Consider the following 115,343-nt stretch of genomic DNA (forward strand, 5'->3'; position numbering starts at 1 on the left):
CATTTGCGGGAAAAGAATGGCAAATGGAGAACTTGGATCTACCGGTTTACCAATGATTTCAGAATTAAAGAAATTTCCCATTCTTACAAATGCACCTCCTATAGCGACAACAATTCCTAATCTGTCATACACCCATAAAGGATTTTTCTTGATGATTTTATAGGAGTAGTATAAAGTGGTTAAAATCAATGCGATGGCCGCTCCGTGACTTGCAAGACCTGAGAAACCTGTGAATTCGAAACCGTTTTTAGTGCTTATTGGTAAAAAAACACTCCAGAAATCATCTTTAAATAATTCTCTTTGGTAGAAAATCACGTGTCCTATTCTTGCTCCAAGAATAGTTCCGATTAATGTCCAGGTAAAAAGAGGTTCAAGATATTTTTGATTGATATGATCGATTTTGAACATTTTTGTCATTAAAATATATCCCAAACCGAAAGCAAAAATGAACATTAAGCTATAATAATGTAATGTAACTGGTCCTAAATGAATTCCCGTAGAAGGATCCCAGATTTTATATTCTGTTTCTAACGCTACCTGATCTGTAGGCTGAATAGTTTTTTGAACTTTTACTAAATATTTATAATCTTCTCTTTTTTGAGTAGGTTTAAAATCTTTATCTAAAAATTGATAGCCACTCATTTTGAACATACTCAGAGAGCTGTCATAATATGCTTTTAAATTGCCTTTTAATTCAAGGTTTGCCGGATTTATAATCACAAGTGTATTGTTGTTATTTTTCCCGGAAAATGTATTGAACGTTTCAGCATCAGTGGTTGAAAATACTTTTACAGCAATTTTTTCATTATTTACATTCAGTACGGCATCAGAAAGCCCGTCAGTATAATTTTGTGAGAAAAGATTTTGTGCGAAAAATGCAAAAACCAGAAGATAAATTCTAAAGAATATACTATTCATTATAATAATGTTTTTCATATTAATGGTTACACTTTGGAGGTACAGGATCGTAGCCGCTTCCTCCCCAAGGATGACATTTTGAAATTCTTTTTACACCCAGCCAAAATCCCTTGAAAATCCCATGAACCTGCAGTGCTTCTATCATATAATGCGAACAGGTGGGTTCATAACGACAGTTTTTGGGAAGTAAAGGCGAAATAAACCATTGGTAAAATCTTATTAAAATTACCATGGGAAACGTAATGATTTTATTGAATGTAAGTTTCAAAACAATGCAAAAATAGCGTAAAAAATTGAAAATTAGTTTAAATTTGTTAGAAGTTTCAGGGCGGTAAATGTCTGTTTGTCGGATAAAATCCGGTGTTTGTCGATTTACTGATTTTTAAATGTTAAATCAGTAGAATACTCATCTTCTGAACATTCAACTTTATATTAAATTTAAAAAATTGAGTCAAAATATTCCATTAGCTGAAAAACTAAGACCTAAAACATTAGAAGATGTGTTGGGGCAGGAACATCTTACCGGAGAAAAAGGAACGATAAGAAAAATGATAGAGAATGATACCTTGAATTCTCTTATTCTTTGGGGACCTCCGGGAACGGGAAAAACGACGTTAGCAGAAATTATTTCTGAAAAATCGGGACGTAAGTTTTTTAAGCTTTCTGCCGTTTCATCCGGAGTAAAGGATGTTCGTGATGTAATAGAAGACGCTAAAAAGCAAAATTTATTTTCAGGGAAATCTCCGATATTATTTATTGATGAGATACATAGATTTAATAAGTCTCAGCAAGACTCCCTTTTGCATGCTGTAGAAAAAGGATGGGTTGTTTTAATTGGTGCTACAACAGAGAATCCAAGTTTTGAGGTTGTTTCAGCATTACTTTCCAGAAGTCAGGTGTATGTTTTGAAAGCTTTAAGTTATGAAAAACTTGAAGAGTTGATTGATATTTCGCTAAAAAGATATAATCAGGATGAAAGGGAGGATTTTGTAATTAAAGATAAACAGGCTTTTATTCAATATTCGGGAGGAGATGGCAGAAAACTCATCAATTCTGTAGAACTGGTTTTGAATCAGTTTAAAAATTCAGGAAAAAAAGAAATTTCAGATGAGGATGTAATGTCTGTTCTTCAGGAAACGATGGCGCTTTATGATAAAAATGGTGAACAGCATTATGATATCATTTCGGCATTTATAAAATCTATGCGGGGAGGTGACCCAAATGGTGCAGTGTATTGGTTGGCAAGAATGATTGCGGGAGGAGAAGATATTAAATTCATTGCAAGAAGGATGTTGATTTTGGCTTCTGAAGATATTGGGTTGGCCAATCCGAATGCTTTAGTAATTGCTAACAATTGTTTTCAGGCTATCAATGTTATTGGAAATCCGGAAGCAAGAATTATTTTAAGTGAAACGGCAATTTATCTCGCGGTTTCTCCTAAGAGTAATTCAGCGTACATGGCTATCAATGATGCTTTGGCTTTTGTAAAGAAGACCGGGAATTTACCAGTACCTCTCCATTTAAGAAATGCTCCTACCAAGCTGATGAAAGATTTAGATTATGGGAAAGAATATAAATATGCTCATTCTTACGAAGGGAATTTTGTTGACCAGGATTTTCTTCCTGAAGAAATAAAGGATTTGAAATTTTATGAACCCGGAAGTAATTCGACAGAAAAGAAAATTTTTGAGGAACTTAAGAAAAAATGGACGAATAAATACTAAATAAAAAAGGTATCTCACTGAGATACCTTTTATTATGTTTAAGTACTTTTATCTACTTATTAGTATTGATACTTTTGAACTGTAGTAATGAATAATGTCTTTTTACCATTGTATTCTTTTACTTCAGTTTTGTCAATGATGTCAGCATAGATTTTAGTAGAAGAATCATTGAATTCATATCCTTCAATAATCACAGGATTATTTTCCGGAAGCTGGAATTGCGTGTTAAAGCCAGCTAGTGTCATCCAATCTAAAGTACCTACATTTTTTTTATATTTTACTTCTGTTAATCCGTTTTGTGCTAAATAACTGTATTTTTTTAGGCTTGCCGGAAGAGCAGCTGTTTTATAAGGAGTTGTACTTTGCACCATTGCCTTTCTTGCGTTAAAAAGAGTCACGGTTCCTACAGCATCATTACAAATAGCAAATTTTACATTTGGGCTTTTCTGTGCAAATAGCGTCACAGAAGCGAAAACTAATAAAGAGTATAGAATTTTTTTCATAATCTAATAAATATAGGAATTAAAAACGTGATAAATATACTTCTTTTTTGTGAATTGTCAATAGAAAAATATATTATTTTGAGAATTGTTCAGAATAATGAAGTTTTATTGAACTTATTCTGCTAGACATCAAAAAAAAGCACCACGATAAAGTGATGCTTTTGTTTATATATTTTATGTAAAATATTAATTAATTTGAGATTTTACTTACAGAAACTTTGACTTTTCCATCAGTTAATAATCCAAGATTTATACCGCCGGTTTCAACACCAAATGTAATAGTTTCTCCTTGATTTAGTTGAATCACTGTATTTAATGAAGTTGAAGTAACAGGAACTGCAGCTAAAGTAATTCCTAAAATGGAAACTCTCACAGCATCAAATATCTTTGTTTCATATATAGTGGTACCGTTTTTTAAAATACCCAATACCTTACTTCCTAATAAACTCAAATCAACTCCACCTTCTAATTGAAATTCATAATTTACCTCATATATACCTGCCTCAGGTGCAGTATAAACACCATTTACAAATGATGCTGAGTTACCTGCTTTTACATCAGTGGTAGTTAGATCTATTTTACTCCAGTTAGTTCCTGAAATCCCTAGACCTAATAGTGACCATGCTCCGTCTTTCATTGCATACATAGCTGTACCTAGACCTGAATTTCCTTTTAATGATTTCCATGTACTACTAGGAGAGTCATAATAATAATACCCAGCAGCTGTAACGTTTGTAGTTTTCGCGGTAGGTACTGTTACTGCAGCGGTTGCATATATTATCGTTCCATTTTGATTAGCGCCATACATAGAATCTTTAGCGGCTAGCTGAGTACCTGTAATTCTTGGGGGAATAAATCCATCCACTTTGGTTGCATCTGCAGGGCTACCGATTACATCTAATGTGGCAGAGGGAGTAGTCGTATTAATCCCGACATTCCCTGTTTGAGCAATTCCTGTTGCGAACAAGCCCAAGAAAATCAGGGTGTAGAAATTCTTTTTCATGTCTTTTATATTTTAATTGTTTGTATTCTGAGTAATTAGTGGTGTAAATATAATATAAAAAACTTACTTATTTTTATTTTTTTTAACAATGTTTTTGTTAATATTAAATTTTTATAATGAATAATTTTTCGTTTTTAATTTGATTTAATGTATTTTTTTTACTTATTACTTTGTTTTTTTTGTAGTTATTAGTGTGATAAGTGGTATGTCTTGAAAATTTTAATTTACTTCTTTGTGAAATATATTTAAGGTTTATTTTTCCTCTTCCCAATTTTTGTTAATGAGTTCCATTAAAAAATCAGGACATTTGATGATTTTATTGGTTTCGGCAGATAAAAAGAAAAGAGTTGTAGATGCTTCGGTTATTTTTACCTGTTCTTCATTATAAATTTCATATTCAAATTCTATTCTTACTCCGGGCTTACGTTTCAGGTAGGTATGAATTTCTAATTTTTGGTCATATAAAGCCGGTTTTAAATACTTAATTTTATAGTCAGAAACTGGCAACCAAATTCCTTGATTTTCAATCTCGTTATAAGACATCCCAATACTGCGAAATAACTCGACTCTACCCAGTTCCAGGTACTCTGCATAGTTGCCATAATAGACATATTTCATAGGGTCGGTTTCTCCGTAACGTACTCGTATTGAATGGGTTGTGTGTATCATTTTTGGTCTTAAATTATACATACAAATATATTTTTAAATAATCAATACCTGCAATATTTTTTTTTAAAAATAAAAAATTGGACCTTTGTCTTCCTTCTAAAAATTATACTAACAAAAGAATTAATCAGGGCATAAATATGGATGAAAATTTAATGATGATATGGCAGAAGTGCCTTCAGTTTATGCGTGATAATCTCAACGCAGCTGAAGATAATTCTGATCTTAAAAAACTTGAAAAATCTTTCGACTTACTGTTTGATAAAGTTCAGCCAATTTCTTTGGTTGACAATAATCTTACATTAATGGTTCCGAGTGATTTTTACAAGGAGTATATTGAGGATAATTACCTATCCCTGCTTTCTGCTGCCCTGAAGAAAAATATTGGAAAAGGTGTGAAACTTTGGTATTCTGTAATGGAAAATAAACCGGTTGGTTTAGAAAAACCCGTTACCATGAATATGAAAGGGAAAACAGTTCCTACTCCAAAAATTCAAGAGACGATGCCGCAAGGTTTCTCTTCAAATATCGTTAATCCTTTTGTAGTTCCCGGAATTAAGAAAGTAAATATCGATTCCAATCTGAAATCAGATTTTTCTTTTGAAAACTATGTAGAAGGAGAGAGCAATAAATTTGCAGCTACAGTAGCAAGATCTATTGCCAAAAGACCGGGAGCAACTGCCTTCAACCCGTTATTTTTATACGGAGGTTACGGAGTTGGTAAAACGCACTTGGGACAGGCTGTAGGACTTGAAGTAAAAAGTCAGTTTCCGGATAAGGTAGTTTTATATTTATCATCTGAAAAATTCATTCAGCAGTTTATTTCTGCTGCAAAAGCTCATAAGCAAACTGAATTTGCCAACTTCTATCAAATGGTAGATGTGTTGATTATAGACGATATCCAGTTCTTATCAGGAAAATCTGCTACACAGGATAGTTTCTTCCATATTTTTGATTATCTGCATCAGAACGGAAAACAGATCATTCTTACTTCAGATAAGGCTCCGGCTGATATTATGGATATTCAGGACAGAATTGTTTCCCGTTTCAAATGGGGACTTTCTGCAGAAATTAAATCTCCGGATTTAGAAACCCGTAAGAAAATTATTGTAGACAAACTAAGTAGAGATGGTATCGTTCTTACAGAAGATATGCTGGATTTCTTAGCTGCTGAAGCAAAAACGAATGTAAGAGAACTTATCGGAGTAATCAATTCTGTGATTGCGTATTCTACTATTTATAAATCTGACTTAAGCTTAGAATTATTAAAAGATACAATTAATAAAATTGCTGCTAATCAGAAAAAAGTAATTAATATTCCTTTCATTCAGGAAGTGGTATGTGATTATTTCGGAATTAAAAGAGAGCAGCTTTTATCAAAGACAAGAAAAAGAGAAATTGCTCTTCCGAGACAATTGGCAATGTATTTTGCAAAAGAATTTACCAATGCGACTTTCACTAAAATTGGTGAAGAAATGGGAGGTAAAGACCATTCAACAGTAATGTATGCTTGCGAAACGATTAAGGATGTTTCAAAAATCGATAAGGAAGTGAAAAAATACGTTAAAGAACTTACGGAAAGAATCAAACATTAAAATAATTTAATTGTAAATAATAGAAAATGGAGAATATATGTATTCTTCATTTTTTATTTAGTTTTGTTGATAAAATTAAAATCTTTAAATTTTATAAGATGAAAATACTAATGGTGTGTTTGGGAAATATATGCAGAAGTCCTTTAGCAGAGGGAATTATGAAAACCAAACTTCCTGAAAATTGTATAGTGGATTCTGCGGGTACGATTTCTATGCACGAAGGAGAACATCCTGATAAAAGAGCAATAAAAACGGCAGCTAACCATAATATTGATATTTCAAAACAACGCTCAAGACCTATTACCATGGCGGATTTTGAAAACTTTGATAAAATCTACTGTATGGATATTGATGTTTTGGCAGATGTGGTTTCAAAAACAAAAAATGAAGCACAAAGACAAAAAGTATCTTTGTTCTTAGAAGTTTTAGATGATCATAAAAATGCCGAAGTTCCCGATCCGTATTGGGGAGAGATGAAAGATTTTGAAGAGGTTTTTGAACTCTTGGATAAGGGTTGCAGCAAAATTGCTGAACAATTATTTTTAAAATCGTAATTTACACATCATTATTATAATAATTAAAAACAATGCTTTTTTTACTTCCAGCTTACCTTTCCGAAAATACTTCTATCACTCATTTTTCGCCTGTGATCAAAGAATATATTATGCAAACTGACTATTTCTTTGTTGAAAATGAAAAAACTGCCAGAAAAGTAGTGAAGTTCTTTGCTCCTGAGAAAAAACAGTCAGATCTGAAGCTTTTTTTGCTGGATAAATACACTGAAAATGCAGATATAAAAGAAGCACAGCAACTGATGTTGAAAGGCCAAGATTTTGGTTTGCTTTCGGAAGCCGGACTTCCTTGTATTGCCGATCCCGGAAATTTAATGGTGAAATGGTGTCATGAAAAAAACATCAGAATAATCCCGATTTCAGGACCTTCATCAATTATTCTAGCGCTTATTTCAAGTGGTTTTAATGGGCAGGAATTTACATTCAATGGATATTTGCCAATAGATAGAGGAGAGAAGAAGAAACAGATGCTGCAATTGGAAAGCCTGGTTCAAAAAACAGGGTATTCCCAGATTTTCATGGAAACACCTTACAGGAATAATCAGCTTTTTGAAGATTTAACCAAATTTTTATCACCCAATACAAAATTGTGTATTGCAGCTAATATCAACGATCCGGAAACTGAATTCATTCAAACAAAAACGATAAAAGACTGGCAAAAACAAAAGCCGGAACTTCATAAAATTCCTGCTGTATTTGTTCTAGGTAGATAAAATCACTTGGGAAATAAAACGTTCAATTTGTCATCCTGACGAAGGAAGAATCTCAAGTATAGTATTAGAGATTCGTCATTACGCTTTGCTTCATTCAGAATGACAAATAAATGTTAGATTAATATGCTATTTCTTCTTTCTGTTTCTCCATTTCTTCCAAAGGAAAACAACAACCGGAACTAATAAAAGGAACGGCCAAAGCGAGATGATTTCAAGAAGAAAAGCCACAAAACTATTCCAACCTTGTGTAACGGAATCTCCAAAACGGCTTCCAAAACCTACTTTTGAAGTCGTAGAACTTCTTATTTTTTCTTTATATAAACTTATATTTAAAGTACTGTAATTCACCCTGTCATCAATAAAACGCAATCTGCCTTCGGATACATCAATTTCATCTTCAAGAGCACGAATATTTTCTTGAATTTCCAGCATATCTTTCGTGGTAGCGGCACTTTTCAACATGTCTCGATATTTTTCAAGATAGATCTTTTTGTTGGCCAATTTTATGGAAACATCGGTATATTCTTCGGTAACGTCATCCGAAGAGATGTTCTTGGATAAAACAGAGCCGACTCCATCGGAAAAAGAATTAACAAGAGCATCAAAATTTTTATGAGGAACCCGGATTGTTAGATAGACATTCTCATCAGTATCCGTATTCTGAAACTCTTCTTTTTGAACGTACGCTTTGTTGTTTTTAATAATTTTACCCACTATTTTGTGCTTTTTGAATATTTCCCACCTGGATTCTCATGTCTCCATTCTTAATGATTTTCTTGGAAATGGTATCTGTTTTTTTGGGGAGAGGATTAGATTTGCTTTCAACGACTTCCTCTTCAGAAACAACACCTGATGGTTCTGCATACGCAACGGCGGTTGAATCAACGGCTACTAGTTTATCTTCTTGAATGACATCTACAAGGGAAGCGCTTGAAGCTTGTGTTTCTGTTTTTTTACAGTGAATAAGAATAAGGCAAACTAAAGGTAAAAGTAATTTTCTCATACGTGATATTTTCTGAGATTTAACAAAAATCATGCTTGAATTGAAAATTGGTTGTAAATTTTCAATATTTATTAAAATTTGTTATGAATATTTTATTGAATGCCGTTTTCAGTAATTTTGAGACCTGAAAAATTGAATTTATTTTATATTTTTATTGAATGAAAAAAAGCCTTTTAGCAATCATATTTTCTTCGTTTTTGATGTATGCTCAGGAAGTTCCGAAACTTACAGACGAAATGGCTATCAAACTATCTGAAAAACCACTTCACTGTATCAATCAGGAATATCCGAACAAAACGGCTCACATCATTAATAATGCAGATGAAGTTCCTTTAAGTCCGAAAGATCTGCATCCAAGTTTTTATGGTTGTTTTGATTGGCACAGCTCTGTTCATGGACATTGGATGCTTGTTCGTTTATTGAAGACAAAACCTAGTTTATCGATTGCAAAAGACATTGAAAATATACTTGATAATTCCTTTAAAAAAGAAAACCTTCAGACTGAAGCAGATTATTTCACAAAATATCAATTAACCGGAACTTTTGAAAGAACCTACGGTTGGGCCTGGTTATTGAAATTAGATGAAGAATTGTCAACGTGGGATCATCCGAAAGCGAAAATCTGGCATCAGAATTTAAAACCCTTAACGGATAAAATTTTGGAGTCCTGGAAAACATTTTTACCTAAACAAACATACCCGAACAGAACGGGAGTTCATCCAAATACTGCTTTTGCAATGGTTTTTGCTTTGGATTGGGCAAGAGCTACAGGAGACAAAACCTTCGAAAATCAACTGATAGAAAAGGCTAAATATTTCTACTTAAACAACACAAAAACTCCCGCTTATCTTGAACCGGACGGATCCGATTTCTTTTCGCCAAGTTTAGAAATTGCAGATTTGATGCGAAGAGTGCTGCCGCAAAAAGAATTTGTTTCATGGTTAAATAACTTCTACGAAAAAAGAAGTTTGGAGAATATTGAAAAAATTCCGGAGGTGAGTGATCTTTCAGATTATCAGACGGTTCATTTAGTTGGATTATCATTCACAAAAGCATGGTGTATGAAAGGAATTGCAAAATCACTACCTGATCATCATCCGCTGAAAAAAGAATTTCAGAAAACAGCTACTGTATTTTTAAACAACGGACTTCCACTATTATTTCAGGGGAATTATGGAGGCGACCATTGGTTGGCCAGTTTTGCAGTATATGCTTTGGAGGATTAATTTGCCGGAAGTTTGATGCGGGAAGAGGAAAGTTGATGCTGTATGAAAAAGAACTTCAGGCTTCCATCCTTCATCTTCCTTTCCTAAAAACTAATATTTGATTCCCAGTTTTTTAAGGATAAAGCTTAGCAACCAAATCGGACCAACTAAAAGGAATTGGATGTCTTTTAAGAAAGAAGGTTTTTTACCTTCAATTTTATGGCCGACGAATTGTAAAATCCAGGTGATAATAAAAACAGCGAGATAAACCATCCAGGAATTTTCTTTACAACGAACATTGATCCCATACGCGAAACTTTCCATTAAAGTCATCACAAAAATCATGATGAGACCGATTAAGAAAGAAAGCCTCATGTAAAAAAAAGTAACTAAAGCCATCGCAATAAGGCTTATATAGCTGATTTCACCAACGTAGATGAAACCAATTGATTTCGATGGAATAAGAGAAATAAATCCTAAAATCGTCCAAAAAATGAGTGGAACACATATCCAGTGGATCAGTTTGTTGGTCGAATTTCTGTGACTTTCAGCATATTCAGCAAATAGTAAATCAATTTTTCTCATAGTAAGAATTTGTAACATACTAAAATAATAAATTTTTGTAATCGCTCAAGAGATTGCTTACATTTGTGTTATGTCTGTCTTAGAAAAATTTGGGGTTGATGTTTTTACACAACATAATATATTCGAGAGAATTGCTGTCGACAAGCCATTTCGTCCCGAAAATCCGGCATTTATCTTTATTAAAACAGGAACGATAAAACTCAAACAACATTTTCGGGATTTAGAACTTTCTGCCAATATGTTTATGGTGACGGATCCGCAGACGATTTACGAAATGGTTTCCGTGAGTGATGATTTTCAGTCGAGAATGGTTTCATATAAACGCGAATTTATCTCAGCTTTGTCATTAAAATTCAATAGGTTAATAACTTACCGATACTTTAGGCAACAAATGAACATTGGGGTTCCTTTTCATCAGGATGAAATGGATGTGGTTTGGAAAAGTGTGAATTTTCTGAAATATATCCTCGATTCGGAAACCGAAATGATCTACAAAAAAGAAATGGTAGAACATCTTTTTTCTGTTTTTTGTTACCAAATGGCAGGAATTATTTCTAAAGAAGACAACAATTCGATGAACCAGATGTCAAGACAAGAGGAAATTGTTTTTGTTTTCCTGAATGATCTTGCAGAACATCATCTCACGGAGCGGTCGGTTGAGTTTTATGCCGAGCGACAGTCGATTACAACCAGACATCTTTCATCAGTTATGAAGACCATTACAGGGAAGTCTGCAAGCCAGATTATTGCTTTGGTCGTGATTAATGAGGCTAAAGTGCTTTTAAACTCTTCCAGTAAGCCTATTTCAGAAATTTCTTCAATTCTCGGGTTTAGTGACCAGTATTCATTTTCTCACTTTTTTAAGAAACATTTAGGAGAAAGTCCTTCACAGTATCGAAATCAGTTCGAAAGTTAAAATCTTACATTTGAACATCTTTTTCCAATTCTCAAACATTTGTTTGAGTTTCTTCTCGCCATAACTTTGTACTCGTAAAACAAGGTAAAATGGTAAAGAATATTAAAACAGCACTATCGTTATTGATAGCAGTCTTTCCTGCGCTGTTTTTTTCACAAGAAATAAAACAGATGACAGCGAATGAGGTGGCCGAGCTCGCATTGCAAAATCATCAGCAGTTGAAAATTTCGGCACAAAATATTGACATTGCAGAACAAAATACTAATGTTGCCAAGCTTCAGAAATTACCGACTATAACTGCTGCTACAAGCCAGTTTTATTTAGGTGATGCAATAGCAATTGATAAAGATTTTTCCAATTCTACGACTATTCCGATGCCTCACTACGGTAGTTCTTATGCAGTACAGGCGACTCAGGTAATCTTCAAAGGAGGATTGGTGAATAAGTCTATTGAATTGGCGGGACTTCGTGAGCAGCTTTCAAAACTGGATCTGGAAAAAAACAAACAGGATGTGAAATTTTTGGTGATCTCCAATTATCTGGATGTTTATAAGATTTTAAATCAACAGGAAGTATTTCAAACCAACAAAAAACTGGCTCAGGAAAGATTAAAAAATATCCAGAAATTTTATCAGCAGGGCATGGTTACCCGAAATGAAGTGATTCGTGGTGAATTGGCAATTAAGAATATCGATCAGTACATGTTGACGCTAGCAAACAATAAAAAAATCCTGAATTATAATTTAAGCGTTGCTTTGGGTTTACCAACAGATACAGAGATTATTCCAATTGAAAATTTAGAGAATAAAGATGCCGGTATAGGAATGGATTATTATGTAAATCTTGCCCATGACAGTAATCCTTTGATGAAATCTGCAAAAACGAATATGTTGGTTGCCGGTAAAAATATTGAGATTATAAAAACCGATAAAATGCCTACAGTAGCAGGTTTTGGAGGATATACTCTGCAAAGACCGATTACGACGAGAAATCCAGTTTTGGATATGTATTCGGGAGGTTGGCAGACGGGAGTTTCTTTAAGTTATAATATTGATAATCTATATAAAACCAAAGAAAGAGTAAAGTTAGGAGAACTGCAAAAAAATCAGGCAAATGATGCCATGACTTTAACGCAGCAAAATATTGATATGGCTGTGAATGCTGCGTATGTAAAATATCAGGAATCTATTCAGCAAGCGGATATTCTAAATGATGCCAAAACATTAGCGGAAGAAAATTATAAAATTACGGAAGCCAAATATTTAAATCAGTTGGCAGTACAGGCAGAAATGCTGGATGCACAGTATCAGAAACTTCAATCAGAATTAGAATATGCCAATGCAGAAATCAATGTGCTGTATCAATATTACAATCTTCTGAAATCTACCGGAACTCTTTAATTTTTAAAACTGAAAACAATGGAAAACAAGGAACAAAATACATCTTCAGCACCTGTACAGTCAAGTGCTTCAGCAAAAAAGAAAGAAAATAAAAAGAATAAAATCAGAGCCATTATTTCAAACATTATTGTGTTTTTGGTAATTGGTTTCGGATTATTCTGGCTGGTTCGTGAATATTTTCACGTAGGAGATAAAACCTATACGGAAGCGGCCCAGGTGGAGGAATTCATTAACCCAATTAATACGAGAGTTTCGGCTTACATCAAAGAAATTAAATTTATTGAACACCAACAGGTTAAAAAAGGGGATACTTTGGTAATTCTGGACAATCGTGAAATTTTAACACAATTGGGTCAGGCAGAAGCTGCTTATCAGAATGCTTTAGCTCAAAAAACAGCAACAAGTTCATCCGTAAACACAGTTTCCAACAACGTAAGTGTAATGGAGTCCAATATTGCCGGAGCAAAAGCAAGACTTTGGAATGCTGAACAAAACTTAAACAGATACAAAAACCTTTTGGCTTCAGAGGCTGTAACGAGACAACAGTACGATCAGGTGAAAACTGAATATGATGCTCAAAAAGCAACGTATGAAACTTTGGTTAATCAAAAACAGTCGGCAAACCTGTCCACAACAGAGGTGAAAAATAAATTAGGAATCAATGATGCCGAAATCAAGAGAACCAAATCTGCGTTGGACATGGCGAAAATTAACCTGTCTTATACGGTAATCACAGCGCCTTACGATGGAGTGATGGGGAGAAGAATGCTTTCTGAAGGACAATTGATTCAGCCGGGACAACAAGTGGCGACTATCGTTTTGAACGGACAAAAGTGGGTAACTGCCAATTTCCTGGAAAAACAGATGCCAAACATTAAAATCGGTGAAAAAATGATGATGACAGTTGATGCTTTGGGAGGTCAGAAATTTGAAGGAGTGGTAACTGCTATTTCTGCGGCAACAGGATCAAGATATTCAAGTGTTCCGACGGATAATTCTACCGGAAATTTCATAAAAGTCCAACAGAGAATTCCCGTAAGAATTGAGTTTACAGCTTCCAATAAAAAAGAAAATGTAGATAAACTTAGTGCAGGGATGAACGTGAATGTGAGCATTAATAAGTAAGGAAGCTTGAGGATGGGAGTGGGAAGAGTCTGCAGTGTGAAACAAAACTTCCTGCATCCATCTTCTGACTTCTAGCCTTTAACATCAAATTTTGAAAATCATGTACAATAAAGGATTATACAACGACTGGGTTCCGAAACCTGTGCAGCTTTTACTGATCGTATTGCTTCTTGCCGTAGTAATGCCTCTTGGTGGAGTGTATACAGGGAATGTAAGCTATGTGATGAGCGGAACCGGTGCGATGACAGAATACTTCATGTGGGCGAATTATGCAACGACAATTGGAATGGGAGCGTGTATGCCTATTGTTCTCAGAATGAAAATGAGATTCAAAGTCCGGGATAAAATGACGGTTTTGTTGGTTCTTTTGGGATTGTTGAGCTATCTCAATTCGACAACTTTTGATCCGATGATTTTTGTTTTTTCATCATTACTCATCGGATTTTTAAAAATGATGGTAACGATAGAGTTATTCCTGCCCTTAATGATGATGATCGGAAACAGAGGGATGTTTTACGGAGCATTTTATACTTTTGTTTTAGTGCTCAACCAAATTTCTGCATACTATGCGGCAGAGGTTTCCATTCTCTATAACTGGCAACATTTCTATGTAATTATGGCGGTGGCATGCTTTGTTTTAGCTTTACTGCACTGGTTGCTGATGCATGATAAATATTTTGCTTTAAAGGTTCCGTTACATTATATCGATTGGTTAAGTGTTTTGCTTTTCGTGTCTGCTTTTATGTTTTCAGCGTATGTTTTTTCATTCGGGAAGCAACAGGACTGGCTCAATTCAGAAAATATAGTCAATGCAAGTATTGCGGCTTTTGTGAGTTTTGCTTTGTTAGCTATTCGTCAGTTTACGTTGAAAAGACCTTATATATCTTTTAAAATATTTACTAAAAACAACGTCCAGCATGGGCTATTTATGCTTCTTATGCTCGGAATGTTTTTAGGAACGACTTCCATTCAGAATACTTTTGCAGTTGGGGTTTTGGGTTATGACCAATTAACAAACGCTAAATTAAATCTGCTGATGATTCCTGGATTAATTTTAGCTGGAGCAATTGCCATATTTTGGTTTAAAAAAGAAATTCCGTTGAAGATGTTTATTTTTTCAGGTTTTTCAGCGATGATAGGGTATGTAATGGTGATGTACTTTTCCATGGTGCTGGAATTTAATTATGAAAACTGGTATTTACCCATGCTTTTGAAAGGTTATGGAATGGGCTCATTATTCATCTCGGTTTGGTTTTATACATTGGATAAATTGGAAATGGATGATATGTTGGCGGCTATCGGATTGGTATTGGTTTGGAGAACATTTTTAGCGGTTGGATTTTTCTCTGCAGTGTATGCTTGGTTCCAATATCGTTTTCAGGTAGTTGCAGTTGGTGATTTGGCTGTTTACATGGATGGAATGACAATAACACCGCAAAATGTAGCTGCGAATATGAAGGGTATTCAATTGAATGCCATTATTATAGCGAGTAAGAAAATATTCGGATACATTATTCTGGCCGGATTAGGAGTGTTGGTGTATGTGTTCACTCATCATTTTGGAAAAGAACGTTTCGAATATGCCAGATTTGTTAAAATATTAAGCGGAAAATCTGCTTTGGCGAGAAAAAGACTTCGTGAAAGAAAAAGATTTTTAGAAGAAATAAAAGAAACAACCGGATCTACGGTTTAAAGAGACCTTGTTTTTCATTTGTAAAACTCCATTGTATTGTAAGATGGGGTTTTACTTTTTAACCATAAGCCTTTCTTATGTGTTTGATTTTTAATAATTAAAAAAACAGACTTCTTTATGCAAAAAGCCTGTTTTTATAGGTTTATCTATTAATTTTTAATTGCGGAAATATTGTCTTACATCTGCAGAGTCAAAAGTGTAATCTGCCTGGTTTTCAGATTTATCCAGTTTTTTACTAATGGTTAAAGCCCATAAAACAAGCTCTTTACAGAAGTTTTGGTCTTCTTTGCTCAGTTGAGGGGCGTTTTCTTCCACAACTGTTGTGAGTGGTTGTATCTTATCCAGTTTAGCATAGAATTCTTCATCCGTATCAGCATAATTTAATTCAAGCTGATTCTTCGAAAACCATAGGATTAAATCGGTATAAGGTGTTTTAATTCCTTCTTTTTCCAGTTTTGAAATACGCGGGAAAATATCTTCAAACAATCTCATAATAGCCTGATCAATCAAGATTTTGGCAACATGATCCGCACCTTCCTGTTCACCTTCATAAACGAGTTCAATTTTTCCGGTAATGGAAGGAATGATAGACATAAAGTCTAAAAGACGGATATGGGTCTTTTCAGAGCCAGTTTCCAAAAGGCGTAATTTCGCTGCTGCAAAAAGGTTTTCCATCGCACTGATGGTTAATCTTGCACTCACTCCGCTTTTTGCATCTACATATTCGCTGTCTCTTGCAATGAAAGCCACTTCTTCCAAAAGATTTTTCGCTAAATCGGAAATCTGTATTTTGCTGCGGTCTTCCGGGGAAATCAAAGCTTCCTGCTCAGTAATTTGCTTGGCAAGTTCAACGCTTTTCGGATAATGAGTAAAGATTTGAGAACCGATTCTGTCTTTTAAAGGCGTTACAATGCTTCCTCTGTTGGTATAATCTTCAGGATTTGCTGTAAACACAAACTGAATATCCAAAGGCATTCTCAGTTGGAATCCTCTGATCTGAATATCTCCTTCCTGTAAAATATTAAACAAGGAAACCTGAATTCTGGCCTGTAAATCGGGGAGTTCATTCAAAACAAAAATAGAACGGTTGGCTCTTGGAATCATTCCGTAATGTAAAACACGTTCGTCAGAATAGGGCAGTTTTAAAGTGGCTGCTTTAATAGGATCGATATCTCCGATTAAATCGGCAATATTAACATCAGGAGTTGCCAGTTTTTCAAAAAAACGGTCTGAACGGTGAACCCATGAAATTGGTGTTTCATCATCAAGCTCAGCAATTAAGTCTCTCGCATATTTGGAAATCGGATGAAACGGACTGTCATTAATTTCAGAACCCTTTACAATTGGCATATATTCGTCTAAAAGATTCACCATGCTTCTTGCTATTCTTGTTTTTGCCTGTCCGCGTAATCCTAAAAGATTAATGTGATGACCAGCCAGAATTGCCTTTTTCAATTGTGGAATTACAGTGTCTTCATAGCCGTAAAGCCCTTCGAAAACCGGTTCTTTTGCTTTGATTTTAGCAATTAAATTAGCCTGAATTTCCTGATTGATGGTTTTATGGGTATATCCTGAATTTTTTAATTCTTTAAATGTTGTATCGTTTTTCATTTGTTTAATGATATAATGTTTTATAAAGCAGTATTAATTTGACATTTCGCTAAGGTTTTATAGTAGCTAATCGCTTTATTTTAGTTTGTAAAGACATTTCACTTTTGTCTTTTTACTTTTTACTTGACTCTTTTTCAAATCCTTTTAATTCTATTCTTTTCATAATCTTCAAAAATCATCTGTCCTAATCCTGAAAGTCCCGTAAGGAAAGCTTTTCCTTTATTTTGAGCAGTAAATATTTCAACAAATTTCCGGAGATAAGGATCTTGCGCGATCATAAAGGTGGTGATCGGAATTTTCAGTTTTCTTGCCTGTGCAGCTTTATGAAGACATTCAGAAACTATTCTTTCATCGAGTCCTACACTGTTCATATAATATTCTCCATTCGGTAACTTCAGACAGCTCGGTTTTCCGTCGGTAATCATGAAGATCTGCTTGTTGGTATTTCTTTTTCTTCGCAGAATATCCATTGCCAGTTCCAATCCGGCAACCGTATTGGTGTGATATGGCCCTACCTGTAAATAAGGAAGATCCTTAATTTTGATAGGCCATGCTTCGTTTCCGAAAACAATAATATCGATAGAATCTTTCGGATATTTTCTTTTGATGAGTTCAACCAAGGCCATGGCTACTTTTTTGGCAGGAGTAATCCGGTCTTCACCATATAAAATCATGGAATGGCTGATGTCTATCATTAAAACCGTACTCATCTGAGCTTTGTGCTTGGTTTCTTCTACAATGAGGTCATCTTCAGTCATTCTGAGGTCTGAAATTCCATTGTTGATCTGAGCGTTTTTCAGACTTTCAGTCATATTTACAGTTGATAAATCATCTCCATATTGGAAATTCCGGTTTTCACCATCACGTTCATCTCCGATTCCTGTTTTGTTGGTACGGTGGTTTCCGACCCCGCTTTTCTGGAGTTTTCCGAAAATCTGATCCAGAGCATATTCACGCAAAGCCGCTTCCAGTTTGGCAGTCAGTACATTTTTGCCTTCCCCGGTTCCTGAATTGCCATCTTCAGGATCTTCAGCTTTGATATATCCGCGTTTTTTCAGATCTTCTTCAAAATCTTCAAGACTATATTCATCATTGAAAATATTGTATTCTCTGTCGAGCATATCGAGCCATTCAAAAGCTTCCTCAAGATCACCGGAAGTGTGGATGAGCAAATCTCTGAATACGTCGAAAACTCTGTCGAAATTGGAAATTTCCTCCGGAACATGCTTACTGAAAGTAAAACCCTGATGAACATTAAAACTTTTATTTGTCATGAGGTTGTTCTTGTATTTAAAAGAGACAAGTTAGGAAAATATTGTAATAAGAATACCGCTTGGAAAATAGATAATGTTAATGATACTTATAAAACATTTAACATGATCCTGAGATTAAGGCATAAGAATATTGTTTGTTTCTTTTTAGAACATATTATCTTTGCATTCATATTGACAACTATGAAAGATTTAATGGGCAAGGCAATCTGGGATTATTATCAAAATGAAAATCCTGAAGACCTGCAGACTGAAACTTCAATTTCCGAACTGGATGAACTTCCGGTTGATTATCTTTTTCGTGATTTTGAAGAAATGAACGATATTGAGCAGAAAGCTTTGAAATTATCAACAGGAAAAACGTTGGATATTGGAGCCGGAGCCGGGTCGCATTCTTTATATCTTCAAAATGATAGAAATCTTGATGTTACCGCATTAGATATTTCACCAAAATCCATTGAAGTCTGCAAATTGAGAGGAATCAAAAAAGCGGTTGCTGAAAATATGCTTCATTTTGAAGGAGAAACTTTTGATACGATTCTTTTATTAATGAACGGAACAGGAATTTTCCAAAGCCTTACCGTTATTGATATTTATCTTAAAAAACTGCATTCTTTGTTAAATGAAAAAGGTCAGGTTCTGATTGATAGCACAGATATTTTATATATGTTTGATCGTGATGATGATGGTGGAGTTTATATCCCGGCAGAAGGATATTACGGTGAACTGGATTATATCGTTCATTATAAAGGAGAATCCGAAGATCCGATTAAATGGCTGTATCTTGATTTTAATACCTTGAAAAATGCAGCTGAAAACAATGGGTTTACAATTGAAAAAGTTTTGCAGGATGAAGATGCCTATTTAGCTAGGTTGACTAAAAAATAATACATAAGTCATTGCGAGGAACGTAGAGACGAAGCAATCTCTTAATAATCTTAACAACTTAAATAAATCTTAATATTTCAATTTTTTGCCATTAAGATTTTGAAGAAAGTTAAATTTAAGCATTGCTTTTTCGTTGAGATTGCTTCGTCGTTTTGCTCCTCGCAATGACAGGAAAACAAAAAAACCACATGAATTTCATGTGGTTTTCTTTATTTAGAATAGTAAATTATCCGATTTCAATACCATTCTCAACATTACTGTCATCAGGTGTTACAAAAGATAATTTTCCGTCTGGTTTTGTTGTTAATAGTAACATTCCCTGAGATTCAATTCCTCTGATTTTTCTTGGAGCAAGGTTTAATAAAATCATCACTTGTTTTCCAACTACTTCTTCCGGAGTGAAGCTTTCTGCAATCCCTGAAACTACAGTTCTTACATCAACCCCTGTGTCAACAGTCAATTTCAGTAATTTATCTGCTTTTTCAACTTTTTCAGCTTCTAAAATTGTGGCTGTTCTTAAGTCGATTTTCGTAAAATCATCAAAAGTGATTTCGTCTTTCATAGGATTTGCGTTAGGGTTTGTTTTTTTATTGTTTTGTTTCGTGTCTTCCAGCTTCTGAATTTGAGCTTCGATGACATCATCTTCGATTTTTGAGAAAAGAAGGGATGATTCGTTGATTTTATGACCTGTTTCAATTAAAACAGATTTTGTCTCAACATCATTCCAATCTGATTTTTGAACATTGAACATATTCAATAATTTCTCAGAACTGAAAGGCATAAACGGTTCACATAACTGAGCTAAAGCAACAGCAATCTGAGCTCCGACAAATAAAGACTGAGCCGCTTTTTCAGGGTGATCTTTAATGGTTTTCCAAGGTTCTTCCGTTTGAAGATATTGATTTCCGAATCGAGCCAAGTTCATTAAAGCGGTCAATGAATTTCTGAATTCATAATTTTCTAAGAATCCTGAAATTTCTTTTGCTGCTTTATTGATTTCCTTTAATTCAGGGCTGTTAACATCACCTTGAGGAACAACTCCGTCATAATATTTATGAATCAAAACAGCAACTCTGTTGATGAAGTTTCCGAAAATTCCTACCAACTCAGAATTATTCTTCGTCTGGAAATCTTTCCAGGTAAAATTATTATCCTTTGTTTCCGGTGCTGACGAAAGAAGAGCATATCTCAATACATCCTGCTGTCCCGGGAAATCTTCTACATATTCGTGTGCCCAAACTGCCCAGTTTCTTGATGTTGAAATTTTATCGTTTTCAAGATTCAGGAATTCAAAAGCAGGAACATTTTTCGGCATAATATAATCTCCGTGAGCTTTCATCATTGAAGGGAAAATAATACAGTGGAATACAATATTATCTTTTCCGATAAAGTGAACTAAATCAGAGCTTTCGCTTTGCCAGTAGTCTTTCCAGTCTTTTCCGTTTTTTGCTGCCCATTCTTTGGTGAAAGAAATGTATCCGATTGGTGCATCAAACCATACATATAATACTTTTCCTTCTGCACCCGGAAGCGGAACAGGAACACCCCAGTTCAGATCTCTAGTCATCGCACGAGGTTTTAAACCGTCATTTAACCAAGATTTTACCTGTCCATAAACATTAGGTTTCCAGTCGTCTTTATGACCTTCAATAATCCATTCGTTTAGGAAGTCTTCATATTCATTTAATGGAAGATACCAATTTTTTGTTTCTTTTAAAATAGGAACATTTCCGCTTAGCATTGATTTTGGATTGATCAATTCAGACGGTGAAAGGGTAGAACCACATTTTTCACACTGATCTCCGTAAGCATTTTCGTTTCCGCAATTCGGACAAGTTCCCACAATATATCTGTCAGCCAGGAATTCTCCTGCTTGTTCGTCAAAATACTGTTCAGACATTTCCTCCGTGAATTTCCCTTTTTCATAAAGAACTTTAAAGAAATCTTGACTTGTTTCACGGTGATTCGCTGATGTTGTTCTTGAATATTCATCAAAAGAAATACCTAAATCTGAGAAAGATTTTTTGATGATTTCGTGATATTTATCAACAATATCTTGTGGTGTAACGCCTTCTTTTTTAGCTCTTATGGTAATAGGAATTCCGTGCTCATCTGATCCACAGATAAAAGCAACATCTTTTCCCGATCTTCTCTGAAATCTCGCATAAACATCTGCAGGAATGTAAACTCCAGCCAAATGCCCAATATGAACCGGTCCGTTTGCATATGGCAAAGCCGCCGTAATCATCTTTCTGTTTGACATTTATAGTATAGTTTTAAGTCTGCAAAGATAAAGATTATCTGCCAAAATTACCCGATTTAGACAGTATAATATCACGGAAGAATTTTTTAAAGAAAGAATCTTTATCTGAATTAATGCCAATTGTTGGAGGTAATTTTTTATTTTTAAAGTTTATAAATAGTCATAATGAAGAAAATTACAATTGGAGCGTTATTGTTTTCAATGATGTTTGTGGGGGTTAATGCACAATCTTTAAAATCGCCGGACGGAAAATTTGAAATGGATTTTCAGTTGAAACAGGGCGTTCCTTATTATCATCTTAAATATAACGGTAAAACAGTAGTTGAAGATTCTAAGCTAGGGTTGAGGTTATTTAAAGATGCTTCAATAAAGTTTGCGTCGGAAATCGCAAAATCAGAAGATGCAAAATTTGATTTGAATAACGGTTTTACGAAAGTTGACGAAAAACGTGATTCAAAAAATGAAACCTGGCAACCGGTTTTAGGAGAAAAGAAAAATTATATTAATCATTATAATGAATTGGCAATTACATTAAATCAGAGTTCTACCAACAGAAGCATTGTGGTAAAGTTCCGATTGTTTAATGATGGTTTAGGTTTCAGATATGAATTTCCACAGCAGAAAAACCTGAATTATTTTGTCATCAAAGAAGAAGATACGGAATTTGATTTTCCGACCGATATGAAAGCTTGGTGGATGGTTGCAGATTATGATTCTCAGGAGTATCGATATCAGGAAACCCAGGTTTCTGAAATTCCTGCAAAATGGGAAACTGCTTTTGACTCTAATGCTTCTCAGAAATTAATTAAAAATGCGGTTCAGTCTCCATTAATGTTGAAAAAAGAAGGAAAAGAACCTTTATATATCAATGTTGCGGAAGCTGCTGTGCTGGATTATCCTGCCTCTCATTTAGAAGTAGATGCTCAGAATTTTAAATTTAAAACTCATCTTACAGCAGACAGACAGGGAGCAAAAGGCTATATTCAGACTCCATCAGTAACGCCTTGGAGAACCATTATCGTTTCGCCAACAGCAGAAGATTTAATGGCTTCTAAAATGCTTTTCAATCTGAATGAGCCTACAAAATATACAGATACTTCTTACATTCATCCGACAAAATATATGGGAGTATGGTGGGAAATGATTATCGGAAAATCTCAATGGGCCTATTCTACAGAAGAAAATGTGCATATCGGTAAAACGGATTTCTCAAAACTGACTCCAAACGGAAAACATGCTGCCAATAACACAAAAGTAAAAGAGTATATTGATTTTGCCGCAGAAAATGGTTTCCAGGGTTTATTAATTGAAGGCTGGAATATCGGTTGGGAAGACTGGTTTGGTCATTCAAAAGAATTTGTTTTCGATTTTATTACCCCTTATCCTGATTTTGATATTAAAATACTGAATGAATATGCACATTCAAAAGGGATTAAATTAATTATGCATCATGAAACGTCAGGTTCTGCGACAAACTATGAAAGATGGGCGGATCAGGCATTTCAATTGATGAAAAAATATGGTTATGATGCGGTGAAAACTGGATATGTTGGCGATATTATTCCTAGAGGAGAGCATCATTATTCTCAATGGACAATTAATCATTTCTACAGAATTGCTGAGAAAGCGAACGAATATAAAATTATGGTCAACTCTCACGAATCTGTTCGTCCTACAGGAGAAAGCCGTACCTATCCGAATTATGTTTCTGCAGAAGCAGCCCGTGGAACAGAGTACGAAGCATTTGCCGGAAATAATGCTGATCATCAGACCATTCTTCCGTTTACAAGATGGATGGGAGGTTCTATGGATTACACTCCCGGAATTTTCCAGACAAAATTGGATTATTATTTCCCGGGAGATAAACGCTATGTGAAAACTACTTTGGTAAAGCAATTAGCATTATATGTTACGATGTATATGCCTCTTCAGATGGCTGCAGATTTGCCTGAAAACTATAAAAAACATATAGATGCTTTTCAGTTTATCAAAGATGTGGCAGCGGATTGGGACGATACTAAAATCTTATCAGCAGAACCCGGCGATTATATTGTGACGGCCAGAAAAGCTAAAGGAACAGAAAACTGGTTTGTTGGTGGAATTACTGATGAGAATAAGCGAGAATATACCGTAGATTTTTCTTTTCTGGATAAAGGGAAGAAGTATGAAGCAGCCATCTATGAAGATGGAAAAGATGCAGATTATATAGACAATCCTCAAAGTTATAATATCTACAAAAAACAGATCACTAATAAGTCTAACATTAATTTCAAAATGGCAAGAAGCGGAGGTTTCGCAATCTCAATCAAGCCTGTAAAATAAAATATTCAAAATGTATTCAACTATGAAAAAAACTACAATATTCTTTGCTTTAATAGTATTTGTATTCAGCTTTACAACTATTTCAGCTCAGACGAAATTTGAGAAAGAAAAAACAGAAATCGGAACAATGCTCGATGGTTTCAATGTTGCGGCTGCAAAATCTGATTTCAATACTTACTTTAATTATTTTGCTGACGAATCAACCTTTATCGGAACAGATGCTACTGAAGTTTGGGATAAAAAAGCATTCATGGTTTGGGCAAAACCGTATTTTGATAAAAAAAGAACCTGGAATTTCACTTCCTTAAAAAGAAATATCTATTTCAGTAAAGACGGTAAAATAGCCTGGTTTGATGAATTGCTGGATACTCAAATGAAGATATGTCGCGGTTCCGGAGTTGTTGAAAAGATAAACGGACAATGGAAAGTGAAACAATATGTACTTTCTGTAACTGTTCCTAATGAAGTTGTAGATAAAGTAGTAATAGAAAAGACTCCAATCGAAGATGCATTAATTCAGAAACTGAAAAAATAATGAAGATATGATTGAAGGAAGATTCATTAGCTAGTTTCCTTTCTTACCTTACATCAACATTTTCGCAATCCATAGGGTGTACATTTGTATCATAAATAATCACAATATGAAAACAGTATATCATAAAGCAGATACAAGAGGTCATGCAAATCATGGATGGTTAAATTCTTATCATACATTTAGCTTTGCAGGATACCAAAACCCTGAAAGAACGAATTTCGGAGTGTTGAGAGTATTAAATGACGACACCGTTACCCAGGGAATGGGATTCGGAACACACCCTCACAGAGATATGGAAATCATTTCAATTCCTTTGGAGGGTGATTTGGAGCATAAAGATTCAATGGGAACCACTGCCGTTATCAAAAAAGGAGAAATTCAGGTAATGAGTGCAGGAACAGGAGTAATGCACAGCGAATACAATAAGAATAAAGATCAGGCTGTAAAATTTTTGCAAATCTGGGTTTTCCCGAAAGAAGTCGGAGTTGAACCAAGATACGATCAGAAAAGCATTAAAGAAGGAGAAAAAATCAACGGATTCCAACAGATTTTATCACCAAATAAAAATGATGACGGAGTCTGGATTCATCAGGATGCATGGTTTAATTTAGCTAATTTCACTAAAGGAAACGGTAAAAATTATATGCTCAACAAAAAAGGAAACGGAGTCTATGCTTTCGTATTAAAAGGAAGTGCAAAAGTTGGGGACAGAATTCTAAATGAAAGAGACGGTTTAGGAATCTGGGATACCCAAAGCTTCAATATAGAAGCTGTTGAAGACACAGAAATCCTTTTAATGGAAGTTCCTATGGAATTACCGTCCTATTTAAAATAATTAAAAACAGAACAATTTCGCAGAATAAAAATTCCCCTCCATTGGAGGGGTGGCGAAAATTCAGAAAGAATTTTTGACGGGGTGGTTAGAAACATAAAACATTAGATTATAACAGAAATCTTCCCGATCTTTGTGTCCACAATTAAACAACAACTTATTTTAAAATAAATAAAAAAATGAAAATTTTAGCAATAGCAGGATCCAATTCCGAAGCATCAATGAATAAGCACTTAGTTTCATACGCAGCATCCATCTTTGAAAATGCTGAAGTAGAAGTAGTAGACTTAAATCCTTTCGAAATGCCGATTTATAAGCATGAAAGAGAATTGGCAAACGGAGTTCCTCAGGAAGCGAAAGATTTTGCAGCAAAAATTGACGGAGCAAATCTATTATTAGTTTCTTTACCGGAGCACAACGGAACATATTCTACTGCATTCAAAAATGTGTTCGACTGGGTATCAAGAATCAAAGACAGAACGGTTTGGAATGAAGTACCTATGTTGCTAATGTCTGCAGCTCCGGGAGCAAGAGGAGGAGCCGGAGTTTTGGAAGCTGCAACGAAGCGTTTCCCTTTCCACGGTGGAAATATTGTAGAAACGTTCTCTCTTCCTTTCTTTAATGATAATTTTGATAAATCGGCTCAGAAGATTTCTAATGATGAGAAAGACAGTGAATTAAGAGAGAAAATCCAGAAAATTTCTGCGATCGAATCTATCCTTGAAAAATAGATTTGAAAATTAATATAAAATTAATATCTTTGCAAAAAGAAAAAAGATGAAAATTCAGACTTCCTTTAATCAATATTTTTCCAAGATGGGGAATATTGTGGACTCTGAAATTCTGAGATAAAATAACGGCCGATAATCTACCAAGATTGTCGGCTTTTTTGTTTTCTAAATTTGAATAAAAAGTTTGAAATAAATTTCTAAAAGTAGACATGAGCAACACTTACAAATCAGCAGGAGTAGACAAAGAAGAAGGATACAAAACGGTTGACAAGATTAAAAAAGCTGTCGGCGAAACGCACAATTCAAATGTATTGAATCATTTGGGAAGTTTTGGAGCTTTCTACGAAATCGGAGGATACAAAAATCCTGTTTTGGTTTCAGGAACAGATGGAGTGGGAACGAAGCTTAAAGTAGCTTTAGACTCAAAAAAATATGATTCTATTGGTGTCGATTGTTTCGCGATGTGTGCCAATGACATCCTTTGTCACGGTGCAAAACCATTATTTTTCCTGGATTACCTAGCTTGCGGAAAATTGGATTCTGAAATTGCTGCAGAAATCGTTTTAGGAATGGTGGAAGCTTGTAAAGACAACAACTGTGCATTAATTGGTGGTGAAACTGCTGAAATGCCAGGAATGTATCAGCCTGGAGACTATGATGTAGCTGGGTTCTGCGTAGGAATTGTTGAAAAAGACCAGATTATCGACGGATCTAAAATTAAAGCAGGAGATAAAATTATTGCATTACCAAGTTCAGGTTTCCATTCAAACGGATTCTCTTTGGTAAGAAAAGTTTTCCCTGACTTCAACGAAGAGTTTGAAGGAAAACCTTTGTATGAAACGCTTTTAGTTCCTACAAGATTATATTACAAAGATATTCATAAAGTACTTGCTGAGGTTGAAGTGGCAGGTATCGCACATATTACAGGTGGTGGATTGTATGAAAACATCCCAAGAATTATCGGTGACGGATTATGTGCTTCTATTGATGCTTCAAAAATTCAAATTCCAAGCATTATGCTGGAGTTGGAAAAAAGAGGTGGAGTAGCTCGTGAAGAAATGTTCGGAACATTCAATATGGGTGTTGGAATGATCGTAGTGGTAGAAGCTGAGAAAGCTGAAAAAATACTAAGTCTCCTTGATGACGCTTACGAAATCGGAGAAATCACAGAAGGAAGCGAGAAGATTGATTTGAAATTTTAAATAAATAGAATTTAGGATTAGAAATTTGGCTTAAGGTAGTCTAACTTCTAACTTCTAACTTCTAACTTCTAATTAATGAAAAACTTAGTTATACTCGTTTCAGGTTCGGGAACCAATCTTCAAAGAATTATTGATACTATTGATAACGGAGAAATCCAGAATGCAAAAGTATCTTTAGTAATTGCCGACAGAGAATGTTACGGACTTGAAAGAGCAAAAAATCATAATATTGAACACGTTCTGATTCCGAGAGGAAAAAATTTCAGCAGTGAATTGAGTAAAATGATCCCTGAAAATACAGATTTAATCGTATTGGCAGGATTTTTATCCATTCTAAAACCTGAATTTTGTGAAAACTGGAATGGAAAAATAATCAATATTCATCCTGCTTTGCTTCCGAAATTCGGAGGTAAGGGAATGTGGGGAATGAATGTTCACAATGCTGTTATTGAAGCTAAAGAAAAAGAAAGCGGGGCAACCGTACATTTTGTGACTTCAGGAATTGATGAGGGAGAAGCGATTCTTCAAAAATCATTCGAAGTAACAGAAAATGATACTCCCGAGACTGTAGCGGAAAAAGTTCATACCATAGAATATGAAATTTTCCCAAAAGCAATCAATAAAGTATTGAATAATAATTAACAGCAATTATTAGCAATACAAAAATTCCCATCCTTTGGAGGGGTGTCAAAATTCAGAAAAAATTTTGACGGGGTGGTTAAAAAACAGATCACCTTTTTGGATTAAAAAACACATTTAGATTTTAAAATATTTCGAAAAAAAAGAAAAATCTAAGTAAAATAAAAGTAAACCGGAGGTGAAAGACCGGACTACAGTTTGAAATAGCTGTAAAAAGTAAAAAATCGAAAGTAAAATGAGCAAAAAGAGAGTTTTAATCAGTGTTTCTGACAAGAGCGGATTGATCGAATTCGCACAGTTTTTAGAAGCCCAAAATTATGAGTTGATCTCTACAGGAGGAACATTCAAACATTTGAAAGACGCTGGTTTAAATCCAATTCAGATTGATGAGGTTACCAATTTCCCTGAGATGTTGGACGGAAGAGTGAAAACATTGCACCCGAAAGTTCACGGTGGATTGTTGGCAGTTCGTTCAAACGAAGAACACATGAAAACTGTTCAGGAGCACGGAATTGGTCTGATTGACATGGTGATTGTGAATCTTTATCCTTTTTTCGAAAATGTAAACAAAAACATTTCTCTTCACGAAAAGGTAGAATTCATCGACATCGGTGGTCCTTCAATGCTTCGTTCTGCCGCTAAAAACTTTGATTCTGTAACGGTAATTACTGATGTTGAAGATTATACAGCAGTAAAAATCGAAATGGAGCAAAACGGAGATACGTACATCGAAACTCGTAAAAGATTGGCAGGAAAAGTATTCAACCTTACTTCTGCTTATGATGCGGCAATCTCAAGAATGCTTTTAGATGAAGAATATCCAACGTATTTAAGTGCTTCTTACAAAAAAGTAGCTGACCTAAGATACGGTGAAAACCCTCATCAAACGGCAGCTTATTATACTTCTACTTTCGAAAACGGTGCCATGAAAGATTTTGAACAATTGGGAGGTAAAGAATTGTCTTTCAATAATCTTCGTGATATGGACCTTTGCTGGAAAGTGGTTACAGAATTTAAAGAAGAAATGGCTTGTTGTGCGGTAAAACACTCTACACCTTGTGGAGTTGCGATCGGAACTTCAGCGTTGGAAACGTATCAGAAAACTTTCGAATGTGACCCAGTTTCAATCTTTGGTGGAATTGTGGCGATGAACTACAAAATCGACGCAGCAACAGCGGAAGAATTAAACAAAACATTCCTTGAAATCGTAATGGCTCCTGAATTTGATGAAGAAGCCCTTGAAGTTTTAAGAAAAAAGAAGAATCTAAGAATTATAAAAATCGTAAACCTAGTTTCTGACAAGCAGACTTGGGTGAAGGTTGATGGAGGAATATTAGTTCAGGACAACGACAGCATCTTCTCAGATGATATTAAAGTAGTTACTGAAACTCAGCCTACAGAAGAGCAGAGAAAAGCATTATTATTCTCTCAGAGAGTCGTAAAATATGTTAAATCAAATGCGATCGTAGTTTCAAACGGAATTCAGGCTTTCGGAATCGGAGGTGGACAGGTAAACAGAATCTGGGCAACTCAACAGGCGATTGAAAGAGCTAAAGAAAAATTCTCAGGAGACTTAGTATTGGCTTCTGATGCATTTTTCCCTTTCCGTGACGTAGTAGATTTTTGCGCTCAGGAAGGAATTACGGCGATTATTCAGCCAGGAGGAAGTGTAAAAGACCAAGACAGCATCGAAGCGGCTAACGAGCACAAAATTCCGATGATGTTTACTGGTGTTAGACATTTTTTCCATTAATTAAAATAGAATTAAAAAATAGTTTTGAGATTGTATTTATAGCATTCAAAATTATATATTTGTACAATAAGACTAGATAATAAATAAAGTATGAGAATATTAATCATAGGTGAAGGTGGAAGAGAATCTGCTTTGGCAGCAAAACTTCAGAAAGACTCTAGAGTTACTAAAATGTTTTTTGCCAACGGAAACGCTACTACCGATGCAATAGGGAAAAATGTTCATTTATCAGAGATTAAAGAACTTAGAGATTTTGCGATCAAAGAAAAAGTAGACTTAACGATTGTAGGTCCTGAAGCACCTCTTGTTGCAGGTCTGAAGGATGAGTTTAAGAAACATGATCTTAAAGTTTTCGGTCCTACTCAGAAAGTAGCAAGCTTAGAAGGAAGTAAAGCTTTCTCTAAGAAATTTATGCAGACCTATGATATCAAAACAGCAAAAGCTGTCGTATTTGATGCTTATAACGATGCTAAAGAATATATTCAGACACAGCAATATCCATTAGTTGTTAAAGCAAGCGGTCTTGCAGGAGGTAAAGGAGTGGTAATCTGCGAAACATTGGAAGAAGCTGAAGCTACGATTCATGATTTTATGATCAGAAGAGTATTTGGAGATGCAGGTATCCGTATCGTTATCGAAGAATATTTACAAGGTTTTGAAGCTTCAATCATTGCTTTCTCAAACGGTGAAAAACTATTCCCTTGTATCGCTGCTAAAGATTATAAAAGAGCTGGAAAAGGAGATACAGGTCCAAACACAGGAGGTATGGGAACGGTAGCGCCAAGCCCTGAATTTACTCAGGAGCACTATGCTGATTTTGAAAAAAATATTCTTGAACCAACTCTAAAAGGTCTTAAAGGAGAAGGTTTCGGTTTTAAAGGAATCATTTTCTTCGGATTAATGGTGACTAAAAACGGTGCTTACTTACTTGAATACAACATGAGATTCGGAGATCCTGAAACTCAGGTATTGATGGCTCTTATGGAAAACAATCTTCTGGATGTAATCAATGATTGTATGGACGGAAAAGACATCGAGCTTAGATTTAAAGATGAAAAAGCAGTTTGTCTTGTAATGTGTTCAGGAGGTTACCCAAGAAACTTTGAAACAGGATTTGAAATCGTAGGAGAAGACAAAGTGAAACACAGTCAGCTTTTATATGCAGGAGCAATTAAAAAAGGCGATGCAGTTGTTTCTAACGGAGGTAGAGTTCTGAATATCGTAGCTACCGGAGCGACTTACGAAGATGCTCGCAAGAAAGTTTACGAAGATGCAAGTCATGTACATTTCGATTACGGCTTCTACAGAGAAGACATCGGAAAGTTCTAAATAAAAAATCAAAAAAGATTTGGAGAAATCCAGGTCTTTTTTTGTAAAGAATTTAATAGCAGTAAGTTTTAAGCTATAGGCGATAAGCTTTAAAACTCACAAACAACCTACTGCTTAAAGCCTATAGCCTAAAGCATTAATAAAATTTAAAAATGAACAACGGTATTATCATATTAGATTTCGGATCACAGTATAACCAGCTTATCGGAAGAAGAATCCGTGAGATGGGAGTATATTCTGAAATTTTACCTTTCAATACACCATTAGCAACTCTTTTAGAAAAGCAACCAAGAGGAATTATCCTTTCAGGAGGACCAAGTTCTGTAAACGCAGAAAATGCTCACTTAGTTGAAAAAGAATTATATGAGCAAGGAATTCCTGTTTTAGGAATTTGCTACGGGATGCAGCTTACTGCACATCTTTTAGGAGGAAAAGTTCATAAAGGAGTAAAAGGTGAATACGGAAAAGCTCATTTAGAGATCGTAAAAGAATCTTCTTTATTAAAAGGAGTTTCCAACAATTCCGTAGTTTGGATGAGCCACTTTGACGAGGTTGGACAATTGCCTGCAGGTTTTGAATTAAATGCAACATCTGGAGTAATTGCTTCAATGTCAAATGAAGATAAAAAAATCTATTGCGTACAGTTTCACCCGGAAGTTTCTCACACAGAAGAAGGAGGGAAAATGTTAGAAAATTTCGTTTTCGGAATCTGTAATGCAGAAAAGAACTGGAAACTGACCAATTATATTGAAAAAACAGTTGAAGAAATCCGTGAAAAAGTAGGAGATCAAAAAGTGATCTTAGGACTTTCAGGAGGAGTAGACTCTTCTGTAGCGGCAGTTTTGATTCATAAAGCAATCGGAGATCAATTGACTTGTATCTTTGTTGATACTGGTTTATTGAGAAAAGATGAAGGCAAAAAAGTAATGGATAACTATGGAGAACACTTCCATATGAACATTAAAATGGTAGATGCATCTGAAAGATTCCTATCAAAATTAGCCGGAGTTGATGATCCTGAAGCAAAAAGAAAGATCATCGGAAACGAATTTATCCACGTTTTTGATGAAGAATCTCATAAAATTGAAGGGGCAAAATTCTTAGCTCAAGGAACAATTTATCCTGATGTAATTGAAAGTCAGTCTGTAAACGGACCTTCTGCGGTAATTAAATCTCACCACAATGTTGGTGGACTTCCTGAAGATATGGAATTTGAATTGCTTGAGCCTTTAAGAGAACTATTCAAAGATGAAGTAAGAAAAGTAGGAGAAGAACTGGGAATTCCTCATCATTTGGTTCACAGACATCCTTTCCCTGGTCCTGGTTTAGGAATCAGAATTTTAGGTGCTGTAGATGCTGAAAAAGTAAGAATTTTACAAGAAGCTGATGATATTTTCATCGAAGAATTGTACAAAAACGACTTGTATGAAAAAGTTTCTCAGGCTTTCGTAGTACTTCTTCCGGTAAAATCTGTAGGAGTAATGGGAGATGAAAGAACATACGAATATACAGCAGTCGTTCGTTCTGCAAATACCATCGACTTTATGACGGCAACATGGAGCAGACTTCCTTACGAGTTTTTAGATACAGTTTCAAGCAGAATCATCAACGAAGTAAGAGGAATCAACAGAGTAGCTTACGATATTTCAAGCAAACCGCCTGCAACGATCGAGTGGGAATAATTTTTGACTTGAATTTAAATATAAATCCTGCCTTCGGGCGGGATTTTTTTGTTTAATATTTTCTACATTTGTTATATGAAGATAGCATTTCTTGGTCCGCAGGCAAGTTTTACACAATTAGCGGCTTCACAGATATTTCCGGAAGAAGAATTAATACCACAATCCAGTATTTTGGATTGTTTTAACGCCGTAATGAATAATGAGGTAGATAAAGCTGTTGTACCCCTTGAAAACTCGATAGAAGGAACTGTTTCCATGACGTTGGATTACCTGTATAATTTTGATGTTTTTATAGAAACGGAATTGGTAATGCCTATTGCCCATCATTTGATGGTACATCCTGAAAATTCGGTGGTTAAAAAGATCATTTCTCATCCGCAGGCTTTGGCACAAACCTATCATTTTAGACATGAAAATTATCCCGGAATCCCATCTCAGGATTTTAATTCTACTGCTGCTTCTGCAAAACTGGTTTCTGAAAATCCGCATGAAAAGTGGGCTGCAGTAGCTAATCGTTCTGCGGCTAAATTGTATGGATTAAAGATTATTCACGAGAATATTCAGGATTTTGAACAAAATCATACCAAATTTGTGGTAATTTCTAAAAATAAAGAAAACTTAGATCTTACATTTCAAAAGAGTTCAGAAAAAACGTCTCTTATTATTACGCTTCCTGAAGATCACGCAGGAGGGCTGCATCAGGTACTTTCCGTGTTTGCATGGCGAAAAATGAATCTTTCAAAAATTGAAAGCCGTACCCTGAAAACAGGATTGGGAAACTATTTTTTTTTCATCAATGTGGCCAGTGAATGGCATCCTTTATTATCTCAAAATGCGATTGATGAATTGATTGCTCTCAAAGCTAATGTAAAGTTTTTGGGACATTATAATGAGTATCTGTTTGTGGAATAATTATTGTCTTTATACAAGTAGACAGGTAAAGTTTTGAGAGTATTTTTATGATAGCCATTTTAAATATTAAAAATAAAGCGCTTCAAAGTGCAATTCTGACCATTGCATTTTATATTGCTTACTACTTATTGAGCTTATTAGGAGAATATTTTGATAAAACAGGACCTTGTACACCCGGTCTTGGAATTTTACTTTTAATGTTTTTACCTATTGTAACACTTGCTTTGTTGATTGTTAATCTGATTAAATACTATTATTACCATGAAAAGCATTTGAAATACAGTATATTAATTCATGGTTTAGTACTTCTATCTTTATTATGTTTTTACATTTATATTTCAAAAGCTAAAATATAAATTACATACTTTATTTCCATTTTTTGAATACCTTAGACCAACCTATTTTTCAGAATAATTATGTTTGATAAACAGCAACGAAAACTCAAAAGATCAGCCAAGTTATTTTCGGTATTAAGTAAATATGGATTCAAAGATGTATTGGCGAGAATGCAAGGTGGAAAGAAAGTAGATGAAACGTCTGATGAAATTGTTTCCAAAGGAACTGTTTATGAGAGAATTCGGTTGGTATTAGAAGAATTGGGACCAACTTTCGTAAAATTAGGACAAACCTTTAGCAACAGAGAAGATTTGCTTCCTAAAGAATTGATTCAGGAATTACAGAAGCTGCAGGATAAAGTTGATATGGTAGAAATGGATGTTGAGGAAATTCTGGAAAATGAATTCAATATTTCCATTCATGATCATTTTATTGATGTTCAAAAAGATCCGTTGGCAACCGCTTCTATTGCACAGGTGTATAAGGGAATTTTGCTTGATGGAACCGAGGTGATCTTAAAAATTAAAAAACCGAATGTTCAGACGGTTATTGAAGATGATCTCCTGCTGATCAAAGATCTTGAAAAATTGGTTTCCTCTTACTCGGAAATAGGAGAGAAGCTGAACCTGAAACAGGCTATTTCTACGTTTGAAAAGTCTTTGCTGGAAGAAGTTTCATTGATTAACGAAAAAGAAAATATATTACAATTCAGAAGGAATTTCAAAAATAATAAAGAAACCTATGTTCCGAGAGTCTATGAAGAATTTTGCAACAACAATATTCTTTGTATGGAATTTATCGATGGAATAAAAGTCACTGATACTGCTGTTCTTTCAGCAAATGAGATTGATCCTGTTCCTATTTCAGAAGCCGGTTTAAGGCTTTTTGTTTCTCAGATCTTAGATTACGGTTTTTTCCATGCAGATCCTCATGCAGGGAACATTTTAGTAACAAAAGACGGAAAAATTGTTTTTATAGATTTTGGAGCAGTAGGTAAAATTCCGCCTAATGATAAAGAGGTTTTAGAGAATCTGATTGTAAGTTTTGTGGCAAAAAATCCTCACAAAATTGTAAGATATCTGAAAAAAATGGCAATTAGTTACCAAATTCCGGATGAAAGAAGATTTGAAAACGATGTGGAAGATATTCTGAATTTTGTACACAGTTCGTCTTTGAAGGAAATTAATGCTCAGGTGATTATCAACAAAATGAAAGATGTTTTAAAAGATAATCGTTTGTATATGCCGGATTATTTCTATCTTTTATTTAAGGGGATCACTTTGATAGAAGGAGTTGGACGAAGCATTAATCCTGAATTGGATATTGTAAAAAGCTTACAACCTTACACCAAAAAAATATTTACAAGAAAGATCAATCCAAAGAATCTTTTGAAAACCGGAATGGACAGAATGATGAATTTCACCGATAATGTGGATGAAATTCCTAAGGAACTGCGTTCTGTTCTGCAGAAATTGGATGAAAATAAATTCACCGTTTCCAGTGAAATCAAAAATCTTGAAAAAACGAATCAGCTTATTAAGTCAAGTATTGTTAATTTGATTTTAACGATGATTTTAGGCGCAAATATCATTGCAACAGCGATTGTTTTTGTTTCAGAAGCAGGACCAAGAATTGGAGAGTTATCATTGGTTGCTGTTTTAGGATTTATCTTTTCAGTATTTTTAGTGATTGTTATTTTGCTGAGAATTACAAGAAAGTAATTAACTATAATGTTTGTCATGCTGAGCGGAACTAAGTGGACTTTTTTTGAGATTTTTCCTTCATCGGAATGACAAACTTGGCTTTTTAAAGTATCAAAAAAACTTCCATCTTCCAACATCCAACACCCATCATAAAAATTGTCTATCTTTGCAAAATGGAAAAACTCACTTTTGCAGATTTTGACCTTCCGGTTAAAATTCTTGATGTTTTAGCAGATTTAGAATTATTTGAACCCACTCCAATTCAGGAAAAAAGCTTGAAACCGATCCTTTCAGGAAGAGATGTAATGGGAATTGCTCAAACCGGAACAGGAAAAACGTTAGCTTATCTTTTACCGGTTTTAAAAACATGGAAATACAACAAATCCGGAAACCCAACGGTTGTAGTATTGGTTCCAACGAGAGAATTGGTAGTTCAGGTTACAGAAATTATTGAAAAATTAACGGAAAATATTACTGCAAGAGTTATCGGAATTTACGGAGGTAAAAATATCAATACACAAAAGTTGTTGTTTAACGATGGTTGTGATATTTTGGTAGGAACTCCAGGAAGAGTAATGGATTTGTCTATTGACAATGCGATTTCATTAAAAGAAGTTCAAAAATTAATCATTGACGAGTTTGATGAAATGCTGAATTTAGGTTTCAGACCTCAGTTGACGCATATCTTTGAAATGATGAAAGAGAAAAGACAGAATATTCTGTTTTCTGCTACCATGACCGAAGCTGTTGATGATATGCTGGATGAGTATTTTGCAAGTCCTGTTGAAATTTCATTGGCAAAATCGGGAACACCTCTTGAAAAAATAGAACAGATTGCTTATAAAGTTGAAAATTTCAATACTAAGATTAATTTGCTGGAAAACTTATTGAAAAACCAGGACGATATGTCCAAGGTGTTGATTTTCAATAATAACAAGAAGCATGCGGATTTGTTATTCACCAAAATTGATGAGCTTTTCCCTGAACAGTTTGATGTGATTCACTCCAACAAATCTCAGAATTACAGATTGAAGGCGATGAAACGTTTTGAGAACGAAGAAATCAGAGGTTTGATTACTACGGATGTAATGGCGAGAGGTTTGGATATTTCTGATATTACCCACGTTATTAACTTTGAAACTCCTGATATTCCGGAGCAATACATTCACAGAATCGGTAGAACAGGTAGAGCTGATAAAGACGGTAAAGCAATAACTTTCGTAACAAAAAAAGAAGAACCGTTGATTCTTGATATCGAATTGTTGATGGATAAAGATCTAATATTCATCGATTTCCCTGAAGAAGTGAAAATCAACCCTAAGAAAATTGCTTCTGAGGAAGATCAAGTTGTCATGAAAAACCCTGCACAAGTCAAATTGAATGAAGGAGGAGGAGCTTTTCATGAGAAAAAAGATAAAAATAAAAAAGAAAACTGGGGTGGACCTTCAAAAAGAAAGGCACCGAAAAAGTTTGGAGCGAACAGAGCACAGCAAAAATCAATCTCTAAATCTAAGAGAAAGAAATAAAATAAAAAACTCCCTCAGATTGAGGGAGTTTTTTATTCGAATCTTATTTTATTATTACTTAAAATTTCTTTGAACCTATCTGTTTTACCTTCATCTTTCATTTTCTTATAAATATAGCTGATAATTTTTTCAGCATCAGTCCGGTAAGGTGATTTTTGATCAGTATAGATATTATATGCTTTTGCCATGTAATTTAAAGATTTTTCATTGTCTTTTAAATATTCATAATAAATCTGACCAATTCCATAGTAGACTTCTGCATCACCGGGATGTACTTTATCAAGAGCTAAATAAGAATCAATAGCTTTTTGATACTCCTTTTTGTAAATATATGCCATGGCGATGTTCTGTAATGGCATTTTACCTTTAGGATCTATTTCCAAAGATTTTTTATAGGCATTTAATGCATTATCATATTCTCCAATTCTTCTATAACAAAGTCCCATATTATCCCAAGCATAAATAAATTTAGGATCTTTTTCTAATGCCAATTGATAGTTTTTAATAGCGTCTTTCCAATCTTCTTTTTCTGATGCTTCAATTGCTTTATTATAAAATTTAAGAGCATCATTATTTTGAGTCATTACATCCTTCTTGCTTTCTGCTGCATTTACTAAAATTTTTAGTCTTGAACAATTCTTCATTAATTGACTTTCAATTTCATAGTAAGCCTTTTTGTAATCATCAGATTCGGGATTTGAATTAATAGTTATATTGACTTTCTTATCTTTTATTTTACCGCTTTCAATATCGGCATTTGTTTTTGCAAGATTTTTACTCATAGAATATACAAGTACATTTTTATCAATACATGAACTAATCTCCTTGTTTATAGAATCTTTTATTTTATTATATCCATTTATTGAATCAATACATTTACAAGCTTTTTCAGAAATTTCTTTTAGAATTTCAGACTCTGTCGGGAGTTTATCTTTTTCTTTCTGCCCAAAAAGCAAAGTGCAAATGAAAATTGGAATTAAAATGGTTATTCGTTTTTTTATCATAGTTAAAATTTATTTCATATAAGGATTCATGACAGAAGTCCAAAGTTTATAACCTTCAGGTGTCATATGTAACCTATCTTCTACAAAAAGTTCATTTCGGATTTTGCCATTTGCATCATTCATAACGCCTGTAATGTCTATAAATTCTGAATTCTTTTGTTTTTTCATGAATTTAGCAATTTTTTTATTGGCTTCCTTCATTTGTGGCCATAGCTTTTCTCTGCTTGGCGAATACTTTATCGAAATATAATCAACTTCTATCTTTGGGAATTTCTGACGAACTTTTTGGTAGAACTTTTTAAATCTTTGAACGACAACATCAGCTTTTAGCTTATCATCATCAGCAAAATCGTTTTCACCACAATAAATAATAATCTGTTTAGGATGATAGTTTAAAAGGTCATCTGCAAAATAATTAAGATCGGTCAGTCTAGAACCGCCAAAACCTCTGTTAATAATTGTTTTGGTCGGAAAATAAGTTGCAATATCCGTCCATTTTGTGAAAGATGAACTTCCTATCAAAAGAATGGCATCTTGAGGTGGAGGATTTTCCTGATCTAATTTTTTGAAATTTTGAATGTCTTGCCAGAACATGGGCTTTTTTTCCTGAGAAAAGAAAAGGGCAAAAGTCAGCAATAAGAATGCTGATAACATCTTCTTCATTGTTTCTAATTTTGTAGGATAAAGGTATAAAAAAACTCCCGTTTTTTCGGGAGTTAGTGTATTTGTTATCTTTTGTATGATGTGTAAACGAGATCGTTTACTCCGTCTCCGTTATAATCATAAGCGTTGAATAATTCTAAAACTTTAAGTTCAGAGCTTGATAAAATCTCTACCTTATATGGTCGGTTATTATCATTGTTATACTTTATGTTAAGAAGTTTAGTTTCTGTGTCATAAGTATATTTACCTTCACTTTTACCATTAACTTTACAATCTGCACCTGTACCTCCGTAATAGGTATATGAAGTAGAGTAGTCAATACTAAAAGAAGTAATATCTTTTGTACTGCATCCAGTTACAGGGGTAGTTAAAAGAACAGTTTTATTATCTTTTCCTGATACAATTTCCGTTTTACTTGTCTTCCAATCTCCTTTTAGAGTATCTAATTCATATGCTTGCATATCATCGTCTTCACAAGAAGTAAGCGCCAAAGCTGAAAAGGCAAATAAAAGTAGCTGTTTTTTCATTTTCACAAATTTAAGAATGTGCTAAAATATAAATAAATTTGTAATATCAGTAATGAAATAAAGGTTTTTTAAATGAATGTTTGTAAAAAAACTAATTTTGGTTGGAAGATGGATGCAGGAAGTCTATTATTATATACCAGTTAATATTTTTTAACCCCATAAAATAAACCTCCATCATCCAACTTTAAGCCTCTAGCTTATTAATAACTCATTTCTACAATTTTATAAGCATCTTGTGGAGTCAGCTTTTTGTATTCTCCTAAACCTATCCAGTTTCTGTCTGTGAAAGCTTTTTCTACTTTTTCAGCAGTTCCCTTATAATCTTCTGTATATTCTGAAAGTTTAGTCTGGATATCTAAGCTATGGAAGAACTCTTCCAGTTTTTTAATTCCAAGCTCTGCTTTTTCTTCTAGAGAACCTTCTTTGATTCCCCAAACTCTTTCTGCATACTGAGCCAGTTTACCTTTTTTAGTTTCAAAATTATAACGGTAATGTGAAGGAGCTATGATAGCTAATGTTCTTGCGTGGTCAATTCCGAAATATGCGGTTAATTCATGTCCCATTGCATGAACTGCCCAGTCTGTAATCACGCCTTTCTGAATTAATCCGTTAAGAGCCATTGTACAGCACCACATAAAGTTGCCAGCTGCTTCATAATTAAATTCATCAGACAATACTTTTGGAGCGGTTTCCTGCAGGCTGATCAATATACTTTCAGCAATTCTTTCCTGTAAATCTGCAGAAGACGGAGCGGTCATATATTGTTCCAACACATGAGTATAAGCATCCGTTAATCCGTTTACGAGTTGGTTTTTAGGAATAGATCTTACCACTTCCGGATCTAAAACAGAGAATTGTGGAAAAAGTCCGGGACCTCCGGAAGAAAGTTTTTCATTGGTTTCTCTTCTTGAAATAACATATCCTGAATTCATTTCGGAACCTGTTGCCGGTAATGTTAAAATACTTCCGAAAGGCATTCCTTCTCCTTCAAAAGTTCTTACCGATTTTTTCAGAATATCCCAAGGTTCACCATTGTAATTGGCTGCAGCAGAAAGGAATTTTGTTCCGTCAATTACAGAACCGCCGCCAACTGCCAATAGAAAAGTGATGCCTTTGTCTTTAATAGATTGTAAGGCATTCATTAAAACTTCATATTCAGGATTAGCAGGAACACCTCCGAATTCGTATACATCATGATCATTTAAAGCTTCTTTCACCTGATCGTAAACACCGTTGTTTTTGATGCTTCCGCCTCCGTAGATCATTAATATTTTTGCATCTTTAGGAATTTCGTTTGAAATCTTAGCAATTTCACCTTTTCCGAATAGTATTTTTGTTGGGTTTTTAAACTCAAAATTAAGCATTGTTCTTACATTTTTTGTAACCCAAATGTACGGAATGCTTTCTCAAAAATAAGTTAAGATTATTTTAAAATTCCAATGATTATTTTAAGATATACCTATTGAAATTTTGCTTTTATTTCTTCTAAACTATAAACAACTGGTATCACTTCTTTTCCATTTAATGTTTTTTAGGAGCGAGATATTCAAGTGCTTCAGGGCCTTTTAGCATGGCCATAATAACCCCTAAAATAATAACGCCTATAAAAAGAATAATTACACCAACTATGATTAGGCCAATCAAAGCTAAAACTCGTAAAATAACAGCCTTTAAAGGTTTGTCGTTATAAAACTCTTTGAAAAAAAAGACCAATAATAGCGGTGTTAAAAGTAAAGAAATCATACTGACATTGTAAAATGTAGCCGGATGGTCTTTTAAAAAGAATAATATAGGATAGAATAATACAATAAGTGACAGGGTGTAAAATGAAAGAACATAAGAATTGATTACAATATGTTCATAGTAATTATGCCCCCATTTTTTGAAGGATAAATAGGTGAAAAAAGAGAAAAACGGAATAGATAACAGCATGATAAAAGAATTATACGACGTTACAACCGACATATAATCATGCATGAATTGAGAATTGGCAGCAGCAGCATATTTTTCACTTTGAAAATATTTCACAATAACATCTGCCATTCCTAATATTTTATAGGAAATAAATGCCGAAATACCACTTAATACAAATGCTAATAAAATCGGTTTGTAATGATTGACTCTATTTCCGTCAATAAATTCACGGGCAGTTTTCCCCGGGTTTTTGAGGATATTTTTTACGGAATATAAAAAACCTTTATTGGTATGAATAAAAGTATATTGTACTTCATCCCAAATATACTTTCTATCGATTCTTTTATATTTTTTTTGTCCACAATTCCCACAAAAATTTGTTGTAATGGGTTGACTACAGTTGAGACAATTTGATTCCATGTTGAAAAGCTTTTAGAGGTTTTACTATTGAAGATTTCTGGACTTTATTTCCTGATTGATTTGTGTAAGTACGATGAGAGTAGGGAGTAAAGTAATGAAACTGCCAATAGCAGGAGTCAGGAGAGCAAATTTTTTAGTGGAAACAGCCAGATAAAAAAGGATACAAAAAGCAATCAGCAAAAGGATAGCTATACCAATGGTAATTCCTTGTACTTTTTTTTTCTGGGCATAGAGCTGCTCAAGTGTTAATTCTTTGAATTTTTGGTTTTTCATAGTTTTTGTAAAATAGTAAAAACGAAACTATTAAAAAACAAGTAGAAAAACAAAATTAAATTCAGTTAATGTTGGTGAATATGGAAAAATAGTTTGCTTTTATCTTAGATTATGATATTTTATTCAGGTAATAACTGCTATTGGCAATCACTGCTTTTAAAATAAATTCCTTTACTTTTTGAGTCAATTTTCCCGGTTTTTCGGTTAATTTTAACTAGAAATGATTCTTTTGTAGGCGGACAATTTTTTGATTTTGAAAGATACATGGTAATGTAATGATCTTCAATTTTATAAGCTCCGCCTGAGATGTCAGAAGAATCAAATACAAAACCATAGGTTTGAGCCACTAAAATAGCCTCCGGAAGATTATCAATAAAGCCAATAAAGTTTCTAAGCTGCTGCTCGGTCGAGAAATATTTAGACTGACTATTTTCGCAGGCAATAAGGAAAGTAAAACAATTTTCACCTAAGCATTTCTGGAAAAAACCTTTTTCCGGAGCGGGATCGTTAATGGTCATATATTCCGGCGTCTGACTTTCATAAATGATGGCTTTATCAGGATCCGGATTGTTATGAAATACAGACCAATACTCATATTTTTTATCAGGAAACATAAAAGGGTAGAGTAGCTCCGTATTGTCTAAGATTTCGGGAATTTTTTTGAAATCAGACGGAACTGTAAGTTGGGAAAGGAATAAACCTGGTAACAAACAAGCAATGATTAAAATAATTCGCATAAATATTTTCTCTGATGAATTAATACCAATTAAACTATTTGAATACAATTTTGTAATATCCTTTTTCATCTGTTACATCGATGTTGACTCCCGTAAACGTTAGTTTATTAATTTGATAGCCATCACAGCCTCCTTTAAATTCCGATGACTGAATTGCAAAATCAAAATTTTTAAGATTAGAATTGAATTTGTAGTTTTTTGTACCATTATAAGCACCCACATTTTCTAAGATGACCTTATCATCGGAAGTTTTGGTCAGTTGTATCGTGGTTTGGTTCTCTTCCACAACCGAATATGAGGCTAGAGTTCCGTTGGTAATCAGGTTTTCACCATTGGAATTAACAAATTCAAAAACGATCGGTTGAGGAGCATTATAACAATCGTCACCACAAGCGGTGAAAAGAAATGCTATGAGAAGGAATATGAATATTTTTTTCATTGGATTAATTTCTGTGAAAAGTAAAATTAATCATTAATGCCATGTAATCAAAATTAGAATGGACCTGAATTATTAGAGCGACTCCTAAATATTTTCAAAACTTGTGCAAGTTGATAATCCGTAATATCAAAATCATCAACATTAATTTCTATTTTTTCGCTGTTATGAAAAAAATATAAATAATTACTTTCAGGTTGGTAATCCTTTTCCATTAATACAAATGATGATTTGGGATATTTTTTTTATTTCAGTAATAATTTTAAAAATAAAATAACCTGTAAATGTGCTAAGTATAATCAACATAAATATTACTGTTCCGTTGAGTTTGAATTTAAGACCTAAAAGAAAAAATACCCCCAAAATCATAAAAATACTATAAGTCGCAATAGCAACAATTCTGCCTGAACGCGAATATTTAATAATAACTTCTTCTGGAAGTGTATTGTCATCATATTCAATTTTTTCATCCCTATGAATAGAGTATTCTCTATGAATAAAAACCCCATTAATAAAAGTACCAATAAAGAAAATAAATGAAAGGGGAATAAAATATTGTAATAAATAAACACCTATTAAAAAAGCTAAAATTCCTAAGATTGCGTAAAAAATGATTCCAAATTTCATGTATGATTATAGTTTTTTGCGAAGATACATATAAACTTAATTTACTCTAGATTCATAAAAAATATTTCCATTTCGTGATATTTGGGACTCTGTTAAATTGTAATGATCTTCATGAAATTTAATTATTTTTAATGTAAAAACAGGATTAATTCAGACCAAAATCTCCTACATTTGTTATATGATACACGACCAACGCACAGAAAAATTCAGGCAGATGGTGGAAAATAAGTTCCAGATCTACAATTCATTATTTATGAGTTTGCCTTATGATAAGATGACCAATATTGGGATGCTTCTTCCGTTTTTATATGAAGAAAGCAAAACAGGGTATGAAGCAGGAAAAACTCCTGAAGAAATCTTAGAAGAATTTTTTAAACATCATACCGACTTACAGACAGACGAGCAGAAACTTGAACTGCTTTTTAAGATTATACAATATATTGAGCGACAGGTAGTATTATTCGATAGCATTGAGGATGCAGCCTTTCCTGTGCTTCATTCCGAAAGTGATAACGGAACAGTAACTAATCTATTTGAACGTTCATTGCAGGATCATAAGCTTGAAGAGGTACGGAAAAAATTAAAGGATTTTACAGTGAAGGTCGTTTTTACTGCGCATCCTACCCAGTTTTATCCTAATTCGGTACAGAGAATCCTTCATGATTTGAGAAATGCAATTACAACAGATTCTATCACCAATATTGACATGTTGCTGCAGCAATTAGGAAAAACACCTTTTGTAAATAAAGAGAAACCGACTCCTATTGATGAGGCGATGAGTATCATTTATTATTTACGATATGTGTATTATGATACGATAGGAGAACTTTTTACTAAAATAAAATCTGCATTTGGAAACGATCATTTTCATCTTCATGAAGATCTGATTCAGTTAGGCTTTTGGCCGGGAGGTGACCGAGATGGAAATCCTTTTGTAACTGCTGAAGTAACAAAACGAGTAGCAGAAGAATTGAGATCTGCTATTTTGAAAGCGTATTACAATAATCTTAAATTGGTCAGAAGAAGATTAAGTTTCAGAGGAGTGTCCGAAGTATTGGGAGTGTTGAGTACAGAATTATATACCGCTATTTTCAGAAATGAAAAAATTGAGGCAGAAGATATTATTAAAAGATTGAATGAAGCGGAAGAAATTCTGGTTACGCAGCACAATTCCTTATTTATCAATTTATTGACGGAGTTTAAAGATCGAGTTAAAATTTTCGGAACGCACTTCGCAACATTGGATGTAAGACAGGATAGCAGAATTCATCAGAAGGTGATTGATGAAGTGTTTGCGAAAGTGTATGGAAATATTGAAGCAAGTAATGAGGATAAGTTTAACAAATTGATCCAAATTTCAGAAAAAGTAAATCCGGATGATTTTGATGATATTGTAAAAGACACTCTTCTCACGGTTTCTCAAATTACAGAAATTCAGCAGATGAATGGCTTGAGAGGAATGAATCGTTATATTATTTCAAATTCGGATGCTGTAAAAGATGTAATGAATGTATATGCATTCTTCAAAATCTGTGGGTATCAGGACGAAGATATTAATATGGATATCGTTCCGCTTTTTGAAACCATGGAAGGGTTGGATAATGCTGAAAAGGTAATGAGTGAATTGTATCAGAATCCGGTTTATAAAAAACATCTTGAAAAGAGAGGAAATCAGCAAACGATAATGCTTGGTTTTTCAGATGGAACAAAAGACGGAGGTTATCTGAAAGCAAACTGGGAGATTTATAAAGCTAAAGAAGTTCTTACAAAACTTTCCGAACAAAACGGAATTAAAGTAGTGTTTTTTGATGGTAGAGGAGGACCACCCGCAAGAGGAGGCGGAAAAACCCACGATTTCTATGCTTCTCAAGGCAAAACAATCGCCAATAATAAGATCGAATTAACGATTCAGGGACAAACGATTACCAGTATTTTTGGAAATAAAGAACAGGCAAAATACAATTTCGAACAGCTTCTAACAGCTGGAGTGGAGAATGATGTCTTTAAAAACGCTAAAAAAGATCTTACAGAAAAAGAAAGAGCGTTAATTATTGAGTTGGCGAATATCAGTTATCAGAAATACTCAGATCTGAAAGCCCATCCGATGTTTGTTCCTTATCTTCAGGAAATGAGTACGCTCGAATATTACGGAAAAACCAATATTGGTAGCCGTCCGTCAAAAAGAGGGGGCGGAAATGAGTTGAAATTTGAAGATTTGAGGGCAATTCCTTTCGTTGGATCATGGTCGCAGTTAAAACAAAATGTTCCCGGATTCTTTGGATTTGGGTTTGCTATACAGCAGATGAAAGAACAAGGAAGATTTGAAGAAGTGAAAGAATTGTACAAAGGTTCGGATTTCTTTAAAACTTTAGTTTTAAACTCAATGATGAGTATGAATAAATCGTATTTTCCATTGACTTCCTATATCAAGGATAATCCGAAATTTGGAGCATTTTGGAATGTTTTATTTGAAGAATATCAATTGTCTAAAGAAACAATGCTTGAATTGACAGGGTTTACAATGCTTCAGGAAGAAGATCCATTATCCAGAAAATCCGTGATGATTCGCGAGAAAATTGTTCTTCCGTTACTGAGTATTCAACAGTATGCTTTAATGAAAATTCAAAAAGGCGAAGGTGATGTGGAAGCATATGGAAAACTGGTGACACGATCTTTGTTCGGAAATATTAATGCGAGTCGAAACTCAGCTTAAAAAATAAAAGCCTGTTCAACATGAGAACAGGCTTTTTTATTGATTTAAATTTATGTATTCAGTAAAGTAATTCCGTTTAGGTCTGCTTTACCACTTTTCAAAAATTCATAGGTTATGCGGTCAGCGTGGCAATCAACAAAATGAATATTTTTCAGGTTTTTGCATTTAAAAAAGGTGTTGACAAGTTTAGCATTTTGAAAAGTTACTTTTTTAAATGAGCAATTTTCAAAAGAGCAATCTTCTACTGTGCCTTCAAAAATAATATCATTGAGATGAGTTTCAACAAAGGATGTGCGATTCCATATCGTATTGATCATTGTGTTTTTTTCGAAACCGCCGGAATGTATTGTCATTCCTGTACAATCGGAACCGGTAAGATCACAATTGTAAATATAGCTTCCCGAAAATTTGGCTTCTCTCAGTGAGCAATTCTTAAATTGATTATTGGCTAAATGAGAACGCTGGAAGTTGCTGTTGCTGATATCAGAACCTGAAAAATCACAATGATCAACATTATTGTTTTTAAGAATAAGGGAAGATAGATCTGAACCAATAAATTTGCAACGTTGCATATTTGAAGAACTGAATTTTTCGTTCAGGTTCTTTAACCCTGAAAAATCTGCATCTATCCAGTTTCCGGACGACATATTCCATTTAGGTTTATGAGGTACAGTTTCAATATTTTGTATCTCTACAGGTTTTGAGGAGGGTTGTTCATTGGAGGGAGATTGAAAATTTTCAGAGAAATAATTAAGGTCGACTCCTAAAACTTCCGCAAGACGGTTGCAGGTAATAATATCCGGAACAGATTCTCCGCGTTCCCATTTTCCTACCGCTTGTGGACTTACAAAAAGAAGTTCAGAAATTTGTGCCTGAGACATATTTGCCTCTTTTCTTGCTTTGGCAATTTTGTTACCAATAATTTTTGTATTTAACATAGGTGTAATTTTTCTTTGTTTTTGATACCGCAAAGATATTTACATCGATTTTCAGGAGTAGATAAAAGGCGGCTACTCTTAGTTGTAATCACGCTATTTTTGGTTGTTATTGACAACTGTGGGTTGTTTTTGCTAAAAAAATACTTTTCCCGACCCTTGATTTTATTCTTTTATAAATTTCTCATAATAAACTCTATCCTTCGTTTGAATTTTCAGGTAATAAACTCCTTTGGCAAAATGCTCGACCTTCACAGATTTTTGGTTATTAACTTTAGTAATTAATCGTCCTAAATTATCATAAACTTCCAAAAAGACGACATCGCTTTCTGAAGCAATATTTAAAATGTTTTTAACAGGATTAGGAAAAATTGCAACAGAATTTTTCTTAACGAGTTCAGAAGTATTTAAAACTGAATTATAAAAATTTCCAAAATTAAGAATTCCATACCCCATTTGATCGGTATGGGTAGGATATAAAGAAGCTGTTTGCTGGAGTTTAGTTTTCATCAAATCCCTGTTCATGGTGGAAAAAGCCTGCATAAGACAAGCAACTCCTCCTGCGGCAATTGGGGTTGCAATGGATGTTCCTGAAACAGTAATAAGTGTTCCGTTATTAACTGTCGTAGAATTTGTTCCTCTTGCAGCAGCATCCGGTTTTGTAATTCCTGCAGAATTTGGACCGTATGAAGAAAATGGTGACGACAGATTAGCATCATCTACAGATCCAATGGTGAAAACTTTTGCATTGTCTGCGGGTGTTGTGATGTAATGCCAAGGTTGCTCTCCTGAATTTCCTGCAGCAATAAGAACAAAAATTCCTTTATTAACTGCAATCTCAGCTCCTCGTGCAATGAAGGACGTATTTCCGTTCATATGGGTGTACGAATAACTGTATTTTGGATCGTCGAAAGCAGCATATCCTAAAGATGTGGTAATAAGATCAACTCCTTTTCTATCTGCTTCTTCCGCTGCTTCAATCCAATACATTTCTTCTTCCGGGATTTCTACGGCAGTGTTTTCGCTTCGGTATAGGTAAAAATCAGCATCAGGAGCAGATCCTACAAAAGAGTCCTGAAGATATCCTCCGATGGCTCCCAGAACCACAGAACCATGATTGTTTAAGGAAGTATTATAAAGATCGGTACCTTTTGATACAAAATCATATCCTCCTTTGATTTGATTATTCGTCCATAACCTTGAAAAAGCAGCACCAGTATTTACCCAGGGAAATCCTGTGTCTATTACAGCAATGGTAACGCCTGTTCCGGTATATCCTGCAAGATGTAAAGGTTTAAGATTAATTTGATCTATTTGTGCCAAACCGGAACCATAATTGAAGACGGTTGAAATGTTGTTGGTTTGTTCAATAGTTTCCCATTTATTTTGGTTCTGAATTTTTACGGTTAATGAAGAATTTTTTGCAAAACTTTGTACAGACTGCACAAAAGGAAGCGTTTTTATAAGGTTGACTTGTGCCTGATTTACCGTAACGGCAACACCATTCAGCCATTTGGAATAATCAGTAACCGGAATGCCTAAATTCTGTATACTTTGTATATAAGACTGTTCGATTGGAGCGTCCTGATCGTTGAGAGCGATACCAAGAGAAGTTCTTCTGTTTAAGGACTTTTGAGTTAATTCTGATAAGGGATTTGCATAAAATGCTGCTTTATTCGGTTTGCCATTAAAATAAACAAAAACAAGTTCCGTCTGAGCGGAAAATGTAGAGCAAATTGCTAAAAAACAAAAAGATAGAAATCTATTCATGCATTTATTTTGGATAAAGATAAAACAAAATCAATAAAATTTTTGAAAGGATATTAAATTCCTTATTTTTACAGAAATAATTTATTACAAAATCATCTCATGATCATTTTATGTAAGCCGATATTGAGAATTTGGATGATTGCGTAGGATTAAACAATAAAATTTATATATGAAAAAAATTCAGATGGTTGACTTGCAAAGTCAGTATTACAAAATAAAGAACGAGGTAGATAATGCAGTTTTAAATGTAATGGATTCAGCGGCTTTTATCAATGGTCCTGAAGTAAAGTCTTTCCAGAATGAATTGGAGTCTTATTTAGATGTAAAACATGTGATTCCTTGTGCAAACGGAACAGATGCTTTACAGATTGCTTTAATGGCATTAGATTTACAGGAAGGTGATGAGGTAATCACAGCAGATTTTACTTTTGCGGCGACAGTAGAGGTAATTCATTTGCTTAAACTTAAATCTGTTTTAGTAGACGTAGATTACGATACATTTACGATTTCAACAGAAGCTATTAAAAAAGCAATTACTCCAAGAACAAAAGCGATCATTCCGGTTCATATCTTCGGACAATGCGCTAATATGGAAGAAATTCTGAAAATTGCTGAAGAAAATAATTTATACGTTATCGAAGATAACGCACAGGCAATTGGTGCTGATTATACTTTTGCTGACGGAACCGTAAAAAAATCGGGAACGATGGCAACAGTTGGGACAACTTCGTTTTTTCCATCTAAAAACTTAGGTTGCTATGGTGATGGAGGCGCAATTTTTACCAATAATGATGAATTGGCACATCGTTTAAGAGGGATTGTTAATCATGGAATGTATGAAAGATATTATCATGATGAAGTAGGGGTAAACTCTCGTTTAGATAGTATTCAGGCAGCTGTATTAAGAAAAAAACTTCCTCATTTGGATTCTTATAACGAGGCAAGAAGAAAAGCAGCTGATTTTTATGATGAAGCTTTTGCTGGTAATTCTAATATTCTAACTCCGAAAAGAGATGAAGATTCTACTCACGTTTTCCACCAATATACATTGAGGATTTTGAATGGTAAGCGTAATGAATTACAGAAATTCTTAACGGAAAAAGAAATTCCCGCAATGATTTACTATCCTGTAGCTTTGAGAAAACAAAAAGCATACTATCAGGAAAGTAATGATGCTGATTTTGTATATACGGATAAGCTGTTGGATCAGGTGATTTCTCTTCCAATGCATACTGAATTGGACGATGAACAGTTGAAGTATATTACGGATGCTGTGTTGGAGTTTATGGGATAATTTAATGAAAAGAAAGATATTTAAATATAAAAGCATTACAAGAGTTGTACTTTTATTTGGTTTTATAATGCTTTTGATTTTAGGTTTTTCGACTGTAGACACTTATAATCTTTTTAAAAGTGAATCTTCTAATATAACTTTTGGTGAATATTTGGTATCAGCTTTTTTAGGTTTTTTGTTCTTAGTATGTTTTGTTAGCTTGATATTAGTTGCAATAAAATCACAAAAAAGTATTTTAGTATTAAATATATTTTATGGATGTATTTTTATTTTGCTTTTGGGAGCTTGGTTAGTAAATATATTTGCTGTTGAGGAAGGATTACCTTTATCAGATCATTTCATTATTTTAGGATTATGCGGAATTCTGATATTTTTACTTTTTTTAATTAATAAGTTTAAATATAAGGAAATACAATACGAAAGTATAGAGTCAATAGGAACACAAAAGGATTAAAAAAAATACTGAAAAATGGCAATACTCGTAACGGGAGGTCTTGGATATATTGGTTCACACACGGTTGTAGAACTTTTGAATAACGGTTTTGATGTTGTCATTGTAGATGATTTATCAAATTCGGAGAAATTTATTTTAAAAAATATTGAGGAAATTACGGGTAAAAGACCTGTTTTCTATCCTTTTGATTTAAAAAGAAAAGAACTTCTGAATCAGGTTTTTAATGCGCACGAGATTGATGGATGTATCAATTTTGCAGCCTATAAAGCAGTAGGAGAAAGTCAGGAAAAACCGGTAGATTACTATGAGAATAATTTGTTTTCATTGATTAATATTCTTCAGGAGTTTAAAGCAAGAAATATTTCAAACTTTATATTCAGTTCTTCTTGTACAGTGTATGGACAAGCTGATGTAATGCCTATTGATGAGAATACACCGCTGAAAATGCCGGAAAGCGTGTATGGAAAGACAAAGCAAATGGGTGAGGAGATTTTAATTGATTTTGCTAAAGCATATCAACGAAAAATTTCGTTATTAAGATATTTTAATCCGATTGGGGCACATCCTACCGCAAAAATAGGAGAGCTTCCTATTGGTGTTCCTTATAATCTTGTTCCTTATGTAATGCAGACTGCTGCAGGAATAAGAGAAAAGCTGAGTATTTGGGGAAATAATTATCCAACGGTAGACGGAACGGCAGTTCGGGATTATATTTATGTGGTTGATTTGGCGAAAGCTCACGTTGCAGCTTTAAAAAGATTAATGGAAATGGAGTCTGAGAAAACTGTAGTTGATACCTACAATTTAGGAACAGGAAAAGGATCTTCGGTTTTGGAAGTGATAAAAGCTTTTGAAAAGGCAAATAATGTCGACATTCCTTATCAGATTTGTGCAAGAAGAGAAGGAGATGTTACTATCGCTTACGCCAATGCAGATAAAGCGGAAAAAGAACTTAATTGGAAGTCTGAAACCAGTTTGGAAGATGCATTGAAAACCACTTGGGAATGGCAGAAATATTTGGATTCAAGAAATTAATTTTTTTTGAAGATGAAATTTCAATGCCTGAAAGGAAAATTTATAAAAATTTAAATAATACTTTAGCTGAATTTGGGTTTAGATGGTAAAGAACCTTTATGTCAGTAAAATTTAAATACACACTATGAAAACAGAAAGAATAGGCATTACATTTTCCTCGTTTGATTTGCTTCATGCCGGTCATATAAAAATGTTGGAAGAAGCTAAAACGGTATGTGATTACCTGATTGTAGGATTACAAATTGATCCTTCTCATGACAGACCGAATAAAAATAAACCCACACAAACTATAGTTGAAAGATATATTCAGCTAAAGGCAGTGAATGCCGTAGATGAAATCATTCCTTATTACACAGAAGAGGATTTGGAAGATATCTTAAAATCATTTGTTATAGATGTTAGAATCATCGGTGATGATTATATGGATAAAGATTTTACCGGAAAAAAATATTGTGAAGAAAAAGGGATAGAGATTTTTTATAATAAAAGAGATCACCGATTCTCATCAAGTGACTTAAGAAAAAGAATTTTCGAAGCAGAAAAATCAAAACTGTCAAAGTAAAAAGAATTAAAATAAATAAAAACTCCCGAAAATTAATTTTCGGGAGTTTTTATTTATATATTTAGAAGGATTACATTGGTCCTTGCTGATCATCTCCTGTTGCATTGGAGTTGATGTCTTTTTTCTTTTTAGGCTGTTCAATTTTTTCTCCTTGCTTAAATCTGTATGTCAGAGAAATAGAAAACTGTCGTGGTTGCCATTGCATGTAATTTCTACGAGTGTAGTCGCTGCTGTAGCTAAATATTTCTCTACTTCTTGTGTTAAAGATATCCTGGATATTAAAAGAAATAGTTCCGTTTCCTTTCCATATTGTTTTCGAAGCTCCTAAGTTTAAAGCATACATGTCTTGAGTATCCTGATTTGCAGATTTTTGTGCTCCTCTATAGAATCCTTGTAACTGAAAACTAAATGTTTTGTCTACTTTAAAGGTTGTATTTAATCTGGCTCTTGTAGAAAAACCACTTCCTGTGAAATCCATGCTGCCAGTACCTGGGTTACCATTTCTATCAATCATATCATAGTAAGCAATACCCGAGGTTTTGTATCCAAATGCATCTATACTTCCCATTAATTTTAACCATGTAAAAGGATCGTAAGTAAAGTTTAAATCTAAACCATAACGCTCATCATTACCTAAATTAATTGGTTTTGTGAAGAAATCGGCAGTTCTCTCATCTTTTCTATAGACTAACATTTTGTTGTCATCCGTAGAATGACGGTAGTAAAGAGTAGGGTTAACGGTAAATTTCTTTTTAGAAATATTATAACCAAGTTCAAATGAATCTACATAAGATGGGTTAAGGTCAATATTACCTTCAAAAACATTTTGTCTATTTGAGTAGTTCGAATATGGCACCATGAAGAAAGAACGAGGTCTGTCAATTCTACGGGAATAGTTTAATAATATTTGGTTATCCTTCGTTACATCATAGCTTAAATAAACACTAGGAAATAAATTATTATAATTTTTAGTAGTATTGATAGCAGGGTCACCACCTTTGTTTTGATAATCTATTTTAATATTAGATTGTTCATCTCTTAGACCTAATTGATATCCGAAACTACCAATTTTACTCTTAAACTGTACATAAAGTGCATTAAAGGTCTCTTTATAGATGGTAGAATTGTTATAATATCCAATAACAGGATCCTGAACAGTACTTGTTACAACACTTGTATAGTCATTATTATTACTATCGATACGATAACCAGCTTCTAGTTTTGAATTTTCTCCTATTGGTAATTCATAATCTAATTTTCCAATAATGGTTTTATTCGTAGATTTTCTATCTGATACATCATCACGAACGAAATTCGAATTTAAATATTCTGCTATATCAGAATTGTTATTACTTCTATTGCTTTGTAAACTTAATGACATTGAGATGTTTTGACCTTTGTCATCAAATTTATGATCTAATCCAAAATCACCCTGAAATGCTAAGTTATTATTAGTTCCGTTAGAATTTCTTTGCATCAGAGATGTTAATGGTTGCCATGCTGTAGCTGCTGGTACATATCTGAAGAAATTATCAACGGAATTTAATCTCTCATTTGAATCACCATCGAAAGTTCTTACCATACCGGAAAGATTTACCGATGTCTTATCTGAAATGTCATATACAAAACCTGCTGTTGCATTATAGTTTTTGCTATAACTTTTATTTTTAGAATCCTGAGATTGATATGTTGGAATATCTTTAGGTTGAGTAAATGTAGGAGAGGTAGGATCTATATTGTTGGGAAGAACAATGTTATGGTAAGTTGTTTCAGTCTCATTTTTATTTTGGTTTTCGGTATAGCCACCGCCACCATTTAGAAACCAGGTCATTTTATTTTTTCTCCAGCTTAAATTCGCATTAAGACTGGTTCTTGGATAATAACCAAGAGAACCTACAACACTACCGTTAAAACCAACTTTTTTACTTTTTTTAAGGATGATATTTAAAATACCGGAAGTTCCGCTTGCTTCAAATTTTGAAGAAGGATTGGTAATAACCTCGATTTTTTCAATCTGGTCTGCAGGAATACTTTGTAATGCATTAGCTCCATCATCAATTCCAAGAAGGGATGACGGTTTTCCATTGATTAAAAATTTTACATTTGAACTCCCTCTCATAGAAACCGTTCCGTCGGTGTCTACAGAAACAGAAGGTACATTGGATAAGACATCTTGAAGGCTTCCTCCTTTACTGATGATGTCCTGAGACGGGTCATAAGTTTTCTTATCAAGCTCTACTTTATAAGGTTTTGTTGATTGTGCAGTGATGACAACTCCCTGAATATCTCCGGTTTTTATATTGGTTGCACTGTTTTCCGGGTCAATAGCTAAAGCGCCTATATTTCCGGGTGTGGCAATCTGCTTATTGATGAGACTTTTTTTGTAGTCAATTGCTTCTACCGTAATATCATAATTACCAGGAGTAATATCTAGTTTATATTGACCTTTTTCGTCAGTAAGAGTAGCATCACTAAGAAGTTTGTTTGCTTTATTGCTGAAAGTAACTGATGCATAAGGAACAGGCTGATTGTTTTTGCTAACAACAGTTCCTGAAATACCCACTTTTTCCTGTCCAAAAGCAAAAGCTGCCGCGGAAAGTACAAAAGTAAGCCCTAAGGTTTTTTTTGTGAAAATGTTAATGATTTCCGTCTGATTCATAACGTTTTTTTTATGTAAAATCGTGAAAGATTTGTCTTAATATTATGAAATTATTAATTGATTAAAATGTCATAATATTAAGGTTGTTTATTATTTGTAATAGATATGTCGCGTTTTAAAGCTAAATGTTAATTATTAATTTGTTAAAATAAAGTTAAATTTATTTTTTATTTGATATTTTTTGAATTAAGCCAGTCCTGATAGGCTTTTGCATTGATCGCATGCTCTTCTGCACTCGCTGTGAATTTGTGAAAACCAGGTCTTGAAGGATCTGCACACATAAAAATATAATTGTTATTTTCAGCATTTAAAACAGCATCCACAGAATTTTTGTTTACCACGCAGATCGGTCCCGGAGGAATGCCTTTATTGGCGTAGGTATTATAAGGAGATGGAGTAGACAGGTGTTTGTAAAAAACCCTTTTGATGGATTCTTTGAAGTTGGTTTGCTTATTAATCGCATAAATTACGGTCGGATCAGACTGTAGTTTCATTCCTTTTCTGAAACGGTTCAGGTATAATCCCGCAATGGTTTTCATCTCATCATCTTTACCTCCGGATTCTTTGTAAACAATAGAAGCTAATGCATAAATTTGATCTCTTGTTAAGCCAGATTGCTGCTCTTTAGCCTTTCTCTCACTGTTCCAAAATTTATTATACTGATCATCAAACTTTTTGAAAAACTCTTTAGGAGTCACTGTCCAAAAAAAGTTATACGTATCAATGAAAAAATATTTTTTTAAATCTTCTGCATTGTTATAGCCTTTTTCTTGTGCAATGGTATTCAGATCATTTACAAACTGTAAAGAATCCAGTTCCGTTTTTTTAGATACTTTACCAATCATTTGATACATATCTCCAAAATCACCAATTCTAAAACTATTTTCCGTTTGGTTTCCTGCTTTTATCATATTCACCAAATTGGAATTGCCCATTCCTTTTTGAAAGTGATAACGACCGGGTTTGAAGTATTTATCAAGATCTTTTTCTTTTGCTACGGTTTCGAAAGCATCTTTATCTTTAATGTATTGGGACGCAGAATCCAGAATCTGTTTAAAATCCGCTTTATGCGAAATCAAAACATATCCGTCTTTCTCGATATTATTTCCGTAATATTTATTATAAAATCTCAAACCAAAAAATCCGCCTACTACAAAAACAAGAAGGATGACAATGAGAATTGCTTTTTTCATTTAAATGGTGATTAAAGTTTTTTTGTCTTTTTAAATTAGATCTACCTTTCCTCTAAAAACTTGTTTTGCGGGACCTTCTAGCCAGATATTCTGGAACGTGTTTCCGCTTTTTTCAGCATGAACCTTAAGATCACCTCCTAAAGTTTTTACTTTTACAGAGATTAGATTGTTATTTTGTAGAAAAGTTAAAGCTGAAGCTGTAACTCCTGTTCCGCAGCTGTAAGTTTCATCCTCAACGCCTCGTTCATAGGTTCTTACAAAAATTTCATCATCAGCAATTTTTTCCACAAAGTTGACATTGATCCCTTTTTCTTTATAATTTTCAGAATTTCTGATTCCGTTTCCTTGGGCGAAAACATTATAATTTACCAGATCTTCAACATATTTTACATAATGTGGAGATCCTGTGTTCATCACAGTGTCTTCTCCATCGTTGGAGATGGTGTTTACATCAATCATTTTTAATTTTACGATGCCATTGTGTATTTCAGCCTCATGTTCACCGTCGATAGCAATGAATTTGCATTTATCTTCAAAAATATCAAGGAAAAAAGCGAAAGCGACCAAACATCTTCCTCCGTTTCCACACATTGTACTTTCCCCACCATCAGAATTGTAATAGACCATTTTAAAATCATACTTGTCATCATTCTCCAATAAAATAAGACCGTCCGCTCCGATTCCGAAACGTCTGTCGCATAATTTTTCGATAATATTTTTGTCTTTTGGAAACTGAAGATCTCTGTTGTCTATCATTACAAAATCGTTTCCTGTTCCCTGATATTTATAAAAATCCATAAGTATTTGTTCTAGTGTTTTTTCTAAAATTGAACTTGCAAAATTACTATAATTAATACAAAAAACGAACAGTGTTAGCTGTTCGTTTTCTTATTTATAATCGTTTTATCTAAATCCACCGCCACTTCTTGAGGAATTGTTGTTTTGCTGAGAATTATTCTGTTGGCTTCTGTTTTCTGAATTGTTTCTAAAGCCGCCGTTCGAATTGCTATTTCTTGAAGAGTTATTTCTGAAGCCGCCATTTGAATTATTGTTGTTGTTATTGTTTGACGGGTTGTTTCTAAATCCTCCTCGATTATTATTGTCTTTTTGATTTCCCTGATTGTTTTGATTTCTGAATCCGTTATTAGGTCTTTGGTTGCCCTGATTTCCTTGATTGTTCTGTCCGTTACCCGGTCTGAAACCACCATTTGAAGTTCCGTCATTCACACCACCTCTGAATCCGTTGTTAGGTCTTTGTGAAGTGGTTTCTCTTCTCTCTACATATACTTTTCTTCTTGAATTATTATAATTGTAGTAATAATAAGGCATTCCGTTATCATAGTAATAGGTATAATCATTTCTATAGTAATATCCGTCATTTCCCCAATATCCGCCATTTCCGTAATATCCGCTCGGTGCATAATAATATCCGTTATTATAATAAGGATCACCATATCCGTATCCGGAATCTGCATATACTGCACAAGAAGTAAGGCTGCTCATAATGAAAATGCCCAATGCTATTTTTAATAAATTTTTCATGACTTTATTGTACTTTTTTTTCTTTAAAACTTTTTTTCCAATTGAGGTATCCTAAGATAGCCATTATAGTAAATACCAAATATTGAACCGAAGTGATTCCGAGACCCTTATAAATCATCATAGGCATACAAATAAAATCACCTATAATCCAAAAAATCCAGTTCTCTATGCGTCTTTTGGCCATAAACCACATTCCCACTAAAAATATGGAAGTTGTGATGATGTCTAATTTATTTCCCCAATCCAAATGATATAAACCAAGATCCGTACCTTCCATAGAAAACTGATTATCTATATAAGGTTTATAATAATAAATAACAGTTACTAAGAGTAAACTTAATACAAAAAGTAAACTTCCATATACCCATTCCTTTCTGGAAGCCCAGGTTACTTCTACGTGTATATGATCTTCAGAGCTTTTTGCCCATAATATCCATCCATAAACACTCATTACTGTATAATAAACATTAATCATGCAATCTCCCAATAATCCGAAATTGAAAAGGATATAAACATAAATTAAAGTAGAAATAATTCCGGTAGGATAGACCCAAATGTTTTTTTTGATGGAAAAATAGACACTCAGAACTCCGAAGACAGCTGCAAAGGATTCAAGGAAAATTTGAAAAGAAGAGTAGCTTTCATAGGGTTTTATGAAAAGATCATATATATTCATGTGATCAAAAATAAACAAAAAATAAGACAGTTTAAAATGATTTAAACATAGTGATAATCAGTTTTTTAAAATTGATTATTTAAAATTAATGATGAAAAATTGTCAATAAACGTTAAGGTTTCTAAATTTTTTATATTTTCGTAAATCTTTAATAAATAATAAAATATGTCTAAAATCTGGACGAAAAAGCCAATGAGTGCTTTTGAGAATGATGTTAAAAGTAGTCAACTTAAAAGAGTACTTGGTAAATGGAGCCTTACAGCTATCGGGATCGGAGCGATCATTGGAGGTGGAATTTTTGTATTAACAGGTACAGGTGCTTATTATCATGCTGGACCAGCATTGGCGCTTTCCTTTGTTATTGCAGGAATTGCGTGTGTTTTCGCTGCTTTATGTTATTCTGAGTTTGCTTCTATTCTACCTGTAGAAGGTTCTGCTTATGCTTACGCTTACGGTACGGTAGGTGAAATTTTTGCATGGATTATCGGATGGGGATTGATCCTCGAATATGCGATGGGATCCATGACGGTAGCCGTTTCGTGGTCCGGATATTTTAATAAATTGCTGAAAATGTTTGGTCTTCACTTGCCGGATTATCTTACTTCAGACCCAGCAAGTTATACCGGAGAAGGTTTTTCAATGAATTTACCAGCTTTTATCATTGTTTTAGTAGTAATTTCTATCTTAATCAAAGGAACAAAAGAAGCTGCAAAAGCAAACAACCTTATTGTAATCATGAAGGTTTCAGCGGTTATTTTTGTAATTATTGCGGGTGCTTTCTTTATTAATGCTGAAAACTGGAATCCGTTTATTCCTGCAGCTACAATGGTTAAAGAAGGAGAGTCAATGAAAGAAGCATATGGAATTCAGGGGATTATTTCCGGAGCGGCAGCGATATTCTTTGCTTATGTAGGTTTCGATGCAGTTTCTACACAAGCTGGAGAAGCGATTAATCCTAAAAAAGATGTTCCGTTTGCAATTATCGTGTCACTTTTGGTATGTACAGTGTTATATATTTTAGTTTCATTAGTTCTTACAGGGATGATGCATTATACAGACTTTAATCCTCAAGGAAAGTTCCCGGATGCTATTAAAGCTCCTGTAGCGTATGCATTTGAAATTGCAGGACAAGGATGGGCAGGATATATCATCACGATTGCAGCAACCGTAGGTTTGATTTCTGTATTAATGGTAATGATTATGGGACAGTCAAGAATTTTCTTGGGAATGTCTAAAGACGGTTTGATTCCTAAAATGTTCAGTGATGTACACCCGGTAAGAAAAACTCCTGCAAAGAGTTTGATGCTTTTAGGAATTGTAATTGCTACGGTAGCTTCATTAACGCCGATTAGTAAATTGGCAGATATGACGAGTTTCGGAACTTTATTTGCCTTTACTATGGTATGTGTAGCGGTTTGGATTTTAAGAAAAAGAGAGCCGAACTTACCAAGAAACTTTAAAGTTCCTGCATTACCTGTTATTGCAACATTAGGAATCTGTATCAATGTTTATTTAATTTGGAACCTAAGCCATGAAGCAAAATTATTATCAACAGCATGGTTAGCTCTTGGAGTAATTATCTATTTTGCATATAGCCTTAAAAATTCTAAACTTCATAAAGTAGGGTACGGAGAAACGTTCAAAGCGGAACAGGAACCTTTACAAAAAACTGATTTAGATTTATAAAAAAAATTATAAACAACATAAATCCACAGATTTTTCTGTGGATTTTTTATTTTTGTTTCTATGAAAAAAATATTTCCCATTTTATTTTCGTTTTTAGGAATCCTTTCGTTTTCTCAACAGGTAAGTTTGGAAACTCTATTGAGTGATAAAATCAGCATTCGCGCACTAGAAGTGTATGATAAAAAAGTCTGGTACAGCGGAACGGATTCTAAATTTGGTTTTGTTGATATAAAAAATCCTCAACATCAGAAGCAAATTAAATTATCAGAAAAGAAATTACAGTTCAGAACTTTGGCTCAGGACAAAAATTCTTTTTATCTGATTAATATTGAAAGTCCGGCTGAGTTTTTTAAGATCAATAAAAAAGATTTAACGTCTGAAATTATTTTCAGAGATACGGTAAAAACAGCTTTTTATGATGCATTGCATTTTGTAAATAATGAATTGGCTTATACATTTAGTGACGCAAATAAAGATAATCGTCTGAAATTAGCCGTTTTTAAAAATGGAAAATGGAACAGTTTCAAAAATAATATCATTCTGAATGAAGGAGAGGCGGCTTTTGCAGCAAGTAATACCAATATCGTTTCAGCTAAGAAATATCTATGGATTGCAACGGGCGGAAAGGTATCAAGGATTCTGAGGATGAATTTAAAAAATGACGAGATTGAAGCTTTTAATACTCCGTTTATCCAAGGAGAGTCTTCTCAAGGAATGTATTCAATTGATTTCTATGACGAACAGTTTGGAATTGCTGTTGGAGGAGATTACACAAAACAAGCGGATAATATCAATAATATCGCCACTACAAATGATGGTGGAAAAACCTGGCAGATTCAGGCATCCGGAAAAAATGCAGGATATACTACTTGTGTGAAAATTAAACCCAATTCTAAAGGGAAAGAAATCATTTCCGTAGGAGATCAGCATATCAGTTATTCCTCAGACTTTGGAAAAACATGGAAGAAAATTTCAGATGAAAAAGGATTTTTTGTTTGTGAATGGGTTGACGGAAATACAGTAGTTCTGGCAGGAAAAGATAGAATTGCTAAAATGAGTTTGAAATAGTTTTAAGTAAAAAGCAAAAGGAGTATTTAGACTCATTATAAATTGCTAAAAATTGGCCTAATATATTTCATAGTTCAAAATCCATAAGATATATTTAATTTTGCATTAAGAAATTTCAATTTGAAATTCAGTTAAAATTAAATCTAAAATGAATTCTTTAATAGATAAATATAATATTCCCGGACCTCGTTACACTTCTTATCCTACTGTTCCATACTGGGACGACAGTACTTTTTCACCGGAAAAATGGACGGAAAGTGTAATCAGGACGTTTAAGGAAACCAATGGAGGAGAGGGGATTTCTATTTATATTCACCTGCCTTTCTGCGAAGCATTGTGTACTTTTTGTGCATGTCATAAGCGTATAACGAAACAACATAGTGTTGAAATTCCATATCTGGAAAGCGTTTTGAAAGAATGGCAACTTTACCTTCAGTTGTTCAATGAAAAACCTAAACTGAAAGAACTTCACTTAGGAGGAGGAACGCCAACTTTTTTCTCACCGGAAAACTTAAAGACTTTACTGGAAGGTATTTTTGAGACTGTGGAAATTGCAGAGCATCCTGAGTTCTCATTTGAAGGACATCCGAATAATACAAGTAGACAACATCTTCAGACATTATATGATTTGGGCTTCAGAAGAGTAAGTTTTGGGGTTCAGGATTATGATCCGAAAGTGCAGAAGGCGATCAACAGAATTCAGTCTTTTGAAAAGGTGAAAGAAGTGACAGAATGGGCCAAAGAGATTGGTTACAGAGGAATCAGTCATGACTTGGTTTTCGGTCTTCCACATCAATCCTGGGAAGCGATGGAAAATACAATCCGTAAAACAATGGAGCTGAAGCCGGATCGTTTGGCGTTTTATTCTTATGCACACGTTCCATGGGTGAAAGGTGTCGGACAAAGAGGTTTTGATGAAAATGACCTTCCTAGTGGTGAAGAAAAGCGCCGTTTGTATGAGGATGGTAAAAAATTACTTGAAGAATTAGGCTATATTGAAGTGGGAATGGATCATTTCTCTTTGGAACATGATGATTTGTATCAATCTTTGATTCAAAAGAAATTACACAGAAATTTTATGGGATATACCTCAAGCAAAACCCAACTAATGGTTGGTTTGGGGATGTCTGCGATCTCAGATTCCTGGTATGCTTTTGCTCAAAATGTAAAAACGGTAGAAGAATATCAGACTATCGTGGAAGAAGGTAGAATTCCTGTTGTAAAAGGGCATATCCTTAACGAAGAAGATCTAGTTATAAGAAGGCATATTTTGAATTTAATGTGTCAGCTTGAAACGACTTTTGATCATAATAATTCATTTCCTGAATTGGAAAATGCATTTGAAATGTTGAAGGAAATGGAGAATGATGAGTTGGTAGAAATTCATGACAATCAAATAAAAATAACGGAAAAAGGAAGAGCATTTACGAGAAATGTAGCCATGGTTTTTGATCTGAGAATGATGAGAAATAAACCGGAAACGAGGATTTTCTCTATGACGATTTAATTTTTAAATTATAAATTGTTTAAATTATTCAAAATAAAATCAATGATAATTTATTGATGTGTTAAAAAAAACCTTAATCAAAAAATGATTAAGGTTTTTTTGTGCTCTGGAAATATTTTATTTAATAATTAATTTCTGGCTGTAAGATTTCAGATTTCCAGAATTGATGTTGATGAAATAAACTCCTGAAGGAATTCCCGAAATATCAATACTGTTGTTATTTTCAATTTTTGCCTGTTCTACTACTTTTTTTCCTTCAGCGCTAAAGATTTCAATTGAAATATCCTTGCCTTTTACCCCATCAATAAAAACTTTTTTTGAAGCCGGATTGGGATAGATTTTTATCTGAGTTGAAAAATTGTTTTCTTCTGTAGCCAGTGTTCCATATGTGATTTTAAATATTTTTCCGTTGTTCACTGCAGCTACAAACAAATCATTCTGATTATTGATCCCGAAAGTCGAAAAATTATTTCCGGAAAATGCTGTCGTCCAAACGATGGAATTATCAGGATTTAAAATTCCGATTTGAGTTGAACAATAATCTGCAAAAACATATTTTCCTTGCAAGGCAGGATATTGAGTTCCTCTGTAAATATAACCTCCCGTGATTGAGCATTTTCCTCCAGAATGATCATATACGGCAACAGGAAAAGTCATGGTTGATTGTGCTGCACAACCTGCTGTATTATAAGCATTATTTCCTTCGTAGCATCTCCATCCATAATTAATTCCTGCTTGTGTTAGAGGCATTCTGTTAATTTCTTCTATTTGGCCCTGGCCAACATCTGCAATCATCACATTTCCGGAAACGGTATCAAAATTAAATTTCCAGGCGTTTCGTAATCCATAAGACCAGACTTCGTCGGCTCCGTCAATACCCACAAAAGGATTTCCAGAAGGAATATTGTAAGGTCCGGTAGAATTGATATCTAGTCTTAGTAATTTTCCTAAAAGTGAATTTTTATTTTGAGCATTATTATTAGGATCTCCGCCACTTCCGCCATCTCCGGTTACAATCCATAGGTAACCATCCGGAGCAAAATGAATACTTCCTCCATTATGATTATCGAAGGGTTTGGACTGATTGAGGATAATTTTTTCGGTACTCGCATCAGCAACATCAGGATTTGAGCTTTGAGTATATCTGGCTACGGTAATGTTTCCGCTGGTATCGTTATAATAAACAAAAAAATACCCATTTATGGCATATTGAGGATGGAAAGCAAGCCCTAAAAGTCCTCTTTCTCCACCATAGGTTATTTTTGAACTGATATTCAGGAAATTGGTTGGATTGATACTGCCATTGGGCTGTACAATTCTTATGATTCCGTTTTGCTGTACGACAAACATCCTGTTGTCATTAGCATGTGCAATTTCGACGGGTGCGGTAAATCCCGTAGCAAATTCTTCTAAATTAATACTTTGAGCATTAATAATAAAGGAAGAAAAAATACTTGCGCAAAAAAGTAGTTTTTTCATAATATTTTGATATTTAGTGTATTAAATCATAATGAAAATTTCATACCAATCAACCTTTGAAAAATTCATTAAAATAACCCGAAAAAATTATTAAATCTTAAATGAAAATAAGAATACCGATATATCTGAAAATAAACGATTTCTGTTGTTAAAAATTCATAAAATTCAATAAAATGATTATATTTGCCGACTTAATTTAACGTAGTTATAACAAAATGCAAGGAAAAGGACTTATTACAATTGTTGCTATTGTACTAGGGTTGATTTGCTTAAATGAGCTATTACCAACTTGGTACGCCAGCAAAATTGAAAAGCAGGCAACTGCTATTGCAGGAGACAATCCGGAAAAGTATCAGAAAGAAATTGCAAAACTTTCTAAGGATACTCTGAACCTGGGATTCACAAAACTTTATTACACTAAAGCCAAAGACAAGGAAATGAAACTTGGTCTTGACTTGAAAGGAGGGATCAACGTTCTTTTGGAAATTAACCAAAGAGATCTTGTAAATGATTTAACAAATTATTCTACAAATCCTGTTCTTATTGAGGCTTTAAACAAAACTGATGAAGCACAAAAGAATTCTACAAAATCTTACATCGATAATTTCTTCGAACAGTTTGATGCAGTAAACAAAGCTAAAGGAACTAACCTGAAATTGGCTGATCCTGAAATTTTCGGAAATACTACTCTTACTGAGGTAAAGTATAATACATCAGATGAGCAGGTAAAGAGCATTGTTAAAAGAAAAATTGATGCTTCTGTAGGAACGGCTTTTGAAGTTATCAGAACGAGAATCGATAAAATGGGAGCTGTACAGCCAAACGTACAGAGAGTACCAGGAACGGCAAGAATTTCAGTAGAAATGCCGGGAATGAAAGACATCGATAAAGTAAAAAAGATGCTTCAGACTTCTGCTAAACTTCAATTCTGGGAAGTACAACAGATCAATGAGATTGCCCCTTATTTCCAAACATTGACTACAATGGTAGCTGCAAAAGGAGATTCTATGGGTGTTGCTAAAAGCACAAACTTCCTGAATATCATTCAAGGAGGAAAATCAATGAGTCCAAGTGCTGTTGGAAGTGTGAAATTATCTGATACTGCTGCTGTAAATAAAATTTTGAATAGCAAAGTAGCTCAGTCTTTACGTCCTTCTAACATTAAATATACACAGTTCATGTGGGGTTACAAGCCTGAAGCAACTGATACTGAAAGTTTAGTATTATATGCAATCAGAGGTAACATCAATCAAAAAGCTCCAGTAGATGGTGCTGTTGAAACTGCAAGTATCGGATACGACGAGCTAAGCAGAGTTGTAGTAGACATGCAGATGGATTCTAAAGGGGCTAAAGAATGGAAGACTTTAACAGAGAAAAACGTTGGGAAACCGGTTGCTGTAACACTAGACGGAAGAGTTTATACTGCTCCGAATGTTGTAAGCGCTATTCCTAACGGTAGAACACAAATTTCTGGTAACTTCTCTCAGGAAGAAGCTAAAGAATTGGTAGACGTTTTAGGTGCGGGTAAATTACCTGCAGGTGCAAAAGTAGTTCAGGCTACGGTTGTAGGTCCTTCATTAGGACAAGAGTCTATTGATGCGGGTGTAATGTCATTTGCTATCGCATTCTTATTAATTATTGCTTATATCATTTTCTATTACGGTGGAGCTGGTGTATATGCGGTAATTGCGATGATTATCAACTTATTCTACATCTTCGGAATTATGGATTCTGTAGATGCAACACTTACGCTTCCTGGTATCGCAGGTATTGTATTGACAATGGCAATGGCGGTAGATACGAACGTAATTATTTATGAAAGAACTAAAGAAGAGCTTTTCGCTGGAAAAAGTATTCTTGAAGCATACAAAGACGGTTTTAAACACGCATTAAGTGCGATTGTCGATGGTCACTTAACTACGTTATTGACTGCAGGTGTACTTTTCCTTTTCGGAACAGGACCAATCAAAGGTTTTGCATTAACGTTAGGAATCGGTATCTTGATGACGTTCTTTACTTCGGTATTGATTTCAAGAGTAATGATCTTCTCTAGATTGAATAAAGGAAAACACCTTTCTGTTTGGACAGGTGCTACAAAAAATCTTTTCAGAAACACTTGGATCGATTTCATCGGAAAAAGAAAATACGCTTATATCATTTCTGGTGTTTTAACGATTGTTTGTATCGCATCTATTGCAATCCACGGATTTAAATACGGTATCGATTTTACAGGAGGTAGAAACTATGTGGTAAGATTTGAAAAGGCTGTCAATGCTGAAGATGTTGAAGGTAACTTAGTAAAAGTATTCCAGACTGAAGATGGCAAAAATTCTTCTGTTGAAGCTAAAACTTTTGGTAACGACAAGCAATTGAAAATCTCTACGGATTACCTTATCGAAGACGAATCTTTGAAAGCTGACCAGACTGTTGAGCAGAAATTATATGAAGGATTAAAATCCAGCTTACCTGCTAACATGACGATAAAAGATTTCAAATCTGCAGATAAAGATCATGCTGGAATCATTTCTTCTGAAAAAGTAGGGCCTACGGTTGCAGACGATATCAAAACTCACGGTATTCTTGCTGTAGTTGCAGCTTTAGCGGGTATTTTCATCTATATCTTGGTGAGATTTAGAAAATGGCAATTCTCTCTTGGTGCTGTTGCAGCATTATTCCACGATGCGGTTATCATTTTAGGAGCATATTCATTGCTTCACAAATTTATGCCGTTCAATATGGAAATCAACCAGGATTTCGTTGCTGCGATCTTGACGGTATTAGGCTACTCTATTAATGATACCGTAATTATCTTCGACAGAATTAGAGAATATTTAAGAGAGAAAAAATCTTTGACATTAGCAGGATTATTCGACGATTCTATCTCTAGTACATTAGGTAGAACATTCAACACCTCGTTTACTACGATTTTAGTAATCTTGGCCATCTTCATTTTTGGTGGAGATAACTTGAGAGGATTTATGTTTGCGATGTTAATCGGTATCGGATTCGGTACCTATTCATCAATCTTCGTAGCATCGGCAATTGCTTACGACTTCTTGAAAACCGGTAAGGAAGATGAAGTTCGTGGTAAGTCGACTACAGACAAAGAAGTACTTGCTTCAAAATAATTTAGACTACAATAAATAAGAAAAAAGCCTTTCAACTTGAAAGGTTTTTTTTGTACGTTAAAGTTTCAGAATTTGCCGTTTAAGATTAACCTTTCACTTTCAACCTTTTACTTTTCACATTAATAATAATTTAATAACATTATTTTCTTGATTTGATTACTTTTGTAGACTATGGAAAACTCAAAGAAAAAAGCAGCCATTGGTTTTATATTTATTACCTTATTAATTGATATTACCGGATGGGGGATCATTATTCCCGTTATTCCGAAATTAATAGAAGAGCTTATTCATGGAAATATAAGTGAAGCTGCCAAATATGGAGGGTGGTTGAGTTTTGCTTATGCTTTTACCCAATTTATATTTTCTCCGGTTATTGGTAATCTGAGTGATAAGTTTGGAAGAAGACCGATTATTCTGATTTCACTTTTTGGTTTTGCTATAGATTATATTTTCCTTGCGCTTGCACCCACTATTTGGTTATTGTTTGTAGGAAGAGTTATTGCCGGAATTACCGGAGCAAGCATTACAACGGCAAGTGCTTATATTGCCGATATTTCTACAAATGAAGATCGTGCAAAGAATTTCGGGCTGATTGGAGCTGCTTTTGGGTTGGGATTTATTATAGGGCCTGTTTTAGGAGGAGTTTTAGGACATTACGGAGCAAGAGTTCCTTTCTATGCTGCTGCTGTTTTATGTTTAATCAATTTTCTTTACGGTTATTTTATACTTCCGGAAAGTTTAGATAAAGAACACCGAAGAGAATTTGACTGGAAAAGAGCTAACCCGATAGGTTCGCTTAAGTTTTTAGGAAAACACCCTGAACTTTCGGGATTGGTTGTAGCTTTGTTCCTGATATACATTGCGGGACACGCTGTTCAGACCAACTGGAGTTATTTTACCATGCATGAATTTGACTGGGATGAAAAAATGGTAGGAATTTCACTCGGAGTAGTAGGACTTTTGGTAGGATTGGTTCAAGGAGGATTGATTCGTTGGACTGCAACCCGATTAGGAGATTATAAAAGTATTTATTATGGATTAGGGCTATACGCAATAGGTATGTTGTTGTTCGCTTTTGCGACTCAGGGATGGATGATGTTTGTAATCCTTATTCCTTACTGTTTAGGTGGTATTTGTGGTCCTTCATTACAGTCTGTGATTACAAAAGGAGTTCCTCCCAATGAACAAGGGGAATTGCAAGGTGCATTAACCAGTTTAATGAGTGTAACAGCAGCTATTGGTCCGCCGATAATGACCTATTTATTCTATCATTTTACCGATAAAAATACTTCGTTTAAGTTTGCCGGAGCACCATTCTTCCTTGCTTTTATCTTGATGACGGTGAGTGTTTTGATTACCTATTTCGGATTTAAGAAAAAGAAATCTTAAAATTTGTTTAAAATTCAATTTAACATCTTATTTGTGTATAATCTTTTGTAATTTTACGGCATGGAATTAAGCATTGGAGAAATGGCATTGATTGCAATAGCAATCGTTGTGCTATTCGGACCGGATAAACTTCCTCAGATTGCACGTGATCTTGGTTCAGGTGTAAGAAAAATGCGTGGAGCAGTAGAGGATATCAAAACTGAGATTATGAAAGAAACAGATAACCCTGTTTCTGAAATTAAACGTGAGATTGAGAAGGTAAAAGATGCTGCCAAAGATTTCAATCCTATGAAAGATATTGAAAAAGATATCTTAACCGAACCATCTTCTAATAAAGTGGAGCAGGAAAAACCAAAACCTTCAGACGATGAAACTTATGAAGGACCTGTAAGCAGATAGAAATAGAGTATGGAAGAAATTATTCAGGAAGATAAAAATGTATTTTTATATCTAAACAATTTAGGGAGTTCGTCTTTCGATCAGTTTTGGATGTTGATTTCAAGCACTTGGATATGGGTTCCGCTTTATATTATTTTCTGTTATCTGCTTTTCAAAAATTACAAGCTAAGATCTTTTATTTTTATATTAATATTTATCGCGATCGGAGTTACTATTTCTGATCAGCTTGCAGGCATTTTTAAATATGGAGTTGCGAGATTAAGACCATGTCATGACCCGAGTTTACAAGACCATATGAGGATTGTAAAATGTGGTGGTCAGTTTGGTTTTTATTCGGCGCATGCTTCCAATACTTTCTTTTTAGCAACTTATTTAAGTTTTTTATTAAAAAATAAGCTAAATTGGTTTCCTTATTTTATATTTGTGTGGGCTGCAGTAGTGGCTTACAGCAGAATTTATTTAGGCGTGCATTTTCCGATAGATATTTTGGTGGGGGCGTTTGTTGGATCTTTATTGGGAGGGCTTTTTGCTATGCTCGCAAAAAAAGTGATCAACAAACAAACTAAAACTATATGAAAAAACATCTATTACTATTTACTTTTGCAACCTTTTCAACCGTTCAGTTATTCCATAGTCAGGATAAAAAAATAGCAGAAGAATGCTTCAGCAAAGCCAATTATAAATGTGCAGAAGAGCAATATCTTAAGCTTGCCGAAAAAGAACACATTCAAAAATTTCAATCAGAATATTACGATAAACTGGGAACTTCACAGAGAAGACTCGGGAAAACACCTCAAGCATTCAAATCTTATGAATCTGCTTTAAAATCAAATCCAAGATCCGTTTCTGTATATGAAAATCTGGCTTCTTTACATAATCAGAAAGGAAGCAAAACGAAGGCTTTAGAATATGTGAATACAGGGATTAGCCTTGAGGAAACAGACAATGCAGATCTTTATTTGTTACGTTCAAAAATATATGAGAATCTGGGCAAAAAAGATTTGGCACAGAAGGATCTGAATCATGTTTTAAGCTTTGCTCCGGATAATATTTTTGCAAGAACGGGGTTGGCTAATCTTAAGAAAAGAAATGGCGACCTGGAAGGGGCTTTAAAAGATTATAATCAGCTAATCTCAGAAAAGCCGGAATCATTATTATACAGCGGAAGAGGAGATATTTATCTTAAATTGAAAAAAACAAAAGAAGCCCTTGCTGATGTTAACAAGTCGATTTCAATTGATCCGAAATTTGCTCAGGCTTATGTTACAAAAGCTTTAATCCTAATTGATACCGCAAAACCTAAAGAAGCCTGTACAAACTTAGATAAAGCGGTAAGTTTGGGGTATGAAAAAGCTCTTTTGACAGAGTATTATACAAAATGTGAGAAAAAATAACCAAAATATTATATAAAACCACAAAAGATTAATTTCTTATCTATAAAAATTTTTAAATCAATATAAATTTCATGCTAAACATCGTTCTTGTAGAACCTGAAATACCGAATAATACAGGAAATATCGGAAGATTATGTGTAGGAACCGAAAGTCGGCTGCACCTTATCCATCCTTTTGGATTTGTAATTAATGATAAAAATCTGAAACGTTCAGGATTAGATTATTGGGTTCATCTGGATGTAACCGAGTATGCCAATGTAAATGAATGGATAGAAACCATTCCTGATCTTTCCCGTGTTTTCCTGATGAGTTCACATGCCGAAAAATCCTATCTGGAAACTGATTTTCAGGATGGCGATTGGCTTGTTTTCGGGAAAGAAAGTGTAGGTTTAAGCAAAGAAGTGTTGGCTCGCTTTGAAAATCATTTAACGATTCCAATGTCTACATTAATCAGAAGCTTTAATATTGCTAATTCTGTTGCTTTTGTGGTAGGTGAGGCTAAAAGACAGATAGGTCTAAAAATTTAGTTTAAAAGAATTAATCATTGTGGTAAGGTTTTCCTTGTAAAATCTGATCGGCACGATACAATTGTTCAACGATAAATAACCGAATCATTTGGTGCGTAAATGTCATTTTAGATAATGACATTTTTTCGTTGGTTCTGTTATAGATTTCATCAGAAAAACCATAAGCACCGCCTATCAAAAGATGGATTTTCTTTACGGATGAATTCATCCAGGTATCTATTTTTTGTGCAAATTCCCGACTGGTAAACTGTTTCCCTTTTTCATCTAAAATGATCACCAAATCGTTTTTATCAATATGATTCAGAAATAATTTGGCTTCTTCTTTTTTTAAAAGATCAGGAGTAAGGTTTTTGGCATTTTTTACATCCGGGATTTCCATGATTTCAAAATTCCAGTGTTTGGGGAGACGTTTCAGATAGTAGCTGATTAATGAAGTGATTTCTTTATCGTCCGTTTTACCAATACAAAGTAAATTAATCTGCATTTTCTGTCTTTAAATAGTTACAAGGCCAAAGATATTCATAAATTAAAGAAAGTCATAATTTGCGGAGTTTTTAGACTGTTTTTAAGTTTAAAAAAATCATTACTTTTGTTAGAACACCAATCCGATGAAAGCTAAAACCCTTTCTTTTCTGCTTTTTTACTTCTCTTTAATTTCTAATGCCCAGGAAATTAAGGAAAACGAGGGCAAGAAATCTACGGAAGAGGATAGAAATAAGATTGCGGTGGTTGCAGGACTAAGTTATCTTCACAATACTTTTGGTTTATTATACCAGGACAAAGTTTTTCGATTAAGACCCAATGATGCTTTCTACACCGAGTTTTTCTTGCGCTATCGATGGCTGGATGTCAGCTTCTCACTTGCTCCGAAATTGACACGCATCAATAATGATGATCCTGAGAAAGGAAAAACAAAGTATTTCAATATAGGATTTGCCTTTTTTATTAGCCCGAAACTCAGGCAATATGTTTATTTTAGTAAAGTGAAAGGTTTGTATTTTCAGGATACAAAAGAATTTATGCGTTTGATTTACGGTGAAAATTACAATGAAGAAGGATATTTGCAGTTTCCTGATGCAAAATATAGATCCTTTAAAGGCGAAACAAGCTATCTGTGGTTAGGAAATAAAACCGATTACAGAAGTTTCAATAATATGACGTATCAACCCCTGAAAGATGTTTTCGTTGTAAGTACCGGATTATTTTATCAGTATAATATTCTCAGTGATCTTAATAAAACGGTTTATCAGGGTGAGATTTTTAGTGAAAATGTGAATGATTCTCCTTCAAAAGATTTCAGAATTGCTCTAAGATCGGGTGGAGGAGTGCAGAAAAAAATCAAAAGTAATTGGTATACAATAGTGGAAGCTTATCCGGAGTTTTATTATTCAAAATTGATAGGTGAAGACTTTCACGAGTTTAATGTCGGGTTGTATTCCAATGCGAGAATGGGATATGATAACGGGAAATGGTTTTTTGGTGGAGGATTTCAGTTGAATTGGATTAAGAGCTCTAATGAGAATTTTTATTCAACAACACAATGGTTGTTCCGCGTGGGAGTTGGTTTCCGGTTTAATTCCCCTACATTTGTAAACAGAAACTTCGATAAAATAGACAATATTTTAAAGTAAAAAATGGGTATAAAACTTCCTAGATTTATCTTGAAAATTCAAGAGTTTTTTGACAGCATTCATATTCCTGTACTGGGAATATCACTTTGGCAGATGTTTCAAATCTATATTTCGGGGATTTTTAAAGGAAAAATCGGGAGAAAATCGGCGGCGATTTCCTGGAGTTTTACCATAAGTTTATTCCCTTTTATTTTGTTCTTACTTTCCGTATTGCCTTATATGCCGCATTATGATAAGCTTCAGTTCTATATTTTTGAGGTTTTGATGCATAATGTATTTCCATCCAATATGGAAGGAGATGTAAGAGGCTATATAGAAACGAATATTATTCCTAATATGAAGGGAATAAGTAACTTGACCATTATTCTGGCATTGGTTTTTGCTACGAATGGCACTTTTTCATTAATTAATGGTTTTAATGAAAATTCTGAAGAAAAACTGACCGATGTAAAAGAATTTATCCTCTCATTTTTCATTACAATCGGGTTTATTCTGATCGTATTTTTAGCACTTTTTGGAGTGTATTATGTAGAGGTCGTAATGAAACTTTTTACCCCGTCTTACGATATTTCCTGGCTGGTCAATAATCTTTCGAAGATCATCGGGTTTGTTTCATTTCCTTTGTTTTATTTCATCCTTTTGGCAATGTTTTACTGGTTGGGGACGGTGAAAATTACGAGATTCAGACAGGCTATTCCCGGAGCAATTCTAACGACAGTTTTATTTGTACTTACCACTTATATTTTTGCCATTTATGTAAAAGATATCGCCAGGTACAACGTTCTATATGGCTCTATCGGAAGTATGATTCTTTTGATGGTTTGGGTAAATGTGAACGTATACCTGCTTTTATTCGGAAATGAGCTGAATATGGCAATCAGAAAATTAAGACTTGAAAAATTACTTTCAGATGAACTTCAAAAAGAAGCTTTAGGCTATCATGCGGAGATTAAAGAACCCGGATTGGAAGCTGATGCTGAGCATACGAGAAAATTAAATCAGGAAAATAATTTTAAAGTCTGAGCTAAATCTAAACACAAGTTATATAATCTTTCCTGATTGAAAATTCTTTTTTTAATTACAATATATTTCTTTAAACCTAAAATTTTAATTTCCCGAAAACTTCTTGGAGCTTGCTTTCAAAATAATAAAACCTAAAAGCGCAGATAAAAATGAGGCAATCAAGATGGCAAACTTGGCTTCATCCTGAATCTGAATTTCTGTTTTAAAAGAAAGTAAGGCGATGAAAATGGACATCGTAAAACCAATTCCTGCCAAACAACCTACACCGATCATTTGTAGCCAGGAACTATTCTGTGGTAATGAGCTTATTTTTAATTTGATAGCTAGAAAAGAGAATAAGTTGATGCCAATTAATTTACCTAAAATCAGTCCACAGATAATTCCGAGTCCTAAAGTATTGGTCAATCCGTCAACCATTCCGTTTTTGAAAGTGATATTTGTATTGGCAAGAGCGAATACAGGCATGATTAAAAAGCTTACCGGAAAATGCAGATGATGTTCCAGTTTTTCTAAGGGAGACATTTCTGTATTGGATTCATTGGTAGGAATTGAAAATGCAAGTAAAACTCCTGCAATCGTAGCATGAATTCCGGAATGATGAAGGAAATACCATAAAAATAATCCCGGAATGATATAAAAAATAAGTTTTTTGACTTTTAAAAAGTTTAAAATAAACAATAGGGTGGTTATTCCTAGTGATAGTAATAAATAAATCCAGTGTATCTGATCGGTATAGAAGATGGCAATTACCAGTATAGCTCCCAAATCATCCACAATAGCCAAAGCAGCCAGAAAAATCTTGATGGAATTTGGAATCCTGCTTCCAAGCATAGAAATAATAGCCAGAGAGAATGCAATATCTGTTGCCATAGGAATTCCCCAGCCATTTTCATATGGGGTTCCGGAATTAAAAATGGTGAAAATAGCAGCCGGAACAATCATTCCGCCCACTGCCGCAAAAATAGGGAGTGAAGCGTTTTTAAAGGAAGAAAGTTCTCCTTCTATTATTTCTCTTTTGATTTCAAGACCTACTAAAAGAAAAAAAACAGCCATCAAACCATCATTAATCCAGACGCTTATCGGGTATTCCAAATGAAATACTGAAGTACCTATTTTTTTATCTAAAAAAAGCTGAAAACTTTCACTACTAGACGAATTGGCAATCAGTAAAGAGATTGCAACACACAAAATGAGTAAAATTCCTGAAAACTGACTGCTGTTGAAGAATTTTTTAAAATATAAACTTAAATTCATGTTCTATAAAATTACATTCTTCTGATTCTTGAAATTCCGTTGATATCCTTAAGCTTTTTGAAGGTTTCTTCCAATTGGCTTCGGTTCTTTACCTCAAGGTTGATGGTTCCGTTGAAAATTCCGTTATTGGATTCAATAGACATACTTTTCATATCCATTCCCATTGCTCCGCTTATTACGGTGGTGATATCGTTGATCATCCCCATTCTGTCCAGTCCTTCAATTTCAATTTTTATTCTGTTTTGGAAGCTTTCCGCATTTACCCATTTTGCAGGAATTACCCTGTAATCATACTGAGCTCGGAGATTGATTGCATTCGGACAATTGTCGCTGTGAACTTTAATCCCGTCAGAAATGGTAATAAATCCGAAAATTTTATCTCCGGGAATTACGGTACAGCATTTGGCATAGCTGTAATTTAGCTTTTCTTCATCTTTCCCGAAAACAATCATGTCCAGATTCTGCTCCTTAGGCTCTTCATAGAGCGTATTTTTAGCAGGTGATTTTCGGAATCTGGAAAGTAAATTGTTGAAAACGTTTTTACTCTCAATATATTTTCTTAAACTGCTTGCATCCAGTTCGTTATTTTGAAACTTAAGAAATAATTCCTGTGAACTTTTAAGATTAAAGAATTTTTGCAGTTTATTAATTTCTTCATCATTAAAATTAATTTTTGCGTGACGAAGTTTTCTTTGTAGGGTTTCTTTTCCTTCTTCTACCAATTGGTTTTTTTGGGAATTCAAATAACTTTTAATCTTAGATTTAGCTTTTGAAGTCACTACAAATTCAAGCCAGTCGGATTTGGGTTTCTGATTCTGTGAAGAAAGAATATCTATCTGATCTCCGTTTTGAAGCGTATAAGAAATAGGAACGAGTTTACCGTTTATTTTTGCCCCCAAACATTTCATCCCTAAATCTGAATGCACTGCAAAAGCAAAATCTAAAGCTGTAGCATTGGTAGGCAGAATTTTGATCTCCCCTTTAGGAGTAAAGACAAAGACCTCCTTGGAATACAAATTAAGCTTTATGTTATCCAGAAGTTCAGAAGTAGAAAGGTTTTGCTGTTGTTCAAGGACATCGCGTATTTCAGTGACCCATTTTTCAAAATTCCGGTCATCAGAGCTTTGCTTATATCCTTCCTTGTATTTATAGTGTGCTGCAACACCTTTTTCTGCGATTTCGTCCATTCTTTCAGAACGGATCTGAACTTCAATCCATTTTTTATCAGGACCAAGAACGGTTAAATGTAAACTTTCGTACCCTGTAGAACGGGGCTGGGTGATCCAGTCACGCATTCTGGATGGATTGGTGTGGTAAACATCGGTTACAATAGAATATATTTTCCAAGCCAAAAATTTTTCATTTTTAGCATCAGATTTATAAATAATTCTAATGGCATAATTATCAAAAACCTCTTCAAAAGAAACGCCTTGTTTCAGCATTTTTCGATAAATGGAAGAGATGGCTTTTGCTCTGCCTTTTATGGTGAAATTTAAGCCTTCTTCTTTTAATTGCTCTGAAACTTCAGTCTTAAACTCTTCAATGTATTTTTCACGGTTTTCTTTTGCCAGTTCTAGTTTTTCCGTGATCTCGTTATAAATCTCAGGGTTGTTATACTTTAGAGATAAATCTTCAAGCTCAGATTTTATGTTATACAAACCTAAACGGTGAGCCATTGGAGCATAAATGTAAACTGTTTCGGAAGCAATTTTTTTCTGTTTATCAGGAGCCATGCTTTCCAGGGTTCGCATATTATGAAGACGGTCAGCAATCTTGATTAAAATTACCCTGAAATCTTCAGAAAGGGTAAGAAGTAGCTTTCTGTAATTTTCAGACTGTACGGAAATATTCTGATGATTCATGATGGAGATTTTCGTCAATCCATTCACGATATCCGCAATTTTTTTTCCGAATATTTTCTTTAAATCGTCATAAGTATAATCAGAATCTTCAATTACGTCATGGAGAAGAGCACAGGCAATAGAGGTAGCACCCAAACCAATTTCTGTTGCCACAATTTTAGCTACAGCAATAGGATGGTAAATATAAGGTTCTCCGGTCTTTCTTCTCTGTTCTTTATGGGCATCTAAAGCAATATCAAATGCTTTTCGGATAAGTTTATTATTTTCCTCATCCAAAGTTCTGTATGTATTTGAAATTAAATCTTTATATCTCGCAAGAATTTCTTTGTTTTCTTGTTCTAAGTCGTAACTCATGTGAATACCTATGTTTAAAACGAATATACAAAAAAATAAACATTTTTCAAATAAGAAAATCCGTAGACGACTCTACGGATTTTTGGCTATTAGAATTTTATATGTATCAGAATTTTACTTCAGAATCTATACCTGTACTTGATGCTTTTATTCTTACTTCAGGGCTGTTATGGATTTCAGCTTTATTTCTTGCATCAATATATCCTTTTAAATGAACATAATCAGCTTGCTCAATACTCATATTTTCAAATAGATAAGTTTTGTGAACAGCATTTTTGGTGAAAACATCTGTTGCAATGTTTGTTTGGCTAGTATCCTGTACGGCTACACTTACAAGGTACTGTGAATGATGTGGGGTGTCATTCAGATAGACAATATAATCAGAACTTGGGAAACCTGAGTTTTCTAAATCGGCTTCGAGCTTTTTGTAATCGCTGTGATGTTCAAATAATCCAGCTAATATATTTGACATAAGCAATAGTTTTAAATTGTACTTAAAGTTAACAATTAAATTTTGAATATTTTGATAATTTTTAAATTAAATTTTGTATTAATTGTTTTGTCTATAGTTATTTATATGAAATTAAGAATTTATCTATTTTTCTTTGCAGATGGATATTCTATTTCAACCCATTTCTGCTTAGCCATAAGAGTGTCTATTTTTTCATAAAAATTAATTAACCACAGATATCTTTTTCCGTTGTAATCGTAAATTTCTTTTGATTTCCCATTATCGAAAGTGATTTCAGTTGCTACAAAAAAATCATCACTCCAAAAAGGATATCTATCATTTATTTTTGAAAAATTAACTTCATTAAGATCGTTTGCCAACTTCTGAAAACCCGCATAGCCTTCTCCTGAAAAATTTCCCCTTAAATTTTTATAATGGTCAGAATTTAAAAGAAGAGAATCTTCCGTTAATGTTAACCGGTATATTTTTTTGGTTGAAAAAAGTTTATTCTGCGTGAAAATTATTTTTTTGATTTTATGTTTTTTAATTTTAGAATAATACTCCATCAATTCATTGTTTTTAATCATTAAAGTATCAACATCAAATATTTCAGTAGAACTGTCGAAGTCTGTATGATAGCGAATCATTTTAATAAAGGGCTGATTTTTATACTGGATTATTTTTGCCGCAACAATTTGATAAATATTTCCTTTTCCGGGATTTAGAAATGTGTATCCTTTATCTCTGCTTAATAAAACAATAGTTTGGTAATTATCTTTTGCGATATAATTTTTTATAACGTCATTACTATCTAAAGATTTTTTGTACGAAAGATTTACAAGATAGTCTATTTTACCATCGTTATTAAAATCAGCTTCATAGATTGATTTAAAGTTTTCATCATTAAGAACTTTTTTAATTTTGTTTGTTGAATCCACCAATGTATTACCTGTAAGAAAGTCTGCCTTTAAATGTAAATTTTCATAACCTTCCTGTGAATGAATGATGTCTAAAATTTCACTTTCACTAAGCTCTTTTTTCTCGCAAGACTGCAGAAGAAAAATTCCAATTAAAAGGTAAATTATTTTCGTCATGTGAGTTTTTAAAATTAAATAGCCTGCTTAAAAAATTAAACAGGCTCTAAATTATTTAAATTAAATTCGTTCATTTTTAATTTCCTCTACAATCTCAGGATTTAAAAGTGTAGAAATATCTCCAAAATTACTGAAATCCCCTTCTGCAATTTTTCTCAAAATTCTACGCATGATTTTTCCGGAACGTGTTTTCGGAAGCCCGGAAACAAACTGAATCTTATCCAGCTTTGCAATAGGTCCGATTTGATCTGAAATCAACTGATTGATCTCTTTTACGAGATTTTCCTGCTTTCTATTGGCTCCGGAATCTTTTAAAATAACAAATCCGTACAAGGCATTTCCCTTAATATCATGAGGATAGCCTACAATTGCAGATTCCGCTACTGCAGGGTGTTCGTTAATACTGTCTTCAATCGGTGCTGTTCCTAAATTATGCCCTGAAACAATAATCACATCATCTACACGACCGGTAATTCTGTAATATCCGACTTCATCTCTCAAAGCACCGTCACCTGTGAAATACTTTCCTGGAAAAGCTGAGAAATAGGTTTCTTTATACCGTTGATGATCGCCCCAGATTGTTCTTGCAATTCCCGGCCATGGAAAACGGATACAAAGATTTCCTGTCACCTGATTTCCGGAAATTTCATTACGTTTATCATCCATCAAGACAGGTTGAATTCCCGGCAGTGGAAGGGTGGCGTAAGTCGGTTTTGTGGGCGTTACAAACGGAAGTGGCGAAATCATAATTCCTCCCGTTTCGGTTTGCCACCACGTATCTACAATCGGACATTTTTTCTTTCCAACATGGTCATTAAACCAATGCCAAGCTTCTTCGTTTATTGGTTCACCAACAGATCCAATTACTTTTAATGAGCTAAGGTCATGTTTATCAACCCATTCTGTGCTCTCTTTTGCTAATGAACGAATTGCGGTCGGAGCGGTGTAGAACTGAGTAACTTCATGTTTGTCAATGACTTCCCAGAATCTGTCTGGCTCAGGATAAGTAGGAACTCCTTCGAAAATTACAGTTGTTGCTCCATTTAAAAGCGGTCCGTAAAGAATGTACGAGTGTCCTGTAATCCATCCGATATCCGCAGTACACCAATAAATATCGTTTTCTTTATAATTGAATACATTTTTGAAAGTATAAGCTGTGTAAACCATGTATCCGGCGCAAGTGTGAAGCATCCCTTTCGGTTTTCCCGTAGAACCGGAAGTGTACAAAATGAAAAGTGGATCTTCAGCATCCATAATCATCGTCACAAAATCTGCGGAAGCTTTTTCATACAAGTCGGCCAACCAAAAATCTCTGTGTTCCTTCATTTTGATTTTATTGTTGGTTCTTTTCACAACCAAAACAGATTTTACCGTGGGTGTTTTTTCCAGCGCTTCATCAACAATGCTTTTCAAATCTAAAACCTTGTTTCCTCTGTAGCTTCCGTCTGAAGTAATCACCATTTTTGCCCCACAGTCATTCACTCTTGAAGAAACGGCAGATGCAGAAAATCCTGCAAAAATCACGGAATGAACGGCTCCCAACTTTGCACAAGCCAACATGGTAACTGCCAATTCCGGAATCATCGGAAGATAGATGCAGACTCTGTCACCTTTTTCGATGCCCATTTCCTTTAAAACATTCGCTGTTTTGTTGACTCTCGTATATAATTCGTTGTAAGAAATATGCTGTGCTGCTTCTTGAGGATCGTTCGGTTCCCAGATAATCGCGGTTTTGTCGCCTCTTACGGAAAGGTGTCTGTCTAAACAGTTTTTGGTGATATTTAATTTTGCATTTTTAAACCAGGTGATTTTCGCTTCATTCATATCATATTTTACGACCTTGCTCCATCTCTGATACCACACAAAATTTTGATCAGCTATCTTGTCCCAGAATTTCTTAGGATTTTTGATAGACTTTTTATACTCCTCAAAATAGTGTGGTAAATCTTCTATTAGGTAATTTCTCATATCCCTTTCGTTTTTTGAAGTTTGAATTTTATTTAGATTAAATGTATACTTAATTTCTTGTTTTAGCCCTGTATTCCTCGATTTTTTGCTGAATTTCTTCAATGATTTTCTCATCATCAATCGTCGATGGAATTTGAAATTCTTTTCCGTCTAATAAGGTTCTTATCAGTTTTCTTAAAATTTTTCCCGAACGTGTTTTAGGTAAGCGTTTTACAATCATTACATTTTTTAGACAGGCAACCGCTCCGATTTTTTCACGAACCGTTTTCACAATATCTTTTTCTACTTCTTCTTCGGAAATTGATGAACCGTTTTTTAAAACAACTGAAGAAAAAGGAATCTGCCCTTTCAGTTCATCGTCAATTCCGACAACGGCGCACTCAGCAACATCGGGATGTGAAGAAACAATTTCCTCCATTTCAGAGGTCGAAAGTCGATGTCCTGCAACATTAATGACATCGTCAACTCTTCCCGTGATGAAAATATATCCGTCTTCGTCCTTTATCGCACCGTCTCCTGAAAAATAATATCCGTTGTATTGTGATAAATAACTGTTTTGAAAACGATCATTATCATTCCAGATTCCCAGTAAAGCACCTGGAGGAAGTGGTAGTTTGATGATTAAATAACCTTCCTGATGCGCATCGAGTTCATATCCGTTTTCATCAAAAATTTTAATGTCATAGCCGGGAATTGGTTTTCCGGCAGATGCTCTTTTAATTTTGTAGTTTTCATCAAAAGTCATTAAACCTAACATTGGCCAACCTGACTCAGTTTGCCACCAATGATCGATCGCAGGAACTCCGATATGTTCTGCAAACCAATCCAAAGTCGCAACATCACATCTTTCTCCGGCTAAAAATTGTTTTTTAAAATGGCTTAGATCGTATTTTTTCACCAATTCTCCGTTCGGATCTTCTTTTTTTATGGCGCGAATTGCTGTCGGAGCGGTGAACATCACCGAAACTTTATATTCTGAAACAATCCTCCAAAATGTTCCTGCATCAGGAGTCATGATGGGTTTTCCTTCGAAAATAATTGTGGTGTTTCTATTAATTAATGGCCCGTAAACCGAAAAACTATGTCCGACTGCCCAGCCAAAATCAGATGCAGCCCAATAGGTTTCTCCGGGTTCTACACCGTAAATATATTTCATGGAAAACTTTAAAGCTGCTGCATAACCACCTGTGTCACGCGTGATTCCTTTGGGTTTTCCTGTCGTTCCTGATGTGTATAATAAATAGAGTGGGTGAGTAGATTCAATGGAAACACAATCTGCAGGTTCTGATTGTTGAACTAATTCTTCGTAATCAATGAGCCCATCAAACATCTCATGTTGATTATCTACCAATTTTCTGTTGTAAACGATAATATTGTCAACTTTATCCTGTGCCAATTCAACAGCTTTTTCAACCAAAGGTAAATACGGAATTCTCTTGGCAATTTCAACTCTTGCGGTTGCTGTAATTAAAGCTTTCGGTTTACAATCATCGATTCTCACCACCAGTTCGGTCGGTGCAAAACCTCCGAAAACGACATTGTGTATCACTCCAATCCTTGCACAAGCCAACATGGCAAACAATGTTTGTGGAATCATCGGCATATAAATAACTGTTGTGTCTCCTTTTTTTAAGCCTAAAGAAATTAGACCTCCAGCTAATTTTGAAATTTCTTCTTTTGCCTGATGGAAAGTATAGGTTTTCTTCTGGTTGGTAACCGGAGAATCGTAAACAATTGCAACCTGATCTCCGAGCCCATCTTCAATATGCTTATCGATACATAAATAACACATATTCAGCTTTCCGTCGGAAAACCATTGAGCATAGTCATTTTCATCTTTTGAAAGAATCTGCGTAGGAAACTCAAACCAGTCGATTTCCTGAGCCTGTTCTTTCCAGAAATTCTCTTTGTCTTCTATACTTCTTTTAAATAAAATATCTGCATTCATAGTAATTTTATGTTTTAAGTCATTACGAGGAGCGTAGCGACGAAGCAATCTCTTATCCTTACATTAATCTTAATGGTTGAAAAAATTATCTTTAATGAGATTGTTTTACTTCGCTTGTAATGACGGTATGTACAAGTCTTTTATCTTTTCTCTACCATCTTTTAGTCTACTCAAACATTTCCTCAATCTGTTGCATCAGTTTTTTTATAGAATAAGGTTTTGTGACATACGCATCAGCTCCCATTTCCAACCCTCTTTCAATATCTTTCGGATTGTTTTTGGCGCTTAAGAAAATGACTTTAGTGTTTTTTAGTTTTTCGTCCTGTTTGATGAGTTCCAATGTACTGTATCCATCAAGATTGGGCATCATAATATCCAGTAAAATCACATCAGGAATCATCACTTTTAAAAAATCTAAAACTTCTGTTCCGTCTCTGGCGATGAAAACGTCGTAACCGTTTTTCTTGAAACTGTATTCCAGTGACATTAATATTTTGTGTTCATCATCTGCAATAATTATCTTTTTCATAAGGTGTGTTTGTGTTGTTCAACTTCATTTTTATGCTCTTTTATTTTTTCGGGAAGGGTGATGGTAAAAGTAACACCTAATCCGCTATTGTCTGCTTTTATGGTTCCGCCTTGAGCTTGTACAATTTTCTTTGAAATAGCAAGTCCTAATCCGCTTCCAGTCGGTTTTAAAATATTTTGATTTTTCGACTGATAGAATTTATCAAAAATCATTTCCAAGTCTTCTTCGGGAATATGTTTTCCGGTATTAAAAATCTTAATGATTAAACGGTTTTCTTTTTCAGACAATTTAGTCTGAATGGTTCCCTGTTCATCAGTAAACTTTAAAGCATTTCCTAAAATATTCTGAAATAATTGAATCATTCTTGCTTCATCATATTCAAATAAAAATTGATTGAGAAGGATAACTTCACTCAAATGAATATTTTTTTGCTGAATCAAATGCAGAAGTGGATTTAATGCTTTTTTATAGGTTTCAATAATATTATTTTCCTGAATGTGTAAAACGATTTCTCCGTGCTGAAGTTTGTCCAAATAAAGAATATCATTGATGATTTCACTCAGTCTGTCAGATTCTGTGATGATATTATTTAAAAATTCTCTTTTGATATCTAAAGGAATATCGTCATCATCTGCCAAAATCTCTCCGGCAGAACGAATGGCTGTAATCGGAGTTCTCAATTCATGGGCAACAGAATCAAGAAAATCGTCTTTTTGATGATCTTTGATGATTAAACTTTCATTGGCTTTTCTAAGGTCATCAGACAGTTTTTGAAGTTCCTCCGATTGCTCGGTCAGTTTTTTATTAAGCGTAATGTTTTCTTTGGATTCCTCTAAAATATTTAAAACTTCCTTTAAAGATATTTTATCTTCTTTTGTCACGCCTTCAATTAAAATTTTGGCTGAAGCAGTTCCTATTCTTCCTGCTAACAGGTTTTCCGAAAATTTAATAAACCTTGAATCTGCCGTTTCTGCTTGAGAATCAATATTGTATTTTAAATTGAAAATTCTTAATGCCTGTTCGGTTTTATTTTTGCCTAAAAACCTTTCCAAAATATTCTTAATATCTGAAACATAGGCGGTTCCACGCCATATAAATGCGTTTTCGTGATTTTGAATATATTTATCAATGTCAACATATAATTCGGCAAAATTTCGTTCACGGTAATTTCCTTTACTGCTCACGGAAAGAATAGTAAATAAACCTGTGTTCACTAAAATTGACCAAAAGAAAATCTGTGGAATTTTACCTAAAAAATAAATTTTAAAGAACTCAAAAGAATCATACAATTCCCTTATAACTCCTTTGAATTCCTGATTGTAGGAAAAATAATATTGAGGAATAATCAATCCGAAATAACAAATTGCCAAACCTGCTAATAATCCGATTACTGCTCCCTTATAAGTTCCTCTTCTCCAGAAAATAGCCCCGAAAAATGCAGGTGCCAACTGAGCAATTACCACAAATGAAATCAGTCCCACCGAATCGAGCGAAGTTTTTAAAATAAAGTATTTATAAAAAGCAAACGCCATGATGATCAATGCGAAAATGCTGAATTTTCTGATATTGGTAATGAGTTTGTTATTTTGGGCTTCATTTTCAGACTTAAGCTTTCCTAATAGCCCGTAAGGAATAATTAAATTGTTGGAAAGCATGATAGACAAAGTGATTGCAGAAATAATAATCATGGAAATACAAGAACTTAAACCACCAAGAAAAACAAAAACTGTAATCCATGTATTATCAAAATGTTGCGGAATTAAAATAGAGTAGAACTCAGGATTTACTTTTTGTCCGTCAAAAATCAATCTTCCTCCCCATGCAATCGGGAAGATAAATACGGTGAAAATCAATAAGTAAAGCGGGAAAAACCAAATGGCAGTTTTGATATGTTTTTCCTGTCTGTTTTCAACAATCGCAGTGTGGAATTGTCTTGGAAGGATACAGATTGCAGTTCCTGAAATCAGGCAAAGAACCATCCAGTTCATGGCATCTTCAATCCCGTTGAACGTATTTTTTGCTTTAAAATCTTCAAATTTACTCGCCTTTTCATAGATGTCTGAAAACCCATCAAACACAAAATAAATAACGAAAAATCCTAAAATAATAATGAAAAAAAGTTTTAAAAAACTTTCTAAAGCAATAGCTGAAATAATTCCCAACCTTTTTTCTGAAGCATCAACATATCTTGTTCCGTAATAGGATGAAAACAACGCGATTAAAACGACAACAAAAGTAGCATTATCCGTTAGAATATCTTTAGACATTGCAGTTTCTGTTACCAGGTGAAAAGTTTCTGAAATCGCTTTGATCTGCAAACCGATGTAGGGTACAATAGCTAGAAGACAAACAATGGTAATGATGGCACTGAAACTTCTGCTGTTCCCATATCTTAGCGAGATAAAATCTGCTAAACTACTGATTTTATTCACTCTTGAAATTCGTACAATTCTGGTATTGATGTAAATCCATGCCGGAATAATCATGATGGGACCAATGTAAATCGGAAGGTAGTTGAGCCCGCTTGTTGCGGCAACACCAATACTTCCGTAGTACGTCCAGGCTGTGCAATACACCGCCAGAGAAAGCGCATAGATATAGGGATTGTTGATCCAAAGCTTACTCTTTTTCTTCTCCGCCAGATGAGCGACTAAGAACAAAAGGGCTAGATAAAACAAAACCACGGTAAATAACGCAAAACTACTCATCATATTTTTTTACGATTACAAAAGAAATAATGATGGAAATCATCCAGATCACGAAAATGTAAATAAGGATCATTGGGTAGCCGAAAACCTCCCTGTCACTGTTGAACAGCAATGAAACTGGAATGCTAAAAGCAATAAGGAGTCCGATACTCAGGATGATGAGCTTTTGTTCGTGTCTTTTTTTCATGATCTATAAAAAATAATTGACGGACAGAAAATATCCGCCAATTATCACTAACTTATTTTGTTTAAACTTTATCGTCAGAATACTCTCCGGTTAAAGCATAATAGCCGAAAATGGCTAATCCGCCTGAGATAATCGGCATCAGAACAAACAAGATGATGATTCCGAAGACCAGATCTTCCTGTTTTCCTGAGGTGATTTTGGGGATTCCCAAAACCGTAATTCCGAAATATCCCACCACCAGTGCGATGGCTATCCAAAGTATGCCTAATATTTTTTTTAGTCCGTTCATTTTAGTTGTTTTAAAATTAATAAAAATTTGAGTGAATCAGTGCTTAATCATGAAGATTGTTGTTCTTATTTTTAAGATAAAATAATCCGATTATTAAACAGACTGTGGCTACTCCAATTGGATACCAAAGCCCTTCCAGATACCATGTTGCGTGTCCTGCCTCTTTGCCTGTGGTTACTAAATAGGTTGCAACGGCCGGAAGCAATCCTCCAAATACTCCGTTTCCGATATGATAAGGCAAAGACATTGATGTGTAACGGATTCTCACAGGGAACATTTCTACTAAAAAAGCAGCAATAGGACCGTAAACCATCGTTACAAAAATCACCTGGATGAATACTAAAAATACCAGATACCATTTTGTACTGTCGTTGATCGTTATCGATTGTGAGACTTTTGGTTCTTCCACTTTTCCGTCTTTCATGACAGGTCCGCTTGGTGACCAGTGAACTACGCTGTCTTTTTTAATCAAAGTTCCGTCTGTATACAGTGTTTCTTTATGGAAAGTCACTAAGCTGTCGGTTGTGATTTTATCGTGAATTTTTGCTGTTCTTTTCTCTGTAATTCCGTTAGCTGCAATGGTTTTACTTTCAATATTTACACTTTTAAACATGGAATCATAAATCGGTCTGTAAGCTAAAATGGCAACCAACATTCCCGTTAACATGATTGCTTTTCGTCCTACCTTATCAGAAAGCCAGCCGAAGAAAACAAAGAAAGGAGTTCCTAAAAATAAAGCTGTTGCCATTAAATAATCAACCTGAATAGATTCTATATTCATGACTTTTTGCAGGAAGCTCATGGCATAAAATTGTCCCGTGTACCAGATTACACCTTGTCCCATTGCAGCTCCGAATAAAGCCAGTAAGACAAATTTAAAATTGAATTTATTTCCGAAACTTTCTTTTAAAGGGTTTTTAGAAGTTTTTCCTTCACTTTTAGCCTTGGCAAAAAGCGGAGATTCTTTCATATTTCTTCTGATAATGTAAGAAACTCCTACCATTAAGATGGAAATCCAGAATGGAACTCTCCAGCCCCAACCATCGAATTCTTCTGTAGAAAGAGAAGATTTTGTTACCAGGATCACAATTAATGAAATGAAAAGTCCGGCTGTTGCTGTAGTTTGGATCCACGAAGTCCAGTAACCTCTTCTTCCCGGTTGTGCGTATTCGGCTACATAAGTTGCAGCACCTCCATATTCTCCTCCTAAAGCTAAACCTTGCAATAATCTTAAAATTAAAACTAAAACAGGCGCCATGAATCCAATGGTTTCATAACTGGGGATACATCCGATCAGAAATGTTGAGAATCCCATGATCAGCAAGGTAACCAAAAAAGTATATTTTCTTCCGATAATATCTCCTAATCTTCCAAAGAATAATGCTCCGAAAGGTCTTACTACAAATCCTGCTGCAAAAGTGGCAAGCGTAGATAAAAATGCTGCGGTCGGATTATCTGCCGGGAAAAATTTAGTGGCTAAAACAACGGCTAGACTTCCGAAAATATAGAAGTCGTACCATTCTATCAATGTGCCGAGTGATGATGCAGTGATGACACTCCAAATCGTGCGGTTTTTCTGCTTATCGGTCATATTTTCGTAGGCATCGTGATGATTTTCGCTCATATTGCTTGAATTTTGATGTTAGTTAAATTGATGTTGAGTACTTATAGTTTTGTTTTTTATCGCAAAGGCGCAAGGGAAATTTTATATGCTTTATGTTTTAAGACGCAAAGATTTTATCGCAGATAAAATTTAAACGGTACTTGCTGAAAATCTTTGATTTTCTTGCGTCTTAAAACGATTAGGTTTAAAAAAAACTTTGCGTCTTTGCGATTGTAAAAGTTAATTGAGTAATATTTCTACAAATAAATCTGGAACTGCATAATGAATTCTCCTTTGGATTTCGGACTTTCCGTAGGATTGGTATAGGTTGGTCTTGTAGAATATTGCGTAGTGATTTTTGCGTGATGACCATCTATGAACCAATTGGCACCGATATCGAATTGTGATGAAGATTTATCAAATGCTTCAAAGCTTTTGTGTGTGTATGCTGCAAATGGTTGAATTCTGACTTTTGGTTTTTCCGTTTGATTGGGCAATAGTAAACCGGCTTGTGCGTAGATAATATTACCTGTTCCGATAGTGGGTTGTAAATTTCCTGGTCCTGCAATCGCTTTGTTACCGATAAAATTAGGATCTGTAGAAGCGATGTTCATAATGCCCAAATTTCTGATGTAGTTCGGGCCGAACTGATAATTGTAATATCCTGCATAAGCAGAAACTGCCATTTTATTTTTAGCATTTCCTAATGGAATATCTGCAAAAGCGTCGACTGCAACAAGCGTAATGTCGTGTTTTTCAATCGTTGAATTAACAGAAGTTCTTGTTCCGTCTTTTTGGTGGTAAAAACCTGCGCCGACACTGAAAACTTTTTTTGTCCCCAGATAAGAACCAACTTTGAATGGCAATGTATTAGATTCTTCATCCAAAAATTGATATTCAACATATCCGGCTTTTGAAAAATTAGGGTTTCCGTTGTTGTCTACGGCTACCGCTTTTGACGGATCCGTAACATTTACCGGAGTTAGATCCGTTGCAAAAGGTTTGTTTAAGCTAAAACGATATTCCAGTTTTCCGTATTTTCCTTTCGCAAACATTCCCAGTTGTCTTGCGAACTGATCGGAATTGTCAATCAAAGGCCAGGTAAAAATAGGAGAGTCAACCGTAAGAAAATTCAATGTAGAAGCCATGGTCATACGGGAAAGTCCCATGTAATAATGTAAGCCGGCCCCTAAAGATAAACTGAATTTTCCGGCTTCTCCAGGTAGAACAACTGCGTATTCATTCCAGGCATCATGAAAAAACATCTGCGGTTTTTTGCCGTTTCCATAACCGCCAGTTCCTGAAGTGCCGGAACCGCCTCCATTGATGAAGGTCTGATTGTTAATTCCAAAATGTCCCAAAATCATATATCTTTTGGAAATCTGGGCATATGCTAAAACACGTAATCGCCTGTTTCCAAAGCTCCAGGAGTTATCTGTAGCTTCTCCACCAACCATACTTCCGGGATTCATTTGGGTGTTTCTTAACCAAAACTGGTCCCACAAAATAAATCTGACATATTTATCGCCCTGCTGGTTGAGGTTTACTTTTAATCCACTTCCATAATCAGGAGAACCTTGAGAATATAAAGAATTGCTTATTAAAGCTAATCCAATAAAAGTGAGTAATTTCTTCATAAATTATCAATTTTTGGCGTTGTTTTTTGTGAAAGCCAAATTGTAATTAATAATTTGTTTGAAGAAATTTAATATATATAAATGCTAATCATATAGTTTATAATTGATGTTCTATGATTTTGATTTAAAAAGTATATCTGTGTAATGTGTTGATTTATTTTATAATTAACTTATTTACAATTTATTATAATTTTATTTTTTAAATCTTTCCCATTTTATTAACATGTACTTATCTGCAAATTGAGTAATAATTAAACCAGAGTTTTTTATATTTTCTTCTTTGCTCATGTATTCAATCAATTCATTTTGCTTTAAGATTTTGTACACAGGATGGAATTCTGAGTGGGGCGGTCTTACAATATTATACTTCTTAATCCATGAACTGATGGTAACATGAGAAACACCAAGAATTCTTTCTATCTCACGAAAGCTTAAGCCTTCAAGATAAAGCTGCAGAGCTTTAGTTACATAATAATCATCTATTTGTTTTCCGAGTTTTTTTACAGTGAAATAATAGTTGCAGTCTTTACAATGAAAACGTTGTTTTTCATTGATGATTCCGCTTTTTACAACTTTTGTTCCGTTGCATTTAGGGCATTGATTTTCCATAACTATATCTTTCTAGCAAATATATAATAATTTAGCAAAATGTTAATTTATTGTAAAGATAAAATTACCTGTATATTAATTAAATTCAATAAAATTATCTTTTTTATTTTGATTTAAAAGAAATTATATTTTAAATTTGCCAAAAAATTTAGATAAATAAATGGAAATAGAAATTTCCTCATCCATACATCTGATGTATGTGAGTGAAATACAGCAGGAAATGTACGATTCTGCACAGCGAAGAGGGACGGGTATTGCAAAACGTTCCATAGAATATTTAAGTAAGAAGATTTCAGAAGGCAATGCTGTGGTAGCTACTGAAAATGGGGAGTGGGTAGGTTTCTGCTATATAGAGACCTGGTCACATGGTCAGTTTGTGGCCAACTCCGGACTGATTGTTTCACCGAAATTCAGGGAAAGGGGTGCTGCGACTTTAATTAAAAATAAGGTTTTCCAATTATCTAGAGATAAATATCCGAATGCGAAAGTTTTCGGACTCACGACAGGGCTTGCCGTAATGAAAATCAACAGTGATTTAGGCTATAAACCGGTAATTTATTCTGAACTGACTCAGGATGAAGAATTTTGGAATGGTTGTAAAAACTGTGTGAATTATGATATTTTAATGAAAAAAGAACGAAAAAATTGTCTTTGTACAGCTATGCTTTTCGTTCCTGAGAATATAACAAAAAATGGAGCTGCCTATACGCAGCCGGAAATTAAATATAGCAATGAACAAGAAAGTCATCTTAGCGTTTAGTGGAGGTTTGGATACCTCTTACTGTGCTAAATATCTTAGTGAAACACTGGGATATGATGTGTATGCAGTTACTGTAAATACCGGAGGTTTTTCTAAAGAAGAGGAAAAAGAACTGGAGAAAAAAGCCCTGAATCTTGGGGTAAAGGAATACAGGTGCGTTGATGCTCAGGAAGATTATTACAATTCTTGCGTAAAATATTTGATTTTTGGAAATGTATTAAAAAACAATACTTATCCTTTGTCTGTAAGTGCTGAACGTACGATCCAGGCACAGGAGATTGCAAAATATGCTATTGAAATCGGTGGTGATGCCATTGCCCACGGAAGTACGGGTGCTGGAAATGATCAGGTTCGTTTTGATTTGATTTTCCAGGTAATGTGTCCGAATGTGGAAATCATAACGCCGATTCGTGATATGGCTTTGTCCCGTGAAGAAGAAATCGAGTTTTTGAAAAGCCACGGTTACGAAATGGAATTCCATAAAGCACAATATTCTGTGAATAAAGGACTCTGGGGAACTTCAGTGGGTGGAAAAGAAACATTAACTTCAAGAAATTATCTTCCCGAAGAAGCTTTTCCATCACAAATTAAAGAAACTCAGCCTTCAGAATTGGAAATTGAGTTTAAAAATGGGGAAATAGTAGCCGTAAATGGGGAAAATTTCGAACATTCGGTATACGCGATTAAGAAAGTTGAAGAATTAGCTTCTGCTTACGGAATCGGTCGTGATATTCACGTTGGAGATACAATTGTCGGAATTAAAGGAAGAGTTGGTTTTGAAGCGGCAGCAGCGTCTGTGATTATCAAAGCGCACCATTTATTGGAAAAACACACGCTTTCAAAATATCAGCAGATGATGAAGTCTCAATTATCCGACTGGTACGGAAACTGGCTTCATGAAGCCCTTTTCTTAGATCCTGTGATGAGAAATATTGAGTCTTTCCTGGTTGATTCGCAAAAAACAGTCAGCGGAAAAGTTTTTGTAACCCTTCATTCATATCGATTTATTTTAAACGGAATTGAATCTGAACATGATTTAATGTCTGATAAATTCGGAAGCTACGGTGAAGCAAATAGAGCGTGGACCGGTGAAGATGTAAAAGGGTACACGAAAATCGTAAGCAATTCATTAAATATCTATCACCAGATTAACGGAATGAACATATGAAAACAGTAGGAATTGTAGGCGCCAACGGTTATACGGGAAGCGAATTGGTTCGTCTACTGGCTTTTCATCCGAATGTGTCTTTGAGTTTTTTATATAGTCGTTCGAATTCGGGGACAAAGATTTCAGATTTGTACCCGGATTTAACGACAATTTGTGAAATGGTTTTAACAGATCAACCTGAAGAGGTGGATATTTTGTTTCTATGCCTTCCTCACAAAGAAAGCCAGAATTGGCTGACTCAGCATGTTGTAAAAGATGAGACGTTGGTGATTGATTTAGGAAATGATTTCCGCTTAGAGGGAAATTTAGGAAACAGAAATTTTATCTATGGTTTACCTGAAATCAACAAAAAACAACTTTTAGGGGCAAAAAGTATTGCGAATCCGGGATGTTTTGCAACGGCAATTCAGTTGGCTTTGCTTCCGCTAGCTCAAAAAGGTCTGTTGAATGAAGTGTACACAACGGGAATTACGGGCTCAACAGGTGCAGGTCAGTCTTTGCAGGCAACGACACACTTTACTTGGAGGAACGATAATATTTCAGCATATAAAACTTTGACACATCAGCATGTTGATGAGATTTTACAGCAGTTGGTGTCTTTTAATAATAATGAAATCAGTCTGAATTTTGTTCCATGGAGAGGGGATTTTGCGAGAGGAATTTTTACGAGTTCCACGGTAAAAACAGATTTAGAACTTTCAGATATCGAGCAATTGTTTAAGGATTTTTATGCGGAGGAGCCTTTTGTAAAGGTAAGCGAAAAAGCAATTGACTTAAAACAGGTTGTCAATACGAATCGCTGTGTGATTCAAATTGAAAAGAATGGAAATGTTGTGGTTATTCACTCAGCGATTGACAATTTGTTAAAAGGAGCTTCCGGGCAGGCTGTCCAAAATATGAATGTTGCTATGGGTTGGGAAGAAAATCTAGGATTGAACTTGAAACCGATTGCATTTTAAATGTAAATAGTCAATAAGTCAATTGTGAATTTTTACAACCCGAATTAAAAACGACCTAGGAAAATGAAGCGTTAAGAAAATTAATTCTATGAACGTGAAGAAAATTCTACTGTTCGAAGCGCGACACAAATGTCGAACCGAAGGGAAAAACCCTATTTCGCGCAAGTTTTAGAATTTTTAGAGAATAGAAATAATTTTTAGCGAAAGTTTCCAGTCTCGAACTTTTGTTTCTTTTGCCTTGAAGCAAAAGAAAAATATAATAAAAGATGAAGTTGTAAAACCAACAACTATCAACCAACAACAATCAACTACAAAATGAATTTATTCAACGTATATCCATTATTCAACATAAATCCAGTAAAAGCTCATGGATCATTTCTTTGGGATGATAAAGGAGAAAAATATCTTGATTTTTACGGAGGTCATGCCGTGATTTCTATTGGGCATAACCATCCGCATTATCAAACCCAATTAAAAGAACAGTTAGAAAAAATTTCTTTCTATTCAAACTCGGTTCAGAACGAACTGCAAACTGAGCTGGCTGAAAAATTAGGGAAGCTTTCAGGTTTGGAAGATTACAGTTTATTTCTGTGTAATTCAGGAGCAGAAGCGAATGAAAATGCTTTAAAATTGGCATCTTTTCATAACGGAAAAAATAAGGTTCTTTATTTTTCAGGTTCATTCCACGGAAGAACTTCGGCGGCAGTTTCGGTGACGGATAATCCAAAAATTGTAGCTCCGGTAAATTATGATGAAAGATTCATAAAATCTGAATGGAATAATATCGAGCAGCTTGAAGAAGTTTTCGAAAAACAAGGAAGTGAAATTTCATCTGTTATTATCGAAGGAATTCAGGGAGTGGGAGGAGTTATGATTCCAGCGGTTGAATTTTTAATTAAAATCAAAGAATTATGTGAAAAACATGACGTGGTTTTGATTTTAGATGAAGTTCAGTCAGGATACGGAAGAAGCGGATATTTTTTCGCGCATCAGGAATTTGGAATTGAAGCCGATATTATTACCACAGCAAAAGGAATGGGAAATGGTTTTCCTATTGGTGGCGTGTTGATTCATCCAAAATTTCAGGCAAGCAACGGTTTGCTGGGGACAACATTTGGAGGGAATCATTTAGCTTGTGTAGCTGCGATTGCTGTATTGGATGTAATGAAAGATGAGAATCTCATCGAAAATGCTCAGGAAATGGGCGAGTATATTGAGAACGAAATTAAAGATTTTCCACATATTAAAACCATCCGAAGGAAAGGGTTGATGATTGGAATTGAACTCGACAGGGATTGCTCTGAAGTGAGAAATAACCTGTTGTACCATCATCATATTTTCACAGGAAATTCTAATGATAAGGCTGTGTTGAGGATTCTTCCGGCGCTTACCATTAAAAAAGAAGAAACCGATCTATTCATTGGTGCTTTAAAAACTGTTTTAGAAAATCTTTAAATCAATTCAAAATGAAAAAATTCACCTCTGTAAGTGATGTTGAAGACTTACAGGAAATTATAAAAAAAGCGTTAAAAATTAAAGAAAACCCTCTTTCGGAAACCGAGAAAGGGAAAGGAAAAACAATCGGACTTGTCTTTTTAAATTCAAGTTTAAGAACCCGTTTAAGCAGCCAGATTGCGGCACAAAATCTAGGATTAAATGTATTGACTTTAAATGCTGCTCAGGAAGCATGGAATTTAGAATTTGCAGATGGTGCTGTTATGAACGGCGATACTGTCGAACATATTAAAGATGCTATTGAAGTATTGAATCAATATTGTGACATCATTGCGGTTCGTTGTTTTGCAGGAATGAAAAGCAAGGAAGATGATGTTAATGAAAGTATTCTAAGTCAGTTCGAACAATATGCAAAAGTTCCGGTTATTTCTTTGGAATCGGCAACACGTCATCCTTTGCAAAGTTTGGCAGATTGTATTACGATTACAGAAAACTGGAAGGAAGAGCGTAAGCCGAAAGTGGTTTTAACTTGGGCTCCACATATCAAACCAATTGCTCATGCGGTTGGAAACTCTTTCGCAGAGTGGATGCAGGAAATGGATGTAGATTTAGTGATCACCAATCCAGAAGGCTATGATTTAGACAAAAACTTTACAAAAAACGTGAAAGTAATCCATAATCAGGATGAAGCGTTGAAAGATGCAGATTTTATTTATGTGAAAAACTGGTCGTCTTTTGATGACTATGCAGCAATGCCTGAAGTGAAAGAAAACTGGATGCTAACAAACGAAAAACTGGAAAATACCAATCAGGCAAAAGTAATGCACTGTCTTCCGGTTCGTCGAAATGTGGAATTGAGTGATGAAGTAATGGATGGCGGAAATTCTATCATTTATCAACAGGCAAAAAATCGAATTTTCTCAGCACAAGCAGTTTTTTCTGAAATTTTAGATGAAATTAATTCAAAATAATGAAATCATGCAGGAAAAGCTTTTCGTCATAAAAATAGGAGGTGCTTTAATTGATGATGATGAATTATTAGAACAATTTTTAGAGCAGTTTGCTGAGATTCAGGAAAAGAAAATTCTTGTTCATGGCGGTGGGAAATTAGCCACGACTTTAGCAGATAAACTGGGAATTGAACAGAAATTGGTCGATGGTCGAAGAATCACGGATAAAGAGACTCTGGATATTGTAGCAATGGTCTATGCAGGAGGAATCAATAAAAATATTGTGGCCAAACTTCAGCAGAAAAAATGCAAGGCAATTGGATTTTCAGGTGCTGATGCCAATCTGATTAAAGCGACAAAAAGAGAAGATGAGGACATCGATTTTGGATTTGTGGGAGATATCACTGAGAAAAGTATCAATAAAAAAATCATCTCAAAGCTGCTTAAACTTGAATTGGTTCCTGTGTTTTCAGCGATTACTCACGATAAAAAAGGACATCTTTTCAATACCAATGCGGATACAATTGCTTCGGTAATTGCGCAGGCTTTATCAGTGAAATATGATGTGGAATTATTGTATTGTTTTGATAAAGAAGGTGTTTTGGAAGATGTTGATAATCCAGAATCTGTTATTAAAAACATTTCAGAAGAAGAATTTTCAACCTTAAAAGATGAAGGGAAACTTCATAAAGGAATTCTTCCCAAACTGGAAAATGCCCTTGGAGCGGTAAAAAATAATGTAAATAAGGTATTCTTAATTAAAGAAACCGAACTTAAAAACCATATAGAACATCATCATGCAGGAACTGAAATCTGTTTATAGTAAAGAAGAATTACTGAATAATGCAGTGAATTTGTTGAAAAAACTGATTGAAATTCCGTCATTCAGCAAAGATGAATTTAATACGTCTGTGGAAATTGAAAATTTTTTCAAAAAACATCAGGTTCCTACCAAACGTTTTAAAAATAACATCTGGGCGGTGAACAAAAATTTTGATGTTTTCAAACCTTCGATTTTACTGAATACACACCATGATACGGTAAAACCGAATAAAGCATATACATTGGATCCGTTTTTACCGATTGAAAAAGACGGAAAATTATTCGGGTTGGGAAGTAATGATGCAGGAGCTTCTTTGGTTTCGATGGCGCAGGTTTTTTTACATTTTTATGAGAAAGAAGATTTACAATATAATTTAGTTATTGCTTTGACGGCAGAGGAGGAGATTTCAGGATTTGATGGGATTGAAGCTTTATTTCCGCAGCTTCCGAATGTGGAGCTCGCCATTGTAGGAGAACCAACGCAGATGAATCTGGCGATTGCGGAAAAAGGACTTTTGGTTATTGACGGGGAAATGAAAGGAACTCCTTCTCACGCCGCTCATCCGAACAACGATAACTCGATTGTAAAATGTATGGAAGATTTGCAGAATATCCTAAACTTCAAATTTCCAAAAGTTTCGGATTATTTGGGTGAGGTTAAAGTTACGCTGTCAGGAATTCATGCCGGAGTTCAGCATAATGTCGTTCCGGAATCATGTACTTTTACTTTGGATGTAAGAGTTACGGACGAATATTCCAATAAAGAAGCGTTTGAAATCATCCAGTCACAGATGAAATCAACTTTAACGGCAAGGTCTTTCAGGTTAAATTCTTCAAAAATTGAAATGGATCATCCTTTTGTACAGGCAGGTTTGGAAATTGGCAGAACGAGTTATGGTTCACCAACTTCATCCGATCAGGCAATTATTCCTTGTACATCGGTAAAAATCGGTCCAGGAGATAGTAGGCGCTCTCACACCGCGGATGAATTTATTTTCATCGAAGAAATTGCGGAGGGAATTGAGATTTATATTAAGATTCTGGAGAAAGTTTTATAGGTTGGAAAAGGGATGATGGAGATTTGTAAATTTTTTATTTGAAAATCAATTTCCATAATGAGTACTTCGCATTGTCATTCAGAACGGAACGTAGTGGAGTGAAGAATCTTTTAAGCATAAAAATAGATTTCTCCTTCGTCGAAATGACAAAACAAAATCAAATTAATAAAGGAAGATAAAGCGGTTGGTAGTAAACTTCCATCACCCAGCTTCCATCAAAAAAAGAATTTTATGAAAAAAATATGGCAGAAAGACGATAATGCCACCAATATATTAGTCAATAATTTTACAGTAGGGAAAGATCTTGACTTTGATGAGCGTTTAGCAAAATACGATGTAAAAGGCTCGATGGCACATTGTAAAATGTTAGCAGAAGTTGGAATCATTTCCAATGAAGAATCGAAGCAGATGTTGTCTGTTTTGGAAGAGATTTTAAAAGATATAGAGAACGGAACTTTTGAAATTGATAAAAATGCGGAAGATATTCATTCGCAGGTTGAATCTATTTTGATTGAGAAATTAGGTGATACAGGAAAGAAAATTCATACAGCAAGATCTCGTAATGATCAGGTTTTATTAGATATTAAGTTGTATTTGGTAAATGAGATCCGCGAATTGACAGCATTAACGGATGAATTTTTTCAGATATTAATCAAACTGGCGGAACAACATAAAAATGTGTTGCTTCCTGGATATACCCACTTACAAATTGCAATGCCTTCATCGTTTGGATTATGGTTTGGAGCTTATGCAGAAGCGTTGTTGGATGATGTAGAAATGTTGTTTTCAGTAAAAAATATCATTAATAAAAATCCATTGGGCTCTGCGGCGGGTTACGGTTCGTCTTTTCCGATTGATCGTGAGAGTACGACCTACAATTTAGGTTTTCAATCGATGAGTTATAACTCTGTTTACGCTCAAATGACGCGTGGAAAGTCTGAGAAAATGTTGTCGATGGCAATGGCGACGTTGGCGGGAACATTAGGGAAGTTTGCATATGATGTTTGTTTGTATTTAAGCCAGAATTTTGATTTTATCAGTTTTCCTAAAGAATTTACAACGGGAAGCAGCATTATGCCTCACAAGAAAAATCCTGATATTTTCGAGCTGGTTCGTGCGCGTTGCAACAGAATTCAGTCGCTGCCGAATGAGTTTATTTTATTGACAAATAATCTTCCTTCTGGGTATCACCGAGATATGCAGCTGACGAAAGAAATTCTTTTCCCGGCAATTGACTCATTAAAGGAATGTTTGGCGATTTTAAATTATACATTACCCAATATTCAGGTGAAGGATGGAATTCTCGAAGATGAAAAGTACAAATATCTTTTTAGCGTAGAGAAAATTAATGAAGAAGTGAAAAATGGAAGTTCATTCCGTGATGCTTATGTAAAAGTGGGGCAGGAGATTGAAAATAATGCGTTTGATTTTGAAATCGGAAATCTGAATCATACCCATCAAGGAAGTATTGGAAATCTTTGTTTAGATAAAATAGAATATCAGTTTAATAAACTGAAGAATAAATTATTGGGTTGATTTTAAACAAGAGAAATTGTTTAAAACTAATGATGAGATACTTCGACAGGCTCAGCATGACATCTCTAATACTAACTGTTTTTATTAGCGATTCATTTGTAGCGTTGTCATACTGAGCGAAGTCGAAGCCTCTTTAGATTTATAAAGAAAAAGATTTAGTTTAAATAAAATTTAATCCAAATCAATTTTAAACTTAGTAGATTTTTTTACCTCGTGTAGCACGATAGAGCTATGATATTGCCCGATATTAGGAATGTTTGAAATCACGTTGACGGTAAATTCATTATAAGAATTAATGTCTTTAGCGATAATTTTAAGCATATAATCGTATTCGCCGGAAAGACTGGTGACTTCCTGAACTTCATCATGTTGCATGATATTTTTCTCGAAAGTTTCCAATACTTTTTTGGATTGCTCTTTCAGACGGACGTTACAGTAAACGACAATATTCAAACCCAGTTTTTCGCGATTTAAAAGACCTACATATTTCTCAATAATTCCTTGTTTCTCCAGTTGTTTGATGCGCTCATACGTCGGAGTAAAGGTAAGACCTATCTTTTCTGAAATTTCTTTCACCGAATAAGTAGAGTCTTCCTGAATAATACTGAGAATCATCCTGTCTTTTAAATCCATAATAATGATGTTGAATGATAACAAAAATAATATTTAAAAATGAAAATAACTAGTGATTGAGATTTTTTAATTAAAATCAAACTTAGGTTTTGTCAGTTTGTAAAATTGTTGTATCTTTGCACCTAATGAATAACACAGTATTTATATCATTAGAATTACCGGGCGTAGACGCCCTTTACGATATTTATTTATATTAAGCGAAGATATTTTCTTCGCTTTTTTTTTGTAAAAAATTAAAGATAATATGTTTACCATTACAGAACTAAGCACCGAGAGGATCAACAGTATAGTAACAGAAGCATTGGCTTTTGCAAACGGAAAAACCGCTAAAATTGAAGGAGAAGTTTTTTGCTCTAATCTTTTCTTTGAAGACAGTACAAGAACGAAAACAAGTTTTGATATTGCCGAAAGAAAATTAGGCTTACAGGTCGTTCCTTTTGATGCTTCTCACAGCTCTGTAAATAAAGGTGAAAGTCTTTATGATACGGTGAAAACAATTGAAAGTCTGGGAGTAAATCTTGTGGTAATCAGAGATAAGAAAGACCGATATTTTGATGAATTAAAAAATATAAACATTCCTGTCATCAATGGAGGAGATGGAACAGGGAACCACCCGTCTCAATGTATGCTGGATCTGATGACGATTTATCAGGAATTTGGAAAATTTGAAGGCTTAAAAGTAGGAATTGTAGGAGACGTAAAACACAGCAGAGTGGCCAATTCAAATGCAGAAGCATTAAGAAGATTAGGAGCGAAAGTGTATTTTTCAGGACCGGAGCAATGGTTTGATGAAGGCGCTTTAATCAACGGGACATATTTAAATGTAGATGAACTAATTGCTGAGGTGGATGTGTTGATGCTATTAAGAATTCAGCATGAAAGACATGATGCAAAAATGAGTTTCTCCGCTTCAGATTACCATAGAAAATATGGGTTGACTAAAGAAAGAGAACAAGCCATGAAAAAAGAAGGGATCATTATGCATCCTGCTCCAATCAACAGAGGAGTAGAGATTGATACAGACTTAGTGGAATGTGAACGTTCAAGAATTTTCAAACAAATGCAGAACGGGGTTTTCGCAAGAATGGCGATCTTAAAGGAAGCTTTGGAAAAACAAGGGTATACTTTTAAGTAAGAGTAAAGTAAAAAGAGCCAAGTAAAAAGTAAAACATCCACAAAATTCCTCTCCTCTGGAGGGGTGGCAAAAGTTCAAAGAATTTTTTGACGGGGTGGTAAAAAAATTAAATAGAAAGTAAAAGAAAATCTAAATAAAAAAATGAAGAAAAAATTAATACTGGAGTCCGGTGAAGTGTTTCATGGAGAAGGTTTCGGAACAGAATTGGAAACTGCAGGAGAAGTGGTTTTCAATACCGGAATGACAGGGTATCAAGAACTGATTTCTGATCCGTCTTATTGCGGTCAGATTGTTTGTATGACCTATCCGCTTATCGGAAATTATGGGATTAATAGAGATGACTATGAGAGTATAGAGCCGGCTATCAAAGGACTTATCGTAAAAGAGCTTTGTGATTTGCCTTCAAATTTCCGTACTCAGATTACTTTAGATGAATTATTTAAAAAGAAAAACCTTTCAGGAATTTCAGGAATCGATACAAGAAGACTGACAAGAATTCTTCGTAATTCCGGAGTAGTGAAAGGAAAAATCGTAAACGCTGATGCTGATGAAAGCACAGTGGTTGCAGAATTAAAATCAACAAATTTTCCTACAAACCAGGTAGAGCAGGTTTCTACAAAGACGCCTTACGCAAATCCGGGAAGAGGTTTAAAAGTAGTATTGGTGGATTTTGGTTCTAAATTAGGAATTATCAGAGAATTGTCCCAAAGAAACTGCGACATTACAGTAGTTTCTCAGGATGTAACAGCAGAAGAAATTTTGCTGATGGATCCGGACGGAGTAATGTTATCAAACGGTCCTGGAGATCCTGAAGATAACCAACACGCTTTAGAAATGATTAATGGAATTCTAGGAAAAGTTCCAATTTTTGGAATTTGTTTAGGACACCAGTTAATTGGTTTGGCTTGTGGAGCTAAAACTTTCAAATTAAAATTCGGACACAGAGGAGGAAATCACCCGGTGTTGGATTTAGAGAAAAACAAAGTGGCTATCACTTCTCAAAACCACGGTTATGCGGTTGATCAGGAAAGTTTGAAAAATACAGATTTAATTGAAACGCACATCGCACTGAACGACAGAACAAACGAAGGTCTGAAACACAAAATTCACCCTTGTTTCTCAGTTCAGTATCACCCGGAAGCTAGCCCAGGTCCGGAAGATGCGAACTACTTATTTGATGAGTTCATTGAATTGATGGAAAACTTCAAAAAGTAAAACACCGGAGTTGTCATTCTGAACGAAGCAAATGCAAAGTGAAGAATCTCAATAATTAAAAAGAGATTTCTCAATTCTTCGGAAAGACAATGTGTAAAAATTAAATCTAAATAAAAAACAGTGCTAAAAGCTTAACATCTAACTTCTAGCATCTAACATCTAACTTAGAAATGGCAAAACGTACAGATATAAAAACAATTTTAGTAATCGGTTCAGGACCTATCATCATTGGTCAGGCGGCGGAATTTGATTACGCAGGAACGCAGGCTTGTTTGTCTTTGAGAGAAGAAGGCTACAAGGTAATTTTGATCAACTCAAACCCTGCAACGATTATGACGGATGTTGAAATCGCAGATAAAGTATATATCGAGCCGATTTCACTTCAGTTTGTAAGTCACATCATCAGAAAAGAGCGCCCGGATGCGCTTTTACCGACTTTGGGAGGTCAAACTGGTCTGAATATGGCGGTAGAATTGGAAAAATCAGGAATTCTTGAAGAATGCAAAGTGGAAGTGTTAGGAACAAAACTTTCAGCGATCAACAGAGCGGAAGACAGAGATTTGTTCCGTGAATTGATGAGAGAACTGAACGAGCCGGTTCCGGAATCTGATATCGTAAATACGGTAGAAGGAGCCTTAAACTTTGCTGACGAAATCGGTTATCCTGTAATTGTTCGTCCTGCCTTCACAATGGGGGGGACAGGAGGAGGTATCGCTTCCAACGAAACTGAATTGAAGGAGATTGCTGAATTAGGATTAAAACACAGTCCTGTAACTCAGTGTTTGATCGAAAAATCGATCGCAGGTTTCAAAGAGATTGAATACGAAGTAATGCGTGATGCAAACGACAACGCGATTGTGGTTTGTAACATGGAAAATATCGACCCGGTTGGAGTTCACACAGGAGACTCAATCGTTGTGGCGCCTTCTCAGACGCTTTCTGATAGAGAGTATCAGTTGTTGAGAAACGCATCACTAAAAATCATCAGAGCTTTAGGAATTGAAGGAGGATGTAACGTACAGTTGGCGTTAGACCCGCATTCATTCGATTATTATATCATCGAGGTTAACCCGAGAGTTTCTCGTTCATCAGCTTTAGCATCAAAAGCAACAGGGTATCCGATTGCTAAGATTGCTGCTAAAATTGCGGTAGGATTGACTCTTGATGAAATCATGAATCCGGTTACAGGAAAAACTTACGCTTGTTTCGAACCAGCGTTGGATTATGTGGTAACTAAATTCCCAAGATTCCCATTCGATAAATTCGAAACGGCGGACAGAAGATTATCAACACAGATGAAAGCAACGGGTGAGGTAATGGCAATCGGAAGAAATTTCGAAGAATCATTACAAAAAGCAATCCGTTCTCTTGAAACAGGAATTAAGCATATCGGTTTAAAAACTAAGCAAGCTGCAGCTTTAACGGCAGAAGAAATCGAAAGAAGAATCAGAGTGTGTGATGACGAAAGATTGTTCATCATCGGTGATGCTTTAAGAAGAGGGTATGATTGGGAACAAATTGTAGAATGGAGCAAAATCGATAAATTCTTCATCTGGAAAATCAAGAAATTGATTGATTTCGAAAAAGTGATTGCTGAAAATAAATTCAATAAAGACATTTTATTAGAAGCTAAAAAACTAGGTTTTGCCGATGTAAATATCGCTGTTCTTTGGGATGTAAAAGAGCGTGAAATCTTCAATTTCAGAAAAGAGAATGGAATAATGCCTGTATTTAAAATGGTAGATACTTGTGCTGCAGAATTCGAATCTGAAACCCCATATTTCTACGGGACTTACGAAGAAGAAAACGAAAGTGTTGCTTCAGATAAAGAAAAAATCATCGTTTTAGGTTCAGGTCCGATCAGAATCGGGCAGGGAGTTGAGTTCGATTACGCAACGGTTCACTCGGTTTGGGCAATCAAAGAAATGGGTTACGAAGCGATTATCATCAACAACAACCCAGAAACAGTTTCTACAGACTTCTCTATTTCAGATAAATTATACTTCGAGCCTTTAACGGAAGAAGATGTAATGAACATCATCGAGCTTGAAAAACCAAAAGGAGTTGTTGTACAGTTCGGAGGACAGACAGCAATCAACCTTGCAGATAAACTAGCTTCTCACGGAGTGCAGATTTTAGGAACTTCTCTGGAAGATTTGGATAGAGCTGAAAACAGAGATAAGTTCGAAAAAGCGCTTCAGGAAATGGGAATTCCTCAACCTCTAGGAAAAACTTCGACTTCAAAAGAAGAAGCGATAAAAATTGCCAACGAAATCGGTTATCCGGTATTGGTTCGTCCAAGCTACGTGTTGGGAGGTAGAGCAATGGAAATTGTTTATACTGAAGCAGAATTGGCTCACTATATGGAGTTTGCGGTAGATGCAAGTCCGGAACACCCGGTTTTGGTCGATAGATATATGGTAGGGAAAGAGATCGAGGTTGATGCCATTTGCGACGGAGAAACAGTGGTAATTCCTGGAATTATGGAACACATCGAAAGAGCGGGAGTTCACTCAGGAGACTCAATTGCGGTGTATCCTCCACAGAATATCTCACAAAGTGAAGTTGATACTTTGGTAGATTACACACAAAGACTGGCTAAAGGATTGAATGTTATTGGTCTAATGAATATCCAATACGTTCTTTTCGATGGAAATGTCTATGTAATCGAAGTAAATCCACGTTCATCAAGAACAGTTCCTTTCTTGTCTAAAATCACGGATGTTCCGATGGCAAATCTTGCTACAAAAGCAATTTTAGGTCAGAAACTAACAGATTTAGGATACAAAAACGGTTTGGTTCCAAATAAAGAAGGAGTGTATGTAAAAGTTCCTGTGTTCTCTTTCTCAAAACTAACAAAGGTTGATATCTCTTTAGGCCCAGAAATGAAGTCTACAGGAGAGGTTATGGGTAAAGATACAACGTTGGAAAAAGCACTTTACAAAGGATTAGTTGCAGCAGGAAGAAAAGTTCCGATGCACGGTTCAATCTTGTTCACGGTAGCAGACAAGCACAAGCAGGAAGCTGCTGATTTGGCAGAAAGATTCCATGAAGTTGGATTCAGAATCTGGGCAACAGAAGGAACGGCCAAATTCTTCGAAGAAAAAGGAATTCCTTGCAAAATAGGATACAAAATCGGAGAAGAAAGTGTAAACTTGATCGACCTGATCCAAAAAGGAAAAGTGCAGTATGTTGTTAACACCACTACGAAAGGAAAACAAGCTGAAAGAGACGGTTTCCAGATCAGAAGAATGAGTGTTGAAAACGGTGTTCCTTGTTTAACATCAATGGATACGGTGGAAGCGATCTTAAAAGTAATCGAAAGCATGAGTTTCAAAATGGAAACGATGTAGACTGTTTTTTGTGAAAAGTAAAAAAAGCCTTTCTAAAGTGATATTTGGAAAGGCTTTTATAAAAATAATACATTTGAAAAAATTAAAAATGAAATATCTTTATATTGTAGTACTTTGCATATTTTTTAGTAGTTGTAGTAATGATAGTGACAATGAGAATCTTCAAGCTATTAATGGTAATGAAAAGTTACAAAAATTGACAATTATTGACGAAGATTTAGAAAATGGTGTTTATAGTTTTCATGAGAAACTAGATCTTACTTTCGGATATAATCAAAATAAATTAGTAACAGTAATCGACTCAGGAGGAAAATATAATGAAACTTTAAGTTATGTAAATGGGAATCTTAAAAATATTACTATTACTGGAATTGATTTTCCTGGTCTTGATAATAATTTTCCTTTAAATATTGTTAGAGACTTGTTTTATGATAGTTCTAATAGGTTAATTAAAGCTGTTAATCCTACAATTGATATTTATGGACAAACACAAGAAAAACATTATGAGTACCCTTCAAATAATTTGATAATTGTTAAAGATTTTTTAATAACCTCATCTGGAAATCAAATTTTACAACAACAAACTAAAATTTATTTCACCAATCAAAATGTTGAAAAAATTGAACTTTTTAATAATACTTCAGCAACTCCATATAGAAATATGAAGTTTGAATATGATAGTAAAATTAATCCAAATACAAGGGTAGATTTTAATAGGATTTTAGCTCTCCCTGAAAAATCCTACACGGTAAATATTATACAGAACTATTCTCAATTGTCAAAAAATAATGTTTTGAAAATTATTAATAATGATATTTATGGAGCAACAGAATATCAAACATTTTTAAATGAAATAAACTATATTTATGACTCTGCTACTAATTTACCGATTACGCAATCATTTAAAATATTAGACGTATCTAATAATATTGGATATAAAATTACTGGGAGTTATTCGTTTTAAAACCTTACCATTTTACTTAAAAGAACATTTTGGTAACAATCTTAAAAATAATCGAAAGCATGAGTTTCAAATTGGGAATGATGTAATTTTCGGATTAAAAATAAAAAAACGCACCTTTTTTAAGGTGCGTTTTTTTGTTTTATGTTGTTGAAAAAATATTGAACTTATTAATTTTTAACTGAAGCTGAATACTTGAAGTTAAAAAATTATTGCAAAAGAGCCCAAATGCCAACTCCAATACTGGCATAAGCAACAACGGTAATAATATCAGCGATAGGCTGTGAAAAGCGTTTTTCAGCAATTCTCTCGGCATTGATCTGATTCTTGTGGAATTTCAGAATTTTTTTAGGATTATGAACTGGATGTGCGACCAGACTGTCACTTTCCCATTTGTCAACTATTACTTTATAGGTTCTACCATCAACGTCAATTCTAACGTTTTTATTAGGGGAAAGTTTCTCCTGAATATTGATAGGTGCTGGTTGCGAATTCAGATTTGGGGATCCAGCTGTTGTATTTTTCGTTGCAGGAGTATTATTAGAAAGAGCTACACCCTTCTTAGATTCTTGTTTACTATCGATTGTTGGAGTCGCTGGCTTTTTAACCTGATAAGTATAGCAACTCACAAGAGAAAATAATAAAATGAGAAGATAAATATTCTTTTGCATGGGCCAAATTTAAGAATTAAACGGAATATTCAGCATTTTCTTTTGAAAGATTCAGTATTTTAAAAATTTATTCATGTTGAAAAAAGTAATCCATATTGGTTTCTAAAAATCTGAAACATATTAATTTTAGATCTTTTTAAAAATTATTATTTTAATTTGTTGATTTTGTGATATTTATTTATATTTAAATTACATAAATGCATAAAATATGTCAACACAAAATTTCTCCTATACTTTCACCACTTCAAAACCGACGAATGAAGTTTTCAACATTTTAATCAATCCTAAACAATGGTGGATGGGTTTACACGATGAAATAATCACCGGAAAATCGGAACAGCCCAACGATGTGTTTATTTTTGATGCCGGAAACGGAGTTCATCATACTGAGCAAAAACTGATAGAAGTTATTCCTGATCAAAAGATAGTTTGGGAAGTTACAGACAGTAATCTGACTTTTGCCAATAAGACCGATGAATGGACGGGAACGAAAATTGGTTTTGATATTTCTCCAGAAGATAATAATACAAGAGTTGTTTTTACTCATGATGGTTTAACTCCGGAATTCGAATGTTATGGTGGCTGCTCAAGTGCGTGGACTCAGTACTTGGAAAAACTCGAAAAAGAATTGAATTAAAAAGTATTTTTGAGTAATAAAAACTAATAATTTAGAGTATCATCAAATCAAAAAATTCATGACGGAATATAAAGTAAAATCGAGCAATTCTTTAGTTTTCGAATTAACCGAAAACGAATCAGTCATCGGGAATTTAAAGTATAAAAGTTGGTTTAGATTCAGTGCTGAATTTGACATTTTAAATTCAAAATATCAGATTGAGCCGAAAGGTTTTTGGGGAACCACCATTGAGCTTAAAGAAGGGGAAAAAGTGCTTTTGAAATTCAGAATGAACTGGGGCGGAGAAATTGTGATTCAGACCTATTTTAATGAAATTAAAAAGGGATATCTTTTTAAGCATAGAGGTATTTTTAAAGACTCATTTGTTCTTACGGACGAAGGAGGAACTGAACTTTTAGTGATGAAACCGGATTTGAAATGGCACACTATGAATTATGGATATCAAATTGCAACCTCTGATACTTTCGATACTTTTACCAACAAAGAGATATTGCTGATGACTTCCTTACATTGTGCGAATTTTTATATGTCGATGATGATGGCGGGAATGTAAATGAATCGCATTAAATGAACAGATTAATGGCTATAATTTTTTAAACAAACACAAAATGTATATCTTTAGCTATTAATTCATAATAAAAACACCAAATGACGAAACATCAGGAAAGAGTTGCTGAGGTCTATCATTTTTTTGACAACAAGGACACTGTTCTAGGATTCAGAAAATTGCTGGATTGTGCCATGGATACTCAGAATATGGAAATTTACAAAGAAGCCATTGAGTTAACCGACTGGAAGGAACAATACCCAACTTACACCGAAGACTTGATTGAAAAATCAAAAATTCTTCTTCAAAAAATCGAAAAAATCCCGGTGAAGGAACATTCATTGGAAAAATCCGTACTGCGTGCAAGAAATATTTTAAAATCTTACGGAAGCAATCGTTTTTCTTTAGGACCTGTTTCCATGGAGATTAATAAAGGTCAGGTCTATGGATTGGTAGGAGAGAACGGGAACGGGAAAACAACTCTTTTAAGAATTTTAGCCAAAGAAATTTCTTATAATGAAGGGGATCTACATTATTCTTTTATCACAGAACCCAAAGATGAGTATGATCTTCGTACAAAACTCGTATATATTCCACAGCGAACTGCAAAATGGTATGGAAGCCTAAAGGATAATTTAAAATTTGTTCTGGCAAATTATGGAGTGAAGCCCGAAGAAAATGAAACGAGAACCTTAATGATGATTGCACGCCTCGGGCTTTGGAATTACAAACATCTGAAGTGGAGCGAGCTTTCTTCCGGGTATAAAATGCGTTTTGAACTGGCAAGAACCCTTCTAAGAAAACCTGAAATTCTGTTGCTGGATGAGCCTTTGGCAAATCTTGATGTATTGGCGCAGCAGGTAATTCTGGAAGATCTGAAATCAATTGCCAATTCAGTCAACAATCCGATTGCTTTAATTTTAAGCTCACAGCAGTTGTACGAAGTGGAAAAAGTCTCAGATAAGGTGATTTTCCTTAAAAACGGACAATATAAAGACAATTCTGAATTAAAAGATGCGGAGAATGATACTTTGATCATAGAAATCGATACTCCGAATTCCAGAGAAGAATTATTGGAAGTTTTCAACAATTTCAATTTGGAAAAACTCAATTTCAACGGAGGAGTTTATGTAGCCTATTTTTCGGCAGAAACTGAATTCTATGAGGTAATGGCTGCTCTTGGAAATGCCAAAGCAGAAATTGTGTATATCCGTAATATTTCATCTTCCACAAGAAGGTTCTTTGTAAGCTAAATTCTTTTAATTCTGACAAAAAATGCAAAAAATATATAAATTCAATCAATATGTACTCGAAAAATATCCTACCGTCTGGAACACTAAAATTATCTGGATGCTTTTGGCGAGTATTGTCGTTCATATTTTGTTCTTTATCATTGGGTATCTTTCCCATGTGAATCCTGTCTCGCTTCAGAAATTTGAGGTAAAAGACGATTATTTCAGAGACGGAATGATTTTCATTCATTTGATCATCTCCATTCTAATGATGGTAGGCTGGCTGATTATGATGTTTAAAAACAATGCGTTCAAAAACTTTTATCCTTCCTCAAAAAGTAAATTGTTTTTACAGTTTGTACAGTATTTTATCATTATTTTTTCGTGTACAACATTCTATTTTTCTTATATGACGGGTTTTAAGATGTTTATTAAAAATAAATATCCCGATAAAGAAATGATTGGAAACATTGATGTCATTAATAAAGCAATGCCGTTTGTTTCTCAGGAACTGAATGGGTATACTTTAGACAACCGAAAATATCCGAAACTATTTAATGATCTTTATTGTGAAACGAATATCAATGAAATAGACAGAAATAAGAAATATTTTGTGTATTACAATAAAGTGTATCAGTTTTACTCATTATTTTCTAAGGTATCTTATAAAAAAGATAAAAACAATAATTATATGTTCCCTGAAAAAGTGAATAGAAACTTATTGGCTTTTTCGGAAAATAAGGATAATTGCGAGGTGTTTTATTTCAAAAAAGAGGTGGTAGATGCTTCGTCCTACATTAGGACAACAGGCTTAAGTTATTATAATTTTTCAGATGTTTTTTATGATAATACGTTGAATTCCGTACCGGATTATTCAAGAAATGTATATCATGAAATAACGATTGAAGAAGATGCTAAAAATTACCAAAACAAAAGAGCTTTTGAAGTCAATAAAAACGTAGTAGAACTTTTAGACAAGAAAAATCCGGTTGAAGTGGAGAAACTTTTAAGCCAATTTTTAAAAATTTCAAAAGAACTCGGAATTAAAAATAATTTAGAAGCCAAAGAATGGACAAAAATGATTGCCTCTCCTCAAAACCCAAATTTTGAAGTCAGGTATTTCATCAGAAAATTTGAGAAAACAAGTGAAGGTGACGATCTTCCGGCGGAAGCGGGTTATGCAGACGCTGTAATAGATTCCACTGCAGTGGTGGCAGATAACGGAACCATTGTAAATGATACGGTTACCATAAAAACATTTAATCCTGAAATAAATAAAGAAATTTCTCCGGAGCAGTTTTATAAAAACAACCTTACAGATTACTATTATTATACGGATAATCTTAAAGATGTCCTTACCAATGTGGATACGATGAAGTCTTATGATTTCTTTTCAGAAAACATTCATATTTATATTTGGATTGCGTTTTTTCTCTCCACATTTATTCTCAGTTTTAGAATTACCGGGCTTAAATCTCTTTTGTTCAGCTTAATTACAGCAGGAGTATTGACTTTGGCAGTAACTTTACTTACGGTGTTATATTCTGTAATGGTAGGAGGAAGAGAAGAGTTTTTTGCGGTCTATTTCCTGCTAATTCTCTCTTTGTTTATTTTGGCGGTTCCTATTTTTAAAATGAATACATTCAATAAACTGATCACTTCAATCTTTGTTAATATATCCATGAACGGATTTGTATTGTTTGTTCTTTTATTGTTCGGAATTATTTCACTGCATCAAAGAACAGCTTGTCGAAATACCTATGAAGACTGCAAAACAATTGTTGAGTATCTGGATTTTAAATTAAGCTATATTATTTTGATTTGTGGTTTCGTATTTATCTATTTATACACTTCCATTCTTCAAAAATGGAAAGCAAGACCCCAATAACTTCTAAAAAAGAAATATATTTAAACCTCGTAAGGAAACTTATGAGGTTTTTAATTGTAAAAAAAATTCTGTGGATATCATTCAAACATTGCTCAATGCAGATCTTTTTCAGGATAAAAAGGTCGTTCAGCGGCATCAGTTCATCAAAACAAAAGGAGAAACGGATACCCATATTTATTTTATAGATAATGGGAGTGTCCGGATTTTCATGATGGATGAAGATGAAGAGAGAACGATCCGTTTTGGATATTCGGGAAATATTATTGTTTCCTTAGATTCGTTTTTATCAGGAAAACCATCCGATTTTTATATCCAAGCCATTAAAAAAACAGAGGTGAGAATCGCTTCAAAAAATGATTTTTACCAATTTATACAATCCAGTGAAGAACATCTTAAACTATGGATTTTGGTATTGGAAGATCTGGTCTTGCAACAGCTTGAGAGAGAAAAAGATTTGCTGATCAATTCTCCACAGGAACGGCTGGAAAGAGTATTGAAAAGAAGTCCGAAACTCTTTCAGGAAATTCCTCAAAAATATATTGCTAACTACTTAAGAATGTCTCCAGAAACTCTTTCAAGGCTTAAAAAATCTTGAGTTCAATCAAGATTTAATCGAGTTTTAAATAAGAAATTTGCATAAAAAACAACAATGAAAATTTCTACCTATCCATTAATCGTTGATTTAAAAAATACCACTCAGGAAAATCTACGGTTTGCAGAAAGCTTACTGCAGAAAACCGATGATATTCTTAATAAAAGGCTGTCAGAAGAAAGTTGGAGCACGCTGGAATGTTTTGAACATCTCAATCGGTATGGAGATTTTTATATTCCTGAGATCAGCCAGAGAATTTCATCTTCCGGGACGTCTTTCAATCAGATTTTCAAACCCGGGATTTTAGGGAATTATTTTGCAAAAAGCATGCTTCCAAAGGAGAAATTAAATACAATGAAAACTTTGAAAAGCATGAATCCTATTCATAGCGAATTAAGTAAAAAAGTGATTCTGGAATTTATCAGACAACAAAATCAGCTATTGGATTTGCTGGAAAAAGCGAAGCATGTAGATATCAACAAAACAAAAACCAGTATAAGTATTTCTAGATTAATTAAACTGAAATTAGGCGATACATTCCGTTTTGTGATTTATCATAATCTGAGACATGTTGAACAGGCAAAAAGAATTTTGAATATGGCCTGATGTACTTTTTTACGCAAAGATTTGTCAATAATCAACTTAATTTTAAGGAGCAAAGGGATTATCAATTTCATTGATTGATGAAGGTTGTCTTTTAAGTGATATTGTTGGCTTTCTTTATGTTTAAGCTTCTGATCAAATTCAATTAAAATTATTTATATTTCAATACTTAGATTTCTGAATTTTATCTAATTTTAATTCAATGGAAATCATACATCGAAAAACCATCCAAACTCCACTCGGAGAAATGTTTGCCTGCGCCGTTGATGAAGGAATATGTCTGTTGGAATTTACAGACAGAAAAAACATGGAAAAGCAGTTCAAAGCTTTAGCAACAGTTTTAAATGCTGAAATTATTGAAAAAGATCATCAACATTTCAACCAGCTGGAAAAAGAATTAACCGAATATTTTGAAGGAAAAAGAGAACGGTTTGAAACTCCTTTATTCATTACCGGTACAGAGTTTCAGAAAAAAGTCTGGCAATTACTGAGAGCAATTCCGATGGGAGAGATAAGAACCTACAAACAGCAGTCGGAATTTCTGGGAAATCCGAAAGCAATTCGTGCTGTTGGAACTGCAAATGGCATCAATAAAATTGCGATTTTAATTCCCTGTCACCGCGTTATTGGCTCCAATGGCGAGCTGGTAGGCTATGCAGGAGGAATCTGGAGAAAGCAAAAATTATTGGAATTGGAGAAGGCTATTCTGTTTTGATTTTGTAATTTTAAACAAAAATTTACACGTGAAGAAGTTACTATTTGCACTTTGCATATCAACATCAGTTTTTAGTTTTGCTCAAGATTATTCTGTACCGGCAGTAAGTCCGCGTCAGAAAGTAGAACAACAGTTTTCAATGTCTAAAATTACGGTGGATTACGGTAGACCGGGAGTAAAAGGTCGTAAAATATTTGGTGACTTGGTGCCTTACGGACAGGTTTGGAGAGCAGGAGCCAACTCATCTACAAAAATTACTTTCGGACAATCAATTAACTTCGGAGGGAAAGTAGTTCCGGCGGGAACATACGGTTTATTTATCGTTCCGACTGAAAAAGAATGGAAAGTTATTCTGAATAAAGATTTCCAGCAGTGGGGAGCTTATACCTACGACCCGAAACAGGATGTGGTAGATGTTGTGGTTCCTGTAAACAAATTGTCGGATAAGCAAGAGTGGTTTGAAATTACTTTAAATCCTATGGATGAAAATACAGGGAATTTAGTCATCAAATGGGATAATTCTCAGGCAGAGGTAAGCTTAAAACCCGCAAAATTGGATGCTGTTATTAAAATTTCAGACAAACTGAAAGAAATTAAAAAGATAGAGTCGGATGCAGCAAAAGCTAAGAGCTAATTCTGGTCTGATTTAAACGTATTACTTACAGATGAAATTTTCTATACAAACCCTTTTAGAAAATCAAGAATATCAATTAATCCCCTTACAGCAAGGGGATTTTGAATCTCTATACGAAGTGGCTTCCGATCCTCAAGTTTGGCAGCAACACCCGAATAAAGACCGTTACCAGCGGGAAATTTTTGAAAACTTTTTTAAAGGAGCCATGGAAAGCAAAGGGGCTTTTAAAATTGTTGAAAAATCGACCGGTGATATTTTGGGAAGCACCCGTTTCTATGATTTTGATGAACATAAAAACAGTATTTTCATAGGCTACACATTTTACGGAACAAAATCCTGGGGAAAAGGGATTAATCCTAAGATCAAAAAACTAATGCTCGATTATATTTTTCAGTTTGTGGACGTAGTCTATTTTCATATCGGAAAAGAGAATTTCCGTTCACAAATTGCTTTAGAAAGAATTGGAGGACGGAGAATTGCGGAACAAGAGGTTGCTTATTTCGGGGAACCGACGAGAACCAATTTTGTCTATGAAATTAAAAAAGAAAACTGGAAATGAAAAAGTATACAATTCAAAAATCCCCGTTTGTAGTTCCTACAACAGACGGAAAATTAATAGAAGAACACTGGGGAAATTCAACTCAGAATTCTAATATCTCAATTGCTCATATGGTGGCACCACCGGATTGGAGTGAACCGCATCAGACTCCCGAATTTGATGAGTTTACGATTATTATTTCGGGCAAAAAGCAGTTTGAAATTGACGGAGAAACCGTTACCTTAGAAAAAGGTCAGAGTATTTTAATTGAAAAAGGAGCAAGAATCCGTTACAGCAATCCGTTTTCTGAACCTTGCGAATATATCGCCATTTGCCTTCCTGCGTTTTCTATGGAATTGGTAAATAGGGAAGAGGAAGGGGTGGATTAGTAAAGTAAATCTGTTTAAAAACTCTTCAAATCGTAATATAATTACTTTAAATTGAAATATATTAAACAGCCTTTTGTCATTCCGAATACAGCAAAGCGAAATGAAGAATCTATCTTAATCATCTTAACTTCTTAAATGAAACTTAATGGTTAAAATAAAATGTAGAGATTCTTCCTAACGTCAGAATGACAAAAGGACTACTTTATTTTTATTTCAGTATTTCTTTCAAAAATAAAAGAGTGTGATTCCATGCTCTTTTGGCCATCACTTCATTATAATCCGGTGATTTTGGATCTGTAAACGTATGTTTGGAATGCGCATACGTGATGATCTGCCAATCTGCATTTCCGTCATTCATTTCCTTAATCAAACCATTGTAGTCTTCCGGAGTTACACTTTTGTCATCGGCAGGGTTTTCAACTAGAATTTTAGTAGAAATAGGTCCGTTTACTCTATCTCTGTCTTTTCCAATGCTTCCGTGAATGGAAACAACTCCTGCAACAGGTAAACTTCCTCTTGCGGACTCCAAAGCTCCTGTGCCGCCAAAACAATATCCTATGATTGCAATTTTATCAGAA

The 115,343-nt window shown here is 34.4% G+C and carries 106 protein-coding genes (2 of these 106 running past the window's edge); 61 read left to right on the plus strand and 45 right to left on the minus strand.

The window, feature by feature from the left end:
• Both lgt and yidD read right to left on the minus strand, forming a co-directional pair.
• A protein-coding gene (gene lgt, locus LV842_RS09760; protein WP_233111434.1) for a prolipoprotein diacylglyceryl transferase crosses the window boundary here: on the minus strand, positions 1-513 show its 5' portion. 336 nt of this gene lie to the left of the window's left edge; the window shows 513 of its 849 coding nt (coding positions 1-513); it begins with the start codon at positions 511-513; its stop codon lies beyond the left edge, outside the window.
• A gap of 424 nt (positions 514-937) precedes the next feature.
• Positions 938-1,150: a membrane protein insertion efficiency factor YidD gene (gene yidD, locus LV842_RS09765; RefSeq protein WP_233111259.1), complete on the minus strand. Its 213-nt coding sequence runs from the start codon at positions 1,148-1,150 to the stop codon at positions 938-940.
• Between the two features lie 214 nt (positions 1,151-1,364).
• Here yidD and LV842_RS09770 point away from each other — a divergent pair, with 214 nt between their 5' ends.
• Positions 1,365-2,642, plus strand: coding sequence for a replication-associated recombination protein A (locus LV842_RS09770; protein ID WP_233111260.1), 1,278 nt, complete (start codon positions 1,365-1,367; stop codon positions 2,640-2,642).
• Between the two features lie 59 nt (positions 2,643-2,701).
• Here LV842_RS09770 and LV842_RS09775 read toward each other — a convergent pair whose 3' ends face one another.
• The 3 genes from LV842_RS09775 to LV842_RS09785 form a co-directional block, all read right to left on the minus strand.
• Complete coding sequence (locus LV842_RS09775; protein WP_233111261.1) at positions 2,702-3,145, minus strand: hypothetical protein; 444 nt, start codon at positions 3,143-3,145, stop codon at positions 2,702-2,704.
• 190 nt (positions 3,146-3,335) lie between these two features.
• Entirely contained in the window at positions 3,336-4,118 is a 783-nt protein-coding gene (locus tag LV842_RS09780) for a hypothetical protein (RefSeq protein ID WP_233111262.1), read from the minus strand.
• Between the two features lie 282 nt (positions 4,119-4,400).
• Positions 4,401-4,817: an acyl-CoA thioesterase gene (locus LV842_RS09785; RefSeq protein ID WP_233111263.1), complete on the minus strand. Its 417-nt coding sequence runs from the start codon at positions 4,815-4,817 to the stop codon at positions 4,401-4,403.
• Positions 4,818-4,954: 137 nt separating this feature from the next.
• On the opposite strand from LV842_RS09785, the gene dnaA reads away from it, so the two are divergent.
• From dnaA to LV842_RS09800, 3 genes are all read left to right on the plus strand, one after another.
• On the plus strand, positions 4,955-6,409 hold the full coding sequence (gene dnaA, locus LV842_RS09790; protein ID WP_233111264.1) for a chromosomal replication initiator protein DnaA: 1,455 nt from the start codon (positions 4,955-4,957) through the stop codon (positions 6,407-6,409).
• A 98-nt stretch (positions 6,410-6,507) separates the two neighbouring features.
• Positions 6,508-6,963 (plus strand): low molecular weight protein-tyrosine-phosphatase, encoded by a 456-nt coding sequence (locus tag LV842_RS09795; RefSeq protein ID WP_233111265.1) that lies wholly within the window; start codon positions 6,508-6,510, stop codon positions 6,961-6,963.
• A 32-nt stretch (positions 6,964-6,995) separates the two neighbouring features.
• The gene (locus LV842_RS09800; RefSeq protein ID WP_233111266.1) at positions 6,996-7,694 is read left to right on the plus strand and encodes an SAM-dependent methyltransferase; all 699 of its coding nucleotides are present in this window, start codon (positions 6,996-6,998) and stop codon (positions 7,692-7,694) included.
• A 126-nt stretch (positions 7,695-7,820) separates the two neighbouring features.
• Here LV842_RS09800 and LV842_RS09805 read toward each other — a convergent pair whose 3' ends face one another.
• Both LV842_RS09805 and LV842_RS09810 read right to left on the minus strand, forming a co-directional pair.
• Positions 7,821-8,408: a DUF4349 domain-containing protein gene (locus LV842_RS09805; protein ID WP_233111267.1), complete on the minus strand. Its 588-nt coding sequence runs from the start codon at positions 8,406-8,408 to the stop codon at positions 7,821-7,823.
• Entirely contained in the window at positions 8,401-8,697 is a 297-nt protein-coding gene (locus LV842_RS09810; RefSeq protein ID WP_233111268.1) for a hypothetical protein, read from the minus strand. The genes LV842_RS09805 and LV842_RS09810 overlap by 8 nt, the downstream gene beginning before the upstream one ends.
• 158 nt (positions 8,698-8,855) lie before the next feature.
• On the opposite strand from LV842_RS09810, the gene LV842_RS09815 reads away from it, so the two are divergent.
• Positions 8,856-9,923, plus strand: coding sequence for a DUF2891 domain-containing protein (locus LV842_RS09815; protein ID WP_233111269.1), 1,068 nt, complete (start codon positions 8,856-8,858; stop codon positions 9,921-9,923).
• 90 nt (positions 9,924-10,013) lie between these two features.
• Here the strand turns inward: LV842_RS09815 and LV842_RS09820 are convergent, their stop codons facing one another.
• Positions 10,014-10,487, minus strand: coding sequence for an Mpo1 family 2-hydroxy fatty acid dioxygenase (locus LV842_RS09820; RefSeq protein WP_233111270.1), 474 nt, complete (start codon positions 10,485-10,487; stop codon positions 10,014-10,016).
• Between the two features lie 70 nt (positions 10,488-10,557).
• On the opposite strand from LV842_RS09820, the gene LV842_RS09825 reads away from it, so the two are divergent.
• The 4 genes from LV842_RS09825 (at position 10,558) to LV842_RS09840 (ending at position 15,621) form a co-directional block, all read left to right on the plus strand.
• A complete protein-coding gene (locus LV842_RS09825) occupies positions 10,558-11,403 on the plus strand; it encodes a helix-turn-helix domain-containing protein (protein ID WP_233111271.1) in 846 nt (281 codons plus the stop codon).
• An 89-nt stretch (positions 11,404-11,492) separates the two neighbouring features.
• A complete protein-coding gene (locus LV842_RS09830; RefSeq protein WP_233111272.1) occupies positions 11,493-12,803 on the plus strand; it encodes a TolC family protein in 1,311 nt (436 codons plus the stop codon).
• Between the two features lie 18 nt (positions 12,804-12,821).
• The gene (locus tag LV842_RS09835) at positions 12,822-13,928 is read left to right on the plus strand and encodes an HlyD family secretion protein (protein ID WP_233111273.1); all 1,107 of its coding nucleotides are present in this window, start codon (positions 12,822-12,824) and stop codon (positions 13,926-13,928) included.
• Positions 13,929-14,028: 100 nt separating this feature from the next.
• Complete coding sequence (locus tag LV842_RS09840; RefSeq protein ID WP_233111274.1) at positions 14,029-15,621, plus strand: MFS transporter; 1,593 nt, start codon at positions 14,029-14,031, stop codon at positions 15,619-15,621.
• Positions 15,622-15,777: 156 nt separating this feature from the next.
• On the opposite strand, the gene LV842_RS09845 is transcribed toward LV842_RS09840, so the two are convergent.
• Together LV842_RS09845 and LV842_RS09850 are read right to left on the minus strand one after the other, a co-directional pair.
• Positions 15,778-17,232 carry a sigma 54-interacting transcriptional regulator gene (locus tag LV842_RS09845; RefSeq protein WP_233111275.1) on the minus strand — a complete coding sequence of 485 codons (1,455 nt, stop codon included), beginning with the start codon at positions 17,230-17,232 and terminating at the stop codon, positions 15,778-15,780.
• Between the two features lie 134 nt (positions 17,233-17,366).
• The gene (locus LV842_RS09850; protein ID WP_233111276.1) at positions 17,367-18,506 is read right to left on the minus strand and encodes a vWA domain-containing protein; all 1,140 of its coding nucleotides are present in this window, start codon (positions 18,504-18,506) and stop codon (positions 17,367-17,369) included.
• Between the two features lie 180 nt (positions 18,507-18,686).
• Between LV842_RS09850 and LV842_RS09855 the strand changes: the two genes are divergently transcribed.
• On the plus strand, positions 18,687-19,391 hold the full coding sequence (locus tag LV842_RS09855) for a class I SAM-dependent methyltransferase (protein WP_233111435.1): 705 nt from the start codon (positions 18,687-18,689) through the stop codon (positions 19,389-19,391).
• Positions 19,392-19,617: 226 nt separating this feature from the next.
• Here the strand turns inward: LV842_RS09855 and metG are convergent, their stop codons facing one another.
• A complete protein-coding gene (gene metG / locus LV842_RS09860; protein WP_233111277.1) occupies positions 19,618-21,654 on the minus strand; it encodes a methionine--tRNA ligase in 2,037 nt (678 codons plus the stop codon).
• A gap of 165 nt (positions 21,655-21,819) precedes the next feature.
• Here metG and LV842_RS09865 point away from each other — a divergent pair, with 165 nt between their 5' ends.
• The 13 genes from LV842_RS09865 to LV842_RS09925 all read left to right on the plus strand — a co-directional run bounded on the left by LV842_RS09865 (position 21,820) and on the right by LV842_RS09925 (position 37,156).
• A complete protein-coding gene (locus LV842_RS09865; RefSeq protein WP_233111278.1) occupies positions 21,820-23,976 on the plus strand; it encodes a glycoside hydrolase family 97 protein in 2,157 nt (718 codons plus the stop codon).
• 22 nt (positions 23,977-23,998) lie between these two features.
• Positions 23,999-24,511 (plus strand): nuclear transport factor 2 family protein, encoded by a 513-nt coding sequence (locus tag LV842_RS09870; RefSeq protein WP_233111279.1) that lies wholly within the window; start codon positions 23,999-24,001, stop codon positions 24,509-24,511.
• 106 nt (positions 24,512-24,617) lie between these two features.
• Positions 24,618-25,346, plus strand: coding sequence for a pirin family protein (locus LV842_RS09875; protein WP_233111280.1), 729 nt, complete (start codon positions 24,618-24,620; stop codon positions 25,344-25,346).
• A 176-nt stretch (positions 25,347-25,522) separates the two neighbouring features.
• Positions 25,523-26,074 (plus strand): NADPH-dependent FMN reductase, encoded by a 552-nt coding sequence (locus tag LV842_RS09880; RefSeq protein ID WP_233111281.1) that lies wholly within the window; start codon positions 25,523-25,525, stop codon positions 26,072-26,074.
• A 209-nt stretch (positions 26,075-26,283) separates the two neighbouring features.
• Positions 26,284-27,276 (plus strand): phosphoribosylformylglycinamidine cyclo-ligase, encoded by a 993-nt coding sequence (gene purM, locus LV842_RS09885; protein ID WP_233111282.1) that lies wholly within the window; start codon positions 26,284-26,286, stop codon positions 27,274-27,276.
• Positions 27,277-27,351: 75 nt separating this feature from the next.
• A complete protein-coding gene (purN, locus tag LV842_RS09890; RefSeq protein WP_233111283.1) occupies positions 27,352-27,918 on the plus strand; it encodes a phosphoribosylglycinamide formyltransferase in 567 nt (188 codons plus the stop codon).
• Between the two features lie 232 nt (positions 27,919-28,150).
• Positions 28,151-29,668 carry a bifunctional phosphoribosylaminoimidazolecarboxamide formyltransferase/IMP cyclohydrolase gene (purH, locus tag LV842_RS09895; protein ID WP_233111284.1) on the plus strand — a complete coding sequence of 506 codons (1,518 nt, stop codon included), beginning with the start codon at positions 28,151-28,153 and terminating at the stop codon, positions 29,666-29,668.
• Positions 29,669-29,758: 90 nt separating this feature from the next.
• Positions 29,759-30,997 (plus strand): phosphoribosylamine--glycine ligase, encoded by a 1,239-nt coding sequence (purD, locus tag LV842_RS09900; protein ID WP_233111285.1) that lies wholly within the window; start codon positions 29,759-29,761, stop codon positions 30,995-30,997.
• A gap of 152 nt (positions 30,998-31,149) precedes the next feature.
• Positions 31,150-32,679 carry a glutamine-hydrolyzing GMP synthase gene (guaA, locus tag LV842_RS09905; RefSeq protein WP_039365852.1) on the plus strand — a complete coding sequence of 510 codons (1,530 nt, stop codon included), beginning with the start codon at positions 31,150-31,152 and terminating at the stop codon, positions 32,677-32,679.
• Positions 32,680-32,754: 75 nt separating this feature from the next.
• Complete coding sequence (pheA, locus tag LV842_RS09910; protein WP_233111286.1) at positions 32,755-33,591, plus strand: prephenate dehydratase; 837 nt, start codon at positions 32,755-32,757, stop codon at positions 33,589-33,591.
• A 47-nt stretch (positions 33,592-33,638) separates the two neighbouring features.
• Positions 33,639-33,947 carry a hypothetical protein gene (locus LV842_RS09915; protein WP_233111287.1) on the plus strand — a complete coding sequence of 103 codons (309 nt, stop codon included), beginning with the start codon at positions 33,639-33,641 and terminating at the stop codon, positions 33,945-33,947.
• A gap of 60 nt (positions 33,948-34,007) precedes the next feature.
• Entirely contained in the window at positions 34,008-35,648 is a 1,641-nt protein-coding gene (locus tag LV842_RS09920; RefSeq protein ID WP_233111288.1) for an ABC1 kinase family protein, read from the plus strand.
• Between the two features lie 155 nt (positions 35,649-35,803).
• Positions 35,804-37,156, plus strand: a complete 1,353-nt coding sequence (locus LV842_RS09925; RefSeq protein ID WP_233111289.1) for a DEAD/DEAH box helicase — start codon at positions 35,804-35,806, stop codon at positions 37,154-37,156.
• A gap of 32 nt (positions 37,157-37,188) precedes the next feature.
• Here the strand turns inward: LV842_RS09925 and LV842_RS09930 are convergent, their stop codons facing one another.
• The 9 genes from LV842_RS09930 to LV842_RS09970 form a co-directional block, all read right to left on the minus strand.
• A complete protein-coding gene (locus LV842_RS09930; RefSeq protein ID WP_233111290.1) occupies positions 37,189-38,160 on the minus strand; it encodes a tetratricopeptide repeat protein in 972 nt (323 codons plus the stop codon).
• Between the two features lie 9 nt (positions 38,161-38,169).
• A complete protein-coding gene (locus tag LV842_RS09935) occupies positions 38,170-38,823 on the minus strand; it encodes a GDSL-type esterase/lipase family protein (protein ID WP_233111291.1) in 654 nt (217 codons plus the stop codon).
• 65 nt (positions 38,824-38,888) lie between these two features.
• Positions 38,889-39,350, minus strand: coding sequence for a lipocalin-like domain-containing protein (locus LV842_RS09940; RefSeq protein WP_233111292.1), 462 nt, complete (start codon positions 39,348-39,350; stop codon positions 38,889-38,891).
• Positions 39,351-39,550: 200 nt separating this feature from the next.
• Positions 39,551-40,714 (minus strand): iron-containing alcohol dehydrogenase, encoded by a 1,164-nt coding sequence (locus LV842_RS09945; protein ID WP_233111293.1) that lies wholly within the window; start codon positions 40,712-40,714, stop codon positions 39,551-39,553.
• Between the two features lie 157 nt (positions 40,715-40,871).
• A complete protein-coding gene (locus tag LV842_RS09950) occupies positions 40,872-41,684 on the minus strand; it encodes a DUF3667 domain-containing protein (protein ID WP_233111294.1) in 813 nt (270 codons plus the stop codon).
• Positions 41,685-41,708: 24 nt separating this feature from the next.
• Positions 41,709-41,957: a hypothetical protein gene (locus tag LV842_RS09955; protein ID WP_233111295.1), complete on the minus strand. Its 249-nt coding sequence runs from the start codon at positions 41,955-41,957 to the stop codon at positions 41,709-41,711.
• A gap of 137 nt (positions 41,958-42,094) precedes the next feature.
• On the minus strand, positions 42,095-42,763 hold the full coding sequence (locus LV842_RS09960) for a hypothetical protein (RefSeq protein WP_233111296.1): 669 nt from the start codon (positions 42,761-42,763) through the stop codon (positions 42,095-42,097).
• A complete protein-coding gene (locus tag LV842_RS09965; protein ID WP_233111297.1) occupies positions 42,729-43,133 on the minus strand; it encodes a putative periplasmic lipoprotein in 405 nt (134 codons plus the stop codon). The genes LV842_RS09960 and LV842_RS09965 overlap by 35 nt, the downstream gene beginning before the upstream one ends.
• Before the next feature lie 189 nt (positions 43,134-43,322).
• Positions 43,323-43,757 carry a hypothetical protein gene (locus LV842_RS09970; protein WP_233111298.1) on the minus strand — a complete coding sequence of 145 codons (435 nt, stop codon included), beginning with the start codon at positions 43,755-43,757 and terminating at the stop codon, positions 43,323-43,325.
• 178 nt (positions 43,758-43,935) lie between these two features.
• On the opposite strand from LV842_RS09970, the gene LV842_RS09975 reads away from it, so the two are divergent.
• Positions 43,936-46,470, plus strand: a complete 2,535-nt coding sequence (locus LV842_RS09975; RefSeq protein ID WP_233111299.1) for a phosphoenolpyruvate carboxylase — start codon at positions 43,936-43,938, stop codon at positions 46,468-46,470.
• Positions 46,471-46,520: 50 nt separating this feature from the next.
• Here LV842_RS09975 and LV842_RS09980 read toward each other — a convergent pair whose 3' ends face one another.
• Positions 46,521-47,408 (minus strand): pentapeptide repeat-containing protein, encoded by an 888-nt coding sequence (locus LV842_RS09980; protein ID WP_233111300.1) that lies wholly within the window; start codon positions 47,406-47,408, stop codon positions 46,521-46,523.
• 162 nt (positions 47,409-47,570) lie between these two features.
• Positions 47,571-49,175: a S8/S53 family peptidase gene (locus LV842_RS09985; RefSeq protein WP_233111301.1), complete on the minus strand. Its 1,605-nt coding sequence runs from the start codon at positions 49,173-49,175 to the stop codon at positions 47,571-47,573.
• A gap of 169 nt (positions 49,176-49,344) precedes the next feature.
• On the opposite strand from LV842_RS09985, the gene LV842_RS09990 reads away from it, so the two are divergent.
• From LV842_RS09990 to LV842_RS10005, 4 genes are all read left to right on the plus strand, one after another.
• The gene (locus tag LV842_RS09990; protein WP_233111302.1) at positions 49,345-50,469 is read left to right on the plus strand and encodes a DegT/DnrJ/EryC1/StrS family aminotransferase; all 1,125 of its coding nucleotides are present in this window, start codon (positions 49,345-49,347) and stop codon (positions 50,467-50,469) included.
• A gap of 4 nt (positions 50,470-50,473) precedes the next feature.
• Positions 50,474-50,923 (plus strand): hypothetical protein, encoded by a 450-nt coding sequence (locus LV842_RS09995; protein WP_233111303.1) that lies wholly within the window; start codon positions 50,474-50,476, stop codon positions 50,921-50,923.
• Positions 50,924-50,938: 15 nt separating this feature from the next.
• Positions 50,939-51,958: a UDP-glucose 4-epimerase GalE gene (gene galE, locus LV842_RS10000; RefSeq protein ID WP_233111304.1), complete on the plus strand. Its 1,020-nt coding sequence runs from the start codon at positions 50,939-50,941 to the stop codon at positions 51,956-51,958.
• 124 nt (positions 51,959-52,082) lie between these two features.
• Positions 52,083-52,520, plus strand: coding sequence for an adenylyltransferase/cytidyltransferase family protein (locus LV842_RS10005; protein WP_233111305.1), 438 nt, complete (start codon positions 52,083-52,085; stop codon positions 52,518-52,520).
• Positions 52,521-52,590: 70 nt separating this feature from the next.
• Here LV842_RS10005 and LV842_RS10010 read toward each other — a convergent pair whose 3' ends face one another.
• From LV842_RS10010 to pnuC, 5 genes are all read right to left on the minus strand, one after another.
• On the minus strand, positions 52,591-55,179 hold the full coding sequence (locus tag LV842_RS10010) for a TonB-dependent receptor (protein WP_233111306.1): 2,589 nt from the start codon (positions 55,177-55,179) through the stop codon (positions 52,591-52,593).
• A 167-nt stretch (positions 55,180-55,346) separates the two neighbouring features.
• The gene (gene mltG, locus LV842_RS10015) at positions 55,347-56,372 is read right to left on the minus strand and encodes an endolytic transglycosylase MltG (RefSeq protein WP_233111307.1); all 1,026 of its coding nucleotides are present in this window, start codon (positions 56,370-56,372) and stop codon (positions 55,347-55,349) included.
• Between the two features lie 30 nt (positions 56,373-56,402).
• Positions 56,403-57,170, minus strand: a complete 768-nt coding sequence (gene dapF, locus LV842_RS10020) for a diaminopimelate epimerase (RefSeq protein WP_233111308.1) — start codon at positions 57,168-57,170, stop codon at positions 56,403-56,405.
• Between the two features lie 105 nt (positions 57,171-57,275).
• Positions 57,276-57,914 carry a hypothetical protein gene (locus tag LV842_RS10025; RefSeq protein ID WP_233111309.1) on the minus strand — a complete coding sequence of 213 codons (639 nt, stop codon included), beginning with the start codon at positions 57,912-57,914 and terminating at the stop codon, positions 57,276-57,278.
• 4 nt (positions 57,915-57,918) lie between these two features.
• Positions 57,919-58,590, minus strand: a complete 672-nt coding sequence (gene pnuC, locus LV842_RS10030) for a nicotinamide riboside transporter PnuC (RefSeq protein WP_233111310.1) — start codon at positions 58,588-58,590, stop codon at positions 57,919-57,921.
• 165 nt (positions 58,591-58,755) lie between these two features.
• Between pnuC and LV842_RS10035 the strand changes: the two genes are divergently transcribed.
• The 3 genes from LV842_RS10035 to hemN all read left to right on the plus strand — a co-directional run bounded on the left by LV842_RS10035 (position 58,756) and on the right by hemN (position 62,851).
• Complete coding sequence (locus LV842_RS10035) at positions 58,756-60,276, plus strand: APC family permease (protein WP_233111311.1); 1,521 nt, start codon at positions 58,756-58,758, stop codon at positions 60,274-60,276.
• 60 nt (positions 60,277-60,336) lie between these two features.
• The gene (locus LV842_RS10040) at positions 60,337-61,344 is read left to right on the plus strand and encodes a WD40/YVTN/BNR-like repeat-containing protein (protein WP_233111312.1); all 1,008 of its coding nucleotides are present in this window, start codon (positions 60,337-60,339) and stop codon (positions 61,342-61,344) included.
• 148 nt (positions 61,345-61,492) lie between these two features.
• A complete protein-coding gene (gene hemN, locus LV842_RS10045; protein ID WP_233111313.1) occupies positions 61,493-62,851 on the plus strand; it encodes an oxygen-independent coproporphyrinogen III oxidase in 1,359 nt (452 codons plus the stop codon).
• 117 nt (positions 62,852-62,968) lie between these two features.
• Here the strand turns inward: hemN and LV842_RS10050 are convergent, their stop codons facing one another.
• The gene (locus LV842_RS10050) at positions 62,969-64,330 is read right to left on the minus strand and encodes a PQQ-dependent sugar dehydrogenase (protein WP_233111314.1); all 1,362 of its coding nucleotides are present in this window, start codon (positions 64,328-64,330) and stop codon (positions 62,969-62,971) included.
• Between the two features lie 215 nt (positions 64,331-64,545).
• On the opposite strand from LV842_RS10050, the gene secD reads away from it, so the two are divergent.
• From secD to LV842_RS10080, 6 genes are all read left to right on the plus strand, one after another.
• On the plus strand, positions 64,546-67,458 hold the full coding sequence (secD, locus tag LV842_RS10055) for a protein translocase subunit SecD (protein ID WP_233111315.1): 2,913 nt from the start codon (positions 64,546-64,548) through the stop codon (positions 67,456-67,458).
• A gap of 171 nt (positions 67,459-67,629) precedes the next feature.
• Positions 67,630-68,847, plus strand: a complete 1,218-nt coding sequence (locus LV842_RS10060; RefSeq protein ID WP_233111316.1) for a TCR/Tet family MFS transporter — start codon at positions 67,630-67,632, stop codon at positions 68,845-68,847.
• A gap of 60 nt (positions 68,848-68,907) precedes the next feature.
• Entirely contained in the window at positions 68,908-69,246 is a 339-nt protein-coding gene (locus tag LV842_RS10065) for a Sec-independent protein translocase subunit TatA/TatB (protein WP_233111317.1), read from the plus strand.
• 9 nt (positions 69,247-69,255) lie between these two features.
• Positions 69,256-69,822: a phosphatase PAP2 family protein gene (locus tag LV842_RS10070; protein ID WP_233111318.1), complete on the plus strand. Its 567-nt coding sequence runs from the start codon at positions 69,256-69,258 to the stop codon at positions 69,820-69,822.
• Positions 69,819-70,640 carry a tetratricopeptide repeat protein gene (locus LV842_RS10075; RefSeq protein WP_233111319.1) on the plus strand — a complete coding sequence of 274 codons (822 nt, stop codon included), beginning with the start codon at positions 69,819-69,821 and terminating at the stop codon, positions 70,638-70,640. Before LV842_RS10070 ends, LV842_RS10075 begins: the two co-directional genes overlap by 4 nt.
• A 71-nt stretch (positions 70,641-70,711) precedes the next feature.
• Positions 70,712-71,167: a tRNA (cytidine(34)-2'-O)-methyltransferase gene (locus LV842_RS10080; RefSeq protein ID WP_233111320.1), complete on the plus strand. Its 456-nt coding sequence runs from the start codon at positions 70,712-70,714 to the stop codon at positions 71,165-71,167.
• A gap of 10 nt (positions 71,168-71,177) precedes the next feature.
• On the opposite strand, the gene LV842_RS10085 is transcribed toward LV842_RS10080, so the two are convergent.
• Positions 71,178-71,651 (minus strand): 23S rRNA (pseudouridine(1915)-N(3))-methyltransferase RlmH, encoded by a 474-nt coding sequence (locus tag LV842_RS10085; RefSeq protein ID WP_233111321.1) that lies wholly within the window; start codon positions 71,649-71,651, stop codon positions 71,178-71,180.
• A gap of 124 nt (positions 71,652-71,775) precedes the next feature.
• On the opposite strand from LV842_RS10085, the gene LV842_RS10090 reads away from it, so the two are divergent.
• Together LV842_RS10090 and LV842_RS10095 are read left to right on the plus strand one after the other, a co-directional pair.
• Positions 71,776-72,798: a DUF4421 family protein gene (locus LV842_RS10090; RefSeq protein WP_233111322.1), complete on the plus strand. Its 1,023-nt coding sequence runs from the start codon at positions 71,776-71,778 to the stop codon at positions 72,796-72,798.
• A gap of 3 nt (positions 72,799-72,801) precedes the next feature.
• A complete protein-coding gene (locus LV842_RS10095; protein WP_233111323.1) occupies positions 72,802-73,821 on the plus strand; it encodes a YihY/virulence factor BrkB family protein in 1,020 nt (339 codons plus the stop codon).
• Between the two features lie 84 nt (positions 73,822-73,905).
• Here LV842_RS10095 and nhaA read toward each other — a convergent pair whose 3' ends face one another.
• The 13 genes from nhaA to LV842_RS10160 form a co-directional block, all read right to left on the minus strand.
• Positions 73,906-75,075, minus strand: coding sequence for a Na+/H+ antiporter NhaA (gene nhaA / locus LV842_RS10100; protein WP_233111324.1), 1,170 nt, complete (start codon positions 75,073-75,075; stop codon positions 73,906-73,908).
• Between the two features lie 11 nt (positions 75,076-75,086).
• Entirely contained in the window at positions 75,087-77,291 is a 2,205-nt protein-coding gene (locus tag LV842_RS10105; RefSeq protein WP_233111325.1) for a RelA/SpoT family protein, read from the minus strand.
• Positions 77,292-77,397: 106 nt separating this feature from the next.
• A complete protein-coding gene (locus tag LV842_RS10110; RefSeq protein WP_233111326.1) occupies positions 77,398-77,763 on the minus strand; it encodes a hypothetical protein in 366 nt (121 codons plus the stop codon).
• A gap of 119 nt (positions 77,764-77,882) precedes the next feature.
• Positions 77,883-78,836, minus strand: a complete 954-nt coding sequence (locus LV842_RS10115) for a DUF6438 domain-containing protein (protein WP_233111327.1) — start codon at positions 78,834-78,836, stop codon at positions 77,883-77,885.
• 60 nt (positions 78,837-78,896) lie between these two features.
• Positions 78,897-80,921 carry an acetate--CoA ligase gene (gene acs, locus LV842_RS10120; RefSeq protein WP_317207296.1) on the minus strand — a complete coding sequence of 675 codons (2,025 nt, stop codon included), beginning with the start codon at positions 80,919-80,921 and terminating at the stop codon, positions 78,897-78,899.
• Positions 80,854-82,752: an AMP-binding protein gene (locus LV842_RS10125; RefSeq protein WP_233111329.1), complete on the minus strand. Its 1,899-nt coding sequence runs from the start codon at positions 82,750-82,752 to the stop codon at positions 80,854-80,856. The genes acs and LV842_RS10125 overlap by 68 nt, the downstream gene beginning before the upstream one ends.
• A gap of 166 nt (positions 82,753-82,918) precedes the next feature.
• A complete protein-coding gene (locus LV842_RS10130) occupies positions 82,919-83,281 on the minus strand; it encodes a response regulator transcription factor (protein ID WP_233111330.1) in 363 nt (120 codons plus the stop codon).
• Positions 83,278-85,989 carry an ATP-binding protein gene (locus LV842_RS10135; protein ID WP_233111436.1) on the minus strand — a complete coding sequence of 904 codons (2,712 nt, stop codon included), beginning with the start codon at positions 85,987-85,989 and terminating at the stop codon, positions 83,278-83,280. Before LV842_RS10135 ends, LV842_RS10130 begins: the two co-directional genes overlap by 4 nt.
• The gene (locus LV842_RS10140) at positions 85,982-86,176 is read right to left on the minus strand and encodes a hypothetical protein (protein ID WP_233111331.1); all 195 of its coding nucleotides are present in this window, start codon (positions 86,174-86,176) and stop codon (positions 85,982-85,984) included. Before LV842_RS10140 ends, LV842_RS10135 begins: the two co-directional genes overlap by 8 nt.
• Positions 86,177-86,237: 61 nt before the next feature.
• On the minus strand, positions 86,238-86,465 hold the full coding sequence (locus LV842_RS10145; RefSeq protein ID WP_039365754.1) for a DUF6814 family protein: 228 nt from the start codon (positions 86,463-86,465) through the stop codon (positions 86,238-86,240).
• 43 nt (positions 86,466-86,508) lie between these two features.
• Positions 86,509-88,089, minus strand: coding sequence for an MFS transporter (locus tag LV842_RS10150; RefSeq protein WP_233111332.1), 1,581 nt, complete (start codon positions 88,087-88,089; stop codon positions 86,509-86,511).
• A gap of 236 nt (positions 88,090-88,325) precedes the next feature.
• Positions 88,326-89,705 (minus strand): porin, encoded by a 1,380-nt coding sequence (locus LV842_RS10155; RefSeq protein WP_233111333.1) that lies wholly within the window; start codon positions 89,703-89,705, stop codon positions 88,326-88,328.
• Between the two features lie 192 nt (positions 89,706-89,897).
• Positions 89,898-90,314, minus strand: a complete 417-nt coding sequence (locus LV842_RS10160; protein WP_233111334.1) for an IS1/IS1595 family N-terminal zinc-binding domain-containing protein — start codon at positions 90,312-90,314, stop codon at positions 89,898-89,900.
• A gap of 160 nt (positions 90,315-90,474) precedes the next feature.
• Between LV842_RS10160 and LV842_RS10165 the strand changes: the two genes are divergently transcribed.
• The 8 genes from LV842_RS10165 (at position 90,475) to argH (ending at position 99,022) form a co-directional block, all read left to right on the plus strand.
• Positions 90,475-91,074 carry a GNAT family N-acetyltransferase gene (locus LV842_RS10165; protein WP_233111335.1) on the plus strand — a complete coding sequence of 200 codons (600 nt, stop codon included), beginning with the start codon at positions 90,475-90,477 and terminating at the stop codon, positions 91,072-91,074.
• Complete coding sequence (gene argG, locus LV842_RS10170) at positions 91,046-92,242, plus strand: argininosuccinate synthase (protein ID WP_233111336.1); 1,197 nt, start codon at positions 91,046-91,048, stop codon at positions 92,240-92,242. The genes LV842_RS10165 and argG overlap by 29 nt, the downstream gene beginning before the upstream one ends.
• Positions 92,239-93,201: an N-acetyl-gamma-glutamyl-phosphate reductase gene (gene argC, locus LV842_RS10175; protein WP_233111337.1), complete on the plus strand. Its 963-nt coding sequence runs from the start codon at positions 92,239-92,241 to the stop codon at positions 93,199-93,201. The genes argG and argC overlap by 4 nt, the downstream gene beginning before the upstream one ends.
• A gap of 315 nt (positions 93,202-93,516) precedes the next feature.
• Positions 93,517-94,656, plus strand: coding sequence for an aspartate aminotransferase family protein (locus LV842_RS10180; protein ID WP_233111338.1), 1,140 nt, complete (start codon positions 93,517-93,519; stop codon positions 94,654-94,656).
• Between the two features lie 11 nt (positions 94,657-94,667).
• Positions 94,668-95,627, plus strand: coding sequence for an N-acetylornithine carbamoyltransferase (locus LV842_RS10185; RefSeq protein ID WP_233111339.1), 960 nt, complete (start codon positions 94,668-94,670; stop codon positions 95,625-95,627).
• On the plus strand, positions 95,608-96,429 hold the full coding sequence (gene argB, locus LV842_RS10190) for an acetylglutamate kinase (protein ID WP_394801209.1): 822 nt from the start codon (positions 95,608-95,610) through the stop codon (positions 96,427-96,429). Before LV842_RS10185 ends, argB begins: the two co-directional genes overlap by 20 nt.
• The gene (locus tag LV842_RS10195; protein ID WP_233111340.1) at positions 96,404-97,486 is read left to right on the plus strand and encodes a M20 family metallo-hydrolase; all 1,083 of its coding nucleotides are present in this window, start codon (positions 96,404-96,406) and stop codon (positions 97,484-97,486) included. The genes argB and LV842_RS10195 overlap by 26 nt, the downstream gene beginning before the upstream one ends.
• 231 nt (positions 97,487-97,717) lie before the next feature.
• Positions 97,718-99,022, plus strand: a complete 1,305-nt coding sequence (gene argH, locus LV842_RS10200; protein WP_233111341.1) for an argininosuccinate lyase — start codon at positions 97,718-97,720, stop codon at positions 99,020-99,022.
• 171 nt (positions 99,023-99,193) lie between these two features.
• Here argH and LV842_RS10205 read toward each other — a convergent pair whose 3' ends face one another.
• The gene (locus tag LV842_RS10205; protein WP_233111342.1) at positions 99,194-99,655 is read right to left on the minus strand and encodes an Lrp/AsnC family transcriptional regulator; all 462 of its coding nucleotides are present in this window, start codon (positions 99,653-99,655) and stop codon (positions 99,194-99,196) included.
• 244 nt (positions 99,656-99,899) lie between these two features.
• Here LV842_RS10205 and LV842_RS10210 point away from each other — a divergent pair, with 244 nt between their 5' ends.
• The 4 genes from LV842_RS10210 to LV842_RS10225 all read left to right on the plus strand — a co-directional run bounded on the left by LV842_RS10210 (position 99,900) and on the right by LV842_RS10225 (position 106,322).
• Positions 99,900-100,790 (plus strand): aspartate carbamoyltransferase catalytic subunit, encoded by an 891-nt coding sequence (locus LV842_RS10210; protein WP_233111343.1) that lies wholly within the window; start codon positions 99,900-99,902, stop codon positions 100,788-100,790.
• 141 nt (positions 100,791-100,931) lie between these two features.
• Positions 100,932-102,005, plus strand: coding sequence for a carbamoyl phosphate synthase small subunit (locus LV842_RS10215; protein ID WP_233111344.1), 1,074 nt, complete (start codon positions 100,932-100,934; stop codon positions 102,003-102,005).
• 170 nt (positions 102,006-102,175) lie between these two features.
• Positions 102,176-105,358, plus strand: coding sequence for a carbamoyl-phosphate synthase large subunit (carB, locus tag LV842_RS10220; RefSeq protein WP_233111345.1), 3,183 nt, complete (start codon positions 102,176-102,178; stop codon positions 105,356-105,358).
• 10 nt (positions 105,359-105,368) lie between these two features.
• On the plus strand, positions 105,369-106,322 hold the full coding sequence (locus tag LV842_RS10225; RefSeq protein ID WP_233111346.1) for a hypothetical protein: 954 nt from the start codon (positions 105,369-105,371) through the stop codon (positions 106,320-106,322).
• A 206-nt stretch (positions 106,323-106,528) separates the two neighbouring features.
• On the opposite strand, the gene LV842_RS10230 is transcribed toward LV842_RS10225, so the two are convergent.
• Positions 106,529-106,948, minus strand: coding sequence for a hypothetical protein (locus tag LV842_RS10230; protein WP_233111347.1), 420 nt, complete (start codon positions 106,946-106,948; stop codon positions 106,529-106,531).
• A gap of 250 nt (positions 106,949-107,198) precedes the next feature.
• Here LV842_RS10230 and LV842_RS10235 point away from each other — a divergent pair, with 250 nt between their 5' ends.
• The 10 genes from LV842_RS10235 (at position 107,199) to LV842_RS10280 (ending at position 114,765) form a co-directional block, all read left to right on the plus strand.
• Entirely contained in the window at positions 107,199-107,627 is a 429-nt protein-coding gene (locus LV842_RS10235) for an SRPBCC family protein (RefSeq protein ID WP_233111348.1), read from the plus strand.
• 58 nt (positions 107,628-107,685) lie between these two features.
• Positions 107,686-108,180, plus strand: coding sequence for a hypothetical protein (locus LV842_RS10240; RefSeq protein WP_233111349.1), 495 nt, complete (start codon positions 107,686-107,688; stop codon positions 108,178-108,180).
• Positions 108,181-108,275: 95 nt separating this feature from the next.
• Positions 108,276-109,427 carry an ABC transporter ATP-binding protein gene (locus tag LV842_RS10245; protein WP_233111350.1) on the plus strand — a complete coding sequence of 384 codons (1,152 nt, stop codon included), beginning with the start codon at positions 108,276-108,278 and terminating at the stop codon, positions 109,425-109,427.
• A gap of 22 nt (positions 109,428-109,449) precedes the next feature.
• Positions 109,450-111,294 (plus strand): hypothetical protein, encoded by a 1,845-nt coding sequence (locus tag LV842_RS10250; protein ID WP_233111351.1) that lies wholly within the window; start codon positions 109,450-109,452, stop codon positions 111,292-111,294.
• Between the two features lie 70 nt (positions 111,295-111,364).
• Entirely contained in the window at positions 111,365-111,889 is a 525-nt protein-coding gene (locus LV842_RS10255) for a Crp/Fnr family transcriptional regulator (RefSeq protein WP_233111352.1), read from the plus strand.
• A 54-nt stretch (positions 111,890-111,943) separates the two neighbouring features.
• Complete coding sequence (locus tag LV842_RS10260; protein ID WP_233111353.1) at positions 111,944-112,492, plus strand: DinB family protein; 549 nt, start codon at positions 111,944-111,946, stop codon at positions 112,490-112,492.
• Positions 112,493-112,691: 199 nt separating this feature from the next.
• Entirely contained in the window at positions 112,692-113,204 is a 513-nt protein-coding gene (locus LV842_RS10265) for a methylated-DNA--[protein]-cysteine S-methyltransferase (protein ID WP_233111354.1), read from the plus strand.
• Between the two features lie 28 nt (positions 113,205-113,232).
• A complete protein-coding gene (locus LV842_RS10270; RefSeq protein ID WP_233111355.1) occupies positions 113,233-113,838 on the plus strand; it encodes a DUF2911 domain-containing protein in 606 nt (201 codons plus the stop codon).
• A gap of 31 nt (positions 113,839-113,869) precedes the next feature.
• Positions 113,870-114,397, plus strand: coding sequence for a GNAT family N-acetyltransferase (locus LV842_RS10275; protein WP_233111356.1), 528 nt, complete (start codon positions 113,870-113,872; stop codon positions 114,395-114,397).
• A complete protein-coding gene (locus LV842_RS10280) occupies positions 114,394-114,765 on the plus strand; it encodes a cupin domain-containing protein (RefSeq protein ID WP_233111357.1) in 372 nt (123 codons plus the stop codon). The genes LV842_RS10275 and LV842_RS10280 overlap by 4 nt, the downstream gene beginning before the upstream one ends.
• A gap of 208 nt (positions 114,766-114,973) precedes the next feature.
• On the opposite strand, the gene LV842_RS10285 is transcribed toward LV842_RS10280, so the two are convergent.
• Positions 114,974-115,343, minus strand: the final stretch of a protein-coding gene (locus LV842_RS10285) for a dienelactone hydrolase family protein (RefSeq protein WP_233111358.1). It continues 374 nt past the right edge of the window; the window shows 370 of its 744 coding nt (coding positions 375-744); its start codon lies off the right edge, out of view; it ends in the stop codon at positions 114,974-114,976.

Origin of the sequence: Chryseobacterium gwangjuense, from assembly GCF_021311115.1 — a bacterium.
GTDB lineage: Bacteria > Bacteroidota > Bacteroidia > Flavobacteriales > Weeksellaceae > Chryseobacterium > Chryseobacterium gwangjuense.

What these genes read in the sequence shown, in the direction of transcription:
- dapF (WP_233111308.1), bottom strand. Translation starts at nt 57,170, where the DNA reads ATGGATTTTTATAAATATCAGGGAACAGGAAACGATTTTGTAATGATA.
- LV842_RS10135 (WP_233111436.1), bottom strand. Translation starts at nt 85,989, where the DNA reads ATGAGTAGTTTTGCGTTATTTACCGTGGTTTTGTTTTATCTAGCCCTT.
- LV842_RS10235 (WP_233111348.1), top strand. Translation starts at nt 107,199, where the DNA reads ATGTCAACACAAAATTTCTCCTATACTTTCACCACTTCAAAACCGACG.
- LV842_RS10150 (WP_233111332.1), bottom strand. Translation starts at nt 88,089, where the DNA reads ATGAGCGAAAATCATCACGATGCCTACGAAAATATGACCGATAAGCAG.
- LV842_RS10215 (WP_233111344.1), top strand. Translation starts at nt 100,932, where the DNA reads ATGAAGAAAAAATTAATACTGGAGTCCGGTGAAGTGTTTCATGGAGAA.
- pnuC (WP_233111310.1), bottom strand. Translation starts at nt 58,590, where the DNA reads ATGAATATATATGATCTTTTCATAAAACCCTATGAAAGCTACTCTTCT.
- LV842_RS09845 (WP_233111275.1), bottom strand. Translation starts at nt 17,232, where the DNA reads ATGAAAAACGATACAACATTTAAAGAATTAAAAAATTCAGGATATACC.
- LV842_RS10010 (WP_233111306.1), bottom strand. Translation starts at nt 55,179, where the DNA reads ATGAATCAGACGGAAATCATTAACATTTTCACAAAAAAAACCTTAGGG.
- LV842_RS10085 (WP_233111321.1), bottom strand. Translation starts at nt 71,651, where the DNA reads ATGCAGATTAATTTACTTTGTATTGGTAAAACGGACGATAAAGAAATC.
- LV842_RS10095 (WP_233111323.1), top strand. Translation starts at nt 72,802, where the DNA reads ATGGGTATAAAACTTCCTAGATTTATCTTGAAAATTCAAGAGTTTTTT.
- LV842_RS09945 (WP_233111293.1), bottom strand. Translation starts at nt 40,714, where the DNA reads ATGCTTAATTTTGAGTTTAAAAACCCAACAAAAATACTATTCGGAAAA.
- purN (WP_233111283.1), top strand. Translation starts at nt 27,352, where the DNA reads ATGAAAAACTTAGTTATACTCGTTTCAGGTTCGGGAACCAATCTTCAA.
- purD (WP_233111285.1), top strand. Translation starts at nt 29,759, where the DNA reads ATGAGAATATTAATCATAGGTGAAGGTGGAAGAGAATCTGCTTTGGCA.
- pheA (WP_233111286.1), top strand. Translation starts at nt 32,755, where the DNA reads ATGAAGATAGCATTTCTTGGTCCGCAGGCAAGTTTTACACAATTAGCG.
- LV842_RS09865 (WP_233111278.1), top strand. Translation starts at nt 21,820, where the DNA reads ATGAAGAAAATTACAATTGGAGCGTTATTGTTTTCAATGATGTTTGTG.
- LV842_RS09925 (WP_233111289.1), top strand. Translation starts at nt 35,804, where the DNA reads ATGGAAAAACTCACTTTTGCAGATTTTGACCTTCCGGTTAAAATTCTT.
- LV842_RS10240 (WP_233111349.1), top strand. Translation starts at nt 107,686, where the DNA reads ATGACGGAATATAAAGTAAAATCGAGCAATTCTTTAGTTTTCGAATTA.
- LV842_RS10205 (WP_233111342.1), bottom strand. Translation starts at nt 99,655, where the DNA reads ATGGATTTAAAAGACAGGATGATTCTCAGTATTATTCAGGAAGACTCT.
- yidD (WP_233111259.1), bottom strand. Translation starts at nt 1,150, where the DNA reads ATGGTAATTTTAATAAGATTTTACCAATGGTTTATTTCGCCTTTACTT.
- LV842_RS10210 (WP_233111343.1), top strand. Translation starts at nt 99,900, where the DNA reads ATGTTTACCATTACAGAACTAAGCACCGAGAGGATCAACAGTATAGTA.
- LV842_RS09970 (WP_233111298.1), bottom strand. Translation starts at nt 43,757, where the DNA reads ATGAAATTTGGAATCATTTTTTACGCAATCTTAGGAATTTTAGCTTTT.
- LV842_RS09825 (WP_233111271.1), top strand. Translation starts at nt 10,558, where the DNA reads ATGTCTGTCTTAGAAAAATTTGGGGTTGATGTTTTTACACAACATAAT.
- LV842_RS09880 (WP_233111281.1), top strand. Translation starts at nt 25,523, where the DNA reads ATGAAAATTTTAGCAATAGCAGGATCCAATTCCGAAGCATCAATGAAT.
- nhaA (WP_233111324.1), bottom strand. Translation starts at nt 75,075, where the DNA reads ATGAATTTAAGTTTATATTTTAAAAAATTCTTCAACAGCAGTCAGTTT.
- purH (WP_233111284.1), top strand. Translation starts at nt 28,151, where the DNA reads ATGAGCAAAAAGAGAGTTTTAATCAGTGTTTCTGACAAGAGCGGATTG.
- LV842_RS10050 (WP_233111314.1), bottom strand. Translation starts at nt 64,330, where the DNA reads ATGAAAAAACTACTTTTTTGCGCAAGTATTTTTTCTTCCTTTATTATT.
- LV842_RS09960 (WP_233111296.1), bottom strand. Translation starts at nt 42,763, where the DNA reads ATGAAAAAGGATATTACAAAATTGTATTCAAATAGTTTAATTGGTATT.
- LV842_RS09915 (WP_233111287.1), top strand. Translation starts at nt 33,639, where the DNA reads ATGATAGCCATTTTAAATATTAAAAATAAAGCGCTTCAAAGTGCAATT.
- LV842_RS09830 (WP_233111272.1), top strand. Translation starts at nt 11,493, where the DNA reads ATGGTAAAGAATATTAAAACAGCACTATCGTTATTGATAGCAGTCTTT.
- LV842_RS09800 (WP_233111266.1), top strand. Translation starts at nt 6,996, where the DNA reads ATGCTTTTTTTACTTCCAGCTTACCTTTCCGAAAATACTTCTATCACT.
- LV842_RS10245 (WP_233111350.1), top strand. Translation starts at nt 108,276, where the DNA reads ATGACGAAACATCAGGAAAGAGTTGCTGAGGTCTATCATTTTTTTGAC.
- LV842_RS09980 (WP_233111300.1), bottom strand. Translation starts at nt 47,408, where the DNA reads ATGTTAAATACAAAAATTATTGGTAACAAAATTGCCAAAGCAAGAAAA.
- LV842_RS10080 (WP_233111320.1), top strand. Translation starts at nt 70,712, where the DNA reads ATGCTAAACATCGTTCTTGTAGAACCTGAAATACCGAATAATACAGGA.
- LV842_RS09975 (WP_233111299.1), top strand. Translation starts at nt 43,936, where the DNA reads ATGATACACGACCAACGCACAGAAAAATTCAGGCAGATGGTGGAAAAT.
- dnaA (WP_233111264.1), top strand. Translation starts at nt 4,955, where the DNA reads ATGGATGAAAATTTAATGATGATATGGCAGAAGTGCCTTCAGTTTATG.
- LV842_RS10145 (WP_039365754.1), bottom strand. Translation starts at nt 86,465, where the DNA reads ATGAACGGACTAAAAAAAATATTAGGCATACTTTGGATAGCCATCGCA.
- LV842_RS10115 (WP_233111327.1), bottom strand. Translation starts at nt 78,836, where the DNA reads ATGACGAAAATAATTTACCTTTTAATTGGAATTTTTCTTCTGCAGTCT.
- LV842_RS10025 (WP_233111309.1), bottom strand. Translation starts at nt 57,914, where the DNA reads ATGAAAAATTTATTAAAAATAGCATTGGGCATTTTCATTATGAGCAGC.
- LV842_RS10260 (WP_233111353.1), top strand. Translation starts at nt 111,944, where the DNA reads ATGAAAATTTCTACCTATCCATTAATCGTTGATTTAAAAAATACCACT.
- hemN (WP_233111313.1), top strand. Translation starts at nt 61,493, where the DNA reads ATGAATTCTTTAATAGATAAATATAATATTCCCGGACCTCGTTACACT.
- LV842_RS09985 (WP_233111301.1), bottom strand. Translation starts at nt 49,175, where the DNA reads ATGAATAGATTTCTATCTTTTTGTTTTTTAGCAATTTGCTCTACATTT.
- LV842_RS09815 (WP_233111269.1), top strand. Translation starts at nt 8,856, where the DNA reads ATGAAAAAAAGCCTTTTAGCAATCATATTTTCTTCGTTTTTGATGTAT.
- LV842_RS09850 (WP_233111276.1), bottom strand. Translation starts at nt 18,506, where the DNA reads ATGACAAATAAAAGTTTTAATGTTCATCAGGGTTTTACTTTCAGTAAG.
- LV842_RS09795 (WP_233111265.1), top strand. Translation starts at nt 6,508, where the DNA reads ATGAAAATACTAATGGTGTGTTTGGGAAATATATGCAGAAGTCCTTTA.
- LV842_RS10090 (WP_233111322.1), top strand. Translation starts at nt 71,776, where the DNA reads ATGAAAGCTAAAACCCTTTCTTTTCTGCTTTTTTACTTCTCTTTAATT.
- LV842_RS10275 (WP_233111356.1), top strand. Translation starts at nt 113,870, where the DNA reads ATGAAATTTTCTATACAAACCCTTTTAGAAAATCAAGAATATCAATTA.
- LV842_RS10185 (WP_233111339.1), top strand. Translation starts at nt 94,668, where the DNA reads ATGAAAAAATTCACCTCTGTAAGTGATGTTGAAGACTTACAGGAAATT.
- LV842_RS10075 (WP_233111319.1), top strand. Translation starts at nt 69,819, where the DNA reads ATGAAAAAACATCTATTACTATTTACTTTTGCAACCTTTTCAACCGTT.
- LV842_RS10110 (WP_233111326.1), bottom strand. Translation starts at nt 77,763, where the DNA reads ATGTCAAATATATTAGCTGGATTATTTGAACATCACAGCGATTACAAA.
- argG (WP_233111336.1), top strand. Translation starts at nt 91,046, where the DNA reads ATGAACAAGAAAGTCATCTTAGCGTTTAGTGGAGGTTTGGATACCTCT.
- LV842_RS10265 (WP_233111354.1), top strand. Translation starts at nt 112,692, where the DNA reads ATGGAAATCATACATCGAAAAACCATCCAAACTCCACTCGGAGAAATG.
- LV842_RS09810 (WP_233111268.1), bottom strand. Translation starts at nt 8,697, where the DNA reads ATGAGAAAATTACTTTTACCTTTAGTTTGCCTTATTCTTATTCACTGT.
- LV842_RS09875 (WP_233111280.1), top strand. Translation starts at nt 24,618, where the DNA reads ATGAAAACAGTATATCATAAAGCAGATACAAGAGGTCATGCAAATCAT.
- argC (WP_233111337.1), top strand. Translation starts at nt 92,239, where the DNA reads ATGAAAACAGTAGGAATTGTAGGCGCCAACGGTTATACGGGAAGCGAA.
- argB (WP_394801209.1), top strand. Translation starts at nt 95,608, where the DNA reads ATGAAATTAATTCAAAATAATGAAATCATGCAGGAAAAGCTTTTCGTC.
- LV842_RS09840 (WP_233111274.1), top strand. Translation starts at nt 14,029, where the DNA reads ATGTACAATAAAGGATTATACAACGACTGGGTTCCGAAACCTGTGCAG.
- LV842_RS10105 (WP_233111325.1), bottom strand. Translation starts at nt 77,291, where the DNA reads ATGAGTTACGACTTAGAACAAGAAAACAAAGAAATTCTTGCGAGATAT.
- LV842_RS10160 (WP_233111334.1), bottom strand. Translation starts at nt 90,314, where the DNA reads ATGGAAAATCAATGCCCTAAATGCAACGGAACAAAAGTTGTAAAAAGC.
- LV842_RS10180 (WP_233111338.1), top strand. Translation starts at nt 93,517, where the DNA reads ATGAATTTATTCAACGTATATCCATTATTCAACATAAATCCAGTAAAA.
- galE (WP_233111304.1), top strand. Translation starts at nt 50,939, where the DNA reads ATGGCAATACTCGTAACGGGAGGTCTTGGATATATTGGTTCACACACG.
- LV842_RS10040 (WP_233111312.1), top strand. Translation starts at nt 60,337, where the DNA reads ATGAAAAAAATATTTCCCATTTTATTTTCGTTTTTAGGAATCCTTTCG.
- LV842_RS10035 (WP_233111311.1), top strand. Translation starts at nt 58,756, where the DNA reads ATGTCTAAAATCTGGACGAAAAAGCCAATGAGTGCTTTTGAGAATGAT.
- LV842_RS09820 (WP_233111270.1), bottom strand. Translation starts at nt 10,487, where the DNA reads ATGAGAAAAATTGATTTACTATTTGCTGAATATGCTGAAAGTCACAGA.
- acs (WP_317207296.1), bottom strand. Translation starts at nt 80,921, where the DNA reads ATGATGAGAAAATCATTGAAGAAATTCAGCAAAAAATCGAGGAATACA.
- LV842_RS09785 (WP_233111263.1), bottom strand. Translation starts at nt 4,817, where the DNA reads ATGATACACACAACCCATTCAATACGAGTACGTTACGGAGAAACCGAC.
- LV842_RS10125 (WP_233111329.1), bottom strand. Translation starts at nt 82,752, where the DNA reads ATGAATGCAGATATTTTATTTAAAAGAAGTATAGAAGACAAAGAGAAT.
- LV842_RS10195 (WP_233111340.1), top strand. Translation starts at nt 96,404, where the DNA reads ATGCAGGAACTGAAATCTGTTTATAGTAAAGAAGAATTACTGAATAAT.
- LV842_RS10130 (WP_233111330.1), bottom strand. Translation starts at nt 83,281, where the DNA reads ATGAAAAAGATAATTATTGCAGATGATGAACACAAAATATTAATGTCA.
- LV842_RS09995 (WP_233111303.1), top strand. Translation starts at nt 50,474, where the DNA reads ATGAAAAGAAAGATATTTAAATATAAAAGCATTACAAGAGTTGTACTT.
- mltG (WP_233111307.1), bottom strand. Translation starts at nt 56,372, where the DNA reads ATGAAAAAAGCAATTCTCATTGTCATCCTTCTTGTTTTTGTAGTAGGC.
- LV842_RS09965 (WP_233111297.1), bottom strand. Translation starts at nt 43,133, where the DNA reads ATGAAAAAAATATTCATATTCCTTCTCATAGCATTTCTTTTCACCGCT.
- purM (WP_233111282.1), top strand. Translation starts at nt 26,284, where the DNA reads ATGAGCAACACTTACAAATCAGCAGGAGTAGACAAAGAAGAAGGATAC.
- LV842_RS10065 (WP_233111317.1), top strand. Translation starts at nt 68,908, where the DNA reads ATGGAATTAAGCATTGGAGAAATGGCATTGATTGCAATAGCAATCGTT.
- LV842_RS10155 (WP_233111333.1), bottom strand. Translation starts at nt 89,705, where the DNA reads ATGAAGAAATTACTCACTTTTATTGGATTAGCTTTAATAAGCAATTCT.
- LV842_RS09835 (WP_233111273.1), top strand. Translation starts at nt 12,822, where the DNA reads ATGGAAAACAAGGAACAAAATACATCTTCAGCACCTGTACAGTCAAGT.
- LV842_RS09930 (WP_233111290.1), bottom strand. Translation starts at nt 38,160, where the DNA reads ATGATAAAAAAACGAATAACCATTTTAATTCCAATTTTCATTTGCACT.
- secD (WP_233111315.1), top strand. Translation starts at nt 64,546, where the DNA reads ATGCAAGGAAAAGGACTTATTACAATTGTTGCTATTGTACTAGGGTTG.
- LV842_RS10005 (WP_233111305.1), top strand. Translation starts at nt 52,083, where the DNA reads ATGAAAACAGAAAGAATAGGCATTACATTTTCCTCGTTTGATTTGCTT.
- LV842_RS09870 (WP_233111279.1), top strand. Translation starts at nt 23,999, where the DNA reads ATGAAAAAAACTACAATATTCTTTGCTTTAATAGTATTTGTATTCAGC.
- LV842_RS10280 (WP_233111357.1), top strand. Translation starts at nt 114,394, where the DNA reads ATGAAAAAGTATACAATTCAAAAATCCCCGTTTGTAGTTCCTACAACA.
- metG (WP_233111277.1), bottom strand. Translation starts at nt 21,654, where the DNA reads ATGTCAAACAGAAAGATGATTACGGCGGCTTTGCCATATGCAAACGGA.
- carB (WP_233111345.1), top strand. Translation starts at nt 102,176, where the DNA reads ATGGCAAAACGTACAGATATAAAAACAATTTTAGTAATCGGTTCAGGA.
- argH (WP_233111341.1), top strand. Translation starts at nt 97,718, where the DNA reads ATGAAAAAAATATGGCAGAAAGACGATAATGCCACCAATATATTAGTC.
- LV842_RS09855 (WP_233111435.1), top strand. Translation starts at nt 18,687, where the DNA reads ATGAAAGATTTAATGGGCAAGGCAATCTGGGATTATTATCAAAATGAA.
- LV842_RS10140 (WP_233111331.1), bottom strand. Translation starts at nt 86,176, where the DNA reads ATGAAAAAAAGACACGAACAAAAGCTCATCATCCTGAGTATCGGACTC.
- LV842_RS09940 (WP_233111292.1), bottom strand. Translation starts at nt 39,350, where the DNA reads ATGAAAAAACAGCTACTTTTATTTGCCTTTTCAGCTTTGGCGCTTACT.
- LV842_RS09935 (WP_233111291.1), bottom strand. Translation starts at nt 38,823, where the DNA reads ATGAAGAAGATGTTATCAGCATTCTTATTGCTGACTTTTGCCCTTTTC.
- LV842_RS09775 (WP_233111261.1), bottom strand. Translation starts at nt 3,145, where the DNA reads ATGAAAAAAATTCTATACTCTTTATTAGTTTTCGCTTCTGTGACGCTA.
- LV842_RS09990 (WP_233111302.1), top strand. Translation starts at nt 49,345, where the DNA reads ATGAAAAAAATTCAGATGGTTGACTTGCAAAGTCAGTATTACAAAATA.
- LV842_RS10060 (WP_233111316.1), top strand. Translation starts at nt 67,630, where the DNA reads ATGGAAAACTCAAAGAAAAAAGCAGCCATTGGTTTTATATTTATTACC.
- guaA (WP_039365852.1), top strand. Translation starts at nt 31,150, where the DNA reads ATGAACAACGGTATTATCATATTAGATTTCGGATCACAGTATAACCAG.
- LV842_RS10250 (WP_233111351.1), top strand. Translation starts at nt 109,450, where the DNA reads ATGCAAAAAATATATAAATTCAATCAATATGTACTCGAAAAATATCCT.
- LV842_RS09955 (WP_233111295.1), bottom strand. Translation starts at nt 41,957, where the DNA reads ATGAAAAACCAAAAATTCAAAGAATTAACACTTGAGCAGCTCTATGCC.
- LV842_RS10165 (WP_233111335.1), top strand. Translation starts at nt 90,475, where the DNA reads ATGGAAATAGAAATTTCCTCATCCATACATCTGATGTATGTGAGTGAA.
- LV842_RS10070 (WP_233111318.1), top strand. Translation starts at nt 69,256, where the DNA reads ATGGAAGAAATTATTCAGGAAGATAAAAATGTATTTTTATATCTAAAC.
- LV842_RS09920 (WP_233111288.1), top strand. Translation starts at nt 34,008, where the DNA reads ATGTTTGATAAACAGCAACGAAAACTCAAAAGATCAGCCAAGTTATTT.
- LV842_RS09950 (WP_233111294.1), bottom strand. Translation starts at nt 41,684, where the DNA reads ATGGAATCAAATTGTCTCAACTGTAGTCAACCCATTACAACAAATTTT.